117 protein-coding genes, 2 pseudogenes and 4 other annotated features (1 of these 123 running past the window's edge) are annotated in these 115,343 nt (G+C 45.6%); of the genes and pseudogenes, 39 read left to right on the top strand and 80 right to left on the bottom strand.

Annotated elements, in window-relative coordinates; all coding sequences use genetic code 11:
* Positions 1–1,160, bottom strand: partial view of an arginine--tRNA ligase gene (gene argS / locus MTN95_RS11055; protein ID WP_248338159.1) — the 5' portion only. The gene continues 511 nt to the left of window position 1, outside the view; 1,160 of the gene's 1,671 nt are visible here — the first part of the coding sequence; its start codon is at positions 1,158–1,160; the stop codon falls past the left edge of the window.
* Positions 1,157–1,585, bottom strand: a complete 429-nt coding sequence (locus MTN95_RS11050) for a YwiB family protein (protein ID WP_024123211.1) — start codon at positions 1,583–1,585, stop codon at positions 1,157–1,159. The genes argS and MTN95_RS11050 overlap by 4 nt, the downstream gene beginning before the upstream one ends.
* A gap of 311 nt (positions 1,586–1,896) precedes the next feature.
* Between MTN95_RS11050 and sboA the strand changes: the two genes are divergently transcribed.
* From sboA to MTN95_RS11005, 9 genes and pseudogenes are all read left to right on the top strand, one after another.
* Positions 1,897–2,028 carry a subtilosin A gene (sboA, locus tag MTN95_RS11045; RefSeq protein WP_003222002.1) on the top strand — a complete coding sequence of 44 codons (132 nt, stop codon included), beginning with the start codon at positions 1,897–1,899 and terminating at the stop codon, positions 2,026–2,028.
* Positions 1,985–2,125 (top strand): annotated as a pseudogene (locus MTN95_RS21675) (bacteriocin-like protein SboX). Before sboA ends, MTN95_RS21675 begins: the two are co-directional and overlap by 44 nt.
* A 37-nt stretch (positions 2,126–2,162) precedes the next feature.
* A complete protein-coding gene (gene albA / locus MTN95_RS11035) occupies positions 2,163–3,509 on the top strand; it encodes a subtilosin maturase AlbA (RefSeq protein WP_105954404.1) in 1,347 nt (448 codons plus the stop codon).
* Between the two features lie 12 nt (positions 3,510–3,521).
* Positions 3,522–3,683 carry an antilisterial bacteriocin subtilosin biosynthesis protein AlbB gene (gene albB, locus MTN95_RS11030; RefSeq protein WP_024123213.1) on the top strand — a complete coding sequence of 54 codons (162 nt, stop codon included), beginning with the start codon at positions 3,522–3,524 and terminating at the stop codon, positions 3,681–3,683.
* Positions 3,680–4,399, top strand: a complete 720-nt coding sequence (locus MTN95_RS11025; RefSeq protein ID WP_248338157.1) for an ATP-binding cassette domain-containing protein — start codon at positions 3,680–3,682, stop codon at positions 4,397–4,399. Before albB ends, MTN95_RS11025 begins: the two co-directional genes overlap by 4 nt.
* Positions 4,392–5,705 carry a bacteriocin biosynthesis protein AlbD gene (locus MTN95_RS11020; protein ID WP_248338155.1) on the top strand — a complete coding sequence of 438 codons (1,314 nt, stop codon included), beginning with the start codon at positions 4,392–4,394 and terminating at the stop codon, positions 5,703–5,705. Before MTN95_RS11025 ends, MTN95_RS11020 begins: the two co-directional genes overlap by 8 nt.
* Positions 5,695–6,858 carry an insulinase family protein gene (locus MTN95_RS11015; RefSeq protein ID WP_248338214.1) on the top strand — a complete coding sequence of 388 codons (1,164 nt, stop codon included), beginning with the start codon at positions 5,695–5,697 and terminating at the stop codon, positions 6,856–6,858. The genes MTN95_RS11020 and MTN95_RS11015 overlap by 11 nt, the downstream gene beginning before the upstream one ends.
* A gap of 5 nt (positions 6,859–6,863) precedes the next feature.
* The gene (locus MTN95_RS11010) at positions 6,864–8,141 is read left to right on the top strand and encodes a M16 family metallopeptidase (protein WP_202852772.1); all 1,278 of its coding nucleotides are present in this window, start codon (positions 6,864–6,866) and stop codon (positions 8,139–8,141) included.
* Positions 8,138–8,839, top strand: a complete 702-nt coding sequence (locus MTN95_RS11005; RefSeq protein ID WP_248338153.1) for a bacteriocin biosynthesis protein AlbG — start codon at positions 8,138–8,140, stop codon at positions 8,837–8,839. Before MTN95_RS11010 ends, MTN95_RS11005 begins: the two co-directional genes overlap by 4 nt.
* A gap of 6 nt (positions 8,840–8,845) precedes the next feature.
* Here MTN95_RS11005 and MTN95_RS11000 read toward each other — a convergent pair.
* Positions 8,846–9,201: pseudogene (locus tag MTN95_RS11000) on the bottom strand (YncE family protein); the annotation flags it as partial.
* 191 nt (positions 9,202–9,392) lie between these two features.
* Positions 9,393–10,751, bottom strand: a complete 1,359-nt coding sequence (locus tag MTN95_RS10995; protein ID WP_248338150.1) for a YncE family protein — start codon at positions 10,749–10,751, stop codon at positions 9,393–9,395.
* 228 nt (positions 10,752–10,979) lie between these two features.
* Here MTN95_RS10995 and MTN95_RS10990 point away from each other — a divergent pair, with 228 nt between their 5' ends.
* On the top strand, positions 10,980–12,125 hold the full coding sequence (locus tag MTN95_RS10990; protein WP_248338148.1) for a response regulator aspartate phosphatase: 1,146 nt from the start codon (positions 10,980–10,982) through the stop codon (positions 12,123–12,125).
* Positions 12,109–12,228 (top strand): phosphatase RapF inhibitor PhrF, encoded by a 120-nt coding sequence (phrF, locus tag MTN95_RS10985; RefSeq protein ID WP_059292327.1) that lies wholly within the window; start codon positions 12,109–12,111, stop codon positions 12,226–12,228. Before MTN95_RS10990 ends, phrF begins: the two co-directional genes overlap by 17 nt.
* 107 nt (positions 12,229–12,335) lie before the next feature.
* Here the strand turns inward: phrF and speB are convergent, their stop codons facing one another.
* Positions 12,336–13,208 (bottom strand): agmatinase, encoded by an 873-nt coding sequence (gene speB / locus MTN95_RS10980; RefSeq protein ID WP_105954411.1) that lies wholly within the window; start codon positions 13,206–13,208, stop codon positions 12,336–12,338.
* Positions 13,209–13,268: 60 nt separating this feature from the next.
* Positions 13,269–14,099, bottom strand: coding sequence for a spermidine synthase (gene speE / locus MTN95_RS10975; RefSeq protein ID WP_059335162.1), 831 nt, complete (start codon positions 14,097–14,099; stop codon positions 13,269–13,271).
* Positions 14,100–14,299: 200 nt separating this feature from the next.
* On the opposite strand from speE, the gene MTN95_RS10970 reads away from it, so the two are divergent.
* A complete protein-coding gene (locus tag MTN95_RS10970) occupies positions 14,300–16,375 on the top strand; it encodes a transglycosylase domain-containing protein (protein ID WP_248338147.1) in 2,076 nt (691 codons plus the stop codon).
* A gap of 32 nt (positions 16,376–16,407) precedes the next feature.
* On the opposite strand, the gene MTN95_RS10965 is transcribed toward MTN95_RS10970, so the two are convergent.
* The 3 genes from MTN95_RS10965 to MTN95_RS10955 form a co-directional block, all read right to left on the bottom strand.
* Complete coding sequence (locus MTN95_RS10965) at positions 16,408–16,830, bottom strand: hypothetical protein (RefSeq protein WP_202852775.1); 423 nt, start codon at positions 16,828–16,830, stop codon at positions 16,408–16,410.
* 152 nt (positions 16,831–16,982) lie between these two features.
* Complete coding sequence (locus MTN95_RS10960; RefSeq protein WP_248338145.1) at positions 16,983–17,501, bottom strand: YwhD family protein; 519 nt, start codon at positions 17,499–17,501, stop codon at positions 16,983–16,985.
* Positions 17,502–17,513: 12 nt separating this feature from the next.
* Positions 17,514–18,173: a site-2 protease family protein gene (locus MTN95_RS10955; RefSeq protein ID WP_101864913.1), complete on the bottom strand. Its 660-nt coding sequence runs from the start codon at positions 18,171–18,173 to the stop codon at positions 17,514–17,516.
* Between the two features lie 108 nt (positions 18,174–18,281).
* On the opposite strand from MTN95_RS10955, the gene MTN95_RS10950 reads away from it, so the two are divergent.
* Positions 18,282–18,470, top strand: a complete 189-nt coding sequence (locus MTN95_RS10950; RefSeq protein ID WP_227598567.1) for a 2-hydroxymuconate tautomerase — start codon at positions 18,282–18,284, stop codon at positions 18,468–18,470.
* A 42-nt stretch (positions 18,471–18,512) separates the two neighbouring features.
* On the opposite strand, the gene MTN95_RS10945 is transcribed toward MTN95_RS10950, so the two are convergent.
* The 7 genes from MTN95_RS10945 to MTN95_RS10910 all read right to left on the bottom strand — a co-directional run bounded on the left by MTN95_RS10945 (position 18,513) and on the right by MTN95_RS10910 (position 26,016).
* Positions 18,513–18,932 (bottom strand): MarR family transcriptional regulator, encoded by a 420-nt coding sequence (locus MTN95_RS10945; RefSeq protein ID WP_202852776.1) that lies wholly within the window; start codon positions 18,930–18,932, stop codon positions 18,513–18,515.
* A gap of 118 nt (positions 18,933–19,050) precedes the next feature.
* Positions 19,051–20,967 (bottom strand): threonine--tRNA ligase, encoded by a 1,917-nt coding sequence (gene thrS, locus MTN95_RS10940; protein WP_202852777.1) that lies wholly within the window; start codon positions 20,965–20,967, stop codon positions 19,051–19,053.
* Between the two features lie 52 nt (positions 20,968–21,019).
* Positions 21,020–21,244 (bottom strand) — a binding site (T-box leader).
* Positions 21,245–21,276: 32 nt separating this feature from the next.
* Positions 21,277–21,503, bottom strand: a binding site (T-box leader).
* A gap of 31 nt (positions 21,504–21,534) precedes the next feature.
* Positions 21,535–21,759: a binding site (T-box leader), on the bottom strand.
* Positions 21,760–21,811: 52 nt separating this feature from the next.
* Entirely contained in the window at positions 21,812–23,209 is a 1,398-nt protein-coding gene (locus MTN95_RS10930) for an MFS transporter (protein WP_248338143.1), read from the bottom strand.
* The gene (locus MTN95_RS10925; protein ID WP_248338141.1) at positions 23,206–23,679 is read right to left on the bottom strand and encodes an Rrf2 family transcriptional regulator; all 474 of its coding nucleotides are present in this window, start codon (positions 23,677–23,679) and stop codon (positions 23,206–23,208) included. Before MTN95_RS10925 ends, MTN95_RS10930 begins: the two co-directional genes overlap by 4 nt.
* A 112-nt stretch (positions 23,680–23,791) precedes the next feature.
* Positions 23,792–24,292: a YwgA family protein gene (locus MTN95_RS10920; RefSeq protein ID WP_024123233.1), complete on the bottom strand. Its 501-nt coding sequence runs from the start codon at positions 24,290–24,292 to the stop codon at positions 23,792–23,794.
* Positions 24,293–24,328: 36 nt separating this feature from the next.
* Entirely contained in the window at positions 24,329–25,630 is a 1,302-nt protein-coding gene (locus MTN95_RS10915; RefSeq protein WP_105954419.1) for an HD domain-containing protein, read from the bottom strand.
* Between the two features lie 161 nt (positions 25,631–25,791).
* Positions 25,792–26,016: a YuzB family protein gene (locus MTN95_RS10910; protein ID WP_024123235.1), complete on the bottom strand. Its 225-nt coding sequence runs from the start codon at positions 26,014–26,016 to the stop codon at positions 25,792–25,794.
* Between the two features lie 214 nt (positions 26,017–26,230).
* On the opposite strand from MTN95_RS10910, the gene zapB reads away from it, so the two are divergent.
* Positions 26,231–27,007, top strand: a complete 777-nt coding sequence (gene zapB / locus MTN95_RS10905; RefSeq protein WP_024123236.1) for a cell division protein ZapB — start codon at positions 26,231–26,233, stop codon at positions 27,005–27,007.
* 140 nt (positions 27,008–27,147) lie between these two features.
* On the opposite strand, the gene MTN95_RS10900 is transcribed toward zapB, so the two are convergent.
* From MTN95_RS10900 to pta, 4 genes are all read right to left on the bottom strand, one after another.
* On the bottom strand, positions 27,148–28,038 hold the full coding sequence (locus MTN95_RS10900; protein WP_105990782.1) for a carboxylate/amino acid/amine transporter: 891 nt from the start codon (positions 28,036–28,038) through the stop codon (positions 27,148–27,150).
* Between the two features lie 151 nt (positions 28,039–28,189).
* The gene (gene lipL, locus MTN95_RS10895) at positions 28,190–29,035 is read right to left on the bottom strand and encodes an octanoyl-[GcvH]:protein N-octanoyltransferase (RefSeq protein ID WP_105954421.1); all 846 of its coding nucleotides are present in this window, start codon (positions 29,033–29,035) and stop codon (positions 28,190–28,192) included.
* Positions 29,036–29,082: 47 nt separating this feature from the next.
* Positions 29,083–29,982: a cysJI operon transcriptional regulator CysL gene (cysL, locus tag MTN95_RS10890; protein ID WP_105954422.1), complete on the bottom strand. Its 900-nt coding sequence runs from the start codon at positions 29,980–29,982 to the stop codon at positions 29,083–29,085.
* 129 nt (positions 29,983–30,111) lie between these two features.
* Entirely contained in the window at positions 30,112–31,083 is a 972-nt protein-coding gene (pta, locus tag MTN95_RS10885; protein ID WP_024123241.1) for a phosphate acetyltransferase, read from the bottom strand.
* Positions 31,084–31,352: 269 nt separating this feature from the next.
* On the opposite strand from pta, the gene hemQ reads away from it, so the two are divergent.
* On the top strand, positions 31,353–32,117 hold the full coding sequence (gene hemQ, locus MTN95_RS10880) for a hydrogen peroxide-dependent heme synthase (RefSeq protein WP_003235942.1): 765 nt from the start codon (positions 31,353–31,355) through the stop codon (positions 32,115–32,117).
* A 132-nt stretch (positions 32,118–32,249) separates the two neighbouring features.
* A complete protein-coding gene (gene bacG, locus MTN95_RS10875) occupies positions 32,250–33,029 on the top strand; it encodes an NADPH-dependent reductase BacG (RefSeq protein WP_202852780.1) in 780 nt (259 codons plus the stop codon).
* Positions 33,030–33,043: 14 nt separating this feature from the next.
* On the opposite strand, the gene MTN95_RS10870 is transcribed toward bacG, so the two are convergent.
* The 7 genes from MTN95_RS10870 to MTN95_RS10840 form a co-directional block, all read right to left on the bottom strand.
* On the bottom strand, positions 33,044–34,243 hold the full coding sequence (locus MTN95_RS10870) for a transaminase BacF (RefSeq protein ID WP_024123243.1): 1,200 nt from the start codon (positions 34,241–34,243) through the stop codon (positions 33,044–33,046).
* Positions 34,244–34,255: 12 nt separating this feature from the next.
* The gene (gene bacE / locus MTN95_RS10865; protein WP_044159856.1) at positions 34,256–35,437 is read right to left on the bottom strand and encodes a bacilysin exporter BacE; all 1,182 of its coding nucleotides are present in this window, start codon (positions 35,435–35,437) and stop codon (positions 34,256–34,258) included.
* Positions 35,434–36,852: an alanine--anticapsin ligase gene (gene bacD, locus MTN95_RS10860; protein ID WP_202852781.1), complete on the bottom strand. Its 1,419-nt coding sequence runs from the start codon at positions 36,850–36,852 to the stop codon at positions 35,434–35,436. The genes bacE and bacD overlap by 4 nt, the downstream gene beginning before the upstream one ends.
* A gap of 22 nt (positions 36,853–36,874) precedes the next feature.
* Positions 36,875–37,636, bottom strand: a complete 762-nt coding sequence (bacC, locus tag MTN95_RS10855; protein WP_248338139.1) for a dihydroanticapsin 7-dehydrogenase — start codon at positions 37,634–37,636, stop codon at positions 36,875–36,877.
* A complete protein-coding gene (gene bacB / locus MTN95_RS10850; protein ID WP_105954427.1) occupies positions 37,633–38,346 on the bottom strand; it encodes a 3-((4R)-4-hydroxycyclohexa-1,5-dien-1-yl)-2-oxopropanoate isomerase in 714 nt (237 codons plus the stop codon). Before bacB ends, bacC begins: the two co-directional genes overlap by 4 nt.
* A complete protein-coding gene (gene bacA / locus MTN95_RS10845) occupies positions 38,336–38,950 on the bottom strand; it encodes a prephenate decarboxylase (protein WP_105954428.1) in 615 nt (204 codons plus the stop codon). Before bacA ends, bacB begins: the two co-directional genes overlap by 11 nt.
* A gap of 150 nt (positions 38,951–39,100) precedes the next feature.
* Positions 39,101–40,339 carry an MFS transporter gene (locus MTN95_RS10840; RefSeq protein ID WP_248338137.1) on the bottom strand — a complete coding sequence of 413 codons (1,239 nt, stop codon included), beginning with the start codon at positions 40,337–40,339 and terminating at the stop codon, positions 39,101–39,103.
* Between the two features lie 213 nt (positions 40,340–40,552).
* On the opposite strand from MTN95_RS10840, the gene MTN95_RS21670 reads away from it, so the two are divergent.
* Positions 40,553–40,690 carry a hypothetical protein gene (locus MTN95_RS21670; protein WP_248338135.1) on the top strand — a complete coding sequence of 46 codons (138 nt, stop codon included), beginning with the start codon at positions 40,553–40,555 and terminating at the stop codon, positions 40,688–40,690.
* Here MTN95_RS21670 and MTN95_RS21665 read toward each other — a convergent pair.
* Positions 40,666–40,869, bottom strand: a complete 204-nt coding sequence (locus MTN95_RS21665) for a hypothetical protein (RefSeq protein ID WP_248338133.1) — start codon at positions 40,867–40,869, stop codon at positions 40,666–40,668. The genes MTN95_RS21670 and MTN95_RS21665 overlap by 25 nt on opposite strands.
* On the opposite strand from MTN95_RS21665, the gene MTN95_RS21660 reads away from it, so the two are divergent.
* Complete coding sequence (locus tag MTN95_RS21660; RefSeq protein ID WP_282459467.1) at positions 40,863–40,988, top strand: hypothetical protein; 126 nt, start codon at positions 40,863–40,865, stop codon at positions 40,986–40,988. The two genes, MTN95_RS21665 and MTN95_RS21660, sit on opposite strands and share 7 nt — an antisense overlap.
* 31 nt (positions 40,989–41,019) lie before the next feature.
* Here the strand turns inward: MTN95_RS21660 and MTN95_RS10825 are convergent, their stop codons facing one another.
* The 16 genes from MTN95_RS10825 to spsA form a co-directional block, all read right to left on the bottom strand.
* Positions 41,020–42,432, bottom strand: coding sequence for an amino acid permease (locus tag MTN95_RS10825; RefSeq protein ID WP_105990776.1), 1,413 nt, complete (start codon positions 42,430–42,432; stop codon positions 41,020–41,022).
* Positions 42,432–44,132: a M20 family metallopeptidase gene (locus MTN95_RS10820; protein ID WP_248338131.1), complete on the bottom strand. Its 1,701-nt coding sequence runs from the start codon at positions 44,130–44,132 to the stop codon at positions 42,432–42,434. Before MTN95_RS10820 ends, MTN95_RS10825 begins: the two co-directional genes overlap by 1 nt.
* Positions 44,133–44,203: 71 nt before the next feature.
* Positions 44,204–45,751: an L-glutamate gamma-semialdehyde dehydrogenase gene (pruA, locus tag MTN95_RS10815; protein WP_248338129.1), complete on the bottom strand. Its 1,548-nt coding sequence runs from the start codon at positions 45,749–45,751 to the stop codon at positions 44,204–44,206.
* 227 nt (positions 45,752–45,978) lie between these two features.
* Entirely contained in the window at positions 45,979–47,253 is a 1,275-nt protein-coding gene (gene rocG, locus MTN95_RS10810; protein ID WP_024123255.1) for a glutamate dehydrogenase, read from the bottom strand.
* A gap of 183 nt (positions 47,254–47,436) precedes the next feature.
* Complete coding sequence (gene bslB, locus MTN95_RS10805; RefSeq protein ID WP_202852788.1) at positions 47,437–47,901, bottom strand: biofilm surface layer hydrophobin BslB; 465 nt, start codon at positions 47,899–47,901, stop codon at positions 47,437–47,439.
* 327 nt (positions 47,902–48,228) lie between these two features.
* On the bottom strand, positions 48,229–48,684 hold the full coding sequence (locus MTN95_RS10800; RefSeq protein WP_010332322.1) for a dTDP-4-dehydrorhamnose 3,5-epimerase family protein: 456 nt from the start codon (positions 48,682–48,684) through the stop codon (positions 48,229–48,231).
* Positions 48,677–49,528: a dTDP-4-dehydrorhamnose reductase gene (gene rfbD, locus MTN95_RS10795; RefSeq protein ID WP_105954433.1), complete on the bottom strand. Its 852-nt coding sequence runs from the start codon at positions 49,526–49,528 to the stop codon at positions 48,677–48,679. Before rfbD ends, MTN95_RS10800 begins: the two co-directional genes overlap by 8 nt.
* Before the next feature lie 13 nt (positions 49,529–49,541).
* The gene (gene rfbB / locus MTN95_RS10790; protein ID WP_105954434.1) at positions 49,542–50,489 is read right to left on the bottom strand and encodes a dTDP-glucose 4,6-dehydratase; all 948 of its coding nucleotides are present in this window, start codon (positions 50,487–50,489) and stop codon (positions 49,542–49,544) included.
* Between the two features lie 2 nt (positions 50,490–50,491).
* Complete coding sequence (locus MTN95_RS10785) at positions 50,492–51,229, bottom strand: sugar phosphate nucleotidyltransferase (RefSeq protein ID WP_059292292.1); 738 nt, start codon at positions 51,227–51,229, stop codon at positions 50,492–50,494.
* 24 nt (positions 51,230–51,253) lie between these two features.
* A complete protein-coding gene (locus MTN95_RS10780; RefSeq protein WP_248338126.1) occupies positions 51,254–52,273 on the bottom strand; it encodes a PseG/SpsG family protein in 1,020 nt (339 codons plus the stop codon).
* A 1-nt stretch (position 52,274) separates the two neighbouring features.
* Positions 52,275–53,015, bottom strand: a complete 741-nt coding sequence (locus tag MTN95_RS10775) for a cytidylyltransferase domain-containing protein (RefSeq protein ID WP_024123261.1) — start codon at positions 53,013–53,015, stop codon at positions 52,275–52,277.
* A complete protein-coding gene (locus tag MTN95_RS10770; protein ID WP_105990770.1) occupies positions 53,008–54,129 on the bottom strand; it encodes an N-acetylneuraminate synthase family protein in 1,122 nt (373 codons plus the stop codon). Before MTN95_RS10770 ends, MTN95_RS10775 begins: the two co-directional genes overlap by 8 nt.
* Positions 54,129–54,998, bottom strand: a complete 870-nt coding sequence (locus MTN95_RS10765; protein ID WP_105990769.1) for a GNAT family N-acetyltransferase — start codon at positions 54,996–54,998, stop codon at positions 54,129–54,131. The genes MTN95_RS10770 and MTN95_RS10765 overlap by 1 nt, the downstream gene beginning before the upstream one ends.
* Complete coding sequence (locus tag MTN95_RS10760) at positions 54,999–56,168, bottom strand: DegT/DnrJ/EryC1/StrS family aminotransferase (RefSeq protein ID WP_248338123.1); 1,170 nt, start codon at positions 56,166–56,168, stop codon at positions 54,999–55,001.
* Between the two features lie 20 nt (positions 56,169–56,188).
* Positions 56,189–57,613 carry a CDP-glycerol glycerophosphotransferase family protein gene (locus MTN95_RS10755; protein ID WP_248338121.1) on the bottom strand — a complete coding sequence of 475 codons (1,425 nt, stop codon included), beginning with the start codon at positions 57,611–57,613 and terminating at the stop codon, positions 56,189–56,191.
* A gap of 4 nt (positions 57,614–57,617) precedes the next feature.
* Positions 57,618–58,388, bottom strand: a complete 771-nt coding sequence (spsA, locus tag MTN95_RS10750; RefSeq protein ID WP_095712753.1) for a spore coat dTDP-glycosyltransferase SpsA — start codon at positions 58,386–58,388, stop codon at positions 57,618–57,620.
* 319 nt (positions 58,389–58,707) lie between these two features.
* Here spsA and gerQ point away from each other — a divergent pair, with 319 nt between their 5' ends.
* Entirely contained in the window at positions 58,708–59,253 is a 546-nt protein-coding gene (gene gerQ, locus MTN95_RS10745; RefSeq protein ID WP_024123267.1) for a spore coat protein GerQ, read from the top strand.
* Between the two features lie 45 nt (positions 59,254–59,298).
* On the opposite strand, the gene MTN95_RS10740 is transcribed toward gerQ, so the two are convergent.
* The 3 genes from MTN95_RS10740 to MTN95_RS10730 form a co-directional block, all read right to left on the bottom strand.
* Entirely contained in the window at positions 59,299–59,670 is a 372-nt protein-coding gene (locus MTN95_RS10740) for a DUF423 domain-containing protein (RefSeq protein ID WP_010332332.1), read from the bottom strand.
* A gap of 62 nt (positions 59,671–59,732) precedes the next feature.
* Positions 59,733–61,055 carry a purine/pyrimidine permease gene (locus MTN95_RS10735; protein ID WP_248338118.1) on the bottom strand — a complete coding sequence of 441 codons (1,323 nt, stop codon included), beginning with the start codon at positions 61,053–61,055 and terminating at the stop codon, positions 59,733–59,735.
* 19 nt (positions 61,056–61,074) lie between these two features.
* The gene (locus MTN95_RS10730) at positions 61,075–61,392 is read right to left on the bottom strand and encodes a YwdI family protein (protein WP_095712750.1); all 318 of its coding nucleotides are present in this window, start codon (positions 61,390–61,392) and stop codon (positions 61,075–61,077) included.
* Between the two features lie 166 nt (positions 61,393–61,558).
* Here MTN95_RS10730 and MTN95_RS10725 point away from each other — a divergent pair, with 166 nt between their 5' ends.
* Positions 61,559–62,929 (top strand): aldehyde dehydrogenase, encoded by a 1,371-nt coding sequence (locus tag MTN95_RS10725; protein ID WP_248338115.1) that lies wholly within the window; start codon positions 61,559–61,561, stop codon positions 62,927–62,929.
* Between the two features lie 24 nt (positions 62,930–62,953).
* Here MTN95_RS10725 and MTN95_RS10720 read toward each other — a convergent pair whose 3' ends face one another.
* The 5 genes from MTN95_RS10720 to MTN95_RS10700 form a co-directional block, all read right to left on the bottom strand.
* The gene (locus tag MTN95_RS10720) at positions 62,954–63,631 is read right to left on the bottom strand and encodes a uracil-DNA glycosylase (RefSeq protein WP_024123272.1); all 678 of its coding nucleotides are present in this window, start codon (positions 63,629–63,631) and stop codon (positions 62,954–62,956) included.
* A gap of 13 nt (positions 63,632–63,644) precedes the next feature.
* Positions 63,645–64,451, bottom strand: a complete 807-nt coding sequence (locus MTN95_RS10715) for a glycosyltransferase family 2 protein (protein ID WP_127696363.1) — start codon at positions 64,449–64,451, stop codon at positions 63,645–63,647.
* A gap of 95 nt (positions 64,452–64,546) precedes the next feature.
* Positions 64,547–65,074 carry a hypothetical protein gene (locus MTN95_RS10710; RefSeq protein WP_248338113.1) on the bottom strand — a complete coding sequence of 176 codons (528 nt, stop codon included), beginning with the start codon at positions 65,072–65,074 and terminating at the stop codon, positions 64,547–64,549.
* 47 nt (positions 65,075–65,121) lie between these two features.
* Positions 65,122–65,757 (bottom strand): permease prefix domain 1-containing protein, encoded by a 636-nt coding sequence (locus MTN95_RS10705; RefSeq protein WP_248338111.1) that lies wholly within the window; start codon positions 65,755–65,757, stop codon positions 65,122–65,124.
* The gene (locus tag MTN95_RS10700) at positions 65,750–66,088 is read right to left on the bottom strand and encodes a PadR family transcriptional regulator (protein WP_095712745.1); all 339 of its coding nucleotides are present in this window, start codon (positions 66,086–66,088) and stop codon (positions 65,750–65,752) included. The genes MTN95_RS10705 and MTN95_RS10700 overlap by 8 nt, the downstream gene beginning before the upstream one ends.
* 144 nt (positions 66,089–66,232) lie before the next feature.
* Between MTN95_RS10700 and MTN95_RS10695 the strand changes: the two genes are divergently transcribed.
* Positions 66,233–67,048: a bifunctional hydroxymethylpyrimidine kinase/phosphomethylpyrimidine kinase gene (locus tag MTN95_RS10695; protein WP_024123277.1), complete on the top strand. Its 816-nt coding sequence runs from the start codon at positions 66,233–66,235 to the stop codon at positions 67,046–67,048.
* Between the two features lie 228 nt (positions 67,049–67,276).
* On the opposite strand, the gene MTN95_RS10690 is transcribed toward MTN95_RS10695, so the two are convergent.
* The 3 genes from MTN95_RS10690 to scrA all read right to left on the bottom strand — a co-directional run bounded on the left by MTN95_RS10690 (position 67,277) and on the right by scrA (position 70,440).
* Positions 67,277–67,525 (bottom strand): hypothetical protein, encoded by a 249-nt coding sequence (locus MTN95_RS10690; protein WP_024123279.1) that lies wholly within the window; start codon positions 67,523–67,525, stop codon positions 67,277–67,279.
* Between the two features lie 93 nt (positions 67,526–67,618).
* Positions 67,619–69,058: a sucrose-6-phosphate hydrolase gene (sacA, locus tag MTN95_RS10685; protein WP_248338109.1), complete on the bottom strand. Its 1,440-nt coding sequence runs from the start codon at positions 69,056–69,058 to the stop codon at positions 67,619–67,621.
* Positions 69,055–70,440 carry a PTS system sucrose transporter subunit IIBC gene (gene scrA / locus MTN95_RS10680; protein WP_227598552.1) on the bottom strand — a complete coding sequence of 462 codons (1,386 nt, stop codon included), beginning with the start codon at positions 70,438–70,440 and terminating at the stop codon, positions 69,055–69,057. The genes sacA and scrA overlap by 4 nt, the downstream gene beginning before the upstream one ends.
* A gap of 299 nt (positions 70,441–70,739) precedes the next feature.
* Between scrA and MTN95_RS10675 the strand changes: the two genes are divergently transcribed.
* Positions 70,740–71,507 (top strand): formate/nitrite transporter family protein, encoded by a 768-nt coding sequence (locus MTN95_RS10675; RefSeq protein ID WP_105954447.1) that lies wholly within the window; start codon positions 70,740–70,742, stop codon positions 71,505–71,507.
* 29 nt (positions 71,508–71,536) lie between these two features.
* On the opposite strand, the gene sacT is transcribed toward MTN95_RS10675, so the two are convergent.
* Both sacT and MTN95_RS10665 read right to left on the bottom strand, forming a co-directional pair.
* Positions 71,537–72,376: a PRD domain-containing protein gene (sacT, locus tag MTN95_RS10670; RefSeq protein ID WP_248338107.1), complete on the bottom strand. Its 840-nt coding sequence runs from the start codon at positions 72,374–72,376 to the stop codon at positions 71,537–71,539.
* A gap of 41 nt (positions 72,377–72,417) precedes the next feature.
* On the bottom strand, positions 72,418–72,720 hold the full coding sequence (locus MTN95_RS10665; protein ID WP_059292278.1) for a hypothetical protein: 303 nt from the start codon (positions 72,718–72,720) through the stop codon (positions 72,418–72,420).
* Between the two features lie 529 nt (positions 72,721–73,249).
* Between MTN95_RS10665 and MTN95_RS10660 the strand changes: the two genes are divergently transcribed.
* Entirely contained in the window at positions 73,250–75,670 is a 2,421-nt protein-coding gene (locus MTN95_RS10660; RefSeq protein ID WP_248338105.1) for a S8 family peptidase, read from the top strand.
* Positions 75,671–75,727: 57 nt separating this feature from the next.
* On the opposite strand, the gene MTN95_RS10655 is transcribed toward MTN95_RS10660, so the two are convergent.
* The 3 genes from MTN95_RS10655 to MTN95_RS10645 all read right to left on the bottom strand — a co-directional run bounded on the left by MTN95_RS10655 (position 75,728) and on the right by MTN95_RS10645 (position 78,947).
* A complete protein-coding gene (locus MTN95_RS10655) occupies positions 75,728–76,732 on the bottom strand; it encodes an LLM class flavin-dependent oxidoreductase (protein ID WP_248338103.1) in 1,005 nt (334 codons plus the stop codon).
* Between the two features lie 178 nt (positions 76,733–76,910).
* Positions 76,911–77,660 carry an oxygen-insensitive NADPH nitroreductase gene (nfsA, locus tag MTN95_RS10650; protein WP_202853337.1) on the bottom strand — a complete coding sequence of 250 codons (750 nt, stop codon included), beginning with the start codon at positions 77,658–77,660 and terminating at the stop codon, positions 76,911–76,913.
* 102 nt (positions 77,661–77,762) lie between these two features.
* Positions 77,763–78,947, bottom strand: coding sequence for an FtsW/RodA/SpoVE family cell cycle protein (locus tag MTN95_RS10645; protein WP_059292274.1), 1,185 nt, complete (start codon positions 78,945–78,947; stop codon positions 77,763–77,765).
* A gap of 530 nt (positions 78,948–79,477) precedes the next feature.
* On the opposite strand from MTN95_RS10645, the gene ywcE reads away from it, so the two are divergent.
* Positions 79,478–79,744 (top strand): spore morphogenesis/germination protein YwcE, encoded by a 267-nt coding sequence (gene ywcE, locus MTN95_RS10640; RefSeq protein ID WP_081638379.1) that lies wholly within the window; start codon positions 79,478–79,480, stop codon positions 79,742–79,744.
* A 39-nt stretch (positions 79,745–79,783) separates the two neighbouring features.
* On the opposite strand, the gene qoxD is transcribed toward ywcE, so the two are convergent.
* From qoxD to qoxA, 4 genes are read right to left on the bottom strand one after another with little or no spacing between them, the layout of a single operon-like run.
* Positions 79,784–80,158 (bottom strand): cytochrome aa3 quinol oxidase subunit IV, encoded by a 375-nt coding sequence (gene qoxD, locus MTN95_RS10635; protein ID WP_024123290.1) that lies wholly within the window; start codon positions 80,156–80,158, stop codon positions 79,784–79,786.
* A gap of 1 nt (position 80,159) precedes the next feature.
* Positions 80,160–80,774: a cytochrome aa3 quinol oxidase subunit III gene (gene qoxC, locus MTN95_RS10630; protein WP_003236031.1), complete on the bottom strand. Its 615-nt coding sequence runs from the start codon at positions 80,772–80,774 to the stop codon at positions 80,160–80,162.
* Between the two features lie 13 nt (positions 80,775–80,787).
* On the bottom strand, positions 80,788–82,737 hold the full coding sequence (gene qoxB / locus MTN95_RS10625; RefSeq protein WP_010332354.1) for a cytochrome aa3 quinol oxidase subunit I: 1,950 nt from the start codon (positions 82,735–82,737) through the stop codon (positions 80,788–80,790).
* 27 nt (positions 82,738–82,764) lie between these two features.
* Positions 82,765–83,730 carry a cytochrome aa3 quinol oxidase subunit II gene (gene qoxA, locus MTN95_RS10620; RefSeq protein ID WP_081638380.1) on the bottom strand — a complete coding sequence of 322 codons (966 nt, stop codon included), beginning with the start codon at positions 83,728–83,730 and terminating at the stop codon, positions 82,765–82,767.
* A gap of 517 nt (positions 83,731–84,247) precedes the next feature.
* On the opposite strand from qoxA, the gene MTN95_RS10615 reads away from it, so the two are divergent.
* Complete coding sequence (locus MTN95_RS10615; RefSeq protein WP_248338212.1) at positions 84,248–84,493, top strand: GlsB/YeaQ/YmgE family stress response membrane protein; 246 nt, start codon at positions 84,248–84,250, stop codon at positions 84,491–84,493.
* Between the two features lie 62 nt (positions 84,494–84,555).
* Here the strand turns inward: MTN95_RS10615 and galT are convergent, their stop codons facing one another.
* The 4 genes from galT to MTN95_RS10595 all read right to left on the bottom strand — a co-directional run bounded on the left by galT (position 84,556) and on the right by MTN95_RS10595 (position 88,428).
* On the bottom strand, positions 84,556–86,097 hold the full coding sequence (gene galT / locus MTN95_RS10610; protein WP_248338100.1) for a UDP-glucose--hexose-1-phosphate uridylyltransferase: 1,542 nt from the start codon (positions 86,095–86,097) through the stop codon (positions 84,556–84,558).
* Between the two features lie 3 nt (positions 86,098–86,100).
* The gene (locus MTN95_RS10605; RefSeq protein WP_202853339.1) at positions 86,101–87,273 is read right to left on the bottom strand and encodes a galactokinase; all 1,173 of its coding nucleotides are present in this window, start codon (positions 87,271–87,273) and stop codon (positions 86,101–86,103) included.
* Between the two features lie 82 nt (positions 87,274–87,355).
* The gene (locus MTN95_RS10600; RefSeq protein WP_024123295.1) at positions 87,356–87,739 is read right to left on the bottom strand and encodes a GtrA family protein; all 384 of its coding nucleotides are present in this window, start codon (positions 87,737–87,739) and stop codon (positions 87,356–87,358) included.
* 17 nt (positions 87,740–87,756) lie between these two features.
* Entirely contained in the window at positions 87,757–88,428 is a 672-nt protein-coding gene (locus MTN95_RS10595) for a TetR/AcrR family transcriptional regulator (protein WP_105954454.1), read from the bottom strand.
* 353 nt (positions 88,429–88,781) lie between these two features.
* Here MTN95_RS10595 and slrA point away from each other — a divergent pair, with 353 nt between their 5' ends.
* The 3 genes from slrA (at position 88,782) to MTN95_RS10580 (ending at position 91,228) form a co-directional block, all read left to right on the top strand.
* Positions 88,782–88,940: a transcriptional regulator SlrA gene (gene slrA / locus MTN95_RS10590; protein ID WP_105954455.1), complete on the top strand. Its 159-nt coding sequence runs from the start codon at positions 88,782–88,784 to the stop codon at positions 88,938–88,940.
* A 435-nt stretch (positions 88,941–89,375) separates the two neighbouring features.
* Positions 89,376–89,690: a DUF485 domain-containing protein gene (locus MTN95_RS10585; protein WP_024123298.1), complete on the top strand. Its 315-nt coding sequence runs from the start codon at positions 89,376–89,378 to the stop codon at positions 89,688–89,690.
* Positions 89,687–91,228: a solute symporter family protein gene (locus MTN95_RS10580; RefSeq protein ID WP_248338097.1), complete on the top strand. Its 1,542-nt coding sequence runs from the start codon at positions 89,687–89,689 to the stop codon at positions 91,226–91,228. Before MTN95_RS10585 ends, MTN95_RS10580 begins: the two co-directional genes overlap by 4 nt.
* Positions 91,229–91,272: 44 nt before the next feature.
* Here the strand turns inward: MTN95_RS10580 and MTN95_RS10575 are convergent, their stop codons facing one another.
* The 7 genes from MTN95_RS10575 to cidR form a co-directional block, all read right to left on the bottom strand.
* A complete protein-coding gene (locus MTN95_RS10575) occupies positions 91,273–91,875 on the bottom strand; it encodes a DsbA family oxidoreductase (RefSeq protein WP_095712732.1) in 603 nt (200 codons plus the stop codon).
* Between the two features lie 88 nt (positions 91,876–91,963).
* A complete protein-coding gene (efeB, locus tag MTN95_RS10570) occupies positions 91,964–93,214 on the bottom strand; it encodes an iron uptake transporter deferrochelatase/peroxidase subunit (RefSeq protein ID WP_105954458.1) in 1,251 nt (416 codons plus the stop codon).
* Positions 93,215–93,232: 18 nt separating this feature from the next.
* Complete coding sequence (gene efeO, locus MTN95_RS10565; RefSeq protein WP_227598547.1) at positions 93,233–94,390, bottom strand: iron uptake system protein EfeO; 1,158 nt, start codon at positions 94,388–94,390, stop codon at positions 93,233–93,235.
* Positions 94,387–95,832 carry an FTR1 family protein gene (locus MTN95_RS10560; protein ID WP_227598546.1) on the bottom strand — a complete coding sequence of 482 codons (1,446 nt, stop codon included), beginning with the start codon at positions 95,830–95,832 and terminating at the stop codon, positions 94,387–94,389. Before MTN95_RS10560 ends, efeO begins: the two co-directional genes overlap by 4 nt.
* 154 nt (positions 95,833–95,986) lie before the next feature.
* On the bottom strand, positions 95,987–96,655 hold the full coding sequence (thiE, locus tag MTN95_RS10555; protein ID WP_105954461.1) for a thiamine phosphate synthase: 669 nt from the start codon (positions 96,653–96,655) through the stop codon (positions 95,987–95,989).
* A complete protein-coding gene (thiM, locus tag MTN95_RS10550) occupies positions 96,652–97,470 on the bottom strand; it encodes a hydroxyethylthiazole kinase (protein WP_105954462.1) in 819 nt (272 codons plus the stop codon). Before thiM ends, thiE begins: the two co-directional genes overlap by 4 nt.
* 7 nt (positions 97,471–97,477) lie before the next feature.
* The gene (gene cidR / locus MTN95_RS10545) at positions 97,478–98,386 is read right to left on the bottom strand and encodes a cidABC operon transcriptional activator CidR (protein WP_010332370.1); all 909 of its coding nucleotides are present in this window, start codon (positions 98,384–98,386) and stop codon (positions 97,478–97,480) included.
* A 105-nt stretch (positions 98,387–98,491) separates the two neighbouring features.
* Here cidR and MTN95_RS10540 point away from each other — a divergent pair, with 105 nt between their 5' ends.
* The 4 genes from MTN95_RS10540 (at position 98,492) to MTN95_RS10525 (ending at position 101,079) form a co-directional block, all read left to right on the top strand.
* Positions 98,492–98,878 carry a CidA/LrgA family holin-like protein gene (locus MTN95_RS10540; RefSeq protein ID WP_003222205.1) on the top strand — a complete coding sequence of 129 codons (387 nt, stop codon included), beginning with the start codon at positions 98,492–98,494 and terminating at the stop codon, positions 98,876–98,878.
* Positions 98,860–99,537: a CidB/LrgB family autolysis modulator gene (locus MTN95_RS10535; RefSeq protein ID WP_105954463.1), complete on the top strand. Its 678-nt coding sequence runs from the start codon at positions 98,860–98,862 to the stop codon at positions 99,535–99,537. Before MTN95_RS10540 ends, MTN95_RS10535 begins: the two co-directional genes overlap by 19 nt.
* A 107-nt stretch (positions 99,538–99,644) precedes the next feature.
* Positions 99,645–100,847: an MFS transporter gene (locus MTN95_RS10530; protein ID WP_248338095.1), complete on the top strand. Its 1,203-nt coding sequence runs from the start codon at positions 99,645–99,647 to the stop codon at positions 100,845–100,847.
* Positions 100,848–100,881: 34 nt separating this feature from the next.
* The gene (locus MTN95_RS10525) at positions 100,882–101,079 is read left to right on the top strand and encodes a YwbE family protein (protein ID WP_010332373.1); all 198 of its coding nucleotides are present in this window, start codon (positions 100,882–100,884) and stop codon (positions 101,077–101,079) included.
* A gap of 35 nt (positions 101,080–101,114) precedes the next feature.
* Here the strand turns inward: MTN95_RS10525 and MTN95_RS10520 are convergent, their stop codons facing one another.
* On the bottom strand, positions 101,115–102,302 hold the full coding sequence (locus tag MTN95_RS10520; RefSeq protein ID WP_105954465.1) for a class I SAM-dependent rRNA methyltransferase: 1,188 nt from the start codon (positions 102,300–102,302) through the stop codon (positions 101,115–101,117).
* Positions 102,303–102,423: 121 nt separating this feature from the next.
* Here MTN95_RS10520 and glxA point away from each other — a divergent pair, with 121 nt between their 5' ends.
* The gene (glxA, locus tag MTN95_RS10515; protein WP_010332375.1) at positions 102,424–102,804 is read left to right on the top strand and encodes a glyoxalase GlxA; all 381 of its coding nucleotides are present in this window, start codon (positions 102,424–102,426) and stop codon (positions 102,802–102,804) included.
* A 40-nt stretch (positions 102,805–102,844) separates the two neighbouring features.
* Here glxA and MTN95_RS10510 read toward each other — a convergent pair whose 3' ends face one another.
* Positions 102,845–103,522 carry a DUF2711 family protein gene (locus MTN95_RS10510; protein ID WP_105954466.1) on the bottom strand — a complete coding sequence of 226 codons (678 nt, stop codon included), beginning with the start codon at positions 103,520–103,522 and terminating at the stop codon, positions 102,845–102,847.
* An 89-nt stretch (positions 103,523–103,611) separates the two neighbouring features.
* Positions 103,612–104,946: a PTS cellobiose transporter subunit IIC gene (gene celB / locus MTN95_RS10505; RefSeq protein WP_248338093.1), complete on the bottom strand. Its 1,335-nt coding sequence runs from the start codon at positions 104,944–104,946 to the stop codon at positions 103,612–103,614.
* A gap of 226 nt (positions 104,947–105,172) precedes the next feature.
* On the opposite strand from celB, the gene MTN95_RS10500 reads away from it, so the two are divergent.
* From MTN95_RS10500 to MTN95_RS10490, 3 genes are all read left to right on the top strand, one after another.
* Complete coding sequence (locus MTN95_RS10500) at positions 105,173–107,110, top strand: minor protease Epr (RefSeq protein ID WP_248338091.1); 1,938 nt, start codon at positions 105,173–105,175, stop codon at positions 107,108–107,110.
* A 444-nt stretch (positions 107,111–107,554) separates the two neighbouring features.
* Positions 107,555–108,934 carry a sucrose-specific PTS transporter subunit IIBC gene (locus MTN95_RS10495; RefSeq protein ID WP_248338089.1) on the top strand — a complete coding sequence of 460 codons (1,380 nt, stop codon included), beginning with the start codon at positions 107,555–107,557 and terminating at the stop codon, positions 108,932–108,934.
* A 52-nt stretch (positions 108,935–108,986) separates the two neighbouring features.
* Positions 108,987–109,829, top strand: a complete 843-nt coding sequence (locus tag MTN95_RS10490; protein ID WP_248338087.1) for a PRD domain-containing protein — start codon at positions 108,987–108,989, stop codon at positions 109,827–109,829.
* A gap of 51 nt (positions 109,830–109,880) precedes the next feature.
* Here the strand turns inward: MTN95_RS10490 and MTN95_RS10485 are convergent, their stop codons facing one another.
* Together MTN95_RS10485 and MTN95_RS10480 are read right to left on the bottom strand one after the other, a co-directional pair.
* A complete protein-coding gene (locus MTN95_RS10485; protein WP_044159962.1) occupies positions 109,881–110,741 on the bottom strand; it encodes a glycosyltransferase family 8 protein in 861 nt (286 codons plus the stop codon).
* 110 nt (positions 110,742–110,851) lie between these two features.
* Positions 110,852–111,565, bottom strand: coding sequence for a YwaF family protein (locus MTN95_RS10480; RefSeq protein ID WP_248338085.1), 714 nt, complete (start codon positions 111,563–111,565; stop codon positions 110,852–110,854).
* 149 nt (positions 111,566–111,714) lie between these two features.
* On the opposite strand from MTN95_RS10480, the gene MTN95_RS10475 reads away from it, so the two are divergent.
* The 3 genes from MTN95_RS10475 to MTN95_RS10465 all read left to right on the top strand — a co-directional run bounded on the left by MTN95_RS10475 (position 111,715) and on the right by MTN95_RS10465 (position 115,241).
* Positions 111,715–112,230 carry a MarR family transcriptional regulator gene (locus MTN95_RS10475; RefSeq protein ID WP_248338080.1) on the top strand — a complete coding sequence of 172 codons (516 nt, stop codon included), beginning with the start codon at positions 111,715–111,717 and terminating at the stop codon, positions 112,228–112,230.
* Positions 112,225–112,437: a binding site (T-box leader), on the top strand. (Overlaps the previous gene by 6 nt.)
* 44 nt (positions 112,438–112,481) lie before the next feature.
* Complete coding sequence (tyrS, locus tag MTN95_RS10470) at positions 112,482–113,720, top strand: tyrosine--tRNA ligase (RefSeq protein ID WP_248338078.1); 1,239 nt, start codon at positions 112,482–112,484, stop codon at positions 113,718–113,720.
* A 153-nt stretch (positions 113,721–113,873) separates the two neighbouring features.
* The gene (locus MTN95_RS10465; protein ID WP_248338076.1) at positions 113,874–115,241 is read left to right on the top strand and encodes a M28 family metallopeptidase; all 1,368 of its coding nucleotides are present in this window, start codon (positions 113,874–113,876) and stop codon (positions 115,239–115,241) included.
* Positions 115,242–115,343: the final 102 nt, after the last annotated feature.

Here is a 115,343-nt window from a genome sequence, read left to right as displayed (position 1 = left end):
GTTCGTTTGCTCATTTTCATTTTCTCGCCGTTTTTGTAAAGGTGCACGAGCTGAATGATTTCTACTTCCAACGTTCCTTTTTCATAGCCAAGCGCTTCGATTGCCGCTTTCATACGCGGGATGTAGCCGTGATGGTCGGCGCCCCATACGTTGACCAGCTTATCAAAGCCGCGGTCAAGCTTGTCCTTATGGTACGCGATATCAGGAAGCAGGTATGTGTATGTGCCGTCCTTTTTGATCAGTACGCGGTCTTTGTCATCTCCGAACGTTGTGGAACGGAACCAAGTCGCACCGTCTTCCTCATAGACATGGCCTTTCTCACGCAGCGCGTCCAGCGCCTTATCGATTTTTCCGTTTTGGTACAGTGATGTTTCAGAATACCACACGTCAAACGGCACGCGGAAGTTTTCCAAGTCTACGCGAAGCTTCTCCAGCTCGTATTTCAAACCGTACTCACGGAAAAATGCGAGGCGTTCGCTTTCTTCTTCGTTGACGAAACGGTCGCCATATTCCTCAGCGAGACGCTTTCCGATTGAAATGATATCCTCACCGCGGTAGCCGTCCTCCGGCATCGGTTTTTCCAGTCCAAGCGCTTCAAAGTAACGGACTTCTACAGAAAGCGCCAGGTTGTTAATCTGGTTTCCGGCATCGTTAATGTAGTATTCGCGGCTCACATCGTAACCCGCTTTTGCAAGCACATTGCACAAGGAATCGCCGACAGCCGCACCGCGCGCGTGGCCTAAGTGAAGGTCCCCCGTCGGATTTGCAGATACAAATTCCACTTGAACGCGTTCGCCGTTTCCGATGTTTGTTTCTCCATACGCGTCTCCCGCTTCCAATACAGACGGGATCAGCTTCGTTAAATATTGATTGTTCATATAGAAATTGATAAAACCAGGACCGGCGATATCAAGCTTTTCAATAGAAGCCTTTCCTTTATCAAAAGTAGCGACAATTTCCTCAGCGATTTGGCGCGGCGCTTTTTTAGCGATTCTCGCGAGCTGCATCGCCATATTTGTTGAATAATCGCCGTGTGTTTTATCCTTCGGTGTTTCTAAAATGACATTTGGAATCTGGCTTTCATCAGCCAGCCCCGCTTTCAGAACGGCTGCTTTGATTTCTTCTTTCAGCACGTCCTTCATCTGTTCCGCAATGTTCATGCGTGAGTTCCTCCCTCATACGTGATCGTCATATTATGTAAATGCTGCTGCTCGTCTCCGACATGCATATCATATGCGATACTGATACGGCCTTGTTCTTCGCCGAGATCAGATTGAATCGATTTTGTGCTCGTTTTCAGCTCAAGCTCACCAAATGACATTTTATATTTGGCGATTGTGGAAGCTCCAGTTACGAAACGCTGGTTCATTTTGACAGCGCCTGATCTCATGACAAGCACTTCGCCTTCGCTTACTTTTACAATCGTTTTCACTTTGCCTAAGTCGTGTTCTTCATAATAAGATAGATACACTTTATTCTGTTTCACATAGTAAAATCCGGTGGTGCGGAATTCGATCACTTCTTCGTTTCCGTCATCCTCGATCACAGATTTCACATGGATTGTTATCGGTGTCTCTTGCTTCATTCTGACACGTCCTTTTCATCTTTCCACTTTGACTTGAATAGTATAATCATTCGGTTTGTAAACTTCAACTGCTTCTATCTTACCATCATTGCTCATCAGATTTGAAGATAAACCTCAGAAAAAGCAATTCCTTTATAGAAGAGAAAATCATACCACTGATTACCTTTAGGAAATATTACATTTTTCCGAATTCTACCGTTTGTAATTCACATTTTCTTCAAAATATATGTATTGAAATGGTAATTTGATAGTTTTAATATAAAAGTACATCAAAGATCTGCTAGAAAAACAAAAAAAGGGAGGATTCAATTATGAAAAAAGCTGTCATTGTAGAAAACAAAGGTTGCGCGACATGTTCAATCGGAGCCGCTTGTTTAGTGGACGGACCTATCCCTGATTTTGAAATTGCCGGTGCAACAGGTCTATTCGGTCTCTGGGGATAAGGTTCTCCGGAAAAGGGCATAGTAAATTACTATGCCCTTTTTAACTAAAATACAAATTTTAACTAAAATCTACATCTTAGTTATACATACACAGTGATTTTTATATTTGAATCATATGTATAGGGGATGGTATTTTGTTTATAGAGCAGATGTTTCCATTTATTAATGAAAGTGTAAGAGTCCACCAGTTGCCTGAGGGCGGCGTGCTGGAAATTGACTACTTGCGTGATAACGTCTCGATCTCTGATTTTGAATACTTAGATCTCAACAAAACGGCTTACGAGCTTTGTATGCTGATGGACGGTCAAAGAACGGCTGAACAGATTTTAGAAGAGCAATGCGCAAAGTATGATGAGTCGCCGGAAGACCATAAGGACTGGTACTATGACATGCTCAGCATGCTTTTGAACAAGCAGGTCATTCAGCTTGAAAACCGGCCCCGCTTTCACAAAATCGCCACCAGTGGAAGCAATGAATTTCCGATGCCGCTGCATGCCACCTTTGAGCTGACGCACCGCTGCAATTTAAAGTGCGCCCACTGCTATTTAGAAAGCTCGCCGGAAGCGCTCGGCACCGTATCCATTGATCAATTTAAGAAAACGGCTGATATGCTGTATGATAACGGCGTTTTAACGTGTGAAATCACAGGCGGCGAAATTTTCGTCCATCCAAACGCCAATGAGATTCTTGAATATGTGTTAAAGAAATTCAAAAAAGTCGCCGTCTTAACCAACGGAACGCTGATGCGAAAAGAAAGCTTGGAAATGTTAAAAGCCTATAAGCAAAAAATCATCGTCGGCATATCACTGGATAGCGTACAGTCCGAAGTGCATGATTCATTTAGAGGGAGAAAAGGCTCTTTTGCCCAAACCTGTAAAACGATAAAATTGTTGAGTGATCATGGTATTTTTGTCAGAGTCGCCATGTCGGTTTTCGAAAAAAACATGTGGGAAATCCACGATATGGCCCAAAAGGTGCGCGATCTCGGGGCGAAAGCGTTCTCTTACAATTGGGTTGATGATTTCGGAAGAGGCAGAGATATTGTCCATCCGACGAAAGATGCCGAACAGCACCGCAAATTTATGGAGTACGAGCAAAATGTCATTGATGAATTTAAAGATTTGATCCCGATCATTCCGTATGAAAGAAAACGTGCGGCGAACTGCGGCGCCGGCTGGAAATCTATTGTGATCAGCCCGTTCGGAGAAGTACGCCCGTGCGCACTCTTCCCGAAGGAATTTTCATTGGGAAATATATTTCATGATTCATATGAAAGCATTTTTGACTCCCCTCTTGTCCATAAATTGTGGAAAGCGCAGGCGCCGCGGTTCAGCGAGCATTGCATGAAAGACAAATGCCCGTTCAGCGGCTATTGCGGAGGCTGTTACTTAAAAGGGCTGAACTCCAACAAATACCACAGAAAAAACATCTGCTCCTGGGCGAAAAATGAACAATTAGAAGATGTGGTCCAGCTTATTTAGGAGGGAAACAATTTGTCACCAGCACAAAGAAAAATGTTACTGTATATCCTTTCATTTATTTTTGTCATCGGCGCGGTCGTCTACTTCGTAAAAAGCGATTATTTGTTTACGCTGATTTCTATCGCCATCGCCATTATTTTCGGTATGCGCGCGCGGAAGGCTGACTCGCGATGAGCATTTTGGATATACACGATGTATCCGTGTGGTATGAGCAAGACAACGTCATCTTAGAAAACGTAGATTTACATTTAGAAAAAGGCGCCGTTTACGGACTGCTTGGGGTAAACGGCGCCGGAAAAACAACGCTGATCAATACGCTGACAGGGGTAAACCGCAATTTCAGCGGGTACTTTACGCTGTGCGGCATTGAAGCGGACGCCGGCATGCCGCAGAAAACATCAGATGAGCTGAAGATCCGCCGCTACTTTGCTGCCGATTATCCGCTTCTATTTACAGAAATTACGGCGAAGGACTATGTTTCTTTCGTTCATTCTTTGTATCATAAAGATTTCTCAGAGCAGCAATTTAACAGTTTGGCAGAGGAATTTCACTTTTCCCAATACACAAACCGGAGAATTTCCGAGCTGTCCCTCGGCAACAGGCAAAAGGTTGTGTTGATGACCGGGCTATTGCTCGGGGCTCCCCTGTTTATTTTGGATGAGCCGCTTGTCGGCTTGGATGTGGAGTCAATAGAAGTTTTTTATCAGAAAATGCAGGAGTATTGCAAGGCAGGCGGAACGATTTTGTTTTCTTCCCATTTGCTCGATGTGGTGCAGAGATTTTGTGATTATGCGGCCATCCTTCATCACAAACAGATCCGGAAGGTCATTCCGATTGGAGAGGAGACTGATCTTCGGCGTGAATTTTTTGAGGTGATCGGCCATGAATAACCTGTTTCCGATTCTGTCATTGCTGTTCAAACAGCTTTACGGCCGCCAAGGAAAAAAAGACGCCATTCGCATCACCGCAGGGCTTGCCGTTCTGGCCTTGTTTGAAATCGGGCTGATCCGCCAGGCAGGCATTGATGAATCAACCTTAGGAAAAACATACATCACGCTCGCGCTTCTGTTTATGAATGCGTACATGGTGTTTCTCTCTGTTACATCCCAATGGAAGGAATCTTACATGAAGCTGAGCTGTCTATTGCCGATCTCTTCCCGGAGCTTCTGGCTCGCTCAGAGTGTGGTTTTGTTTGTTGATACTTGCTTGAGAAGGACGCTCTTCTTTTTCATATTACCGCTGTTCTTATTCGGAAACGGAACGCTGTCAGGAGCACAAACCCTGTATTGGCTCGGCAGATTTTCGTTTTTTACTGTCTATTCGATTATTTTCGGCGTTTTGTTAAGCAATCTTTTCGTCAAAAAAAGGAGAACGGCACTCCTGCTGCATGCGGCGGCATTTACCTGCGTGTGCTTCAGTGCGGCTTTGATGCCTGCCGTAACGATCCCGCTATGTGCGATTCATATGCTCTGGGCTATCGTGATTGACTTCCCTTCATTTTTGCAGGCGCCTCAGCAGCAGAGCAAAATGCATTCTTTTATGCGGACATCAGAATTTTCATTTTATAAAAGAGAATGGAACCGGTTTATTTCCTCCAAAGCGATGCTCTTAAATTATATTGTGATGGGGGCATTCAGCGGCTTCTTTTCGTTTCAGATGATGAACACCGGCATTGCCGATCAGCATGTCGTCTATATCATGATTAGCGCTCTCCTGCTGATCTGCTCACCGATTGCTTTATTGTATTCTCTTGAGAAAAATGACCGGATGCTGCTGATCACGCTTCCGATTAAACGCAGAACGATGCTTTGGGCGAAATATCGCTTTTATTCCGGTTTATTGGCCGGCGGGTTTATTTTGATTGCCATGATAATGGGCTTGATCAGCGGCCGGCCGATTTCACTTTTGACTTTTTTGCAGTGTACGGAATTGCTGCTGGCAGGGGCTTATATTCGGTTAATTTCAGATGAAAAAAAGCCGTCCTTCAGCTGGCAGACGGAGCAGCAGCTCTGGAGCGGTTTCTCTAAATACCGTTCCTATGTATTTTGTATTCCTCTTTTTTTAGCTACTTTAACAGGCACTGTTATTTCCTTGGCAGTCATTCCGATTGCCGGGCTGATCATTGTCTATTTACTGCAAAAACAGGATGGTGGTTTCTTTGATACAAGCGGAAAAAGAGAACGGCTTGGAAGTTAACCTGCTGACGACTGATCAATTTTCAACCATCTCGATTGCCGCGAGCTTTCTGAAGCCGATCGAAAGCGCGGCGGAACCTGAAGAAGAAACGATCTATTTTTATGGCGCGGCTGCACACCAGAAGCAAAACATCATCGACACTTTCGGCTATGCCGCCGGCCGCCGCTTCATGTATTCAGCAAATCTCTTTTTTGACCGGCAGCTGAAAACGTACGGGACCCGCATGATTCATCCGTTATATGCTGAGGGATTTCATACAGATGCCGTTCTGAACACCTTTGTTAACATGTCCTCCTTTCCGGCTTCTCTTTCTGCCAGCGCAGCGGAAAAGGCAAAAGCTGAACTGCTGCTGAAAATGGAAAAGACATTCGCTGACCCGTTCTCCTATTCAGCAGCCCGTCTGGCGGAGGAAGCCTTTGGAAACCCGATGTACGGCACTGCCATGTTTGGCCGGAAAGACAAGCTTATGGCTGTGCATCCTAAACGTTTTCTGGATGCGTCGGAATTTATCGCTGATTTATTTTCTCAGCAGAAACAGCTGAACATATTAGGAAACATACAATCCTGTGATGTTCAGAGTCATGCCCCACAGGCGTCCGCCATGTCTGCTGTAAGAAAACCTGTGAATCAGCATATTTTCGAAACAGAGACACGCAGCACAGCAGGTCCGTCCGTTATGACACTTGGCTTTGACTGCGGGGACATGAAAGATGTCCGCGATTATTTAGCCATCCAGCTGATAGACGGATTGCTCGGCAAGTACGGCCATTCCGCTTTATTTCGGCATTTTCGCGAAAAAGATCTGGCCGTTTATCACGTGATCACCCGCTATGACATCATGAGCAATATGCTGCTTGTTTCCGTATGCACCGACCAGCTTCGTGAAAACGAGATTCCTCCAAGAGTTTTGGAAGCTGTATCGCATTTCCACGCGGATGAACCGGAATTAAAAAAGGCACAACAATTTTTAATCAATGAAATCCTGCTGCAATTTGATTCTCCTGAAGGACTCTTAGCCTATATGGGAATCCTGCGCCGTTTCTCTTGCCAAAAAGAAGACTTGCTGGACAGCATCTCAGCGGTCACGTGCCGCGATTTGCTGCAATTCATCAAAAATCTTACATATATCGGAGCTCATGTAGTAAGGGGATGAGAGATATGGAAAAGGAAGCCTTTTTTCAACAGCTGGATGAACGAACCGATATCAGATACACAGACAAGGGAATGAAAATATTCAGGTTACAATTTCCCCGCGCCCATTTAAGATTGTGCAATGTCAAAACCGGCTTTGGAAGCCGGGATATCCGTTTACAGTCAGAAACCGGCGGCCGGATGCTGCCATATGGCACAGCGCACTTTTTAGAACATCTCCTCTTTTGGCATAACGGCCGGAACCTGTATAGTGATTTTTTTGAACACGGCGCGCTGTTAAATGCGTTTACCACTTACACTGATACAAATTTCATGTTTACCTCATTGCCGGATCGGCTCAGACAAACCATTTCAATCCTGCTTGACGCTTTATGGGACCACTCGTTTGACGAACAGATCATTGCTCAGGAAAAAGCCGTGATTACAAGTGAAATCGAAACGGCGCTTCTCAACCACCAGCTTCATTACCATTATCAGCTGATCCAGATGCTGTCTCCTGCCTCACCAGCCGCAGTCTTCCCCGCAGGCAGAAAAAAAGACATTGAGGCTCTGACGATCTGTGATCTGCAGGAAGCCTATGCTGCCGCCTACCAGCCCCATCGGATGACGCTGTTTCTGATTGGCGGCCCAGAAGATGCTGAAACTCTTTTGCCTTCTCAGCTTAGGCTGGAAAAGCGCTCTGGCAGCCGCTCTGACAGAAAGATCGTCCCTGCGTGCCCTCCCCTCTCACCAAAAGAGGTAAAGGGTGATCTGGAGCGGCCGGAAGACACTTGGACCGGAATACAAATCGGGGCGCTCCCAGGAGAAAACGGACTTTTGACCTTGAAACTGTACTGGGACATTGCCTCTCGCATCCTGTTTCACATGGATTCGCCGTTTTTTCATGAGATCCGGCAAACGTACCGCTTGAATATCCAAAGCCTATCAGCGGATGTTCACTTATCAGAGGATGGCGGCTTTTTGATCCTTCACAGTAAAGGGGCGCATTCTTCCGCATACATCGATGTGGCATCTTACTATATCACGCAGCAGAAAAACCGTACCGAAGCCTGGCTTGAGTACGGCAAGGATTCTTTAGTCAACGCGATCATCTATGACAGTGATTACGCGCGTAAATGCTTTGAATGGGCGGCAGAGTGTGAACAGTACGATTGCTCGTTTCTCGGCCTTTACCGCACCATTCAGCAGATGAATTCTCATGATTTCTTGGCTCTCATTGAAGCAATGGTTTCTTCTCACAAAGCAGTCATTCATGTACCCCAGAAAGAAGTGATGAGACAATGAAAAAAAGCACTGTCTTTACTTTATTATTGCTGCTTGCGGCCATGGCGGCTTATTCCTTCGGCTGGTTTCACTCAGGTGCCGAAGCCGCGGGCCAATATGTACAGCTGATCAAAAATGACGCTGCCCGCCTTGGGCTGTTGGCTTGTGCAGCTTCCGTACTGATGCTGCCCGCCTTTTTGTATCTTCACTACGTGACGCAATCTGTCAAAAACATGACAGCAGCTTTTCAGAAACTCACACAGTCTCATCAAAGCTGCTGTGACTTTCAGCATCGCAAGCTGTGCAGCCGTTATGCCGACGATGTAAAATCGCTGCGCGACAGCTATAAGGGCATCCGCCAATCATATGTGATGGCTGCTGTATTGTATCAGGTTATCGTTTTCGGCTGCATGTTTGAAATCGTCAAGGCCGTTCCCTTCAGCTTTCACACTGCCCCTGCCGTTACAATGGGGCTTGCGGTGTTACTGTTTTTGTATTTATTGTTTTATATGCGAACGTACTTGCTGCAGCTTTTTCAGCATGGAAACCTGTTCAGAAAAGTGCTGGTGGGAGTGCTGACAGGAGCCGGGATTTGGTGGATGCTCAGTTTTACTATAAGTGAACTGCTGTTTCTGATTACCTTAGCTGCCATCCAGCAGATCGGATCTTTTGTTTATAAACGATTCTCTTACCGCAGCCCTGCTTCTCTCGATCTATAAAAACATCTACATTGCAATCGCGGACGGACCGGCGCCAATCGGAATGACCGTCACGGCTGACTCATCACTCGTGCGGTACACGGTCACTCATTGTCGCCGGGCTTTGTCGGATGTTACTGTTAGGTCATAGACATTAGGAAGAGACACGTTTGCAATGATCCTTTGTGCAGCAGTATTAACGACATATACATTGTTAATGAGAAACGGTTCACTATAAGGCTCTAGAAAATAAGCCCTAGTACTATCCAAGAAAATACAATTGTCCTCAAAGTTTCAAATAGACGGTCAAAGTCACCTCCCCTGCTCAAGGGTGACAAACTGATCTCTATTACACCCTTCGGCCCCAGTTCACCATTCATCACGTCTGTACTCCATATAACCGCAGTGACTGCTTCCGCAGGATCAACGACAACCCCCTCCGGAACTTCAATCGGCACTTGAAATAGCGCTTCACTGCTGGCATCTTCATCACAAAAACAGAAACAATTTTCCTGTAAAACAGAAAAAATTCTTTTTCATGATTTCACATCTCTTTTTAAAAATGCATAGTTGATTAAATCGCAATGTCACTCGGTGAAACGCCAAGCGATATGACAGTTTCCACAGAATAATCATCCGTGTTGTAAACAGTGATGCTTTGCTCTATAAAATTTGTTGCATACAGAAATTCGCCATTCGGGGTAAACGCAAAGTCTCTTGCCGATTGCGGAAGATTTCCTATTACGCCTGCACCACTTGGGCTGACGGAATATAGATTGTAAGTGAAACCATCAAACAAATACACCCCTGATCCGCTCTTAAACATTCGATATTCACCTTCATACTCCAGCTCTTGGGTGCTGCTGATCGTAAATGTACTTAAATCAATCACCGTCAAATAATTGAAAAAGAATTCTTGTTCTAATACATAAAGGTAACGTTCCGGCCAACCCGTTTCTAGGCCATTTACGATAAGATCCCGTTCAATAGTTCCTGTCACTTCACCTGTGTTTAAGTCCAATCTTTGCACTGAACCGAAACCAAGCAGATACGCGAACAATCCATTTGGATCAATTGCAACATCAAAGCCTTCAAAAGGAATAGACCTTTCAACAGTTAAGGTTTCAATTCCTATCACATCTATGGCACCACCGGCGACAACATAAAAAAATTCGTGTCCAGGTATAAAAGATATGGATTCCGGCGGCTGATCCAGCAAAATAGAAGCTGTAACACTCAATGTGTCTTGATTGATGACAGAAATGACACGATCATAGTAATGCAAAACAAACACAGAGGTGTTATCTGGCGTCTTTTCTACCCTTGTAGGTTGGTATGGAAGAGAAATCGTCGTCACAACAGTATGAGTGTTTGTATCAACCACAGAAACCGACTGATCATCTGGATTCGCTGTAAACGCATAAACAGGCTCCGGCTCAGGCTCCGGGGCGAGCACAATCGTTCCCGTCACCGATAAAGGACTGCCGTAAAATGGCGGGACGACAACAAGGTTCTCGATCGTAATGTCACTGACATCCGGACAATCATCCGGTTCATCAGAATAATAGACAACTTGATCGATCTCTGCATTGTGAATGACAGAAACAGCCCCCTCCCCTTGTCCATATTGGTTTCGCACAGGTGAGACACTGACAAGAAGCGTAACGGTTCCCTGCAGGCGGACTGCAAATTGAACACCGATTTCATCAGGCTCAGGCCCCGTCTCAATTAAGCAACGTTCACTGACACAAGAAAGGCTGTCTGCATTCCACGTGACGTTTGCAACAGCTTCAGCCGGATCAACGACAAACCCCTCAGGCAATTCAATCGGCGCTTGAAACATGGCTTCACGACTGGTTTCTTCCTCACAAAAACATAAACAATCTTGTGCAGCTTCTGCTTTTTCTTTAAAGGAAAGCTTGTTTTTCCTCATTTCATCACTTCCTTTTCAGACATACACTGCTCACGCAGATACAACAGAATATGGAAGGTGAATGTGTTTGCTTGTACAAACAGCCGAGGGTAAAAGCTGTTTTTGAAGAAATTCCGGCCACCATGCGGTGTAACGAAAGAAAAGATTGCGGTTTTTTTGCGCTTCTCACAAGAATGATGATGATAAAATATGACATATATAGAATAATGAAGGGAGGGATTTTCAAACGTGACAAGTGTCATATCTTCTTCTTCCGTTGGAGAAAAGATTAATGAATGGTATATGTACATACGCCGATTCAGCATACCGGATGCGGAATATTTACGAAGAGAAATCAAACAAGAGCTGGATCAAATGGAAGAAGACCAGGATCTTCATTTGTATTATTCACTGATGGAATTCCGGCACAATCTGATGCTTGAGTATCTTGAACCGTTAGAAAACATGCGGATAGAGGAACAGCCGCGACTGTCCGATTTGCTGCTTGAAATCGATAAAAAACAGGCTCGTTTAACCGGAGTCCTTGACTATTACTTTAATTTCTTCAGGGGCATGTACGAACTGGATCAGCGTGAATACTTATCTGCTATTAAATTTTTCAAAAAAGCCGAAAGCAAGCTGATTTTCGTAAAGGATCGAATAGAAAAAGCTGAATTTTTCTTTAAAATGTCTGAATCTTATTACTATATGAAACAAACGTATTTTTCTTTGGACTATGCACGGCAGGCATATGAAATATACAAAGAGCACACAGCATATAATATTAGATTGCTTCAATGCCATTCTTTGTTTGCTACCAATTTCTTAGATCTCAAGCAATATGAGGACGCCATATCACATTTCAAAAAAGCTTATACAATGGCAGAATCCGAAAAACAGCCCCAATTAATGGGAAGAACGCTGTATAACATCGGACTTTGCAAAAACAGCCAAGAACAGTATGAGTCAGCAATCACATATTTCAAAAGAGCCATATCTGTTTTTGAAGAAGCTAACATTCTTCCTTCTCTGCCTCAAGCTTATTTTTTGATTACACAAATTCATTATAAATTAGGAAAAATGGATAAAGCTCATGAATATCATAGTAAAGGAATTGCTTATTCTAAAGAGGCTGGAGATATCATTTACTTATCAGAGTTTGAATTTTTGAAATCTTTATACTTATCAGGCCCGGATGAAGAGGCAATTCAGAAATTCTTCGATTTTCTCGAAAGTAAAATGATGTATGCTGATCTTGAAGATTTTGCGCTTGATGTGGCAAAATATTATCATGGACGTGAAAATTTCCAAAAAGCTTCCGCGTATTTTCTGAAGGTGGAACAAGTAAGGCAACTTATTCAAGGAGGAGTGAGATTGTATGAAATTGAAGTCTAAACTATTACTCTCTTGCCTGGCCCTAAGTACAGTGTTTGTCGCAACGAATATTGCAAATGCACCTACACACCAAATGGAAGTTGCACAGCGAGGAATGATTTAAGATAAACCGCCTTTATCGGCGGTTTTTTTCGTCCCCTCTTTCCACCTTGAATAAGATGTTTGCAAATCATGGGAACAAAAAACATCCAGACAAAGTCTGGATGTCTCTTATTTCACAAACCCAAGCAGCATTTCACGAATGATTTTGCTGGCTGTGTTTGCCGTTTGCTCTGAGTGATCGTAAATCGGAGCTACTTCCACTAAATCTGCGCCCTTCACGTTTACTTCTGAGCGCGCGATTTCATGCACGGATGCAAGCAGTTCTTTAGACGTGATGCCGCCTGCGTCAACGGTTCCTGTACCCGGTGCGTGAGCAGGGTCTAATACGTCAATGTCGATTGTGACATATACCGGACGGCCTGCCAGCTTCGGAAGAACCTCTTTCAGCGGCTCAAGCACTTCAAACTTAGAGATGTGCATGCCGTTTTCCTTTGCCCATTCGAACTCTTCTTTCATACCGGAACGGATTCCGAATGAATACACATTTTCCGGGCCGATTAATTCCGCCGCTTTACGGATCGGCGTTGAGTGAGAAAGCGGTTCTCCCTCATAGTCGACGCGAAGATCCGTATGTGCATCAAAATGAATAATCGCCAGGTCAGGAAATTTCTTGTACATTGCTTTCATGACAGGCCATGACACGAGATGCTCCCCGCCCATACCCATCGGGAATTTTCCTTTTTCTAAAATGCTGTCTACATATTCTTCAATCATATCAAGACTTTTTTGCGGGTTGCCGAATGGCAGCGGAATGTCACCGGCGTCAAAGAAGTTCAGGTCCGCCAGATCACGGTCCAGATACGGGCTGTATTCTTCAAGGCCGATTGACACCTCGCGGATTCTTCCCGGGCCAAAGCGTGATCCCGGACGATAGCTCACCGTCCAGTCCATCGGCATGCCGTAAAGGATGGCGTCCGCCTCTTCCCACTCTGGACGGCTCGCGATAAATACTTTTCCTGAATAAGCTTCATCAAATCTCATCTATAAAACCCTCGCTTTCCTTTAAAAAAGCGCAAGATTCGCTCCTGCGCCATACATTCTTTATTTAATCAGGTCACTCACAAATTTCGGCAGAACAAACGCCGCTTTATGAATATCTTTTGTGTAATATTTCGTGTCAATATCAAAGAAACGGCTGTCTTCCACTGCAAGCGGATCATATGTTTTCGAACCGATTGTAAATGTCCACAAACCGCTTGGGTATGTCGGAATGTTCGCCGTATACAGCTTCGTAATCGGGAAGATTTCCTTCACGTCACGCTGTACATTTGTGATCAATTCCGGTGTGAACCATGGGTTGTCCGTCTGCGCGACAAAAATGCCGTCTTCTTTCAGCGCCTTCGCGATTCCGGCATAGAACCCTTTTGTAAACAGGTTTACCGCAGGTCCGACTGGTTCAGTTGAATCTACCATAATGACGTCGTATTGATTTTCAGATTTCGCAATGTGCATAAATCCGTCATCCACCTGCACGTCAACACGCGGATCGTCAAGTTTTCCCGCAATAGAAGGAAGAAACTTTTTAGAGTATTCGATAACCTTGCCGTCAATATCAACAAGTGTCGCTTTTTTCACGCTCGGGTGCTTCAGAATTTCTCTGATGACGCCGCCGTCACCGCCGCCGACTACAAGCACATGCTCCGGATTCGGGTGCGTAAACAATGGCACATGCGCCACCATTTCGTGATAAACGAATTCGTCTTTTTCAGATGTCATCACCATGCCGTCCAAAAACAGCATGTTGCCGAACTCTTCTGTTTCCACCATTTCTAAATGCTGAAACTCAGTTTGTTCTGTATGTAATGTTTTATTAACCTTCAATGTAATGCCAAAGTTTTTCGTCTGCTTCTCTGTGTACCAAAGTTCGCTCAATTGTCATCTCCCTTTCAAGGCTGTATTCATTTATTGTAAGCGTCTTTTCAGCTTTTATTCCCGGTTGAAATCGCATTTTCACCTAAGGAAAAAGTATAGAGGATGGCGGGAAAAAAGTAAAGATGCGTCCTGTCACGCGATGTTTAAAAACAATCTTTTTTTCTCATAATAGTAGAAACATAAAAAAAGGGGGAACCATTGTGGATGCAATGACAAATAAACGGCTGAGACTGACGCTCAAAACCGTTCGCGCCTTTATCTTTCTTGGGGCTTTCGCGTGCTTAGCGGCAGCTGCTGTGTTTATGACTGTCATTTTGATAGCCAAATACCAGGGCGCTCCCTCGGTTCAAGTGCCGCAATCCACGATTTTGTTTGCGAGCGACGGCTCTAAACTCGGGGAGACGAACTATGGCGAAAAACGCTATTGGGTCCCCTTAAAAGACATGAATCCGACGATTGTAAAAGCGACGGTGGCGATTGAAGACCAGAACTTCTATGATCACCATGGCTTTGATTATAAACGCATGGCCGGTGCGGCGCTGGCCGACTTAAAAGCGCTGGCCAAGGTGCAGGGCGCAAGCACCATTACCCAGCAATATGCGAGAAACCTGTATCTTGAACACGACAAAACGTGGAAACGCAAATGGAATGAGGCATTCTATACAATTCGTCTGGAACAAAACTATTCTAAAGACGAGATATTAGAAGGCTATTTAAATACGATCTACTACGGCCACGGCGCCTATGGCATTGAAGCCGCATCCCGCCTCTATTTCGGCAAGCATGCCAAAAACCTGACAGATGCGGAGGCGGCGCTTTTGGCCGGTATTCCGAAAGGCCCTTCCGGCTATTCGCCTTATGTCAATGAAACAAAGGCCAAGGATCGCCAAAAAACAATTGTGCGGATGATGGAAAAGCAGCGGATGATCAGCCGCAAAAAAGCGGACAAGCTGATCAAAGAGCCCCTTTCCTATCAGCCGTTGAATAAACACGCCATCAGCAGAAAAGCGCCTTATTTCTATGATAATGCGATGAGAGACCTGGAAAAAAAACTCGGCATGACGCGGGAGCAAATTGAAACGAGCGGGTTAAATGTGTATACAACCGTGAATAAACGGCTTCAGCGCATTGCCGAGGAAACCATTACCGAAACGGTTAACGCCGGTTCTGACATTCAAGTCGGATTTTCAGCCATTGATCCACGCACAGGAAACGTTCTCGCTCTTGTCGGCGGCAGGGATTATCAAAAAAGCCCGTTTGACCGGACGACACAGGCGAAACGCCAGCCCGCTTCGACAATCAAACCGTTACTTTATTATAAAGCGATTCAGAGCGGGTTTACGCCAGTGACACTGATGAAAAGCGAAGAAACCGAGTTTCAAATCGACGCAAAGGGAGAAACCTATTCTCCAAGCAACTATAACGGTTACTACGCAAACAAACCGATTACGCTTCTTCAGGCGCTGGCGCTGTCTGACAACATTTATGCCGTGAAAACCCATCTCTTTCTCGGAATGAACAAGCTCGTTCAGGCGGCAAAGGAATTTGGCATCACCGCGCAGCTCCAAGCGCTGCCATCCTTGGCCCTCGGCACGGAACCGGTGCGCCCGATTGAGATGGTCAACGCCTATGCCATGCTGGCAAATGGCGGAAAGAAAATCGAACCGACCTTTATCACGAGGGTGACTGATGCGGCCGGACATGTACTGTACGAAAGCCCGAATCAGCATAAACAAGTGCTGGATGAAAAAGCTGCCTTTGTAACCGCTAATATGATGACAGGCATGTTTGATACAGATTTAAACGGCTATACATCCGTGACAGGACGGACAATCGCGGATCGCCTGACAAGAACCTATGCTGGAAAATCAGGCACAACAAGCGCAGACAGCTGGATGATCGGCTTCAATCCGAAGCTGGCTGCGGGTGTATGGACGGGCTATGACAAAAACAGCACCATCGACTCAGTCGCAGAAAAAAACTATGCCAAAACCATTTGGGCGGAGTTTATGGAGGATGCGCTCAAAGGAGAACCAGAAACAGCCTTTAAACCGCCAAAAGGCGTGACCGGCGTCTACATCGATCCGGCAACAGGCTACTCCTCCGGCCCCGGCTGCGCAGCCAAGCATTACACGTATTTTGTGAAAGGCACAGAGCCAGCGAATGTGTGCTACGGCTCAGAGCCTGTCAAACAAACAAAAGACCAGCATCCAGTCAAGGAAAAGCCCGCTTCCCCGAAAAAGTGGTGGGACAAATGGCTGGGACGGAATCATTAAAAAATAACCCGGCTGCTTGAATGCCGGGTTATTTAATATGGTTCTTCCATTATCCATGGGAGCAGCGTCACGCAATCAAGCTGGAGAACGGGTTTCGGGAATCCTTCGGGGATAAAGTGGTCATCTCTCGGCACTTCAAATGATATATACCAGTTACGGTCCGGATCCCATTCTTTTTTCCCTTCTATAATACGTCCGACAATAAAATAGCTGGCCACATAAAGATGACGGTCACCCTCCGGCCCAAATTCATTAATATCCGTACAAACAGACGGCTGAAGACCAAAATCCTCAAACATTTGCGCCTTCTCACGCTGCAGTGTTTTCATTACTTCCCGGTCATTTTCACAGAGAAGACACCCGCACATATCTTCAATATCTTTCGCATACTGCCTTCTCGTTTCCTCCACGTCCGCTTCAATGACCCAATCACCAATCCTCATGGTTTGAAACACGATATTTCCCCTATCTGCTGTCAAAAAAAATGAAAAACCCCGAGTCTTGGTTCGGCTCGGGATTTTCCATGTCCTATTTCTGTATCACCAGTTTACTCAATGTTCACAGAAAATAATTCAAATTTTCTAAAAGTTCACAGAAAGTTCACAAATTAATTTTCTTCTTGAAGCAGGCCTTTTTTCAATTCATCAGAAGAGCGTTCCCACAGGCCTTGGTCATGGTTTTTCAGAAATTCGCCAAGCACTTGCTTCGAGCTGTCATCCATTTTATCAATGATAATGTTCCGTTTCATCGATTTATCCATCAGATTCACATGCTCCGGGAGCGATTTGTAGCCTCTTCTGATGCTTCTGTCGACCGTCAGTTCACAGACTGTTACTCCTGCGTAATAAGGGCCCTCTTCTCTTCTGTCAATCGTCACCCACACAAGCCAGTATGGTTTTCCGTTTGGAACATCTTCTTTATTAGGCAGAAATTTAATGCCTTTTTCAACGACGCTGCGGGCGTGCATCGCGCCGATATCAACGAACGCTTCTTTTTCCTCTACATCAACGAATACAGGTGAAATATTATCCAGGCTGAGTGCGCCTACGCCAAAGCCGCCGTGTCCGTCTGTCGGATCACTTTTGATAATATTAAACCCGATTGATTTTTTCTTTTTTTCTTCCATAAGTTCTACCTCCTACAAAAGCGGTTGAAATATCGCTGAAAACAAATGTAAAATTGAATCTCTTCCGGCGTTGAGCATTGGCCAAAGCACGTAGGATCCGAGCGGTGTCACAAACAGTACCAAAAAGACGATAAAGCCGTAGCTTTCCGCTTGCGTCATCTTGGCACGCGCCCCCGGCGGGACGAGATCTTCAATAATACGATAGCCGTCGAGCGGCGGCAGCGGCAGCAGATTAAATAAAAACAGAACGAGGTTCAGCTGTATCCAGATTGAAAAGAACTGGTCCAGTCCTGTACTGAATGCCGCAAGCAGTTCCATTCCGTAAGCATGCATCAACACTAACAAAGAGAAACCGATAAACGCAAGAATCAGGTTACTGATCGGCCCGGCAATGGATACGAGTACGCCGGCCAGACGAGGCTTCTTAAAGAAACGGCGATTGACGGGAACAGGACGAGCCCATCCAAAGCCGGCCACCAGGATCAAAATGGTTCCGAACGGATCAAGGTGTTTGATAGGATTAAGCGTCAGTCTTCCTTCTTTTTTCGCCGTATTGTCACCAAATTTATATGCGACATAGGCGTGAGCGAGTTCATGCATTGTAAACGAAACAATTAAGGTAATGACCAAATATGGCATTAGAGACAACGGGTAATATAAAAAACGGTCCAAGTGAGATGATCCCTCTTTCTAAAAATGCAAGAATTTACTTTATTCAGTATACTATAAGAAGCCTCTTTTCCTAAAGAGAGGAAACGATATAAAGGAGGATTCACACCTATGCCATACGTAACCGTCAAAATGCTTGAAGGCCGTACAGACGAGCAAAAACGCAATCTAGTTAAGAAAGTAACAGAAGCCGTGAAAGAAACGACCGGTGCCTCTGAAGAAAAAATTGTTGTCTTTATAGAAGAAATGAGAAAAGACCATTACGCGGTCGCAGGCAAACGCCTCAGCGATATGGAATAATCTGATATTAAGCCGGCGCTTCGCAAGCCGGCTTTTTCATCTCTATTTCGTCATTTTTTCAATAATAGCTAAAAACGCTGCCTTCTCTTCGGCAGTCAAACGTTCAAACATGCCGTCAATCAGCTGCTGGCGATTTTGAATCATCTGAAGAGCCGCTGCCTGCCCCGATTCAGAAAGCGTAATCCAAACGGTGCGGCGGTCATTGTTATTTCTGGATCTCTTAATAAACCCTTCCTGCTCTAAGTGATTCAGAGCGGTTGTGGTGGCAGACGGAGACAGCGTGACCTCTTTTAGAATGTCCTTTATGGTGCAGCTCCCGTGTCGATATATAATCCGCAGAATAAATCCTCTTACATTATTCACATGTTTCGGAACGGTGGCTTCATCTAATAGTTTCGTGCTTTTCAAATATTTTGTTAGTGCGTTATCCAGCAAATTTGCTTCCAGTTTGTCATGATCCATGTAGATTTCCCCATTTCGAGATGCATTCATAACATACGAACGATATGATTACTTATTATTTTACTGATACCAGATAGGGAAAGTCAAAAAAGCAAACAGCGAATTCGCAACTTTTCTCCTACATGCTTCGATTTTTCACCTGTTTGACAATATTCTCTTTAAACACCTGAAAAGGAACTTGTTCACTCTTCTGATGTCCGAATTCACGAACGTTTACCGCCTTTTCATTCACTTCCTGATCCCCTAGCACCAGCATGTACGGGATTTTCTGCATCTGTGATTCTCTGATTTTGTAGCCAAGCTTTTCATTGCGTTCATCAATATTGGCTCTTATCCCGAGCCGCTTTAGCTCAGACTGCACCTTTTCGCAGTAGTCCATATGAACGTGAGAAACCGGTATAATTTGGACCTGTACCGGCGCAAGCCAGACTGGGAAAGCTCCGCCAAAATGCTCGATCAGAATGCCGAAGAAACGGTCAATTGAGCCGAATACCGCTCTGTGAATGACGACGGGACGAACCTTTTCATTGTGCTCATTTATATATGTTAAATCAAATTTTTCCGGCATTTGAAAATCAAGCTGGATTGTGGCGCATTGGTGGCTCCGCTTCAAAGCGTCTTTAATATGAAAATCGATTTTCGCTCCGTAAAACGCTCCATCCCCTGCGTTTACTTCATAAGGAAGACCCAGATCCTCAAGGACGTGTTTCAAGGCGTTTTCAGACATTTCCCACACGCTGTCTTCACCTGATGAATCCTCCGGGCGAGTGGAAAGCTCAACCGTATACTCGAAACCGAATGTGCGGTATACCTCGTCAATCAGCCGAATGGCTTCTTTAATTTCACTCTCGATTTGATCCTCCCGAACAAAGATATGCGCGTCATCCTGGCAGAACGTCCGGACGCGGAGCATTCCGTTTAGAGCACCGCTGTATTCATGGCGGTGCACCTGGCCGAACTCCGCCATACGAATCGGCAGATCACGATAGGAGTACAGGCTGTTTTTAAAGATGAGCATATGGCCGGGACAGTTCATCGGCTTCATTGCAAATGCAGTCTGATCTACTTCCGAAAAATACATATTGTCGCGATAATGGTCCCAGTGCCCCGACTGCTCCCATAACCGCTGATTCATCATAAACGGCGTACGCACCTCGGCGTAGCCGGCATTTGTTTGCAGTTCACGCGAAAAGCGTTCCAGCTCATTGCGGACAATCTGCCCTTTTGGCAAATAAAACGGCATTCCCGGAGCTTCTTCCGAGAACATAAACAGCTCTAATTGTTTTCCCAGCTTGCGGTGATCCCGTTTCGCTGCTTCTTCCAGCACATGCAGATGCGCCTCGAGATCTTTTTTCTTTTGAAACGCAACACCGTACACCCGCTGAAGGACTTCATTTTGGCTGTCTCCTCGCCAATAAGCACCCGACACCCGTGTTAATTTGAACGCCTTGATCATTCCTGTTGAAGGAAGATGCGGCCCGCGGCACAGGTCAACAAATTCTCCCTGCTGATACAGCGTCATTTTCTCCCCGCGCGGAATGTCTTTCAAAATCTCCAGCTTAAACGGCTCGCCTTTTTCTGCAAAAAGCGCTTCAGCCTCCTCGTAAGAAACCTCTATTCGCTTGATATCCATATTTTCGTTTATAATATGCTTCATCTCTTTTTCGATGGCCTCTAAATCTCCGGAAGTCAGACTCCGATCAAGCTTCATATCATAATAAAATCCGTCTTCAATGACAGGCCCTATTCCCAAGGACGCTTGGCCGTACAGCCGTTTCACTGCCTGAGCCAGCACATGCGCTGATGTATGGCGAAGCACCTGCAAGCCTTCTGGAGAATCCAGTGTGATAATTGAAAGCTCAGCATCTTCCTCCAGCTTGAAGCTGACATCAACGAGCCGGCCATTAACCTGTCCCGCTGCTGCTTTCTTTTCCAAACTGGAGCTGATGGACGCAGCCGCCTCTTTGACTGTAGTGCCTTTCGGATATTCCTTTACCTGTCCGTCCGGAAGCTGAATACTTACATGTTTACTCATTTCAAACACTCCTTATTAATTGTTGTATATAAAAAAACACACCCGTCCCTCTGTAAGGGACGAGTGTGTGATTAACCCGTGGTTCCACCCAAGTTCCCAACGAACTTTCATGTTCATCGGCTCGGTGCTGTAACGCAGCATAAACGGCATTGGATACTGATTGTTCCCCAATGCTGCTCCAAGGCGGTAAATGATATTCCTAAGCTGGGAAGCTCGCACCTTTCCTTCCCTCTCTGAAAACCGTAACTATCATTCATGTCCTTTTCATCGCATTTCTATATGTATAAAAAAAAACACACCCGTCCCTCTATAAGGGACGAGTGTGTGTGATTAACCCGTGGTTCCACCCAAGTTCCCAACGAACTTTTATGTTCATCGGCTCGGTGCTGTAACGCAGCATAAACGGCATTGGATACTGACTGTTCCCCAACACTGCTCCAAGGCGGTAAATGATATTCCTAAGCTGGGAAGCTCGCACCTTTTCTCCCCTCTCTGAAAACCGTAAACATCATTCATGTCCTTTTCATCGCATTTATTGACTCATATAAAAAAACACATCCATCCCTCGCAAGGGACGAATGTGTTAAAATTCGTGGTTCCACCCAAATTCCCAACAAACATACATGTTCGTCGGCTCGGTGCTGTAACGCAGCATGACGGTATCAGATACTTAATTTCCCCGATACGGCTCAAAGGCGGTAAGCTGCTTTCTCTGCGTTAGGAAGGTTTCAGCTGATCCTTCCCTCTCTGGAAACCGTAAAAAGCATCTCGTGTCCTTATCAGTGCCTGTTTGAATAATTTCATATATCTTACTATATATTCCTTGAAAAGACAATGGACGATTTTAAGATGATGCAGAAGCGGACGTTTCTTTATGAAAAGTCAGAAACCGCCACACAAGGAATGCGGCAAGACTGTATGCCGCGCCCATCATCAAAAACGTAAACCCAGCTCCGGTGTACCAAGTGGCGGACAGATGAATGACCACTCCGGAAACCGCTACGCCAACCAATGCCCCGATTTGCCGGTTGGCATTTAAAGCTGCTCCTGCGATATTGGCATGCTCCTGTCCCGCTGTCTTCATAATCACAGCCGTCATGGCAGGAACCGTAATGCCGACACCAAGATTCATGGCAGATGTCAGAACCGCAAGCTGCCAGTAAGGCAAATCCGGAGAAACCATGACAAATAACAGCAATGCCATGATGCAGCTGACAGCCATTGAAACAAACATAAGAAGCCCCGCTTCAAAACGGTTCGCCAGCCGGGCAAACAGCAGATTTCCGACCACAAAGACAGCCATCATCGGCAATTGTTCGACTCCCGCTAAAAAGGAACTTGCGCCTCTTGCTTCCTGCAAAAATAGACTCAGCATAAACATACCGCCGAAAAGAGCAAAATTCAGCAAAAACCCAACGAACTGCGCTGCCGAGAAACGTCCATTTTTATATAATGATGCAGGAAGAATAGATGTTGCCGAAAAAATTTCTCTCAGAAGAAAAAGCACAAATGCCAAAACCGCCGCCGCGAAAGCACCGAGAATGGAGGGCGAACTCCAGCCTATTGAAGCGCCCTGTATCAGCGCAAATGAAAGAAATCCGAGAGCCGCCATTCCAAGCAGATGCCCTGTGATATTCACCCGGCTGCCTTTTCCCGGGAAACTGCTGAGCGTTCGATAGGCGCAAATAAGCGCCGCAACCCCTAACGGCACATTGATCAGAAAAATACTCTGCCACCCTGCCGCATTCACCAGAACACCCCCGATAAAAGGCCCCAGTCCGGAGGCGGCGGAGACGAGAGCGGCCCACAAGCCAAACATTTTGGCCCGAACCCGTTCATCGGGGTAAGAGGCAGCCAAAAGGCTGAGTGAACTCGGCATAAACAAAGCCGCGCCAAGACCCTGCAACAGCCGACCTGCGATCAGCATTTGGCCATTTGCTGATACAGCGCATAGACATGAGGCAAGAACAAAAACGGCCAAACCCAGCATATAAATGGTCTTTGAGCCGTAACGGTCAGCCAGCGCACCGCCGGCCAGCAGAAGCGAAGCAAATGTAAGCATGTACCCGTCTACAACCCACGTCACACCTGAAATTGAAAGAGAAAGAACGTTTTTCATATCAGCAATTGCAACATTCACCACGGTCACATCAAGCGTAGCCATGAGAAAACCGAGAGCGAGCACGATTAACACTGAGATGCTTGTTGATCCTGATTGATGTAAAGGCCCGCTGTTTTTCATTGCCATTGCCCTTTCAGCTGATGATGTATCCAATCATCGATTTTTTCGAGGTCATAAAGTTTACCGATTCTGTTCATGACACCCTGCAAGGTTTCTTCCTTCATGAGCGAAGCCCATTTATCCTCAATGTCCCCCATTACCGTCTCCAGCACACAGGGATTTCCGCTCTCAAATACAGATGGCAATAGGCCTTTTCCTTGATACATGGAACCTCTTCCTTCAACAGCTTGATAGACATCATAGAGGGTAATATCCGTCAAAGGCTTCGTCATCGTAAAGCCTCCCTTCGTACCTGGTATAGACTCTGCCAAACCAGCCTGCACCAAAGTTCTCATCAGCTTTTTCAGATATGACGGAGACATGTGCAAGCGCTGGCTGATCGCCTCTGATGTTAAAGAAGCCTGCACGGGCAGCCGTGACAGTAACAGCAGTACAGAAACTCCCTGCTCCATTCCCGATTTCATTTTCATTATGTTCACTCCCGATTCATTATGGATAACTATTATCCACAATAGGTCCATTAGCAGGTTTTGTCAATAAAAAAAGCAAAAGAAACGATTCATTTCTTTTGCTTGGGTATGGTTAACAAATCTGCTTCAGCTCTTCTATGTATTGAAGCGCTTCGTCATATTCTTCATTGGTATACTTTTGCTTGCTTTTGATTGTAAATACTTTCTCTTTCTTTTCCTCAGCCTCAAGCCCGTCAAAGTAAAGAATCGTGGAGACCAGCTCTAAAAACCGTGATGAACGGTTGTTTACACTGTCAATATAGTGCTTGATATCAGGCATATCAAGATCGGCGTGGTCTAAAAACGCGGAGCCCGTCTCTGTCAGCGAATAACGGTATTGAAAGTAGCCGCCCTTTTTTTCCTTTACCTCATGCAGGAATCCAAGGTTGCACAGCTCTTCAATTTGGAGCGTCAGTTCCTCCGAATACGGCCCGTAAAAGTGAAAATCATATTTCTCATAGAAAGGAAACTGCATTTTCTTCGCAATATAAATCATTTTTTGCAGCTTCTTTCGCCCGATGATTTCTCCAGAATCCGAGAACACCTTCATCAGTTTTGCATGTTCTTTCAACAAATTCCCGACATCTCCTTTTTCCTTCTTTACCAATTTCTATGTCAGTCCCAGCAGCTGCCGGATTTTCATTTTCGCTTCCGGGTGTTCAGAGCCGTCACAAATCAGATCCTTCGGATAGTACAGCTTGTGGTCCGTCCGCCGCTTACCGGAGATGGATTCCACAATGGCCGACTGTCTGGACAGCTCTTTAATTTGACCGTTTTGCGTCAAGAGATGGATCGGCAAACGCTCCTCTTCCTCTCCTGGACGGTAAAAATCGTATGGCAGATCTGAAGAAGAATCCACGACCAAATAATAGCTCGGATCAATTCCAGCCTCTTTGCATAATGAGGTCAGCTCAAAATAGGCCGACATCTCTTCATTCGGATTAAATTCAACGTATTGGAACAGCTGGCGGTTAATGAATCTGCGGCACAAATCGGATAAAATCGGGTCTTCTTCATCCTCCCAGGCCTGGAAATAATACAAAATAATAGATTCATCCAGCCTCAAATAATCCTCCAGCGTCAGTTTCCCTTCAAAAATAGAATAGAAATGAACCGGAGCATGAGTGAACACATAACCTTCATCATGGAGCTGCTTCGCTCTGTGGAGAATCTTCGTTAAAATAACCTCCGCACTTCTCGTCACAGGGTGGAAATAGACCTGCCAGTACATTTGGTAGCGGCTCATAATATAGTCTTCTACAGCGTGCATTCCGCTTTGTTTAATGACGATTTGATCCTCACGCGGGCGCATCACCCGGAGAATCCGCTCCATGTCAAAATGGCCGTAGCTGACGCCCGTATAGTAAGCGTCGCGCTGCAGATAATCCATGCGGTCCGCGTCAATCTGACTCGAAATCAGGCTGACCACTTGTTTGTTTTTATATGTTTTGGCAATGACTTCAGCAACATCCTGCGGGAAACGCGGGCTCACCTTTCTGAGCACCTGATTAACCTCTGTGTCTCCCAAAATGATATCTCTTGTAAAATCTTCGTGGTCAAGATGAAAGACTTTTTCAAATGAATGCGAGAACGGCCCGTGCCCGAGATCATGAAGCAGCGCCGCGGACAAACAGAGTTCGCGCTCACTGTCATCCCATTCAGGACGGCCTTTAAAGACATCATCAACCATTCTCCTGACAATTTCGTAGACACCGAGAGAATGGTTGAACCGGCTGTGCTCAGCGCCATGAAACGTCAAATACGTCGTGCCGAGCTGCTTGATTCTGCGGAGACGCTGAAATTCGCGGGTTCCGATCAGATCCCATATCAGCTTGTCCCGTACATGAACATAGCGGTGCACCGGATCTTTAAACACTTTTTCTTCTGATAATTTTCCATTTGGATACGCCATCGTCATTCCCTCTTTTTTTTAGCCGTGTTTCTATTATATCGACTCTATTCTTTGAAAACATCCTTGAATTTGTCCGGCGATTTGTTCCATCTTTCCGAAAATCACATGATGTGAAGCAAAAAAGCCTGACCAGAGGGCCGAGGCTATGAAAAAATATATTTTTACTTTTTTAATTTCTTTTTCACTTTGTCAATCAGCTCATCCTCTGTCGGAGCTGACAGCGGGCGATTGTTTACAAAAGCAAATGATTTTTTCCGTCCGGGCCCGCAATAAGATTGGCACCCTACCTCAACCTTTGCGTCCGGGTCTACTTCTTTTAAACGCGGCAGCAATGTTTTGATATTAGTGGCTTGGCAATCATCACACACTCGAAATTCATTAGCCATGACGTACGCTTCCCTTCATTTCTATGTTCATCTATGTTTTAAACCTAAAATCGCTTTGTCGAAAAAATCACATCACTCCTCATTGTACAAGGATTCGACGGTTCCTGCAAGCCGCTTCAGCCTCCGTATCTCCTATTCTTCCAGCCAATTTGTATAAATATTTTCCAATCTGGACATTCTAATATCATGAAAAGAAAAATGGGAGTTGAGATAAATGACAAAACAGCGCCAGGACGCTTGGTCAGAAGAAAATGATTTGCTTTTAGCCGAAACTGTGCTTCGGCATGTAAGAGAAGGCAGCACTCAGCTGAATGCCTTTGAAGAGGTCGGCGATAAATTAAATCGGACGTCCGCAGCCTGCGGATTCAGATGGAACGCGGTGGTGCGCCATCAATATGAAAAAGCGCTTCAGCTTGCAAAAAAACAGCGGAAACAGCGCATGAGAGCCCTCGGAAACGGGCAGCCTGCGAAGAAAAGACTGTTATATCAGCCTCCTGCGGTTGATCCCGAAACAATTCAAGAAACTGCAGTACAGGAGGAGCAGGTGAAACCTGAAACCCCGACTGCCGAAAATGAGAAGCAGGCTTTGATGTCAGGCGAGCACATGCCTTTTGTGGATGACAGCTTTAAGGAAGAGTTAGCTAGTCTATCACACTTATTGTCTCCTCAAACGTCTGCGCCTGAGATGACGATGAATGATGTCATCAGATTCCTGCAGAATTACGAAGGCAACCATGAGCAATCCTCAGCTTTAAAAATGGAAAATGAGCGTTTAAAGAAAGAAAATCAAGAATTACAAAGCAAAACAGAACAGCTGGAAGCAGAGGTTCAAAAACTTGAAAAAGATCAAAAAACGATCCAGGAAGATTATGAAACCTTGGTAAAAATCATGAATAGAGCCAGAAAACTAGTTTTATTTGAAGATGATGAACATGCCTCTCCGTCCTTCAAAATGGACCGGAACGGAAATTTAGAAAAAATGGCGGAATAGCTTTTAAAAACCCCAAAACGATGTCATGTTTTGGGGGTTTGCCATTAAAAAATCCCCTTTTCCTTTTAGAAAAGAGGATTTTCTGTTTTTGCGGCGGCTCCGTTAGTCTTGTAAAATGAGCCCAAGCTTATGCTAATCTATTAAGACACATGAGCCGCTTCAGCTGGCTTTTGCTTGCGAGGCGCCCCTGAAATGACCAGAAGCCCTAACAGCATCAGCACGATGCCGAGCCATGAGGAAAGAGAAAGCATTTCACCTATGAAAAACACACCCAGCAGTGAGGCGGTCAGCGGCTCAGCCAGGGACAGTGTAACCGCTGCCGAAGCCGGAACTCCGGTGAGCCCTTTTGCAAACAAAAAGTAGGCCGCGCATGTCGCAATTAACCCGATGTAAAGGCTCGTTCCCCATCCTTTTGGGGTCAGCATCCAAGAGAGATCCGACTGCCACAATAGCGGCATCAGCAATATGGCGCTGAGCATAAAGACAACAGCTGAGGTAGCTCTCGGCGGCTGTGTTTTCATCATTGATTTACTGATCAAGGTATAACCCGCAAAAGATGCACCTGCTCCAATCGCCATGAGAACCCCTGACACATCAATCCGAACATTGGAGCCGTCTGAAAACAGGAGCCAGCATCCCGCCAAAGCCAATACAGTTGCAATCCACCAGGAATTTCGCGGACGTTTTTTCAAAACGGCCCATTCTAAGCTCCCGGCAATAATAGGCGCACTGCCGATGGCAATCACTGTCCCAACTGCAATCCCTGTTTCTTTTACGGCAGTGAAAAAAAGCGGCTGATAACAGGCCATACAAATCGCTGCTAAAAACACGGGAGGCCATGACCAATTTTTCACGTGAAGCTCTCGGCTGATCCAGACCACAAGAAGCATTGCGCTGCCGCCTACCAATAATCTGACCGCTCCGAATGCCAGCGGGGTGGCGCTTTCTGGAGCCAGCGCCTGAACAGTGCCGGTTGTTCCCCAGAAAAAAGCCGCGATCAGCACAAACAGGCTGTAAACATTCCCTTTCATTTGCCTCTCCCCTTTGTATGCAGATGCTGCTGTTATTTTATCGCTTTTTTTGCTGCAATTGTTTTCTGTTTATAAGAAAGATTTATCTGAAAACAAGATGATAGGCGAAAAAAAAGCATGCCAGCCGTATCGGCTGACATGCAAACGGCGTTCATCCAAACACCTTTTCATTCCGTTCTGTCATCCGGACAAGATTTTTCTCAAATTCCAATTCCTCGTCAATGGACAGTCCGGCTGAGTAGAGGTGGGTGCTTAACGCTTTTAATTCCGTAAGCAAAGCAAGCATTAAATCCTGTACGGAGATATCGGTATGCAGAAGCTCACTTAACGATGCCATGGTTTCCGGACGTATATCCGGGTAGACGCCTTTTTTGTCGTTTTGTTTATCCTTCAGGGCGGCTTGATAGAATCGTCTGATCAGATCTGCCCTCTCGCTGCCGCTTTTATCTGCACAGAGATAAATTTGAACGGCTGCACCGCCGCGAAGACGTCTTTGAGAAATGCCGGCGAACTTTTTGCCGTCAATGCTGAGATCATAGCTGCCTGGACAATAGGAGCCCTCAATTTCATAGGCTTCAATCTTTGCCCCGTACGGCTTGAGCATCCGTTTCATCAGTTCCACCATTGCTTCGTATCCTCTGTCTATATCGATGCCCTTCTTTTGGTCCTCGAATATGAGAGAAATATTTAAAACGCCTTCATCCAAAACAACAGCCAGACCGCCGGAATTGCGGACGATGACGCGGTATCCCTCATTTTCCAGCAGGGCAATGCCGTCCTGCAAAAACGGGAGCCGCGTATCCTGGATACCGAGGACAATCGTGTCGTGGTGCACCCAAGAGCGTGCTGTCGCCGGCGACACGCCTTTTCCTACAGAGGCGCACAGCGTATCGTCCATAGCGAAGGAATGCTTCGCGTCAAATAAAGGGCCGAGACTGGATTGGTCAATGACTCTCCATGTCGGCTGCATCAGTAAATCAATCGGTTGGTTTGCCATCTATGTAAAACCCTTTCATGTTAGGCTTATGAACGAAAACTATTATATCATTTCAGCCGTGATGATTGAAAATTGCTTTTCAGCATCGTAATGAAAATTTCTTTATTTTTTGTATTCTCCATGAGAGGAGAATGAATATAAGACAGCTTGCGCTTTAATGAGAAATCTTTAATGTAGAGAATTGAAATGTCACGGTGGATCAAATCCTTATGCAGCACGCTTCTTGATAAGACCGATAAACCCATACCGCTGATCACCGCTTCTTTTACACCTTGATTGCTGCTGATGGTGAACATCGACTTCGGCCGCAGTCCGTTCGAGCTGAGCACATGATCGAGATATTCCCTTGTGCCGGAGCCTTTTTCCCTTGTCACCCACGCTTCATTTTGCAAATCGCTGATTGAAATGTCTCTTTTTCCGGCAAGCGGATGCTGGTTCGGCGCTGCGATGCACATTTCATCCTCCATGAACGGTTCAATTTCCAGTTCATTCTCGTCCGTATGTCCTTCAATCAGCCCGATATCAGCCTGAAGCATTCGGACACGTTCGCTTACCTCCTTTGTATTGCCAATCATGACGTCCAGATTCAGCTCAGGATACAGCTTTTGCAGCTGGGCAAGAAGCGGCGGAAGAATATACTCTCCGATTGTAAAACTGGCGGCTATTTTCAATTCACCTTTTACATAATGATGGTGCGCGTAAATTTCAGCCTTGGCCTGCTCGTAGAGAAATACCATTTGCTTTGCCCTTTGATACAAAATGTCCCCTGTCGGTGTTGTCGTAAAATGCTTCGGCGACCGATTCAGCAGAGCCGTTTGAAATTCTTTTTCAAGATTTTTAATATGCAGACTGACGCTGGGCTGGGAAATCATCAGCTTTTCTGCTGCTTTTGTGAAATTTTTTTCTTCCACCACTGCGATAAAGGTTTTCAGCACGTCGTAATACAAAGGTCCCACCCCTGTCATGAATAAGATTTATAATGATGATCAGTTTTCTTTATTTTACTCATATCATCTGTTCTGGTAAAGAAGGCGCAAAAAAAGCAGCCCTCTGCGAGAGAGCTGCCATCGCTTTTCTTACAGTGCTTGTGCCGCTGTAATTAGTGCAAGATTGTAAACATCTTCAGCGTTACAACCTCTTGAAAGATCGTTAACAGGCATATTTAAGCCTTGCAGGATTGGTCCTACAGCTTCAAAGTTGCCTAAACGCTGAGCAATTTTGTAGCCGATGTTTCCTGCTTCCAAGCTTGGGAATACGAATACGTTCGCGTCTCCTTTGATCTCGGAATCCGGCGCTTTTTTCTCAGCTACAGATGGAACGAATGCAGCGTCAAATTGGAATTCGCCGTCAAGCGTTAATTCAGGCGCTTTTTCTTTCGCGATTTTCACAGCATCCGCTACTTTTTCTGTTTCATCAGATTTTGCTGAGCCTTTTGTAGAGAAGCTGAGCATTGCTACGCGAGGATCAATGTCGAACATTTTTGCCGTATTGGCGCTTTCGATCGCGATTTCTGCAAGATCTTGGCTGTCTGGTGCAATGTTGATCGCGCAATCTGCGAATACGTACTGCTCATCGCCGCGTGCCATGATGAAGACGCCTGAAGTCTTTTTCACGCCTTCTTTTGTTTTGATGATTTGAAGAGCCGGACGGACAGTGTCAGCGGTTGAATGAGCCGCTCCGCTCACAAGACCCGCTGCAAGGCCTTTGTACACAAGCATTGTGCCGAAGTAGTTCTCGTCTAAGAGCGCTTTTCGAGCCTGTTCTTCTGTTGCTTTGCCTTTGCGGCGTTCCACGAATGCCTGTACAAGATCTTCCATGCCTTCATATGTATGAGGATCATAAATATCAACGCCGTCAAGCGTCACATTCAGTTCTTTTGCTTTTGCTTGGATCTCATTTTCATTGCCGATCACAATCGGATTCAGCACTTTATTGTCTGCAAGCTTGCTGACCGCAACTAAAATACGTTCGTCCAAGCCTTCAGGAAATACAATTTTAACGCCTTTTCCAGCTACTTTTTCTTGCACTGTTGAAAATAAATCTGCCACAATAAACCCTCCTCAAAAAGTTACAAAAACGCTTTCTTTTACTAGCATACTCTTCTTCCAGTCAAATTCAAACAGCCAACTTTTATTATAGCGCTTTCATCAAAAAATCTTATTTTTCTAACTAATTTAAGCAACTGATTCTTTCCTTATATGTTCTCTAATTTTTGAGGAGATATACGAATCGGATGTTCAAGGTTTCTCCACAGTAGAATCGGATAAACTATGATATAGTGAAGGCATTAACGAAAAGATAATAGGAGTGAAGATAAATGAGTGAACAGCAAATGACAAATGAAGCGGCAAAAACGCTGGACGGCTGGTATGCGCTTCATGATTTCCGCACAATGGACTGGACTTCCTGGAAGCTGCTGTCCAGTGACGAGCGCCAGTCTATCATTCATGAATTTACAGGATTGCTTGAAAAATGGGGAGTCGCCCAAAAAGAAGGGAAAGGCTCGCAAACCCTTTACAGCATCGTTGGCCAAAAAGCTGATTTTATGCTGATGATTCTTCGCCCTACTATGGAAGAATTAAATGAAATTGAGCTCGAATTCAACAAATCAAGACTTGCTGAGTTCACCATTCCGGCTTACTCCTACGTGTCAGTTGTTGAACTGAGCAACTATTTGGCGAGCGGCGACGGCGACCCGTATGAAAATCCGCATGTACGTGCGCGTCTTTACCCTGAACTGCCGGAATCAAAATATGTATGCTTCTATCCAATGGATAAAAGAAGATCCGGCAATGACAACTGGTACATGCTTTCTATGGAAGAACGAAGAAACTTGATGAGAAGCCACGGCTTAATCGGACGCAGCTATGCTGGCAAAGTGAAACAGATCATCACAGGTTCAGTCGGCTTTGACGATTACGAATGGGGCGTTACGCTGTTCAGTGATGATGTGCTTCAATTCAAAAAGCTTGTATATGAAATGCGTTTTGACGAAGTCAGCGCGCGCTACGGCGAATTTGGCTCGTTCTTTGTGGGCAACCGCCTTTCGCTTGATACACTTCCTCAATTCCTATATGTATAATTTCTCCTCCCGCCGCAGCTGGCGGGAGTTTTTCGATTCCTATTTGTCAGAATTTAAATAAAATTTGCTATTTTCTCTGTTTTTTTTTACGATGTAGATAATAATCCAATTTTTTCAAAGGGGTGCAGTTATTTGTCAAAACGAACCGCATTTATTATGGGAGCCAGTCAAGGGATCGGAAAAGCAATTGCTCTGAAATTAGCAGACCAGCATTTTACCGTCGTCATCAATTCGCGAGTCTTGGACAATATTGAACCTGTCAAAGAAGATATTTTGGCCAAGCATCCTGAAGCGAGTGTCATTGTCCTTGCGGGTGATATGTCTGACCAGCAAACGAGAGAGGAGATTTTTAAAGAAATTGAATCTCAATGCGGACGGCTTGATGTTCTGATTAATAATATCCCGGGCGGCGCGCCTGACACATTTGATAACTGTAATATAGAGGATATGACGGCCACGTTTACACAGAAAACTGTTGCCTATATTGACGCTATCAAGCGTGCCGCCTCTCTGATGAAACAAAACGAGTTTGGCAGAATCATCAACATTGTCGGAAATCTGTGGAAAGAACCCGGCGCCAATATGTTTACAAACAGCATGATGAATGCCGCTTTAATTAACGCCAGTAAAAATATTTCCATCCAGCTTGCTCCTCACAACATTACTGTCAACTGCCTGAATCCTGGTTTTATCGCTACAGACCGTTACCATCAATTTGTGAAGAATGTGATGGAAAAGAACAGCATATCCAAACAAGAAGCCGTAGCACAGATTGCTTCTGGCATCCCGATGAAACGGGTCGGATCAGCCGAAGAAACCGCAGCGCTCGCCGCGTTTCTCGCTTCCGAGGAAGCCTCCTATATCACCGGTCAGCAAATTTCCGCTGACGGCGGCAGCATGAAAAGCATATAAAAAAATCCCGCTTTTTAGCGGGATACTTCTTCTAATGAGGCAAACGGCAGGTTCAGCTTTTGAATCCTCATGACAAATTCCCGCAGATCCTCCTGCTTCGATACCATTGATATTCTGACATGACGTTTTCCGTTGCTGCCGAAAATCTCGCCCGGCGTTACGACAACATGGGCCTGCTCCAGCAGGTAGTCAGAGAATTGGTGAGAAGACTCAAACATTTTTGGAATTTCAGCCCATACATAAAATGTTCCTTTTGGTTTTTCTATCTTCCAGCCCAGTTCTTTTTCACAAAGCTCCGTAAAAAAGTCAATCCGTTCCGCATAGATGCGTTTCAAGCGATCTGTTTGTTCCGGATCTCCTGACAGCGCCGCACTGGCCGCCTGCTGCAGTCCGCCGAACATGCCGACAAAGACGTGATCCTGAAATTCATTGACCGCTTGAATGATCTTTTCATTCCCGACGGCAAACGCCATTCTCCAGCCGGCCATGTTAAATGTTTTTGAAAACGAATAAAGCTCCGCGCCCACAGTTTTTGAGTCCTCCGCCTGCAGGAAGCTGGCCGGTTTTTTATCAAACTCAAATGCGCCGTACGCAAAGTCATGGATCAAATGAATCTGATGTTCTTTTGCAAATGCGGCCGCTTTTGCATAAAAAGCCGCATCCGCCACAGCTCCCGTCGGGTTATTCGGATAGTTCAAAAACATCAGTTTCGCTTTTTGTAACACAGCGGGATCTATTTTCTCAAAGTCAGGCAGATAGCCGTTTTCTGCGTGCAGCGGCATTTCGTGCAGCTCTGCTCTTGCCATTGTAATACCCGAAAGATATTCAGGATAGCCCGGGTTCGGGACCAAAGCGATATCCCCCGGATTGAGCAGGCATTGTGTCAAAACATACAAGCCTGCTTTTCCCCCGCCAAAGAGCGCCACTTCTGTTTCAGGATTGATTGTCACTCCGTATTCTCTTTTATAGAAAGCGGCAATCGCTTCCTTCAGAAAGGGGTAGCCTCTGAATGGCCCATACCCGTGGAAAGAAGGGTTCACAGCCGCCTCCTGCAATGCCTGCACGATATGCGGCGGAGTAGGAAGGTCAGGGTTCCCCTGTCCAAGATTAATGACTTGCGCCCCCGTTTTTTCCATTTCTTTTACCTTTTGAAAAACGAGAGAAAATTCTTGCCTTGGAAGTGTCTTGATGACGTCGGACGGTGTTATTTCCATCTGAAAGACTCCTTATAAGTGAATTTGCTCAGTTTTTTTATCCCGTTCCAAAAAAGATTTGTTCACCAGCTTCGTATGCAAAAACAAACCGCTTACCATGATAACAATCAGCCCCATGATGACAGGAGCCTCTAACACGTTGATAAGCATGGAACCAATCGAAATGCACAAACCAATGGACGCTTCAGCCACCGAAAAAATACGCCCTTGAATCTGGTTCGCCGCGTTTTCCTGAACTTTAACCTTTGCAAGCACTTCCCCATATTCCATGGCGATGAAAAAGAGAATGGCAGCAATGACAGATACAGCAAAAATGGGCGTGAATAAAAACAGCGCCAGCGAGACGATTGATAAAATGGTAAAGTACATCAAGCCTTTATTGTTGTTAAAGCCCCACTTGCTGACAAGCGCCGCTCCGATGAAACCGCCGAAGCCGATGCAGAAGGTAAGGATAAAGTTGCCGATCTCCCCGTCACCCAAAAAGCGGCTGACAATCGGAAAATAGCTGTACACGATCCCCCAAAGCATTGCCATCGTAATCATCGTAAACATGGCGTTTAACACGAATGAATTGGTTTTGATTTCCTTCAGCCCTTCTTTAAAAGACTGAAAGGCTTCTTTTATATTTTCAGACTGAATCGGGACAAATTGCAGCTTAATTCGCCTGATAAAAAACGCTGAAACCAGGTATGTCACACCGTTAAAGGCAACAGCCATCTCTACAGACCCGGCTAACAGGAATAACCCCCCGGCGGCCGCCCCGACAATGATAGAAATGGTCGTGGCTTTAGCGAATAAGGTATTGATATTTTTAATATCTGATTCCAGAGAAGACATGACCGCGAGACGCGCCGGATTAAAAAATACGCCGCTCCCATAAGAGACAAACAGCAGGGCCAGAAAAATCAGCGGATACTCGCCTTTTGGGAGAAAGGTGAGCCCCAAAAAGATGATGCCCCTGATGACATCCGTCCACAGCATAATTTTAATTCTGTCCAATCGGTCAACGAGCACTCCTAAAAACGGCTGAAACACCATCGGAATGCTTCTGACCGCGATGACTCCCGACGTCACCCAATAATCGTGATAATATGTAGACAAAATGAGCAGGGCCGGGAGAACACAATAGTCTCCCATAAACGAAAGCGCCTGCCCGTAAAGCAAGTATTTAGAATTTGGCTTTAACTGTTTCATACCGGCAGCACATACTTCGCAGTCAGCTTTGCATGCTGCTGGATGTGTTTAATTGAATCGGCTACATCCTGTGAATTGCTGCCTTTCAGTTCAAATGCGGCAATGGAATTGAAGGCTTCAAACAGGCGCAAATCAACAGACGTACCTGGTGCCGCAGCCGAGAAAGAAACAAGTTCCGTATCTCCCTTCAGCAGCCCGTCCGGAATGTTGATGGATTCAACGATCATATCCTCCGCCGCTTCAGGAAGCTGCCCGTTTTGTTTGAAATGCTCCGGGTACAAATGACAGTCGGCGATATAGCAAGGTTCTTGCTCCAGCAATCCATCCGGAAGATCGGCGTCTTTTCCGAAACAGAGAACATCCAGCAATAATTGCGCCATGTCGACGCCGAAGACCTTTTTAATATTCGGAATCATATTCCATCCGGCGAACCTGGCCGCAGACTCTATTAAACCGGCTTCTCTATTTTTCATTAACTTGATTTCTGTATGTGTCGCGCAGTTTTCCAGCCCAAGCCCTTCATTTGCTTTTTTGGCCGCTTCAATAATGATCTTTTTCGCTTCATCATCCAAGATGGACGGCGTGATATGCGATGTTTCCGTAAATCCGATTTGCGGTGTTTTGTCATGAATCGCGACTGGAAAATATTCTCCGTCCGCCATGATCCCTTCTATGCTGATATAGTCGGAGTATCCCTCGGTTTGATACCAGTCCGGGTATTCTCCCTGTAAAAATTCCTCCGCAATAAACGGGGCTTCAAACGTAACCGCCTTCGGCACATTAATGGATTTCAGGTAGTCATTGACTCTGTTAAACTCGGCTTCTGCTGTTTTGGTGTCCGTAATCAGCGTCACGCCGATTGAACTCGCCAAATATGTCGGTTTTAAGATGAGCGGCGTGCCGATCTCTTTCAGCGCGGCGCGGAAATCTTCAAGGGTTGTGACCCGTTTGTTTTTGATTGTTTTGACCCCGGCTTTATTAAACGCTGCCCTCATTTTATTTTTATCTCTGGCATTTTCGGCAGCTTGTACACCCGCTCCTCTTAAACCGAGACGTTTACAGGCTTTCGCCATCGGAGCGATGAATAATTCATTGTTTGTTGTGATGGCTTCCGCTCCAAACATTTCGGCAACCTTGACGATTTGCTCGACTACCTCTTCTTCGGGTTTGTCATGATCCTCATGCGCCCAGTAAATGGAATCGGGATGCTCGAAATCTGTGATACTCTGAAAATAATCTTTATCCTTTATGACCGCGACCGAGTATTTTTCAATAAGTGCCGCATGGGAAGCTGTAATGGCAAATGGTCTCGGAATAAAGCTGACCAGGTTATATTTTTCAGCAGCGCTTTGATAAAACATATGCGGCGGGCAGCCTCCAAGATCAGCGATAACCAAAACTGTTTTTCTCTCCATATGTAAAACACTCCTTCTCTCTCTATTGTGCGGTATATCCTCCGTCTGCGGTGATGGCGCTTCCGGTCATGTAGCTAGATAAATCAGAGGCTAAAAACAGCATAACGTTTGCTATTTCTTCAGGATTTCCAAGTTTTAGCATCGGATTCACCTTCGCCTTTTCTTTCTTGATTTCTTCAAGTGTGCCTTCGTTATTTTCCATAAAGGATTTCTCATTTAATGGCGTATCAATAATCCCCGGACATACACAATTAACGCGGATTTGATGTTTGGCGTAATCAACAGCCATTGACCTTGTCAGCTGCAACACGCCCCCTTTGCTGGCGTTATATGCCGGGATATCAGGCCATGCCACGACTCCGCCGACAGAGCACGTATTAATGATATTGCCCTTGCCGGCAGCCAGCATATGCTTGAGTGCGTGCTTGCTCATTAAAAACATGCCCGTCAGATTGACTTGGAGCACCTTATTCCAATCGCTCAGCTCCATCTCATGAATAGGCGCCACGATTTCGATCCCCGCATTATTAATTAAAATATCTAATCCTCCGAATGTATCGATTGCCGATTGAACAGCGTGCTGGCAGGCCGCTTCGTCTGTTATATCTGTTTGCACAAAGTGCAGCCGGTCATTATTTTCTTGCCGGACCATGACTTCTCCCTGTGCTGCATCAATATCCGCCACAACCACATTTGCCTGCTGGTTCAAAAAAGCTTGAACCGCGGCATAGCCGATGCCTGATGCCCCTCCTGTTATGAGGACGGTTTTATCGGTGAGGTTCATGATGATTCATCCGCCTTTATCTTTTTCGTTTTTGCTCTGTTGTAGCGCGGCGGAAAGAAGATGTTAATGGATTGAGATTCTTTTTCAGAACGGTTGATGGCACCGTGGTCTTCACGAGGTTCACAGAAATAGGCGGTGCCGAATGTCATATCCACTGTGCAGCCTTCAACGGTCATATCATATCCGCCGCCGATGCAGATGCCGATTTGTTCATTGCGATGTTTATGGAAAGGCATTTCGCCGCCGTTTCCAGGAATCTTGGCCAGCATAATTTCTATCCAATCCTCAACAAAGAACGTGACTTCCATGCCAGGCAATAAATCTCTCGTTTTGAAAATATTCAAAAAGTAGTCTTCAGGACTTGTATACGTTTCATCAGCTTTATACCGTTTAATATCAATGGCAATGACTTCTTGGTCTGTTTCATTTCTTGCTCCGTGAGGCACATGCGGCGGCGCGATATATGCTGATTCCAAGGCTGTCATTTTTTTTGTGACGTTTCCGACAGTCATGGACAGCTCGCCTGAAACGACCATGCCGATTTGGACTTCCTTGTGGTGATGCGGTTCAACGTTAGTATGCGGGGGAACGTAAGACATTAGCACTTCAGTATCGCCGCGGACGGTGGAATACTGTCTTACTCCGTTCTCCCACTCTATTAATTTTGGTGTCGGGAAATAAATCTCCTTCACATCTTGTTCAGTTTTCATAATCAACGTCTCCTTTTCCGAATAATGACCAGCTCATAGGAATGCTTTTAAATGTCTTAACAAATTTGAGCCCGTATTTTTGTCTTGCCAGTTCATTGGTTAAAGCAATGTCAGAAAGACCTTCTTGTACTTTTTTTGCTGCGGCGCTGGTTGAGTTGACCAGCTCGAACCTGACGTCTTTGCGGGTAAAATATTTAATTAAATTGATAGGTGATGGGTGTGAAACAATAATAGATGTGTCAAGCATGTCGTCGCTGAATGTGAAATCAGGACGGACAGCCAGGCCGTACATCGGTGTATCGCACCTGAAGATTTGCAAAAGCTGCAAATCCGGCCTCATGTAGAAATGTTTAATGCCGTCATAAGCATGTGGAACGATGGTGTATTCAAGCGGGCTTTGAAGAGTCCTTTCGATGCATGATTCAAATGTATCATGCAAAGATAATTTACTGTTTAGCCCTTGGAGAAGAGTAAAATTAGAGATGAAATGTTTTGCTGCGTACTCACTGCTTGTCCCTTCTGGGCCGAGCGTGTTGACTGTAATCAGTTTTGATATTGAATAAGCTTTGTTTTTTGTCTGAATGCTATTATCCAATATAATCATGAGCACCAACCAATCTTTTAAATTTTAAGTAAATTTTATCCAGCGGCAATCGAACTGTCAACATTTTTTGAAAATACTGATAATTATTCCCATACAAACAGAAAAACCCTTAAGAAAGGGTTTTTTGTTATAGGAATTTAGAAACTTTGTTTATTGGGATAAGGAATGATCTGCTTTTTGCTCATGCTTTCCGTACTTTTTATATGCGAATACACTGAGCACAAAACCGAGCACTGTAATGATGGCGCAAATCAATCCGACAGCTGCATACCCGTATCCCACATATACAGGTCCCATCAAAGCAGAACCTAATGTCACAGCCAAATTTGAGGCAAGGCTGTAAAACGCCATAATTTTCCCGCGATGACGCTCTGAGCAATCACTCAAAATGGTGCTGAGCAGCGTCACCGTCAAGCTTTGCATTAACCCCCAGATGAATAGACTGATGATTAGCAGAGGCATTGATGCGGGCGCATACGCGATACAAGCCAGCAGTACGCTGATGACCGCCAGCGCAATGATCAGAGAGCGCATTTTTCCAATGCGGTCGGCAATCTTACCTGTAAAGACACTCATGGAAAACCCGATGCCATAAATCATAATAAATAAGCCGGCAGCCGTATTGCCTCCGGTAAAAACGTCCTGTAGGTAAGATCCTAAAAACGAATACATACCGTAAAAACCAATCATATTGCACAAAGTGATTATGATATAAACGGGAACACGCGGCACTTTAAGCGCGTCTCGAAATGTCCCCGCCGGCTCGTCTTTTTCCTCCTGGACGGCGTTTTTATTATCGTTATGGCGGCGCATTTCAAATAGGACGAGCAAAACAACAAGTGCACCCATCAAGGCGAAAATCCAGAATGTCCATCTCCAATGTAAGACGCCGCCTATAAATGATCCGATCGGCACACCGAAAATCAGTGCAAGCGACCAGCTTGATACGATCAGACCCATCACTTTGCCCCGATATATATACGGAACACGATCCCCGACAACTGCGTAAGCGGTCGGGACAAACGCACCTGCCGCCAACCCTGAAAGCGCACGGCCTAAAAAGAAGAAAAAGATATTTTGCGCCAAAGCGCATATCACGGTTCCTATAATAAAGATCACAAGTCCCAGCATTAAACTCAGTTCTCTCGAGTATTTATCCCCTAAAGGCACCAGCAGCGGGGCACCGATAAAGATCATGATCCCATATATACTGATAGATAGCGCAAGCACGCTGACATCTGAGTTGAAGGCATCTGCTAAATCAGGCAGCAGCGGTGAAATGACAAGCTCTTCAGATCCAGCCGCAAATACGCCCATTGTTAAAGCCAGCGCAAGAAATAGCGGAAAATGATGTTTTGATTTGATGTGATTGTTTTGTTTACTGTTCATTCTCCCTTAACACCTCTTCCGGAATCTTAAAATAAAGTTGAATTATAGTTTAGCATCCTTTATTTGCAATTTACAATTCGAACGAAAATAATTTTCTTTTTATTATTTACATTCAAATATAAATAAGGAATTTCTTGATTCAAATTTAAAATAAAACAAAAAACATATCCTGAGATATGCTATAGTAATGCATTTGTTAAGGCGGGTCAGGTGATGAATCAAGGTTATTCAACAGTTAGCCCGATTACGGGAGGATTCATCCTTCCATTTTCTGACTGGTCAACTGTGTTTATCGTGCTGGCCGGGATCGGGTGTTTTTATTTTTGTCACGGTTCTGACCGCATTGCCTGAATCACTGCCTGAAAGCTGATCACATTTCGGCACTTGCTTGGCGACCGGGCGTTTATGGGTTTTGCTTTCAGCCAGGCCTTTATCGGGAGCGGCATGTTTGCGTATATTTCTAGTTCGCCGTTTGTCCTGCAAAACATATACGGTGTGTCGGCTGAGATGTTCAGCATGCCGTTTGCCATCAACGGCGCTCGTCGGTGTAGCCGGGGAAGAAAACGCGTGGCCGATGGCGTTGAGTATATTCGGCTTTGATGTGCTCGCGATATTGTCCTATGTGTTTCTTGTCAGACGTAACGCGTAAAAAAGCTCTCCGGTCTCCCGGAGAGCTTCTTCTATTGCGCTTCTGTTTGCTCTTTTTTCAGCGGTTCATTTTGTAAGCGCTTCTTGATGCTCAGATGATAGTACGCATAGCAGAAAATAATGAGTGGTACACCGCAGTACAAGCCGATTCTTTGATCTGGGATGAATATAAGGCTTATCAATACGCATCCGTATAATACAAACCCAAGAATCGGCACCAACGGATAAAGAGGGGTTCTGAATTCCAGGTCGTTCACGTTCCCGCCTTCAGCGAGGAACCGCCTGCGAAAGAAAAATTGCGAGGCGCAAATGGACATCCACGCGACAACTGTCACCATACCCGAGATTGATATGCACCATAAATACACGGTTTCTGCAGCCATGACGCTAGTCAGCAGCGAACAGCCGGAAATCCCAATCGTAATCAGCAGGGCATTGATCGGCACCCCTTTTTTGGTCAGTCTCGTTAAAAGGGCCGGGCCCATTTTGTTTGTTGAAAGCGACCACATCATACGCGAGGCTGCATATAAACCAGAATTGGCAACAGATAAAATCGCCGTTAATATGACAAAGTTCATCACATCAGCCGCAAATGGGATGCCGATTTGATCAAGCACCGCTACAAACGGACTCTCAATCACCCCAGCCGTTTCATACGGAAGAATGGCAACCAAGACGAACATAGCCAGCACAAAGAAAAACAGCGTTCGCCAGATGACATTTCGAATGGACTTTGGCAGTGTCTTTTCCGGACTTTCACTCTCCCCTGCCGCAATTCCGACCAGCTCCGTCCCCTGAAATGAGAAATTGACCATAACCAGCGTAAACATAACAGCCAGCACGCCATTTGGAAACAGTCCTTTATCAGTCATGAAATGAGATAGAAAAGGCGTTTCCTGACCGCCTTTAAAATCAATCAAGCCAAACACGGCGCACCCGCCGATCACGATAAATAATATGATCGCTGTCACTTTGATGCTCGAAAACCAAAATTCCATTTCTGCAAAGCTTCGGACAGACAGCGCATTAATCAAAAAGATGATGACACCGAAAACGAGACACCATATCCAGATCGGCACGGAGGGCAGCCATCTTTGCATCAAAATGCCCGCTGACGTTAGCTCCAAGCCGACTGTATTCGCCCAGCTGAACCAATACAGCCAGCCAATCATAAAGCCTGTCGACGGCCCCAAAAACTTTGTTGCGTAGGCTTGAAACGATCCGGCCACCGGCATGGCGACAGCCAGCTCCCCTAAACAAAGCATGACCAGATACATTAAAAATCCGCCAATCATATAGGCAACAATGGCTCCGAGAGGACCCGCCTGGCTGATCGTAAAGCCGGAACCTAAAAACAGACCGGTGCCGATGACGCCGCCCAAGGCAATCATAAACAAATGCCGGCTTTTCATACTGCGCTGCAATTCATTTTTATGATCCTGCATCATCCTTCTCCCTTCGGCTCTTTTGTGCTGATATTCATCCGATAGCTTTGCAAAAGGTGAACAGTGGTCTGCTGTATCAGATCAGGCAATACATGAAATGTGTACGGCTTGTATACTCTTTCAGTCCATTTATGTCCGTCTTTTCCGTATACACCCATGTTAATGGAAGGAATGTTCAGTTTCCGTATGTCTTTAAACGGAATGGTTCCAATCATCTCCCATCCCGGGAAGTTTCTGATAAAGGAATCAATTTCGTCATCGGTTTCATGCAGCGATAAAAAGCTGCCGTCTGCCAAGTAAGGGAAAAACTTTTTGAAAACAAAGGTTTCGCCTGTCGTTTCGGCGATTTTGTCCACCGCTTCTTTGATCACATGCTGCAATAGCTGGTCTCTTGTGCTTTCTTCTTTTAAATAGTTATGCGGTAAATAAGGAGGAGCATAAAACAGAATGACTTTTGCGCCCTGATCGGGATCAAGCTTTTGGAGTTCTTCAATTGCATGAAAACATCTCATGCGCAGTTCAAGGTGCTCATTGGCTTTGAATGCTTGCTCTATACACTGCTCAGGATCAACGCCGCGGCTTCTTAGCTTTTCTATGTATTGATCCAGACTGAAGACTTGAATATCCCAAGACAAATGTCTCTTCGGAAGATTTGTTCGCTTCAGATATTCTTCATAATACTCTGATAATTTTCGTTCTGTGTTCCGGCACGCCTCCTCAGCGACTTGGGTAAGCTGGTCCATGACTTCCTTTGCTGTTTTTTCATAGATAAAATAATTGAAATACAAATAGCTGCTGACGGCGGTTTGGACGTTATAGGATTCTTTGTTATCACGCTGGTACAAGCAGGATGGGGGCAGAACCAATTCGCCTTCAATCTTTTCTGCTAAATGAATATTGTTGTGGATGCGTCTTGTGATTTCAGAAGAAATGAGATTTGGATCGATGCCCGCAAGCGTGTCTCCGACATGCACTTCCCGGCCGGATATATAAAAGCAAGGCAGCAGCTTTCCCGCGGCTCCGGTATAGATATATCTTGTTGAATCACCATCGTACAGCGGCGTAATAAAATCGGTATTAATGGCAGCCAAATACTGAATCTGTTTCTCCTTTTTTAATCGGTTCAGCTCAGAAATACTGGCGAGAATACCGGCATGCTGACTTTCTTCATCCGGGTTTGCCATAAATAATAGATTTCCCGGCAATGCTTTGGGGTTCTCTGAAAAGTGCAGGAGATTGGACAAATGCACCGCGATGCCGCTTTGCATGTCGACAGAGCCTCTGCCGAACATCCACTCACCCGACTTGGCGTCCCGCTGAACGTCTTCATCAAAGTCATAGTTGGAGAAATACTCAGCCAATTTTTCAGAATCAAAAGCGATATCCTTAAGCGGGCCGAAATCTTCAATTCCCACCGTATCCAAGTGGGCGTGATAAATGACAGTATTCCGGCTTTCCCCGCTGCCTTCCACAAACGCAAAAATATTTTTCCGGTTGTACGGGTCATTAGGAATAGCCTGTTCCCATACATGGCAAGGATGTTCCTGAAAGTAAGGATAGCTCATGATGACTTCTTTGATAAAATCTGCTTTCGTCCCTTCGCCGATGGTGCCATTTACACTGCTGAGGCTGACCAAAGACTTTGTCAGTGTCTCAACCCGTTCTGCCGGCGGCATGTGACTGATTTTTGTATAGAGCATACATCATCCCCCTCATCCAAACATGTAAATAGTGCGATCTAAAAACAATCGCACTATTTCGGTTTTCTCAATTAATACGCTTCGGACGTTGTTTTCGCCTGCATATGAAGAATTAAATAATCCGGACCTCCTGCTTTTGAGTCTGTTCCGGACATATTAAACCCGCCGAATGGCTGATAGCCGACAATAGCTCCGGTACAGCCTCTGTTAAAGTATAAGTTTCCGACATGAAAATCCTCGCGAGCCCGTTCAATGTGCGCACGGTTTTTCGTCAGCAGAGCGCCTGTCAGTCCGTATTCTGTGTTATTTGCAATCTCAAGCATATGGTCGAAATCACGCGCTTTGCAGATGGCAGCAACCGGCCCGAAGATTTCTTCCTGCATAAGACGCGCATGTTCATCAACATCTGCAAAGATCGTCGGCTGAATAAAGTAGCCTTTTGAATCATCGCCTTCTCCGCCGGCCAAAAGCTTGCCTTCAGACTTGCCGATTTCAATATAGCTCATGACTTTATTGTAGGAAGCTTCATGAATCACAGGCCCCATATACGTATCAGGATCTTCCGGACTTCCGACTGTCAGCGTTTTGGTCAGCGCAACTGCTTTTTCTACGACTTCATCATAGACATCCTGATGAATCACTGCACGAGAACCCGCTGAACATTTTTGCCCTGAGTACCCGAATGCGGAGTAAACGATAGAAGAGGCAGCAAGATCCAAATCGGCATCTTTGTCGACAAGCACTGTGTCTTTCCCGCCCATTTCAGCAATCACGCGTTTCAGCCATTTTTGGCCCGGCTGCACTTTTGCGGCACGCTCATAAATCCGGCAGCCGACCGCTCGGGAGCCTGTAAATGATACAAACCTTGTTTTAGGGTGTTCTACTAAAAAATCACCAATTTCCGCTCCGTCTCCCGGAATGTAATTGAGAACGCCGTTTGGCAAACCCGCTTCCTCCATCACCTCGACAAATTTAGCAGCCACTACTGGCGCAGCATCTGCCGGCTTCAACAGGATCGTATTCCCCGTGACAATCGCAGCCGCAGCAGTCCCTGCCATAATGGCAAGCGGGAAATTAAATGGCGAAATGACAATGCCGACGCCAAGCGCTTCATAATGATATTGATTGTACTCGCCTGCCCGGCTCTTTACCGGAGCTCCGTTCTTCAGCTTTAAGATTTGGCGCGCATAGTATTCTAAAAAGTCTATTGCTTCCGCTGTGTCAGCATCTGCTTCCTTCCACGGTTTTCCCGCTTCCTTTACAAGATAGCTTGAAAATTCATGCTTTCTTCTGCGTAAAATGGCCGCAGCTTTAAAAAGAATATTCGCGCGGTGCTCCGGTCTTTGTTTTTTCCACGATTCAAATGCCTGTAACGCCGATTGCATCGCTTTTTCAGCAAGCTCTTGATTAGCCGTTGAGGCGTAGCCGATCACTTCTTCCTTATTGGCCGGATTAATCGAAACAATTTTACGATCCGTTTCGATCTTTTCTCCATTAATGACAAGCGGATAATGCTTGCCGAGCTGAGTATTTACAAAGTCCAGTGATTCTTGAAAGGCTGTTTTATTCTTTGCTTCCTTAATATCAGTGAATGGTTCGTGCGCATATGAAACGGTCATATGTAATCCCCCTCGTTATGTAATATGTCTTCATGCGAATATAAAAGCAAGATTCGTACCAATATTTCGTCTTTTCACAAAAAACTTGTAGAATCGCAGAGAACTTTGTCAGAAATCTAAACATTTTTCCTTTTATGAATATAACGTGCAAAATCACATTGCGATTTTCATGCCATGCGCAAACAAAAACGCAAAATAATTTTGCAGAAGAAAGGGGGATTCCCCCCCTAAACCCATCCGCGGAATTGAGACGCCTCTGCAGATTTTCTGATGCCCGTCATGTAAGCCGCCAAGCGCATATCGACTTTGTGTGCGGCCGCGGTCTGATAAATCGTTTCAAATGAATTGACCATCACGTTTCTCAGCTTTTCAGCAACCTCTTCTTCTGCCCAATAGTATCCTTGGTTGTTTTGAACCCATTCAAAGTAAGAAACCGTTACGCCGCCGGCACTCGCCAGTATATCCGGCACCAGGAGTACGCCTTTTTCATTCAAAATCTTTGTCGCGTCGATTGTCGTCGGCCCGTTAGCCGCTTCGACCACAATTGAGGCTTTAATGTTATGGGCGTTTTTGGCTGTGATTTGATTTGAAATAGCCGCCGGCACTAAAATATCGCATTCTTGTTCGAGCAGCTCTTCATTTGTGATGACATCTGTAAATAAATTGGTGACCATTCCGAAACTGTCCCGCTTATCGAGCAAATAAGGAATATCGAGGCCATCCGGGTTGTACAGCCCGCCGTGGGCATCCGAAATCCCGATAACCTTGGCGCCGGCATCATGCATAAATTTAGCCAGAAAACTGCCGGCGTTCCCAAAGCCCTGTATGATGATGCGCGCGTTTTGCAGCTTGATTCCTTTTTTCTTAACCGCTTCTTCTATACAAATGGTTACGCCTTGAGCGGTTGCTGTTTCCCGGCCCTGTGAGCCGCCTAAAACGAGCGGTTTTCCTGTGATAAAACCCGGGGAATCGAATTCCCGAAGCCGGCTGTATTCGTCCATCATCCACGCCATAATTTGCGAATTGGTGTATACATCGGGAGCGGGAATATCCTTTGTCGGGCCGACTAACTGGCTGATGGCGCGGACATACCCCCGGCTCAGCCGTTCCAATTCTCCAAACGACATCGTCCGCGGATCACAAATAATGCCTCCCTTTCCGCCGCCGTACGGCAAATTCGTGATCCCGCATTTGAGCGTCATCCAAATCGATAACGCCTTTACTTCCTCTTCATTCACCTCGGGATGAAAACGCACGCCCCCTTTTGTCGGGCCGACCGCGTCATTGTGCTGTGAACGATAGCCTGTAAACACTTTCACACTGCCGTTATCCATTTTCACCGGAATTCGTACAGTGAGCATTCTCATCGGCTCTTTCATTAATTCATACATTCCGCTCGGATAGCCCAATTTCCGCAGGGCTTCCTTTATGATCGCTTGCGTAGACAGAAATAAATTGAGAGCTTCTTTTTCTTCATCCTTTGTGATTTGTTTTTCTGACATGTTTTTTCACCTCATCATATTTTTATCTTCAGAAAAATGTAAGCGCTTTTAAAATAATGCAATAGATCAATTCCTTTCTTGATTGGGTTCACCCTTATCTACATGCAAGATTCGTACCAATTTTTTAACCATACAAAAAAAAGAGGCTGATATCACATCAGCCCCTGATCATTTCTATTGATATTAACGAGGGTCGATAACCAGCTGTGTTTCAGCATAAAAACTGCCGATTCCCAGACCGTTTACCACATCCCCTTTAATCGTGTATGTGCCTGCACGCGGAAGCGTTTTGCGCACCATGACGAGATCGAATTCAGACGCCCCTAACAAATCAAGAGTAAGCGGGAGCCTGACCGTTTTTCCATCGTTTAAAATCTGTGTTTCTTTCAGTGTTCTTCCATTCACAGAATCTCTTGTTGTCGCGTGGAATCCGTCAGGAAATTGAAACTCGACTGCTCCCAGAGAAAGCACTGCGTTTGGTTTATAAGTCACTTCAATATCTGAAGTCGTCCATTCTTTTGTACTGTTTACGGTTTTTGCCTCAATTGATGCAGACTGTGCATGCGCTTGGCCTGATGGAAGCAAGATTGATAGCAGGACAGCTGAACTGATGAAAAATGAAGATACGAATGAAGTTCTTTTTAACATGACATTTCCTCCTCAAATCACGGTTGGAATTTGGCCAGAGCGTCCTCTGCAGAAAAAGCGTTTTACCGTAACTCGCGAATTACCATTTCTTTTTCTTAAAAGTTAATCTATCACCATTTTCCATGGAAGTAAATGTTTTTTAAGGAATATTAACACTTTGAATGATGTAATAAATTCATCCTATTTACACAAGATTCTAATAGACTGTTTCTGATCCGTATCTAGTAAAATATGCGCCTGTTACCCCTGTCTTTTGTCCTGATATCAAAACAGGACAAAAAAAGTCGAAGATGCCTGATGATCTTCGATGGATAACTGCTCTATGATTTATTTAAATTCGGTATTCCAGTTAAAACCGATTGTCTCATCATTCCATGGGATTCTTTTTTCATCGGGCTGATCAGGGTTATACGAGGTTGTCGTAAAATAGATAATTGTCAGCGGCGTTTCGCCCAGCACTCTGTATCCGTGAGCGACGCCTTTTGGAATCAATAACAGCATCGGGTTATCTTCTCCCATATAATAGACATCGGTTTCTCCTTTTGTTTCTGAATCCTCCCGCAGGTCGTAAAGGACAACCTGAGCGTGGCCGGTCGGGAAAAACCAGAGATCGTCCTGCTTCTCGTGATAATGAAACGCTTTAATCACGCCCGGATAGCTTTTGGACCAAGACGCCTGCCCAAAATGCTCAAGAAGGTTCTCATCATCGCGAACCAGTTCGGCAAAAAAACCTCTGTCATCACAATGCTTTGTCAGTTTCTTAACCTTGACTCCTTCAATCACGCGCACTGCTCCTTTCCTGCAAAAATTCCCGTAAAGCTTCCCGCCAATGGCGCGGGCGTATGCCGGCTTCTTCAATGGCCCGGTGGCTCAGCACAGAGTAAGCCGGCCGGGGTGTCGGATTCCCGTATTCCTCTGTCGTCACGGGCGTAATCGTTGTGTTCAGCCCGCTTTCTTCCATAATGGCCTTTGCGAACTCATACCAGCTGCATATGCCTGAATTGCTGACATGGTAGATGCCCGGCGGATGATTGAACAGCTTGATGACCGCTTCCGCCAAATCCTTCGTATAGGTCGGCGAGCCGATTTGATCGTTCACAACCCGCAGCTCTTGTTTTGTTTCTGCGAGCTTCAGCATCGTATGAACAAAATTGCTGCCGCTTTGTCCATACAGCCACGATGTTCTGATGATCGTGCTGTCGGTTCTTGCTAACTGGATCAGCTCTTCTCCGAGTTTTTTGCTTTTACCGTAGATGGTGTTCGGGTCAAGGTGGCCGTCTTCCCTGTATGGCTGGGTCCCCTTCCCGTCAAATACATAATCCGTGCTGATATGAACATATTGCGCTCCGATGCGGGATGACTCCAGCGCTGTGTAATAAGCGCCAACTCCGTTGATCAAGTATGCTTTATCCAGCTCCGTCTCGCATTTGTCGACGGACGTAAACGCGGCGGTATTGACCACGATATCCGGCTGATAATGCCCGAACGAATGCCGTACAGAACGCTGATCGGCGATGTTCATCATCTGCTTTGTTAACGCAATGACCTCATATCCGGCTTGCTTCAGCTGGCGGCACAGCTCCAAGCCAAGCTGTCCGCCCGCACCGGTTACCAATACCTTTGTCAATCGGATCACCTTCTCATCGGTCATTGTCTGTATACCAGCGAATGGTGCGCGCAATGCCTTCTTCAAACGGCACTTCCTGCCGCCAGCCAAGCTCATTTTTCAGCTTTGACGCATTGATCGCGTAGCGCCGGTCATGCCCTTTTCGGTCTTCGACGTGAGCAAACAATTCCTCACAGCCCAAATGTTTCATGATGATACTCGCCAGCTCTTTATTCGTGCGTTCATTTCCGCCGCCGATATTATACACCTCACCGTCGGTTCCTTTTTCTAAAATAAGCTTGATGGCGCGGCAATGGTCCTCTGCAAAAAGCCAGTCTCTGATCTGAAGCCCGTCGCCGTAGAGCGGAACCGGCAAGCCTTGATTTGCATGGCGGATAATCGTTGGGATCATTTTTTCACTATGCTGATATGGGCCGTAATTGTTGCTGCAGCGTGTAATAATAGCCGGCAGTTTGTGTGTTTTCACATACGATAGAACAAGAAGGTCAGAGCTCGCTTTGCTCGCGGAATAAGGGTTGTTAGGAGAAAGCGGCGTTGTTTCCGTAAATGCGGGATCATTCGCTTCTAAATCCCCGTACACCTCGTCTGTTGAAATATGAATCAGCTTTTTGGCTTTTCCTTGTAAGACTGCCTCAGCCAGACGGTATGTGCCCATGACATTCGTTGTGATAAACGGCTCCGCTTGGGAGATGCTTCTGTCCACATGCGATTCCGCGGCGAAATGAATCACGGCGTCATAGGTCTCGTCAAACGCCCGGTCGATATCCTCCTGAATGCTGATATCCCCTTTTACAAACCGAAACCGGCTGTTTCCCTTTAGTTTTTCAATTTCCTGCGGGTGGCTGGCATACGTTAATTTATCTAGAACGGTAATGCGCGCATCCGTTTCCTTCAGCATGAGCTTTGTAAACGTGAGCCCTATGAATCCGGCCCCGCCTGTAATGATATATGATTTTGCCATAGCTATTCGTCCTGTCCTTTCTGTAAAGCCTGATGTACCAGCCGGGAGGCGAGATAAAGCGATTCGTGTGTTCCTGCATCGACCCACCAGCCCGATAACACATCATACGTAAGCTTGCTGTTTTCAATGTATAAATTATTTACATCAGTGATTTCCAGCTCGCCGCGCTTGGATGGTGATATTTGTTCAATATACGAAAACACTTCTGCATCATACATGTAAATGCCGGTTACACAAAGGTTGGTCGGCGGATGTGCAGGCTTTTCAATAATGGATCGAATGTGTTTGTTTTTCTCATCAATCTCAGCAATCCCAAAACGTTCTGGATCATCCACTTCTTTCAGAAGCACTTTCGCCCCTTTTCCCTGCTGTTGAAATCGCTCCGTATAAGGCTTTAATGAATCTTCGAATATATTATCACCTAATAATAAAATGAAAGGCTCCTTTCCGGTAAAGCGTTTTGCATATGATAACCCATCTGAAATTCCCGATGCGGCGGGCTGCACTTGATAAGTGACGGAGACGCCAAGCTCCTCCCCGCTTCCCAGCAGCTTATAAAACTGCGGCATGTGCTCTTTTTGGCTGATGAGTAAAATCTCTTTAATTCCGGCTTCCTCAAGCTTCATTATCGACCAGTAAATCATCGGATAAGGGCCTACAGGAAGCAAATGCTTGTTGACGGCTTTGGTTAAGGGCATAAGGCGTGAGCCGTTTCCTCCGGCTAAAATGACACCTTTCACATTAACACTTCCTTACGTGCATTTTTATATCTTATCATCAAGCAAATCATAAAGAATGGCTGATACCCGTTTCATTCCTTTTCCATCTACGAGCGGCCTTCCTCCCTCGTGCAGAGAAAGACGGAGAGGATAGCTGCTGAATATTTGAGACATATGATAAGCAAGCTTTTCGACGGATACATTCTCTCCCAGGCCGAGATCAAGAACGGCGCCATGTTCCGCAAATTTTGCAGCGGTTGCGGTTTGATGGGCAACCTGAGAAAGCACGAGGCACGGCACGCCGATACAGATCGCTTCATAAAGCGAGATGCCGCCGGCGACAATGGCTGCATCTGCTTGTTTCATAAACACAGCCATTTCATTTGTCTGCTCGATTAGTGCGTATTGGGGTTTGTTTTGAATCAATTTACGGACCGCCTCTTGATGCGGTGAAGCGCTGCCCATGATAAAAATCATTTTCTTGTCTTTCCTGTCCGGGAGCTGACCGGCCGCTGCTATCACTTTAAAAACAAGCTGCTTTGGATCGCTTCCTCCTAATGCAACAAGGATATTGCGGCAGTCTTCCTTAAGTGCGTAATCAGCTCTTGCAGCTTGAAAGGCAGGGTGGAGAATAAGATAATCCGGGCCTTCATAGACACGGGCGTTTCCCTGATCGTAAACCTTGCTTCTGACATCGCCGTAAATTCCGTTAATGACCGCATCACTTTGACCTATCGCTTTCTCATTTTTTTCTTCGAACAGAACGATTTTGGCATCTGTGCCTGCTTTTATTTTTGTTAATAAATCGACAGGTGCACCAAGGATATCGAATAAAAGCAGATCGAGCTTTTTATCGTTTATGTCCCGGAGAATACATTCATTTTGCTGAAGCTCCTGTTTTACGATGACCTGCCAGTACTCTTCTTGAAGAAATTGTTCAGACTCGTCATTTGTATAAAACGTAATGGAACAGCGGTGTTTGAGTTCTTCCGCAAGCCTTTTCATTCGAACGACGTGCCCCATTCCTTTCTCGAACCCGCCGTCTGCGAATATCCCGATATGCATGCTACTCAACCTCTTTTTGCTTTGTCATACCGTTCATCGCCGCCAGATCAGGGTGCTGGTTCAGCAGACTGATTAACTCTGCAGCCGAGACATCAGGGCGCTCGCCTGCTTTTTGATAGAGGGCTGAGACCAATTGATAGTCTTCCTCCGTATCGACGGTCAGCCGATATTGAGGAGCGCAGAGCTGTTCCGGAGCCTCTAAAAACTGCAAACGGTAAAGATGGGGATGTTTCCGGACATACAAGGTGACATGCTCTTGGTATTTATCCTCCAGCATTTTGATGCCGCTGATATCGAGCAAAAGCTTGGCGCTCACCGCTTCACCGCAAATGCCTAACGGCGTGTTCAGGATATACGTATAATCCGCACCTTGATCAAGATGAGCCGAAATCATCATATCGAGCAACTCTGGATCGACAAACGGATTATCCCCCGTTAAGCGGATGACGACTTCCGGTTTCGCAGCCTTTATGACTCGCGCAAATCTGTCGAGAACCCGTTCCTCACTGCCGCGGAAAACGCGAATGCCGTTCTTGATGCAGTGTGCCTCTAATACATCGTCGGCTTTTTTGTCAGATGTAGCGATGACAAGATTATCGCGCTCCTTTTGATAGAACGCGCTTTGCCGTACGCGCTGCACGAGAATATCGAGTAAATGCTCCGAGCCAAGCGGACGCAGTACTTTTCCAGGAAGGCGTTCCGATCCCATTCTCGCCTGCACGATAAAAAGTATGTCATCCATGGGACGGGCTGTCCTTCGTTAAAATATCTTCCCATGTAATGCCTGTGTCTGCCGGGATGTCCCTTACCGCACGCACGCCGCCGGTCAATAGCTCAAAAAATCTCGGGTGCAGCCCCTGAGGCTTTTGTCCGGGGCGGAGCACGGCAATATTGTCTTCACTGAAGGCATCCCCTTTTTGAATCGGAGCCGTTGTGAAAATTCCCCTATATGCAAATTTTCTGATTTCACCCTCAATGGCAGTTGTTGTTTTGTATGAACTGCCCAGCAGCTTTTCAGAAACTGGCTTCCTGATGCCTTGTTTCAGCTCGGCTTCTGTTTCCCTGATGGCCTTGACCATTTCCTTTAATTCATCCGGATTTAATGCAAATGAATGATCAGCCCCCGGCAGGTTTTTATCGATAGTAAAATGCTTTTCTATCAGTCTGGCGCCGAGCCGGACCGCGGCACATGGCGCTTCTGTCGGGTGCTCGCTATGATCCGAAAAACCGATGGGCGCATCCGGAAAAGCGGCGGCAAGCATCGGGATCACACTGAGGTTGCTGTATTCAGGCGGTGCAGGGTATTTCGCCACACAATGCATAATGGCAATTTCGTGGTTGCCCTCTGCTCTGATGGTGCGCCAAGCCTCATGAATATCAGCAATTTCCGCTCCGGCTGTCGAAAAAATCATCGGCCTGTTCATGCGGGCGACGTACTTGAGCAGCGGGAGATGGTTAATTTCATAGGATGCGATTTTAAAAGCACTTGGAGAAGTGGAAAGCAGCAGATCAGCTGAACCTTCATCACACACCGTGCTTAAAAAAATCACCTGTTTCTTGCGACAGTAGTCCAAAAGCGGATCAATCCACTCCGCGGGCAATTCCATGGACTGAACGAGAGAAAAAATTGATACATCATTGCCCGCAGCCGTTTTGTATAATCCAGGATCTTTCTGATACATCTTATCAGCCTGGAACATTTGAAATTTAACGGCATCTGCACCCGCTTCAGCCGCGGCATCAATCAGTGCAAAGGCCTGATCCAATTTTCCGTCATGATTAATTCCTGCCTCGGCAATGATAAAAACGGGAGCATCTTTGCCGACAGTTTTGTTCGCGATCTGAAAATCCGCCATTATTTCGCCTCCTTGCCCGGCCAAATGTGGTAATAGTAATATGATTGAACAGCGGTGAAGCCCATTCTTTCATATAGGCGGATCGCTCTGACATTATGAAGCTGCGTCCCCGCTGTTACCGTTTTATGCTTCAGCGTCTCCGGTTGTTCTATGAGATGCGCCAATAAATGAAACGCGATACGCTTGCCTTCATACCCCGGCTTCACAGCCATCAAATCAAGCACATACTCATCACCTTTTGATAAACCTTGCAGGTAGCCGATTATTTCCCCATTATATTTAGCGGCAATATTGATATCCGCTCTCCCCATCAGATTGTTTCGTGTCCACTCTTGAAAGATTTTGTTCGCCGCCTCACGGCTGAGATAAGGATCGTGAAAATATCTGCTTTTCGTAAATGCGTCGCTGGCTAACCGGCAAATCTCTTCGGTGTCTCCAGGCTCAGGCTGAACCAGTTCAAAAAATGGCGGCGTTTTTTCATATATAGACGGGGTCTTCGCCAGTTTAAGCAAACTGCCGACAAAATAAGAGGACGGCTGCTGCTGAATGACATGTACTGCTCCGATATCCTCTGCCGGTACACGCACAAACACAAAATCCGTTTCATCCGTTTGCCGAACAGAATAAAAGGCCTGAAATAGCTGTTTCAGCTGTCCTGTGCTGTTGGCCGCGAGAAGCTTTACGTTCATGACTTTTTTCTGAAGCATTTTGCTTTCCCAAAGGGCATCTTCATACAGCATCACGCCTTGAAGCTGGCTGTTTTCAAATAGGCCGAGCGAAAATTGATACGACCCGTCAAGTGTCATCTGTTTGTTTTGGAGAAATTCCATGATCGCCTCTTTGGAAACATTCTCTTTTATCGTATACACCTAACCAGCCCCTTTTGCGATGTCCCGCACGGCCTCTATCACGTCGTTGACATCTTCGTCAGACATTGATGGATACAGCGGGAGTGACAGGGTGCGTTTGTAATACTTCATGGCGAGCGGGTAGTCTGTTTCCTTAAACCCGAATTCCTTTTGATAATATGGATGAATATGCACTGGGATAAAATGAACACTGGTCCCGATATTGTATTCATCCTTTAGAGCCGTAATCATTTCATCCCGAGTGACGCCGGCCTGTTTTTCATCAACTTGCAGGACATATAAATGCCAGGCGTGCCGTCCTTCGTTGTGAACAAACGGCGTGATCAGCCCCGGGATTTGCTGAAAAGCGGCTTGATACTGACCTGCAATCTCTTCTCTCCGTTTTTGCATGTCATCCAGCCGTTTCAGCTGATGAAGCCCGAGCGCCGCCTGCAGATCAAACATGTTCATTTTGTAGCCGGGCGACTCGACCTCATAGTACCAGCTGCCATTTGAAGAATAACGGTTCCATGCGCCTTTGCTCATGCCGTGAAGGCTCAGAACCCTGATTTTGTCGGCAAGCTCCTCATCATCCGTCGTCAGCATGCCGCCTTCCCCTGTCGCCAGGTTTTTGGTCGCGTAGAAGCTGAATGCTGTCGCATCCCCGATGGAGCCGATCATTCTCTGCTTATAAGTGGTGTATACTGCGTGCGCCGCATCCTCAAGCACAAATAGACCGTGCGTTTGAGCAATGGCTAAAATTGCGTCCATGTCACAGGACTGCCCGCCAAAGTGGACCGGTACAATGGCTTTCGTCCGCGGTGTGACCGCCGTCTCAAGCTTTTCCGGATCAATGTTAAGCGTCTTTTCATCTATATCCGCAAACACCGCCGTTGCTCCGGTATGAATAATCGTATTGGCGGTTGAGCTGAACGTCAGTGGAGAGGTTATGACTTCATCACCCGGTCCGATCCCTTTTGCTTTTAAAGCCAAAAATAAAGCAGCGGTACATGAATTCAGTGCCACGGCGTGCTTAGCTCCGACAAACGCGGCAAACTCCTTTTCAAACTGCTGAACCTTCGGGCCTTTGGAAAGCCATCCGGATTCAAGCGTTTCTGTGACCTCCTGAATTTCTTCCTTTCCGATCAGCGGCAAGGAATAAGGAAGAAAATGATTTCTCTTTTGCACCATTTCTTTGCGCTCCTATCGTTTTATTCAGAATGATCCCGCCTGTAATCAACCCCTGTTTTTGCTTTCAGTTCCGAAAACAAGGCGAGCGTCGACTCAGTAACCGGGTAATTGAAAGCCGTAAATGACAGACGCGCCGCTTCTGCCTTCTGATACATGGCGGGATTTTGAAGAACCTCAATCAGGGTGCGCGCTAATTCCTCCGGTTTTTCAAATATAAAATCGCCAAGAGACTCGTAATACGGATACGTGCGGTTTCCGGTCGATTTCCCGATCAGTGCGGGCTTTTGAAACAGCATGGCCTCAAGGCCCACCGTTGAGGTTTGTGTCACAGCGGCGTCAGCATACGCCAGAATATCGTACAGATCCATCTCTTTTTTGATGACTCTGCATGCTTTATGTTTTTTTGCCGCCGCATGATACAGATCCAGCTTGTTTTTTCCGATTTCCCATGGGTGAGGTTTAATGATGATTTGCAGCTGTTTTTGCGTGGTAAGCTCCGCTAACACACTTGAATAAAATTCCTCGGAAAAGGGCTGTGTCGCGATCAAAACGATTTTTTTAGACGGGTGAAAGGCCAGCTTTCGATAAAATACTGACATGTCCATAGGTGTCCTGTTAAAGATTTCGTCAAAGCGGGGATGTCCCGTTATGAGAATCTGTTCTGGTTTGCAGCCTTTTTGCTGATACCAACCAGCTTCATATGCGCCAAAAACAGCCTGATAGGTTGTAAAAACGGGCAAGAAGGCTTCATCACCCATCAGCGCTCCATGCTGAAAGCAGATGCTCACGGCCCCCCTCCTTTCGCACATAAGAGCGAGCACCCTGCTGTAAATGTCTTCTGTCGTTCCTACAACAACGGCAGAAATGTTCTCTTTCTTGAATAAAGCATCTACTGTGTCAATGGCTTCCATGAACAAAGGAATATCCTTGAAAAGCCGTTCACGAAATGCTTGATCACCGAATGCCGGGTGGTCATCATAAGCCGAAAGAATTGAAAAAGCCTTTTCAAGATACGGCTTCGGATCGCCTTTTTCACATGAAGCAGCCACTTCAGGCTTGCTGATCACAGGCAAATCGCAATAATTTGGCATACTCCATCTTGCCAAAACAGCTGTTTTTTCAGGATCAAATTGGTAGTAATTAGCGTTTACAAAACGAAGGTGATCAAAATGCAAGATCACTTTTCCCTTAACAGGCGCGTCATTTGTTTTGGCAATGCTCTGTTTTTTCTCTTCAAAAAACGTCTGAATCTGACCTTCATCGATATGCTGATCCGCAGGCCCGAATAATTCCGGTTCTTCTTCCATCATCACTCTCAGATCAGGGCTGATGTATTGGTAAAAATTACTGATAAGCCCGAGCGGAATCCCCTTGTAGCGAAGCCTGTCAAAAAGCTCCGCATACTTCCGGTACAACACCCAATAATTGCTTAAATAGGCCGACAAACTCTCACCCCATTCCAAGCTTTTTTAATGATTCACGCAGTTCGCGGCAGTTGCGCTGCGGAGGAAGATTCCGAACGAACTCGTTTTTTTCTGACTCAAACAGCTGAAAATGAATGGATTGGTCTGTAATATAGTTCAGATCAAGCTCCTCGGCCAGCGGGTAAAACGGATAAAAATGATTGACTCTCCAAAAGAACCGGGCATCACCGATCCGGTAAAACGCCGGGCTTTCATCCCAATAAGAGCCAAACGCCTCCTTCACCTTCTCAAGCACCGAATACCTGTGCATCACCGAGCAATGGTCAATTGCGCACGGAGCGTTCCACGTTACTTGACTGGCGGGCCTGACAGTTTCTTTTATAATGTCTCGATTCTGGTTTAAGTGATAGGTTTTCGAGCTTGAGTAGATCACAGCCTTTTCCGGGTGATCATCGAGTTCACGCACCATCTTTAACAGCCGATCCGGCATATAGATGTTGTCATCCGTCGCATAGGTGATATATTCACCCTCTGCCATCTCAATCGCTTGATTGATCAGGGCCGCGTATCTCGTTTTTTCCGTTCTTTCCTTCACTCCAGATACATCGCTTTGATAGAAATGCACACGGTTATCATTCAAAAAGGGACGGATTTCATTCAGCGTCTCTTCATTTGAGTTGTCATCCATAATAAACAATTCAAAATCAGAAAAAGTTTGTGAGAGTATGCTTGAAATGGACTTTGCCACATAATCGCTTTTGTTATAACTCGTCATAATCACTGAAACTTTCGGCAAATCCTACACCTCCTTCTTGAATTTTCACACCTGAAACTAACGTTATCTTATGTTGCTTAAGCGCAAGTTGCGCTAGGAATACAGACCAATATGCGAAAAGATTGTGTACGTCCATTGAAAAAACAGTGATCGCCCAGAGAAATCGCACGCTCACTGTTCTTTTTTTCAGCATATTCCAAGCTTTGGCCTCATAAGGTGAAAGAGATAAAAATCGCACTAGCGACTAAGATCGTTTGTCATCGGAGGTGAGTCATCTCGGATCGTTTATTTATACATCCGGAACATGTTCTGAATGGTTTTCATAAAAAGGAGGAACGATATGAAACCGAAAAAAAATCAATATCAGCAAATGCAGGGATATGATATGCAGGGGTATTCGCCTCAATTCGGTCCAAATCCGTATCCGCAGCCGCAAGGGCAAGGCCCGCAAATGCAAGGCCCACAAATGCAGACTATGGGACAAATGCAGCAAATGCCCATGCAGCAGGGGCAGCAAGGCTTCGGATTCCCCACTCAGCAGCAAGGCCAGGGCGGCGGGTTTCAAATTCCATCGGGGCCGACGCCATCGGGCGGCCAAAACATTCCCGGCATGCTGCCTGTCGAGGAATCATATATCGAGAATATACTGCGCCTGAACAGGGGAAAAACGGCTACCATCTATATGACATTTGAAAACAGCAAAGAGTGGGGATCAAAGATTTTTCGCGGCGTCATCGAGGCTGCGGGCCGGGATCACATTATTATCAGTGATCCAAAGACAGGAACCCGCTATCTTCTGCTGACGATCTATCTTGATTACGTTACCTTTGATGAAGAAATTGCATATACGTACCCATACTCGATGTCATCCTATTCGCCAAGATAAAGAAAAAAAGCCAATCTCTCATATCATGAGGATTGGCTTTTTTATTTATAGATATTTGACGGCTGCGACAACGATCATGATCCAAGAAATAATGAACGCCACACCGCCGAGCGGCGTGATTGCCCCGAGAATGGAAATTTGCGTCACGCTGAGGATGTATAAGCTTCCGGAAAACAGCACAATCCCCGCAAACATCAGCCAGCCGGCTGTTGTGACGCTGCCGATGCCAGACAGTTTATCCGCAAGAAACGCGACAACAAAAAGCCCCAGCGCGTGATACATATGATACTGCACGCCTGTGTGCCAAACCTGAAGATATTTATCAGGAATTTTCCCTTCTAATCCGTGTGCGCCAAATGCCCCAAGGCCCACGGCAAGCATGGCATTAATAGCGCCTAATATGATAAATACTTTCATCTATTCTCTCCCGCCTTTTCGTTAAACTCATATCAATTATCATATCGCACCTGTATGAAAATTCAATGTTTGTTCTCTGATGACACGAGATTGTCGGATTTTCTCCTGCGCCAAAGCTGAAACTGATCCATCGCTATTGCAGCAAGCGTCCCTAAGACAAGCCCGTTGCTTAACAGAGAAATAAACACCGGATGCATATCCTTTAATGCACTTTCTGGCACAAACATAATGCCGACACCTGTAAGCAGTGAAATGCCGATCACAGCCCGCACTCTTTTCAGCTCTGATTTCTCATAGGAATCAAATTCAGTAAACGCCAAACCAACCATTGCCGAGAACACAACAAAGTTTACCGCGAATCCAACGGGTGACGGCAGACTCGCAAACGCATTCATAAAAAACGGAATCACGCTGATGAAAACGACCAGCATACTGCCGAGAACAAACGGCTTTTTAGAAGGCAGCTTTGTCGTTTCAATAAAACCCGCGGCTCCCGAAATCGGAACCGGTGCAATGGCTCCAGACAAACCGCTCAGCAAATGGCTGAATGCAGCCGCAAAACCGGCAGGGCGCTCATGCCGCTTACCATCTGGCTGTTTGCCGAATTTTTTCACCGCAATGTCCACAACCTTCATACTTGCCAGCATGTTAACGATCAGCAGGATCGTAATAAAAACCGAGGTGATGGCTAGGCCGCTGTTAAATAACGGGGCACCGAACGGAAACAGAGACGGCAGCTGAAACAGCCGATCCGGCATTTCGATCGGTTTCGCAACGCCCGCAGCCGCAAACAGCACCCATCCGCCGAAAAGGGCCAATAAAACAGAATATTGCTTTAAAAAAACGATATTAGAATTTGACATGATAAAAGCTGCGGCGACGACAACCAGCGCGAGGACAAATACAAGACCGTCCACGCTGTCTTTTAGATAGCCGATGCCGAGAAGCCCTTTTATTATCGGCTGGCTCAGCTGCATGACGAGCAGCAGCAAATAGACCCCTGTCACAACCGGAGTAAACAAGGCAGCAAGCCGATCAATGACCTTGAAGACACTTAACAAAAAGAAACATACAGCGCTTACAAGAAGCGCCCCCTGCAAGCCGCGCAATGTTTCGCCATATGTCGCAAACACCGTTCCGGTTAGGCCGCCGTAGATCGTATACACTCCCCACCACAAGCCGGCAGGGCTTTCATTTATAGGCAGCCGGTGTCCTTTCAAACACTGAATAACTGCGGCAATTCCCAATACAAAAAAAGTGCTTTGAATCAGCCGTGCAGAATCTGAATGATCCAGATGAAACGACTGGGCAACCGCCACCGGAACAACAATCGCCGCGGCAATCATAAACGCTGTCCATTGCAGAGCGCCAAGAACCAATTTCACGTAAGCTCAACCTTTCTGATTAAAAATCAAATAAAGACTCTCCGTTTCCATCCTCTTCTTGCTTATCTTTTTCCTGCTTCCGATATTTGTTTAATCCCGCGCTGCCCATCATCTTTTCCATCAGCAGCTGGTCTGTCGAAGGCGGCGCCGAAGGACTTGCCGTGACACTCGGCTGAATGCGCGGCGTGCTCCCCGTCTCCGGCTGATCCAGCACGACGTCGCACAAAGAACGAACGACCGCCACGTGACGCTTCAGCTCCTCATCACCTTCAGCCGTCTTTGCTTTCTTCAATTCCTCTTCCATCTTCTGAATCAAAGCGGATATATGAATGTTCATAAAAAATCCTCCAAAAATAAAATGTAGTCTCCCTGCATTTTATCAAATTCCCGCGGCAAACGCAGACAAGAGTTTGTTATTTTTTCTGACAAGCGCCTCGCATTTGACAAGCAGAAGACATTTTTCACATAATGAATCACCATGACCTGCAGGAAGGAGAGAGAATATGAACAGCATCCCCTCTATTGTCAGCAGCCATCAAGCATTTTTCGCGGCAGGGCATACGAAATCAATTGACTCAAGACTGGACGTCTTAAAGAAATTGAAACACACCATCAAAGCGTATGAAGCAGACATCACAGCCGCTCTCTATCAGGATCTTCACAAATCTGAACAAGAAGCATACTCAACGGAAATCGGCATCGTTCTGGAGGAAATCAGCTTTGTGATGAAACGGCTGAAAAAATGGGCCAAGCCGAAAAGAGTCAAAACGCCATTGACCCATATCGGTTCCAAAAGTGTCATTATCCCCGAGCCGTATGGCACCGTCTTGGTGATTGCGCCATGGAACTATCCCTTGCAGCTGGCGCTTTCTCCATTGATCGGAGCCATTGCGGCCGGAAACACGGTCGTTCTCAAACCCTCAGAATATACGCCAGCTGTTTCGGCTGTTCTTTCCGATCTCATCCGCGACGTTTTTCCGGATCATTATGTCGCTTTGGCGGAAGGCGGGCCGGACATCAGCACAGCTTTATTACAGCAGCCGTTCGACTACATATTTTTTACGGGAAGCGTCGCCATAGGAAAAGTTGTCATGGAAGCGGCGGCCAAACAATTAATTCCTGTCACCTTAGAGCTCGGAGGCAAAAGCCCCTGCATCGTGCATAAGGATGCTGACATCAAGCTTGCCGCCAAACGCATCGTCTTCGGGAAATTTACGAATGCGGGCCAAACCTGCATCGCACCGGATTATTTGCTCGTTCACGAAGACATCAAAACAGTGCTTGCGGAAGAAATGAAGCGTGTCATTGGCGAGTTTTACGGACCGCAGCCCGAACTGAATCCGGCTTATGGCAAAATCGTCAGTGAACGCCACTATCAGCGGCTGCTGAGCTTTCTGAAAGACGGCGTCGCGCTAAGCGGCGGCCAAGCAGATCACAGGCACCACAAAATAGCGCCGACCATTCTCGATCAAGTCACAGAAGATTCCCCTGTGATGCAAGAGGAAATTTTCGGGCCCATTCTTCCGCTGTTTACATATCGCGGCATCGATGAAGTCATTGAGAAAATCAAGTCGCGTCCCAAGCCGCTCGCCCTGTATGTGTTTACGAAAAACCAAACAACTGAACGAGAGGTATTAGAAAACCTGTCGTTTGGCGGCGGCTGTGTCAACGATACGTTAATGCATGCCGCGACACCGTATTTGCCATTCGGCGGCGTGGGAGAAAGCGGAATCGGCAGCTATCACGGATTTGACAGCTTTAATACATTTACGCATAAGAAAAGCGTCGTCAAGCAAACGAACCGCTTCGACTTCGCTTTCCGTTATCCATCCTCCAAAAACGGCTTGCGTTTGATTCGAAAAATACTCAAATAAAAAAGCGCAGGCCATCTGCGCTTTTTATAAATCCTTTATACACCAATCAATCGGAGCCTCCCCCATTTTCTCCAAGAAGGCATTTGCCCGTGAAAATGGCCTGCTGCCAAAAAATCCGTTTCTTGCTGAGAACGGGCTGGGATGCGTCGATTCAATAATAAAATGCTTGGACGTATCGATCCGTTCTTTCTTCATTTGGGCATGCCGGCCCCACAATATAAAGATGATCGGCCGCTCTCTTTCATTCAGCACGTCAATCATCCGGTCAGTCAGCCGCTCCCAGCCTTTTCCCTTATGGGAATTCGCCTGTCCGCGCCGCACCGTAAGCACGGTATTCAGCAAAAGAACCCCCTGCTTCGCCCAGCTGACGAGCGACCCGTGATTCGGTATGCTGCAGCCGATATCATCCTGAAGCTCGAGAAAGATATTTTTCAATGAAGGCGGCTGCTTCACGCCCGGCTTTACGGAGAAGCTTAAGCCTTGCGCCTGTCCAGGCCCGTGATACGGATCTTGGCCGAGAATGACCACCTTGACATCATCGTACGGCGTATAGTGCAGCGCATTAAAGATATCGCGGCTGTCCGGATAGACCGTCTCCTCCATGTATTCCCGCTTCAGCATTTCTCTCAGCTCTTGATAATACGGTTTTTCAAACTCTTCCTTCAGCTGTTCCCACCAGCTGTCCTGTAAAAGCTGTTTCAAGATGCAAACCTCCTTACGAACGATGAAGTCTGGAATAGACAGGTTTGCCATCCCAAACAATCTCACTTTGTGCTTCCCGCCTCTTCATCTCAGGCTCTTCAAGCAGGACGGCAAAGTTTTTCGTCGGCAGTTCCCCTAGTCCGTGCTTCTCGCTTAAACGATCCAAATATTGCTTCCTCTTGGCGCCAAGGTCTGCGGACTGATTGTCTCCCGCGTCACTGAATGCATATATCACACTGGCACAAGGCACACGCTTGACCCGGTAATCCTTCGCTGCACGCAAGTAAAAATCCCAGTCCCAATAATTATGCACATCAGCATCGAAATACCCGATCTCATCGTGCAGGAAACGTCTGTACATGCTGCCCGACGGCACGTAGGTCGAGAACACTCTCATATCCTCATAATCAGCGGTATACGCAAATAACTTCCGCGAAATCGGATATCTTGTCCCTTCTCTCTCTTCAAACGACACAATTTCGGCATCAGAATGAACGAAATCTGCCGTTTCCATTTCTTTCGCCATTCTTTCCAAATGGCCCGGCGTGAAGAAATCATCATCATCACAAAGCATGATACAGTCGCCTGACACCTCTTTGACACCCGCATTTCTCGCGGCCACATGGCCTGAGTTCTTCTCTAAATCAATCACAACAATCGGCAGCTCCGGATACAGTGCTTTGGCCCGCTCAACCGATTCCCCGGCATCATTGACAATAATGACTTCATACGGCTTCATAGTCTGCTGCGAAATCGACTCCAGCAGCTCGCACAAAGCCGGAATCCGATTATAGGTCACAATTACGATAGAAATCTTCATGATGCTCTCCTTCTCATTTTCATAGTCATGTACTATTAAAACATATATTGGACGGGAGATCAGTGGGAAGATCCTACCGAACTGTGAAATGGAAACTACAGAAACAGCAAAGTGACGCCTACCAGAAGCACCATAATCAGCATCAGATCTGCGCATACACGAACGACATCTTTCAGGCGGACGCCATTCGGCAGGACGAGATGCCACAGCTTCGATTGATAGACCGGCAGCAGCACCAATGCGTAAGAAAGGCACAAAAAAGTGAATGCCGGCGGAACAAAAGCACAGCCTGCATCGTCCCAATCCCTCACAATTTTAGAAACACTCGTTCCATCTGATAAGAACAAACCAATCAGCAAGGCCAGCAGAACAAAGGACCCCAATTGAACATCAAACAGACGCATGCGTTGGTAGCAAGCAAGCCTGAGCGCCCAAAACCAGCCTATAGAATAAAAGAATAATAGAAAAATGATTGCACCAGCAGTAAAAACAACATCTGGCAGCCTATCGAGCAAAAAAACAAGCGGTACGGACACAGCCATAACCAAAAGCATGGAGGCACCCACAAACAAAAATACAGCCACATGAATAACAAAACCATATAAACAAGAGCCGAGTCTCATGACAATCCCCCTTATTACATAGAAATTCTATGTATATATCTAAAAAATCAGGCAAGCTGGCGCCTGCCAAAATAACAGCCTATTCGTCCGCACGCCGGAAATAACAGCGTAGCACAAGCACACGCCCCTATAAACCAAGGTGTCAGCAAAGATTGAAACAGCGCAGCAGGAACGAGATCAAACAGAAAAACAAACATAAAAATAACGTTCGGCACCATGGAAATAAGAATCGTATGCAAAACAAGCCGTTCACCCCGTTGCCCGAACTCCCTGACGCCTTGGTACCCAATCAGCACCCAATAGAGAATATAAGCAGCTAAAATCAGCCACACAGAAACAGAAATGCCTTTCCACACTGCATGAACAAAGGGAGATTCTAACCATGCATGCAATGCCGTAATGGTAATACCTGCTGCAAATAAAGCACTATTGCAGAAAAGATGGAATAATAAAAACGTAAGAGCGGATACAGGCTGTTCTTTCTGAAAGGAAGACACAATCTCATCCGGTGTGCCAAATTCCCGAAGCAAACATTCCATGGCTTCCGCCTCATTCTTCCCCTCTTGAATGGAGTGAAACAAGTGGTGTTCAATATGGTTTTCGATCTCTTCGATCATCGCTTCACAATCAGAAACCCCTTTAAGCCCGTTTTTCACTTTATATAAATAAGTCTCTTTATCCATTCTGTCCGCCCCGCTTCAGCATTCGGTCCATCATGGCTGAAAACATGCTCCATTCCTTTGTGCGCTCTGCCAGGATCTCTCTGCCGTCTTCTGTAATCCGATAATACTTACGATCCGGGCCTTTCTCCTGCTTCTCCCAATAGGAAGAAATATATCCTTGCCGTTCAAGTTTATGAAGGGAAGGATACAATGTTCCCTCTTTCATCTGCAGTTCATGATCGCTGCGGCTTCCCATCTCTTTTACAAGCTCATAGCCATACATCGGCCTCTCACTCAGGAGCGTTAAAACCAATATCACGGTGCTGCCTTTAATCAGCTCACGATTTAACATGACAAAACCCCTACCTAGTTTTCTTATGTAGCATTTTACGAAATCACCCTGATATTGTCAATTGATTCCTATAAACCTTTCATATTGTGATAAGCAGAAAATCTAACTATAATGAGATATAAAACATTGATGGAGGTTCAACACATGTCTATGCATAAAGCACTCACGATTGCCGGCTCCGATTCCAGCGGCGGCGCGGGAATTCAAGCTGATTTAAAAACATTTCAAGAAAAAAACGTATACGGGATGACGGCCTTAACGGTGATCGTCGCGATGGACCCAAACAACAGCTGGGACCATCAAGTCTTTCCGATCGATCCTGACACGATTCGCGCCCAGCTCGCAACGATTGTAGACGGCATCGGTGTGGACGCCATGAAAACAGGAATGCTGCCAACCGTTGAAATTATTGAGCTTGCGGCGAAAACAATCAAGGAAAAACAACTGCAAAACGTCGTGATTGATCCGGTTATGGTTTGCAAAGGGGCAAATGAGGTCCTTTATCCAGAGCACGCGCAAGCCCTGCGTGAACAATTGGCACCGCTCGCTACCGTGATTACGCCAAATCTGTTCGAAGCCAGCCAGCTCAGCGGCATGGGCGAATTAAAAACGATTGAAGACATGAAAGAAGCGGCGAAAAAAATCCACGCCCTCGGTGCTCAATATGTTGTGATTACAGGCGGAGGCAAGCTGAAGCACGAAAAAGCTGTAGACGTTCTGTATGACGGAGAAACAGCGGAAGTCCTTGAAAGCGAAATGATTGATACGCCTTATACACATGGCGCCGGCTGTACGTTCTCCGCAGCGGTGACAGCAGAACTCGCAAAAGGTGCGGAAGTCAAAGAAGCGATTTACGCGGCGAAAGAATTTATTACTGCTGCGATTAAAGAGTCCTTCCCGCTGAATCAGTATGTCGGACCTACGAAGCATTCAGCATTGCGCCTGAATAAGCAATCATAAGCGTAACAGGCTGCCTTATTAAAGAGGCAGCCTGTTTTTATGTTCAATCTTATATATTGGGACGCTCTGTCGCATTCCATTTCACATCTTCGTAACCGTCCGCCTCAAAAATGTCTATATCACAAGAGTCTTCGTGCGTTTCATCTGCCGCTTCCATCCTTTTATTCGGTGCAAGAAAGTAGTGCTCTTTAGCAACAGAAAAAACTGCCGATCACATCGGCAGCCTGTTTATTTGGTTTTTAAATTGTTCGCAGATGACCTCAAAAATGTTTCTATCGACTGAACAAAAAGTGCATATTCCTTCATTTGTTCATATGCCCGTGAAAGGGTTTCTGCCGCTTCACTATGCGGCGATGTTCCCCTAAGCATTTTTTTCAGCTGAAGAAGCACATCCTTATATTCTTCCCGCTTATCCTCAACATGATCCGCAGCCTTTTCTAAACATTCCGGTGTTATCTTCTGTTCATGTATATTCAAGAAAACAACTCCTTTTACAGAAAAAAATAGTAGGTTATCGTTGAAGAATAGCACAGATGGCACAGATTTCACATAAGAAAATAGGAGGATTTTCTACATAAGTGTCCAAATTCCGACTTTCATTTCAGATTTTCCATTTGATCTCGCTGTCACTTCATCATTTCCCGGGAAAGGAAAATATCTCGCACTGAATACCTCTTCCCCATGATTGATAAAGACTTCCACAGATGACGCATCGATAAACATGTGCACTGTGTGCAGATTGCTGATTCGGCAATGTCTCGCTTCTGTTTTTGTACCGTCAAAGCTTGTGCGCGTTAGCGTGATAAGCCCTTCTTCCTTCTGGAAAGAGAATGTGGCAGTGGCGCGGATATCGATTTCAAAACCAGACTCCGTATTAATGTCTTCAATCAAAATCTCAGCTCTTTCAGGATTTTCAACTGGCAGTGTACCAGACGATCCATACATATTGATTTGAACTTCCTGCCCATTTTTCCGCATCGCTTTCAGCTCGGGAAGCGGCTGCTGAATCAGCTTCTCCCCTGATAGCGCCAGCTGTCTCGGCAGCGTCATACAGTGAATCCAGTGATAATCTTTCGTCGGATGATCCTTCTCATCCTGATCAGGTACAGCCATCCACGCAAACAGTATCCGGCGTCCCTGATCGTCTTCAAGTGTTTGCGGCGCGTAAAAATCAAAGCCTTGATCAAGCTCCGTAAACGCAGCATGCATCAGCCCCGTTTTTTCATAATCGAGCCGGCCTACAAAATATCCAGATTGATACACATTTTGATAATGATAGCCGTCAGCTTCAAGTCCTTGGGGCGAGACAATCAGCACTTCGGAGCCTTGAAGAGAAAACAGGTCAGGGCACTCCCACATATACCCGAAACCGTTCAGTCCGTTGAGCCCGGCACCTGTTATCGGGCCGAGAAACACCCATTCTGTCAGGTTATCGGAAGTAAACAAAACAGCTTGGCCTTTCATGTTCTCCGTTTGTGCACCGATCACCATATACCATTTTCCTTCATGCTCCCACACCTTCGGATCGCGAAAATGAGCTGTATAGCCTTCCGGAAGGCGGGCGACAACACCTTTTTTCTCAAAGGTCAGGCCATCATCCGATACAGCAAGGCACTGATACGTTTCCCGATTCCCATCCTGATCCCTGACATTTCCTGTGTAAAACAGATAGAGCCGGTCATCTTTGACAACAGCGCTGCCCGAGTAGCAGCCGTTTTTATCAAACCAATCACTCGGAGCCAGCGCAATCTCTTCCCGCTTCCAATTCACAAAGTCGCGTGTCGTATAATGCCCCCAAAACTTTGCGCCGTGCCCCGTCTGAAACGGCTGCCACTGAAAAAACAAATGATAGACTCCTTTCCAATACACAACGCCATTTGGATCATTCAGCAAACCAACCGGAGGCATGATGTGAAAGTGCTGGCGGTGCGGATCGCTGTCAGCGATATGTTCTTTTTTCTCAACTTCTTCATAAGCCCGGCGACGCAGCTCCTGATCATGTGCTGTCATTTTTTTCTCTCCTCATCTTCGTTAATTTTCATGACAAACGCCGCAATAAATGCTGATACTGCTGCAATAACCATTCCAATCATATAGTTTACTAGATTTCCAAAGCCAAACGGTGCTGCAATGGCGATCATCGGAATGCCTGTTAACCCGTAAGCGTTTGCAGCCACATGTGTAAATACGACATACGCGCCGCCCAACGCGCCCCCGATCATCGCGGCGATAAACGGTTTTCGGTAGCGAAGATTGACTCCGAAGATGATGGGCTCAGTAATGCCAAGAAAAGCGGAAAATGCAGCCGGAAGCGCGATTTCTTTTGTCTTTGCCTTTTTCGCCATAAAGAAGACGGCAAGCCCGGCGCCGCCCTGTGCGACATTCGCCATTGACCAGATCGGCAGCAAGTAGTTCTTGCCTATATCTGCAATAAGCCCTGCCTCAATCGCATGGAAGCTGTGATGTACGCCTGTCAGCACGATAAGTGAATACGTGCCCCCGAAAATCAGACCCGCAACAAAACCTGCATGGTCATATACATAAGTTAAAGCAACCGTAATGCCGGAGCCAAGCGCTCTGCCCAGAGGACCAATCGCGATAAAAGCGACAAAACCAGTGACAATGACAGTAACAAAAGGCGTAACAAGCAAATCGACCGCATGCGGAACCGCTTTTCTTGTCCATTTCTCTACCTTGCTCATGACGTAAACTGCCAGCAGGACAGGGATGACGGTTCCCTGATAACCGAGGAGCGCGATATCAAACCCGAAAAGATGCATATAATCAGGTGACGCTTCCGCCAAACCCCATGGATTCAAAAGCGTCGGGTGTATCATGATTCCCCCGATGACCGCTCCTAAATACGGATTGCTTCCAAACTCTTTTGAAGCGCTGACCCCGATCAAAATCGGCAGAAAGATAAATGCCGCGCTTGAAAACATATCGAGGAGCTGCAGCAACGCAGAGTCCTTACTCATCCAATGAAAGGCATTGACCATTCCCAATAACCCCATTAACAGGCCGCTGGCTACGATGGCTGGAATGATCGGCACAAAAATATTCGAAAGCGTTTTCGCAAATCTCGCCGCAGGGTTCAGTTTCTCTTTAGCAGCATCCTGGTGATTCACATGTTCTTCACGCTCTACATCGGCTTCCTTAGAAAAAGCGTCATACACTTTATTGACAAGGCCTGTTCCAAAAATAATCTGGTATTGACCTGAACTGCTGAAAGCGCCTTTGACGCCTTCAAGCTCTTCCACTTGCGATTGGTCAATCTTTGATTCATCCCTGATCACTAAACGCAGCCTTGTCGCACAATGAGCCGCGCTGATGATGTTTTCTTTTCCTCCGAGAAGCTCAATGAGGCGTTTTGCAGTCTCTTTTTCATTCATCTATTTCTCCCCCTTTTATAAACAAAAAAGACCTAAAATTCGCCAACGAATAAAGGACACAGCGATCCTTTTTCATTTACGCAAATTTTAGGTCTTGCCTGCTTTACCAGTCACAATCCCTCTTATTCGAATGAAGAATACGCTTTCATCATAATTGATGACAGCGTTTTCGTCAACTGTTTTTTTAGATAAAAAGTGATGTAAAACATTTAGACAAAAAGTCGTAAATATTAATTGTGAAACACTTCACAATATCATGCTATACTATGCTCATCTATCAAAGAAAGCAGGAAAAGACAATGGAGACTCAAGCATTGCAAAAGGTTGAACAATATGCTTTAAGAAAACAAAACATATTCGTTTCAAGCAAAATCCGTTATTTGCTCAGATCCATTTTGGCCAGCATGTTTATCGGTTTTGGCATTACAGCCGCAAGCAAAACAGGCAGCTATTTCTCTATTGCTGACTCACCGTTTGCCTTTCCGGCTGCCGCTGTGACATTTGGAGCTGCTATTGTGTTAATTGCCTACGGAGGCGGGGATTTATTCACCGGCAACACCTTTTATTTCACTTATACCGCGCTCCGGAAAAAAATCCGCTGGCGCGACACCCTGTACCTGTGGGTTTTCAGTTATACCGGCAATTTGATCGGAGCCGTTTTGTTTGCGATTCTTATCAGCGCAACCGGGCTTTTTGAGGGGGCATCCCATTCCTTTTTGATTCATCTGGCAGAGCACAAGATAGAGCCGCCTGCCTCAGAGCTGTTTTTCCGAGGAATGCTGTGCAATTGGCTTGTATGTCTCGCTTTTTTCATTCCGATGTCTCTCAAAGGAGAAGGGGCAAAGCTGTTTGCCATGATGCTTTTCGTTTTCTGCTTTTTTATTTCCGGTTTTGAACACAGCATTGCCAATATGTGCACTTTTGCGATCTCACTTTTGATCGATCACCCTGATACAGTCACACTGGCGGGAGCAGTGAGAAACTTAATTCCTGTTACACTCGGCAATCTGGCCGCAGGAATTGTGATGATGGGCTGGATGTATCACACGCTGAATGCCGATCAATAAAAAAACTTCCAGAGATCACTCCCTGCAAGTCAAAGCGGTTTTTCCGAGAGATCTTGAAGACGCTGGACATGCAGCGTGATATAGCCGGCCTCGGACTCCGGCAAATGTAATTGATATTCATTTTTCAGAAACTCCGCCAGCTCCAGCGCACATTGATAGGCAAATGAATACTTTTTTTGGATGAAATAAAGCATCTCTTCGTCCATGACATGAAACGCTTCATTTGATTCCAACCGGCTGACCGCGTATCGCAAATGCGTGACAAGGCGTTGATAGGAAATGCTGTTTTCATCCACCTTTCGATTAAAGTAGTTTTCTATTTTCTCTATCATTTCTTTGATCATCGTCGTATGCTTCAGCGCTGAATACATACTCTCTGCATCCATCTTTGCCGTATGGATGTGAAGGGCAATATAACCCGCTTCATCTTCAGGCAGAGACACGCCCAATGTCTCTTTTACATGTCCGATCGCCCACAGGCCGATCTCGTATTCTTTTTTATAGAGCGCCTTTATCTCATGCAATAATTTATTTTGCACAAGCAGCCCATTTTGAATCCTTTCGATCGCAAAGGACAAATGGTCAGAAAGCGCAATATGAATATGGTCGCTCAGCGGCGCCGCGAGCTCCCCTTCCGCATAGCTGATGATATCCTCAGCTATGTCAATATGCTCCTCAGGCAGTGTTTGCAGGATTTGCTTGAATTTTTCATTCTCGTCGTGCACGACAAAAATCTTTTCTGCTTTATTCATAGGGATGAGATCATTTTTCTTTTTTTGAAAAGCGATGCCCGGACCCATAACGATTTTTTCCTGATCATCCTCTTTGATTAAAGCCGCATTGTTGTTTAATACCTTATAGATTTTCAAGAGGCTCTCTCTCCCGCCAATTAGCTTTTATGACTGGGATTTTACCTCCTTTTGACCGCCATGTAAAGCTGCGGGCCGGCCCTCTCCTGCTTTGGCGATTCCTTGAAGGCTTGCAGACATCTTCTTTTATAGAGAGCGGCGGCTTTCGCTTTCTGTTTTTCTTCGTCATTCACAGCCATCCGCCATTCATAAAACGAAACCAGTCCTGCGGCTTGCACCGCCGCTTTTCTTTGATATGTACGCTGAGCCGAATAAATAGCGGCAGCCGCATGTTTTCGGTCCGGCGCCACCCAGTTCATCAAAAAGACCATCCACACCCGTAAAGATACAAGCAAACGTTTCATAAAAAAACATCCCTCCGCTTCTTTTTGGCAGGCAGCCTTTTTAGCAGCCCGTTTTTTCAGCCGCAGCTCACAGGAAAAGACGGCCGATTTCTTTTCTCGCAAACTAGCAGCTCTAGCAAAACTCATGACTCTATGATAGACCGTGGAAAGAGAATTCTTTGTCACAATATGAGTGAAAAAACAAACTAGTTTTAAGAAGTTTTGTTGAAAGCTGAAAGAAATGAAATGAAAATTGGAGAACCGCTTTAAAAAGTTTATACACAAGTTATCCCAAAGATAAGAACAACTTAATCACAAGAGATATCCACATGTCCACAAACCCCATCTATATTTTGTATAAGAACATATATTCCCAACTATATATATACACAGCTTTATTCACTTATACACAGGGTTCTGTGTATAACTCCTTCCTTATACACAACCAAAATCCAATAAATGGTCCAAATGACACAAGGATTTTTTTGAATTTTCAAGAAATATATACTAGATCATCACCATTTTTTCTAAACACAAAGGGGGAAACACATTGAAAAACGGGATTATTCGTTTTCTGCTTCTAGGTTTGGTTTTATTCTTTACGTTATCCACAGGCATTACAGGTGTACAGGCAGCACCGGTTTCTTCAAAAGGATCGGCGGATCTGGAAAAGGCCGAGGTATTCGGTGATATTGACATGACAACAAGCAAACAAACAACGGTGATTGTGGAATTAAAAGAAAAATCCTTAGCAGAGGCGAAAGAAGCGGGAGTAAACCAAACGAAAAGCAAGCTCAAAAACGCCCGCTCAAAAGCAAAAAATAAAGCCGTGAAAGCGGTGAAAAACGGAAAAGTAAAACGAGAATATGAGCAGGTATTCTCCGGATTTTCTATGAAGCTTCCAGCTAATGAAATTCCAAAACTTCTAGCAGTAGATGACGTTAAAGCTGTGTACCCGAACGTCACTTACAAAACAGACAATATCAAGGAGAAAGACATCACCATCTCCGAGGACGCTGTCTCTCCGCAAATGGATGACAGCGCGCCATATATCGGAGCAAATGATGCATGGGATTTAGGCTACACAGGGAAAGGCGTCAAAGTGGCTGTTATTGATACAGGGGTTGAGTACAATCACCCTGATCTGAAGAAAAACTTCGGACAATATAAAGGATACGATTTTGTAGACAATGATTACGATCCGAAAGAAACACCGACAGGCGATCCAAGAGGCGGAGCCACTGACCATGGAACACACGTGGCCGGAACTGTCGCTGCAAACGGTACGATTAAAGGCGTAGCGCCTGATGCTACACTTCTCGCTTACCGCGTTCTCGGACCGGGAGGAAGCGGCACAACAGAAAACGTCATCGCCGGTGTAGAACGTGCAGTTCAGGACGGAGCAGATGTGATGAACCTGTCTCTCGGAAACTCGTTAAACAACCCGGATTGGGCGACGAGCACAGCGCTTGACTGGGCCATGTCAGAAGGCGTTGTCGCCGTTACATCAAATGGCAACAGCGGACCAAACGGCTGGACAGTCGGATCGCCAGGCACATCCAGAGAAGCGATTTCTGTCGGCGCAACGCAGCTTCCGCTCAATGAATACGCCGTCTCATTCGGCTCTTACTCTTCAGCAAAAGTCATGGGCTATGACAAAGAAGAGGACGTCAAGGCGCTTCACAATAAAGAGGTTGAGCTTGTCGACGCTGGCCTCGGCGAAGAAAAGGACGTTGAAGGAAAAGATCTGAAAGGCAAAGTGGCACTCGTCAAACGGGGCAGCATTGCTTTTGTGGATAAAGCAGATAACGCAAAAAAAGCAGGCGCCATCGGCATGGTTGTGTATAACAACCTGTCCGGAGAAGTTGAAGCCAATGTGCCAGGCATGTCTGTGCCAACGATTAAGCTTTCATTAGAAGACGGCGAAAAACTCATCAGCGCCATGAAAGCAGGCGAGACAAAAGCAACATTCAACTTGACGGTCTCAAAAGCGCTCGGTGAACAGGTTGCCGATTTCTCATCCCGCGGCCCTGTGATGGATACGTGGATGATTAAGCCGGATATTTCCGCGCCAGGTGTCAATATCGTCAGCACCATTCCGACACATGATCCTGACAATCCATATGGCTACGGGTCAAAACAAGGAACAAGCATGGCATCACCTCATATTGCCGGAGCGGTTGCCGTTATCAAACAAGCTAAACCGAAATGGAGCGTTGAACAGATCAAGGCTGCCATCATGAATACCGCCGTCACATTAAAGGATGGCGACGGAGAAGTATATCCGCATAACGCTCAAGGCGCAGGCAGCGCAAGAATTATGAACGCGATCAAAGCCGACTCGTTCGTCTCACCGGGAAGCTACTCGTACGGCACATTTTTGAAGGAAAAAGGAACCGAAACGAAAAAAGAAACCTTTACAATTGAAAACCAATCTTCCATTAGAAAATCATACACGCTAGAATACTCATTTAACGGAAGCGGCATTTCCACATCCGGCACAAGCCGTGTTGTGATTCCGGCTCATAAAACCGGAAAAGCCACTGCAAAAGTAAAGGTCGACACAAAGAAAACAAAAGCAGGCACCTATGAAGGAACAGTCATCGTTAGAGAAGGCGGAAAAACCGTCGCCAAGGTTCCTACATTGCTGATCGTAAAAGAGCCGGATTATCCGAGGGTAACGTCTGTCTCAGTTAATGAGGGCTCTGAACAAGGCACCTATGAAATTGAAACCTACCTTCCTGCGGGAGCGGAAGAGCTGGCATTCCTCGTCTATGACAGCAACCTTGACTTTGCAGGCCAAGCAGGTATTTATAAACATCAAGATAAAGGCTATCAGTACTTCGACTGGGACGGCACGATCAATTGGGGCACAAAGCTTCCAGCCGGTGAATATTATATGCTCGCCTATGCAGCGAACAAAGGCAAATCAAGCCAAGTTCTGACTGAAGAGCCGTTTACTGTTGAATAAAAAGCAGCCCTGCCGAGAAACATCGGCGGGGCTTTTTTCATGCAGGCTTTAGCGGCCTCATGCCTCAGCAAACGCCTCCTGTAAAAGGCGATAAGAATGAAGTTTATCCTCAAATCGGTTCGTAATGGTCACCGCCATGATTTCCTCTGTACCATAAGCCTTACTCAAGGACATCAGCTGTTCCTTGACCTGTTTTTTCGTACCGACAATCATTCGGTTTCTGTTATCAGCAATTCGTCTTTGTTCATAAGGAGAGTACGTATTTTGCCGGACAGCTTCATAATCAGGAACGCCTTCTAAAGGTATGCCCTGCTCACCCGCCAAGAGAGTAAAATCAAGCACTGCCCCTAGCTTCTCCGCTTTCTCTTCTGTATCCGCACATAGAACAAAAACAGCAACTGCCGCCCGAGGTGTTTCTCCTAACACAGACGGCTTAAATCGTCTCATATATTGTCTGACCGTATCCTCCCCGCCCTCGCCATTGATAAAATGGGCAAACATATAGCCGGCACCCGATTCAGCGGCGAGCAGCGCGCTTTCTCCAGATGAACCGAGCAGCCACACATCAGGCGCAGTTGAAATATGCGGTGCAGCCGTTAAATTAGGAAACCGGTGACTGTCATCCGCCAAATCATGCAAATACATGGTCAGCTCCTTGATTTGCTGCGGGTACTGATCGGCATTGCGTTTCCCGCCGTCATTCAGCGCCCAAGATGCAATCGGCATTCCTCCCGGCGCTCTGCCTAGGCCGAGATCAATTCTTCCCGGTGTCAGCCCCTCCAGCACACGGAAATTCTCCGCTACTTTATAGGCACTGTAGTGCGGCAGCATGACACCTCCTGATCCCACCCTGATCCGGTTCGTTTTCGCCGCAATGTAGCTGATCAGCACCTCTGGACTGGACCCTGCCAGACGCTTTGAAAAGTGATGCTCTGAAACCCAAAATCTCTTATACCCAAGATCCTCAGCCGCCTGAGCAAGCTCAACAGTTTCCCGTAATGCCGTTTCTGCAGAGCTTCCCTCGGACACCGGAGATTGATCTAATATACTTAATGATAACATCCCTACCACCTCGTCCTCATCGTATCACTGATCCATTATTTTTTCTTCTAAGCCGCTCACACTGTTCATCAGTGTCCCCCGATCAATCGTTATTTATTTGTGTCAGCTTGTCTCTATTTGTCGAGATATGTTACACGTGAAACATAAAAACCTCTCCGCTGGCGGAGAGGTTTCACATTTAGTTCTTATTAAAGCCTTTTTTCTTCACATATTCATTTAAGTACGTACGCGGTTTCTGCTTCATAAAGTTCAGAATTTGATCAGACCACGTTTCTACCCGCTGACCGTTTGTTCTTTCTCTATAATAATCAGAAATGGTTTTGTCATATGCACTCATATGTTCACGAAAATCATCGTCATTCACGTTATACGTATTTTCATGATATACAGCCTGCTTCGGCAATCTCGGTTTTTTGCCAGATAAGTTGGCAGGATGTCCTACAGCCAGGCCAAAAAGCGGGAGCACATGGTCAGGCGTTTGCAGCACCTCTGTCACCTTGTCCAGTTCATTCCGAATGCCTCCGATATAACATATGCCAAGCCCCATTGATTCCGCGGCGATGCTCATATTTTGAGCCGCAAGCGCAGCATCAATTAAACTGACCATAAACATTTCCGTATTTTCCAGCAGCTCAGAAATAGGTTCGCCTTTTTCTTCAGCCAGTTTTTGATGACGGTACAAGTCCGCACAAAACACAAAAAAGTGCCCGTTATTTTCTACATAAGGCTGATTCCCCGCAAGCACAGACAGCTCACGTTTTTTCTCCGGATCGGAAACACCGATAATCGAATAAGCCTGTACATAGCTGGACGTAGGCGCAGCCTGCGCGCTTTTCACTAATGTATCAATTTCCTCAGCTGTCAGAAGCTGATCAGTAAAAGATCGGATCGACCGATGGTTTAAAATGGTTTCAATTGTGTTGTTCATCACAAGGACCTCCTTATCTGTTTATCATATCCCAAAAAAAGTGAAGCCAAAAGTGAAATGCTCTGAAACAAAAAAGACAGCCCTTTAAAGGCTGTCTGCATTTTATGAATTAAACAAATAACTTCTGTATCTCGTCAACTGAACACTCGCATTATACACAATGCCGAAACCGATTAACGTGGCAAGCGTCGAGCTCCCCCCATAGCTGACAAACAGCAGCGGAATCCCGGTAACAGGCATAATACCGATATTCATCCCGATATTCTGGAATGTGTGGATAACAATTAACGCCGTATAACCTACGCAAAAGAAAGAAGCAAAACGGTTGAATGGATGGATCTTGTCAATCAAAACGACAAGTCTATAGATTAAGAAGAAGAACATGATAACAACAATGGCACAGCCTAAAAATCCGAAGCTTTCTCCTAAAATAGCAAAAATAAAGTCAGTTTGTCCCTCTGGTACATAAACCTTCAAGTTATGAACACCATTTCCGATAATACCGCCTGAGCCGATAGCCATGACGGCCTGATCAACCTGCCAGCCGCTATTTGCATCTTCCTGAGTTGTTCCATTTGAATCAGAAACCCAAGATGTAACCCTGTTAATTTGATACTCTTGAATACCCACTGACTTAGCGACATCAGGAAAATTAATCATGACTAACAACGCAAGAGAAATAAGTAAGATACCTGAACCGCCAATGATCGCGATCAGCTTCCAGTTTACTCCTGACATAAAGACCATGACAATCACAATGAACATACAGATCCCAGCTGTACCAGCATCCTGCAGAAGGATAAGTCCGATTGGCACTACTGCAACGCCTGCTATCTTCAACAAAAGATAGACATCATCTCTAAGTGAACGAACTTTTTTAGGATTCGCCTTAGATATAACCGAGGCCACCATCATCATGAGCCCTATCTTCATAAATTCAGAAGGCTGCAACGTAACAGGTCCAAATTGGAACCAGCTCTTTGCACCATTTTTCACAGGGGCGATAGACTCAGGGCTGATTCTTAATATCAACAGCAATAAGATTCCAAATATAAACACATATAAACTAAGTTTTTCCAGCTGCTCTAAATCGAAATAAAGTAGTGCCGTTATTGCAACAATGCCCAATACATAATAGACGATTTGTTTCTTCCAAGCACCGTCTCCATACTGCCCAAACTGACCGGCAGCATAAATTGATACTACGCTTATGATAAAAAACACACCTAATATAAAAATCAAATCCCCCTGGTAGAAGGGGCTTTGCTGTTTCTTATATCGACTCATTCTATCCCGCCTTACATTTTCATCGGAAAATCACTAATGTTTATTATACATGAACCACGTTCAAGATGACACGTGAAGCTCGTTTCCTTTTTTGTTTTTTGCGCGCATTTGCGGCGCTTTTTCAGCTACACGAAATATGACGTATCATAAACCGAAATGTTTCGATTGACACAAAACTTTTCAAATGAAAAAAACCCTATTTCTCAAGGGTTATGAATGCAGCCTCTTATTAAATATGTTGATTTACCCAAAGATTTATTGAATGTTCCTATCTTACATCAAGTTGCCAGAAAACCAATGCCTAAGTAAACAAACTGTTCCATTCTGGTTTCCATACATTCTCCTAGCGGATTGGCGATAAAAAATAAGGCAATAGTGCCAGACCATTTCTGCAAATACCTGTATCAATTTCTGGAAAACATGGTATAATAATTGTAACAAAATGTTCACAAAACAACCATAAAACAGACACAATTCATTTCCTCTACTTCATTTTTGTAAACGCTGTCACAAAATGAAAGGAGACGGGTATGATGGACATGTTTTTTGCTTATTTATTGGTTGCCAGCGCTACTCCCCTCTTTATTTGGCTCGATAACAAAAAAGTCGCACTCTCTGCTATTCCGCCAATTATTTTAATGTGGGTATTCTTCTTCTTTTACGCAACAGAAAGCCTTTCTCCACTCGGACACACTCTCATGATTATCCTGTTTGCCGTCAACGTCATTGTCGCTCATATCGCGGCCTTTATCATTTATGGCCTTCCTTACCTTCGCAGAAAGCGAAGCAGCAGCTGAAACAGCAAAAAACCCTCTTCTGACGAAGAGGGTTTTTGCTTATTCGTTGTGGCCTGAGTGCTCTGAGTGTTCAGCGCCTCCAGGAGGATTTCCGTCCATGTGGTCACCGTGATGATAGTGAGCCGCGAAAATCCAGATAGATCCAAGCACGATAACGATCGCGCCGAAGAATCCGAACAGCGTGTTTCCGACTTGGATACCGCCGTTTTCGCTCTCTGTCATGTGCATGAACATGAGAAGCTGGAGCGCCGCCTGAATGAAGGCGAAGCCGAAAATGATCCAAAGTTTTGCTGATGGACTCAATTCAGTATACACTGCAACCCATAGAGCCAGCAGGGTCAAAACAATAGACAGTGCAAAACCTACAATGTGCTTCCATGGAAAGTGACTGTGTTCAGCAGATTTGTTTGCCATTTTACAGACCCCCCAATCCCATGAGATAGACACCTGTAAAGATGAAAATCCATACAACATCTAAGAAGTGCCAGTACAAGCTTGAGATAAAGATTTTAGATGAAGTTTGCGGAGTTAAGCCGCGTTTCTTCAACTGAATCAGAATTCCTGTAATCCAGAAAATACCGATTGTTACGTGAGTTCCGTGAGTTCCAAGTAAAACAAAGAATCCAGACCAGAACGCACTTGTACCGAGAGATGCTCCTTCATGTACATAGTGGACAAACTCGTTGATCTCACAACCGACGAAGCCGGCGCCGAGAAGAAGAGTAATAATTGTCCAAATGACTACGCCTTTTAAACTTCCGCGGCGCATTTCATGAACAGCGATCCCGCAGGTAAAGCTGCTGATAAGCAGCAAGAACGTCATAATCATTACCAGATTCACTTCAAACAGTTCGTCCGGTAAGACACCTCCTGCTGTTCTGTTTTGAAGAACGAAGAAGGTTGCAAATAGTGTTGAGAACAACACAATTTCTGCCCCTAAAAAGATCCAAAACCCGAGAATATTAAGTCTGCCGGTTTCAGATTGATATTCCATAGGCGCGTTAGAATTGCCGTGTTCTGCATGTTCCATAACTCACGCCTCCTTATTCGGAAATCTTTCTTTCCGTCTCTTTTATTTCATCAACACTAACGTAGTAGCCATTGTCGTATTCGAATGAACGCAGAACCATGCAGAGCAGGACTCCGATCAATCCGACTACGCCCATCCAGTACCATTCAAAGACAAGTCCAAAGCCGGCGATACCGAAGGCAACAGACATAAAGAACGGTCTGCCTGAGTTGCTTGGCATATGGATTTTCTTGAATTTGCTTTCAGGGTATAATTCAGTTTTTTCTTCTTTCATATGCAGGAATGCATCTTGAGATTTGACTTCAGGAAGCACCGCAAAGTTGTAGTGCGGCGGAATCGCAGATGAAGTCGCCCAATCAAGCGTACGTCCCACACCCCATGAATCTCCGCTGATTTCACGAGTAGAGTAACGGAAGCTGTAGTAGATGTTATAGCAAAGGATTAAGAATCCTACACCCATCATGAAAGCTCCGACTGTTGAGATAAAGTTCAATGTTGTCCAGCCGTCATTCGGTCCGTATGTGTAAATACGGCGAGGCATGCCTTGAAGCCCCAAGAAATATTGCGGGAAGAAACAAATATTGAACCCGATCATAAAGATCCAGAAGAACCATTTTCCGATTTTTTCGTTCAGTTTGTGGCCGAACATTTTTGGATACCAGAAAATAAATCCAGCGAAACAAGCAAATACAGTACCCGCGATCAGCACGTAGTGGAAGTGAGATACCAGGAAGTACGTATTATGGTATTGATAATCCGCTGCTGCCATCGCAAGCATAACCCCTGTAACCCCGCCGATAACGAAATTAGGAATGAACGCAAGCGCCCACAGCATAGGCGTTGTAAAGCTGATTCGGCCTTTATACATTGTAAAGAGCCAGTTAAAGATTTTAACCCCGGTCGGAATCGAGATTGCCATTGTCGTAATTGAGAAGAATGAGTTAACGGACGCACTGTTCCCCATTGTGAAGAAGTGGTGAGTCCAAACTAAGAAACTCAATACGGAGATGGCGATAATAGAACCGACCATCGCTTTGTAACCAAACAGTTGTTTTCTTGCAAAGCTTGAGATAATTTCTGAGAAAATACCGAACGCCGGAAGTATAACGATATATACTTCAGGATGTCCCCAAATCCAGAACAGGTTGGCCCAAAGCATCGGCATACCGCCTGCTTCCAGTGTGAAAAAGTGAGCGCCGAACAAACGATCAAATGATAATAGTGCTAAAGCTACTGTAAGCACAGGGAAAGCAAACACGATAATAACCATTGTGATCAGTGTTGTCCATGTGAACATTGGCATACGCATCAGTGTCATGCCTTTTGTTCTCATTTTTAAGATTGTGACCATAAAGTTGATCCCTGTCATCAGGGTACCGATACCGGCAATCTGAAGTCCGAGGAGGTAGTAGTTCTCACCCGGCCCAGGGCTCATGTCGTTACTTGCAAGCGGCATATAACTTGTCCAGCCTGCGTTCGGAGAACCTCCGATAACGAAAGAAATATTGAAAAGCATAGCCCCTACGAAGAACGTCCAGAAGCTCAGGTTGTTCAAGTAAGGAAATGCAACGTCGCGAGCACCGATTTGAAGAGGTACAACAACGTTAATAAGACCGATTAAAAACGGCATCGCCATGAAGATAATCATGATCGTACCGTGAGTCGTAAAAATTTCATTATAGTGGTTTGAGTCTAAAAAACTGTTATTCGGAAGCGCTAGCTGGGCACGCATCATCAAACCGTCGACACCGCCGCGGAATAACATAATTACAGCAGAGATAATATACATGATTCCGAGTTTTTTGTGGTCAACAGTTGTTATCCATTCAGACCAGAGCCATTTCCATTTCTTGAAGTAGGTAAGTACAACAATGATGGCGATGGTAGATAGTGCAATGGAAACTTGTGCGCCCAGAATTAATGGGTCACCTGTTACAAAAAATTCATCCCATTTAAATTTCATGCGGGCTTCCTCCTTTCCTGATCAATATCATTCTTCTGTATCATCAGACTTCTTAAATTCATTTTCCTTTACGTTTTCAAACGGATCTGTTTTAGAGTGCGGTGAAACGGCTTGATAGCCAAGGCGTTTGCGGGCCTCCATCGCGTATTCTGCGTCTTGTCCGTGATCAACGTATTTTAAGTGAGTAGAAGAGAACGTTAATTCGTCCACATTTTCAGGAAGCATCAATTGATCATACTTCTCTTTTGTCAGCTTAGGAGCCTCATTTTGAGTCTTTTTCACCCAGCTGTTAAAGTCTTTTTCTGTTACAGCATTCACATCAAACTCTTGGTCGGCAAAATGTTCACCTGTGAAGTTCGCGTTGCGGCCTTCATAAGTTCCCACTTCATCAGCCTGTAAGTATTGATCCATCAGCATTCCTGCCATCGCGTATTTTTGTCCTCCAAGCTGAGGAATCCATAGCGATGCCATTGAATCTGCAGATGAGATTTTAAACAAGATCGGGCGGTCGACAGGAATGTTTAAGTAGTTGACCGTTTCAATATCCTGTTCAGGGTAGCTGAATACCCATTTCCAGTCTACCGAAGTAGCGTAAACAACAAGAGGCTCTTTATCCTTTGTTGCTTCAGGAGCTTTTTCTAACGAATATATCGTCTGTACGGTTGGCACAGAAAGTGCGATGACGATTAAAATTGGGATCACTGTCCAGACTACTTCTAAGAACGTGTTACCGTGAATTTCTGGGTTATAAGATCCATTATCTTTGCCTTTACGGTCGCGGTATTTTACTAAAATAATGGTAAATAGAACAAAGACGACCCCGACGATAAACAGCATAAATCCGATAGATAACAGGATTAAATCACTTTGCTGATCAGCCACAGGCCCTTTCGGATCTAGTACTGAGGCATTGCTGCATCCCCCAAGGACGAAAACCACAGTTAACAGCGCTAATACAAGTAACGGTTTTATTGCTCTGAACAAGAAGATCACCATCCTTCCTATTGATGTAATAAATCTGAAGTGCATACTTCCTCAAAATCTTTTCTCTACTTTGTTATGCTATCAAAAACTTCACTTATTAGCTTTATTTTTTTATAAACTTCAGCCCATTTTCGCTTAAATGTCATAAAATCGACAAAAATTGCTCCAACTTTATTCATATCTATCGCTTAAGATGAAAAGTTTCTAGTTATTTCCGCATATAAGTAAAGAAAGATGATGAAGAACTAATTCTACTGACAAATAAAGGTTTACCACAATAAAAAACCAAGGTCAATCAAAAATTTCATTTTGTTAAACTTTCTACAAGAGAATTAATTTTTCCTTGCCTAGCATCTTTTCACACGATTACCATTTTAACGCAACCAATATTGAAAGAAAAGGCTGAATAGAGCGGCGATATGCTCTGAACTGATCCCGCTTTTTTATTAGCACATTCAATTGTTTATCTTATACAAAAAGGAGGAATGATATAAGCAAATAAATTTAAAATAGGATGTGTTGCATGATGAGTTTCATAATTTCACTTATCGTCGCTATTATTATCGGATGGGTTGGCAGCCTGTTTGTAAAAGGAGATATGCCCGGAGGAATTATCGGGTCGATGATCGCAGGTCTTATCGGTGCCTGGATCGGCCACGGGCTGCTTGGAACATGGGGACCGCACCTTGCCGGATTTGCCATTATCCCGGCGATTATCGGTTCAGCCATTGTTGTATTTCTAGTAAGCCTCTTAGCAAGAAAAAGAGCATAAGAGCGACAGAGCCCAAAGCGTCACGTTTTGGGCTCTTTTTTCAATAGTAAAAAGCCTCTCCCTTAACGGTTGAGGCTTTTTACTTGTTTGACGCCTAAACAATGGATAAACCTGTTGAAGGCCTGTTTTCCTTCAGGTGTCTGTTTAAATACGCCGGCATGTTCAAGAATGCGTGCGAATACATGGCCAAGCTCTTCTTTTATAACCTGTTCCGCATTCTCTTTTGTTATGGTTCTTCTTTCCATCAGACGAAGAGCCCAATCCTTATGTTTAGCCGTCAGCTCATTTTCTTCTAATGCTGTTTTCGGATCAGCAGAGGACAGGGACGCTGCCGTTGCTTTCATTTCTTTCTGTAAACGGCCCGGCAAAATCGCTAAGCCCATAACCTCAATCAGGCCGATATTTTCTTTTTTAATATGATGAACCTCCTGATGAGGATGGAAGATTCCTAATGGATGCTCCTCATCCGTCCGATTGTTTCTCAGCACGATGTCGAGTTCATATGAGCCTCCCCTGCGTCTTGCAATCGGTGTGACCGTATTATGGGGCGTATCCCCTGTGAAGGCGGCTATGCCGGCTTTTTCATCGGAATATTGCTGCCATGCACGGAATATATGGTCCGCTGCCTCAGCGACAATATGCGGATCGTCTCCCTGAAGCCTGAGCACAGACATCGGCCATTTCACTAAGCCCAGTGACACGCCGGGATAACTGTTTAATTCATATCTGTCCGTCATTTCGGCACGCGCCATCGGAAAATCGTGCGCCCCGCCCTGAAAATGGTCGTGGCTTAGAATGCTGCCTCCGACAATCGGCAGGTCTGCGTTTGATCCGATAAAATAATGCGGATATTGCCCGAGGAATGAGAGCAGTCTTTCAAATGTCTTTTTGCTGATCTCCATCGGTTCATGCTCACCCTTTAAAACGATGCAATGCTCCGGATAATACACGTATGGCGAGAACTGCAAATACCATTGCTCGTCTCTGAGAATAACAGGAATCATTCTGTGATTCTGCCGGGCCGGATGGTTCACACTTCCCTCAAAGCCGACATTTTCCTTACAAAGTACACACGGCGGATAATTCGTCTGCGTCTGTTCTTTGGCAGCCGCAATCGCCTTCGGGTCCTTTTCGGGCTTTGACAGGTTAATTGTCATTTCCAGCTCGCCATATTCGGTCGGCACCGTCCAATGAACGTTTTTGGCGATTCTGTCAGACCTGATATAATAGACATCCTCTGCATACTGATAAAACTCTTTTGTCGCCTGTTTCGGTCCGTATAACGCCTTTGTCTCTTCAAACTTGCGGATGACCTCAGACGGAGGCGGGACAAAACAGCCCATCAGCTTTGCACTGAGCAAATCTCGATAGATGTCTGTATTTGCTTCTATACGGCCGGTTTCTGCCGCCCACTTGTAAATGGGAGAAAGCAAGTCAGGAAGACGCTTGCTCTGCTTAATGAGTGTGCTTGAGACCGGCTGGGGATGTTTGATGTCCAGCGCTTCATAAAGTCGGTTTCTCGTATATTCCTGATCCCAAATCGATATCAGCTTTCGTTCCAGCCCATACTCTATCAGCTGTTCCAGATGTTCAAAAATGCTCATGTGTCACTCCCCCTTTAATTCTCTCGCTCCTTCTCCAATATCAGCGACATAAAAATCCGCTTTCAGTCCTGTTTTTTCTTGATATTTGTCTCCAACCTTTTGGATAAAGTCATCAACAAATTCATCCTTTACAATACTGATCGTGCAGCCGCCGAAACCCGCTCCCGTCATTCTTGAGCCGATCACTCCTTCTTGCTCCCACGCTGCAAATACGAGCTCATCAAGTTCCGGGCATGTCACCTCGTAATCATCCTTCAATGAAAGGTGGGATTCCTTCATTAACCGCCCGATTTCCTGAATATTGTTTTCTTTAAACATGTCGGCTGTCTTGATGGCGCGGTGGTTTTCATATACGGCATGCTTTGCGCGGCGTCTGTTCGTTTCATTTTGGATCAGGCCAGAGTGAGCGTCGAAGTCAGAAGGCTTGATGTCGCCAAGTGATGTAATGTCGAGCTCCTTTTGCAGATCCAGGAATGCGTCACTGCACTCTTGGCGTCTCGCATTATAGCTTGAGTCCGCCAATGTCCTTTTTTTGTTCGTGTTCGCAATAACCAGCGCAAGCCCGGAGACATCGAGTTTGCTATATTCATAGTCCAGCGTATCGCAGTTCAGTAGGATCGCATGATGTTCTTTCCCCATTCCGATTGCGAATTGATCCATAATTCCGCAATTGACCCCGATAAATGTGTTTTCCGCATGCTGTGCCATTTTGACAAGCTCCAGCGCCTCGAGTTGAGGATGAAAATAGCTTTGGAGCACGACCGCCATCAGCAGCTCAATGGAAGCGGAAGATGAAAGCCCTGCCCCGTTTGGAATATTCCCTGAAAACACGATGTCAAAGCCATGCGGAATCGAATAACCCCTTTGCTGAAATTCATATATGACGCCTTTCGGATAATTGGCCCAGTCATCTTCTTTTTGATAACGGATGCCGTCAAGACTGCATTCCTTTATGCCGGCTTCCTGAAAGTTGTCCGAATACAATCTGACCAGCCCGTCTTTTCTTTCTGCAACAGCAGCATATGTACCCATGGTCAGCGCGCACGGAAACACGTGCCCGCCGTTATAATCTGTATGTTCTCCAATCAGATTCACTCTTCCCGGTGCGAAAAAAAACCGTAATCCCTCTTTCTCTCCGAATACACTTGCAAATATCCCCTTCAATTCTTCCCGCATGTGCATCACCTTTCATGGTTTTTATTTTTTGTTTCCCGGTCTTTCTGTAACGAAAACGGAAGATCATATGCTGCCGTCCCTGTCATACCCCTTCTTCTTTTGTCTTTTTAAAGACGAGCCATTTGCTTGCGACATAGTTGACGACAACAATCACCGCATTGTCGAGTATTTTGGCCAGCGTTTCATTTGTATGGAACTGTCCGACAAGGATGATCATCATGCCAAGGTCTATGCCGAGAGACAGCACACGAACGCTGAAAAAGGCAGTGAGCTCTTTCAGCAGGCTTTGCAGGTCATCAGTCTTCTGCTGAAACACATATACTTTATTTGTGATGTAAGCAAACAGAACAGACAAAATCCAAGCGGCTACTGTAGCAGCTTTATAATCCACATTCATGATCTCTACCAATATATAAAAGCTGGCGATATTCACGATTGTCGTGAAAACCCCCATAATGATATACATAATCATTTCTCTATACTTCACTGATGTTCCTCGCTTTCTGAAAAACTTTTCAAATTTCTTAGCTTTGCGTATTCGCGGTTAAAAGTAACAAAAACGGAAAGCGCGTCAAAAAAGCTGCGGAATGTGGCCGGATGGCCCAATACACGCGATTGTTTGATGATTCCGTCGAGCACCGCACATATTATTTTAGCCGTATATTCAGGATCAATACTGTCGTCAACCAGCTTTCTCTCCTTCAGCCAATGAATATATGACGTATTTTCTTCCACCCACAATTCGTATAGCCCTACATAAGCCTTGCATTTTTGGACAGCTTTAAAGGTCGGCATATTCATTGCAAACGAGGTGATGTCCCATGATGGTTTATTTTTATAGTAAGAAAACAGCAGCTCTGCGGCATGTTTTGCAGCCTCATGCAGCGTCAGCGGTTTCGCAGATGTCCGCTCGATTTCATCCAGGTAGCCGCTGATAATCTGTTTTTTCATTTGATGATTTTCGAAGATATGCTGCAGGAAGTCTTCCATGTTGTCAAAATGAACATAAAATGCGCCTTTACTGTACCCGGCAGCTCTGCTGATTTCTTCCACAGACACAGGGTCATACGCTCGGTCAATCAATAGATTCAGGCCAGCCTCTATAAATTTTTCAAATGTTTGCTCTCTTTTAATTTGAAATTTGTTTTTTTTCATATTTTTCTCCAGCCGATATGATTACCCTTATCTTACACCGGATCAATCTTTTGCGGTATTTATTTCTTTCCAGAGGTATGCTATTCGGTTGTTAAGGGGTCATATTTAATAGGCAATAGGATTTATTTTCATTTACATACTATCCAGTCAGTATTTAATTGTTTATTATTATAAATAAGGTCCATTGGTTATATTAGTCAATTTTTTAGGGAATAGGTAGGTGATTTTTCCTTCAGTTTGTGAACACCGAGCAACTATGTGTGAAATTTGTTGTACTCGCCTCATCATCGCACCGGCTTGTCTTTTATTGCCAGGATGTTGCAGGAAAACATTTTATACAATTGGAGGTTACTATGAAAACTCAAGTTAAAAAAGATTTGGACAAAGATTGGCATATGTTGATTCAAGAAGCTAGATCCCTTGGGTTAGGCATTCATGATGTGAGGCAGTTTTTAGAATCTGAAACAGCGATGAGAAAAACCAATCACAAAAAAACCGTCCGCCAAGACTAATCCGGACAGGCGGATCTTTTACCTCTGGCTTTTCTATCATCTGATCTGAGTTTTCACCATTTCCTCTATTCGATAGCTTATATACTGCGCCGATTTTGAGGACAAACGGTGTTTCAGCCTAAAATATGACAGACAGCTGGTGATGCGGTCACCTCTTGGCACATGCATTGTCATAAAGAGGTGATGCGAACATGAAACCGGACTTTAGAAAAAGAGCAGCTTTGCATAGGCTGCAATTGGTGAGGTTTTGAAAGCAAACTTGTTTATATGCGGCAGCTGGAAAACCTTCGCCCGTTTTATACCCCCGCGTCTTATCTTCACGTTTCCTGCTTTTTTCGTCCACTTTATGATCCTGAAGAATAAATCAGACTTTCTGTACATACCTATTGGTGTACCTTTATGCTTATTTTTCAGCAGAATAAAAGGAGGAAAGCCATGTACAGATCGCAAGCTGATTACCAAAAGATTGCTGGGTCTCCATCTTTTCAAGCCTTTTTGAAGCAGAAACGGGCCTTTATTGTTCCAACTGCGATTTTCTTTTTTGTCTTTTATTTTTCACTCCCAGTTTTAACGTCTTATTTCACCTTTTTGAATACTCCGGCAGTTGGTGCTGTTTCATGGGCTTGGCTGTTTGCCATCGCTCAATTCGCTATGACGTGGACACTCTGTACGGTGTATTCCCGAAAGGCAGCTCGTTACGACCAATTTGTAAACGCTTTAAAAGAAGAGCTGAAGGGTGAACAGACATGAACCTGACAGCGTTTCTGTTATTTGTAGCGATTGTCAGTCTAACGCTTGTGATTACGTATTTTGCCGCGAAACAAACGAAAACGACGAGTGAGTTTTATACGGCCGGCGGCGGGCTCACCGGTGTTCAGAATGGACTGGCAATTGCCGGCGACTACATGTCTGCCGCGTCGTTCCTCGGCATTGCCGGAATGATTGCGTTATATGGGTTCGACGGATTTTTTTACAGCATCGGTTTTCTTGTCGCTTATCTCGTTGTCCTCTATATCGTGGCGGAGCCGCTTCGGAATCTCGGAAAGTATACGATGGCGGACATGATTGCGGCGCGTTTTAAAGAAAAGAAGATCCGCGGTGTCGCCGCTCTCAATACCATCGCCATCTCTACCTTTTATATGATCGCTCAGCTCGTGGGGGCAGGGGCGCTGATTAAACTGCTGCTCGGGCTCGATTATACCGCGGCCGTTCTGATTGTCGGAGTGCTCATGACCATTTATGTCGTGTTCGGCGGAATGATCGCGACGAGCTGGGTTCAGATTATCAAAGCCGTTTTGCTGATGGCCGGCACCCTCGTCATCTCCATCATCGTTTTTTCTAAATTCGGTTTTAACCTTAATACAATGTTTGAGCAAATGAAAACCGCTACTCCGCTTGGCGCTGATTTTTTAAATCCAGGGAACAAATACAAGGTCCCGCTTGAAACCCTGTCGCTGAATTTGGCACTTGTGCTGGGGACCGCCGGCCTTCCGCATATCTTAATTCGCTTTTATACAGTTAAGGATGCCAAAACTGCCCGGGCATCAGTCGTTTCAGCAACATGGATCATCGGTGTGTTTTACATTATGACGGTATTTCTCGGATTCGGCGCGGCCGCGTTTGTCGGTTTTGACGCGATTACAGCGGCCGATCCAGCGGGAAACATGGCGGCGCCGCTTCTGGCTAAAGCACTCGGGGGAGATTTCTTGTTCGCGTTTGTATCAGCCATCGCCTTTGCCACGATTTTGGCAGTGGTGACAGGCTTGGTGCTGTCTGCCGCTTCAGCGTTTGCCCATGATATCTACAGCCAGATTATCAGAAAAGGAGAAGCAACTGAGAAAGAACAGATGAAAGCGGCCAGATGGGCATCTGTCGCCGTGTCAGTGCTGTCTATCATTCTTGCGATTTTTGCTCAATCCTTAAATGTCGCCTTTCTTGTCGCATTGGCATTTGCCGTTGCCGCCAGCGCAAACCTTCCGCTGATTGTGTTTACTGTGTTTTGGAAAAGATTCAATGCCTCAGGCGCATTATGGGGCAGCCTGACTGGGCTGATCAGTGCTCTTGTCCTCGTGTCGATGAGCCCGAGTGTGTGGGACCCGGCCGGAGGTGCTATTTTTGTAGGCGAGCCGCTTATCCCGCTGTCTAATCCGGGCATCATTTCGATTCCGCTCGGCTTCCTCGGTGCGTGGCTTGGAACGCTTATGTCTTCTGATAAAACGGCTAATGAAGATACATTTGCAGAAATACAGGTGAAGGCGCATACGGGAATTCATATGGATCAGGATTAAAAAAAGCTCTCTAAACAGATTTTTGTTTAGAGAGCTTTCTTAGGTTACGTTTTCTGTTGTTCCTGAGAAATCGCGTTTTCAAATACTTCCTTGCCGGCTGCTCCCGGAATCACGGTGTCGCCGATGACAAAGGTTGGTACGGCTGTAATGTCAGCTTCTTCATAGGCGTGCTTCAGAGCTTGCCGCTGCACGTCCTGATATGTTCTTGCTTCCAGCGCAGCTTTGAATAATGCTCCGTCTAAGCCAACTTCCTCCGCCAGCTTCGTCAAGATATCAATCTCCCCGATGTTTTGGCCCTCTTGGAAAAATGCTGCAAATACACGGGTATTGTACTCATGTCCTTTGTTGTATTCTTTGGCAAAGTGAAAGCCTTCAAAAGCCAAGTCTGTATATGGGTGAGGCGAGACGTTTGGAAATTTGATATCGACTCCCAATTTCTCCGCCATCGGTCTGATCGAGGTTTGCCACATATACTTCTTGGAAGGGTCGTTTACAGGATCAAGCTGCGGTGAAGGACTTGGACGCAATTCAAACGGCATCCACTCGACTTCAACATCCTTTCCTTTTATCGCCTCTTCAAAAGCGGCTTTTCCAATGAAACAAAATGGGCAGACGTAATCTGAATAAACTTTTATTTGTACTGTCATGATTGTCTCCTTTCGTATAGGTTGATTTTAAACTGTAACAATAAAAGTTACAACTGTTTTTTAAAAAAGAAGCCTGCATGGCTTCCTTTTACGATTCAAGCAACCGCTGAGCGATATATTCTCCTTTTTTACACCCGCCGGGAATTGCATATAAAGCAGAACCAATCGTTTGCGTATATTCATTTAACGCATCCTTTGCCGAAAGTGCCTTCAGCATGGGAATGAACTGATTGTCGGGATTTTTTTGAAAGCTGATAAACAGGAGACCTGCATCCATATAACCGGTTTTGGAGTCAATGCCTTCCGTGTAAGAAAAAGCTCTTCGCAAAATTTGTTTCCCTGTAGATTTCGCAAGGCTGACGTGCGAATTTGACGGAATTTGATTCAGCTTGACGGGGTCTGTTTCCTTTTTTTGGCCAAAAGGCGCCCCGGAGCTTTTTCTGCGGCCGAAAGTATCCTCTTGATCCTTCAGGGAAGAGCGGTCCCAAATTTCAAGGAACATTTTGATTTTCCGAAAAGCCATATAAGTTCCGCCTGTCATCCAGTCAGGCTCGCCAGACTGAATCCACACGATCGAGTTCATCAATGTGTCATCCTTGGTGCTTTGGTTCCCTGTTCCATCTTTAAACCCAAATAGATTGCGCGGCGTTTCTCCATTTTTGCCCCCGCTTAAAAAGCCTTTGTTTATAAAGCGGACTTCACAGGTTCCCACCGCTTGATTCAGCAGGTTTCGCAGCGCGTGAAACGCCACTTGTTCATCATCTGCGCATACTTGGATGCAGATGTCTCCGTTTCCCTGCTTCGCATCGAGATTGTCATTCGGCATCGCCGGAAGAGCAGCAAGGTGTTTCGGTTTCTTGCCTTTCAGTCCGAAACGATCCTTTCCATCTTTTTCGAAAAAGTCAGGCCCGAAGCCAAAAGTAACCGTTAAGTTGGAAGGCGGTAAATCAGCCGATTCACCCGTATCCTGCGGCGGCAGATATTGATTTTTCTGCTCGCTCGACATTTTGTTTCCTGACGTCAGCATTTGTGTCAGGCTGGTCCAGTTTCTGAATAACGTGATGATAGCGCTTTTCTCCTTCGCCGTCACATCAAGCGCGGCAAAATACACGTACGTCTGATGGGCAGTGGTGATTCCGGCCTGATGCTTTCCGTAAAATGGAACAACCTGGTCATCCTCTTTTTCGTCCTTCTTCGATGGCTTAGCCGCGGTCTGAACAAGCGGAGCGAGACCGCCGAGGCCGCTGGCGCCAATCGCCACGGCCGCCCCAGCCATCGCTCCCCATTTTAAAATGTCCCGTCTGTGAATTTGTTCTGGCTTTTTCTGTTCATCGCTCATGCTGTTACAAAACTCCTTTTATAGCACATTCGCAATCTTCGACATGGTTTCAGAAAGAGTCGTCAGCTTTGTGCTCAGCTCTCTGATTTGATCTTCACTTAATTTATCATAAGACGTATAGGCCTGATCATTCGTTTTGTATTTTGCCATTAAAACTTCAAATTCGCTGAATTCGGTATCCAGCTTTTCCGTCAGATCAGAGTGGTCTTTTACGAGCGCGCTTTTCACAGTTTGATACACAGCCTCGGAGCCTTCAACATTTGCCATAAGATCGACTAAATCGATTCGTGAGTAGCGCTCCTCTTCACCCGTAATTTTAGAAATACCTGCTTCGTTCAGAAGCTCCATCGCGCCAGCCACAATTTGTTCAGGCGTTAATGTCAATGATTCAATCGAACCGTCAAGCTCTTTTACATCCTTGACAAGCTGGTCAGCCGTTGCCTTTTCCCCGGAAATATTTTTATCCTTCCAAATGGCTTTCTCAAGCTTGTGGAACCCTGTCCATTTGTCTCCTTCTTCTACATCGTTTTCACGGGCATCAATTTTCGGGTCAAGATCTCCGAGGCTTTCGGCAATCGGTTCAATTCTTTCGTAATAGACGCGCGCTTTCGCATATAACGTCTTTGATTTTTCAATATCGCCTGCCTTCACGGCAGCTGTAAATGCTTCAGTCGCCTTCACAAGCTGATCGCTCTGCTCTTTGACGTAGTCTTTATATTCATCTGCCGCTTTTGCCAGCTGATCGCTTGCCTTTTTGCTGCTCTTCTTCGCTTCTGTCAGGTCTTCTAAGGACGCTTTCAGTGACTCGGATTCTGTCTTGATTTTGTCTGTATCCGGTTTGGCTTTTTGTGCTTCTGTGTAGATTGGCTGAAGATGCTTTTCGATTTCTGTGTATTCGAACGGATAGTCGCTGCGAATATCATTTTCAAAAGAAAGCCAGTAGCTGTTTAATTCTTTCCCCTTCTTTTGTATCTCTTTTTGATCGGCTTTTTCAGCTGATTCATTCAGTTCGGAAATCATGTTCTCCATTTTATCAACGGAAGCTGCGATCTCTTTGCTTACTCCGCTTTTATCAGATGACGCTTTTTCTTTAGTTGACGAAGTGTCATTGGCTCCGCATCCCGCACACAGTGCAAGGATGCATCCGGCTGTTACAGCAATCTTTGTGATATTCATTTTGTCAGTTCCTTTCCGTTTGTATAATGTTTTGCCGCTTCTGAGATAAGCGCAATCAGTAAAAATAGCAAAATCAGCAATTGCGGAATCGTACTGTACACGGACGGATAAATTCCGAGAACGGACACAGACGGCAGCCAGCTTTCTGCGTCAGACGGAAGAATCCCCGCGAGCTGCAGGCTGTGGACGCCCGTTCCGAGAAATTTCACGCACATATACAGGACAACCGCCATTGACAGCAGAAAAAACGGCTTCAATGGAATGCGCATTCCGAGCTTCATCATAAGAACACCGACGATGACGAGAACGACAAGCCCCGCGGCTGTCCCGCCGATCAGCTCAGTGAGAGAGAGCTTTCCAACAAGGCCGATGAAAAAGATGACTGTTTCTAGCCCTTCCCTCACGACTGCCAGAAATGCAATGAGCGCAAAGGAAAGCAGGCTTCGTTTTTTCAGCGCCTGTGATTTCTGGATATTGATTTTTTCTCTCCACTTGTCCATCGAGGCGTTTCTATGCAGCCACACCCCGACATACAAAAGCATGACAGCGGACAGCAAGCCGGTGATTCCGCCTAGCAAGAAATTGTTTTCTCCGAATACATTCGAGGAGAACAGGAGGGTGACGCCGATTCCGGCTGCTAAGGAAACGAACATGCCTGCTGACGCGCCGCCCCAGATCCAAGCGGAAGAACGGGTGACACGGGCTTTTTTTGTCATGGTCAAAAGCGCCCCGATGACAAGCAGCGCCTCCATTCCTTCTCGAATTGGGATCAAGGCCGCGTCCCACCAGCTGTAGCTGCTCGAAGCAATCGGCTCAAGCAATTGAATCATTTCGTCAATCTGTTTTATGACCTGATCGGGATGGCTGTCGATTTCAGCCTTCATGAGTGCCAGATTTTCCTCCGATGTGGTATACGCTTCTTTGGATTGAGATACGACGTCTCCTTCTACGGCCAGCCAAGATGTGATTAAGTTGTCGATAGCGGCTGACGCTTCACCCATCTGTTTTTTTTCTATCAATTGTTTTGTGTCTTTTAAGCTTTGAATATAGGCTGTTAAGGACGTCCTTGATTGACCCGAGGATGCCTTCTTCAGTACAACAGCCTGCTGGTAGGTTTCTAAGTGAGAAGAAAGCTCTTCAAGCTGTGTTTCGAGTTTGTTCGCGTCTTGATTAATGAAAGAAAGAGAAATCATAGCGATATTCGAGTCCATTTTGCTGTGGGATGAAAGGTTTTCCTTCTTAATAGATGGTTCTTCCTTTTTCCACGCCGATTTGAAGGTCTCAAATGTTTGCTGTGCGGCATCTATATCTCCGTCTCGTACAGATTTGATCATTTGCTTGTTTAATTCAAGCAGGGAAGCAATCGGATCATTTTCCGCATGCACCGCCGAACCGAAAAACATCAACAAGCTGAGTAATATAAGTGTCAGCCCCCGTGCCATCATGTTCCTCCTATAATTGAAAATGATTATCATTGTATATCATAATCATAGCCAGTTCCCGATCTTTGTCAATGAAAATTTGAAGGTCTGAAAACCTTGGCGGAACAGCAAAAAGGCTGCCCTTTATAGGACAGCCTTTTGAAGGCAAATCGGGTTATCTTCCGGTCTTATATGTGTGAATAACATCGTAAAATTTGCGTGCGGCTTCTTCCGGATCCTCCGTCAGACTGATTGCGCTGATCATACTGACACCATCAGCCCCCGCTTCGATGACGGGAGCGGCATTTTCTATTGTGATGCCGCCGATGCCGACAATCGGAATGCTGATGCCTTGACGTCTCACCGCTTCAATCAGAGACACACCCTGTACAGCTCTCGTATCCTTTTTCGTTTCCGTCGGATAGATCGGCCCGAGACCGACATAATCTGCTCCATCCTCCTCGGCTTGCTTCACCTCAGACATCGTATGGGCGGACACGCCAAGAATCATATCGCCAATGGCGTCACGGACTTCTTTTGCTTTCGCATCCTCTTGGCCGATGTGCACACCGTCTGCCTTCAGCATCAGTGCCAGCTCCACATCATCATTGACAATAAAAGGGACTCCGGCTTCACGGCATGCCGCCTGAACCTTTGCGGCGAAGGCAATCCTTTCCTCTCCTGTCAATGCGCCCTCGCCCTTTTCACGAAACTGGTACAGAGTGGCACCGCCTTTTAATGCGTTTTGCACGACTGCCACAGGATCGGCTTTCGTATTGTTTGAACCCATAATGAAGTAAACAGATAATAGCTCTTTCATCATTTCCCGAGAAATACGTGTCATGAGACTGTCACCCTTTCTATTGTCGCTAGCTCTAGTACATCCTGTTCAGAGACAGAAGACAGCTTGTTCAGCAATTCTATCTGAAAACTCCCCGGACCTTTGTCAGCTGTCTGGTGCGCGGCAAGCTGAGCCGCAACACCATATGAGGAAATCGCAGCGATGGCAGCGAATAACGGATTTTTTTCCACTGCACAAAATGCACCGACAACTGAAGTCAGAAGACATCCAGCGCCTGTCACCTTCGTCAGCAGCTTGTGGCCGTTATGAAGAGTGTATACGTTAGATGCGTCGGCAATTACATCGACTTCCCCAGTAATCGCAATGACCGTGTTCAGTTTTTGCGCCGCCTGTTGAGCCAGACGGATGCTGTCGCCTCCGCCTTCACCGGCATCGACTCCTTTGATCATCCAATCCGAAACACCGACGGTATGTGCAATTTCCGCGGTATTTCCCCTGATCGCAGAGAGGCGCACCTCACGAATCATCTCACGTGCCGATTCAGTGCGGAACGGTGTCGCTCCAGCACCGACGGGATCAAGAATGACGGGTACGCCATGTTCATTCGCTGATTTACCCGCAATGATCATAGCTTCGACGGTTTCTTTGCTTAGCGTTCCGATATTTAAAACGAGCGCACCCGCGATTTTCGCCATGTCGGCGACCTCTTCCTTCGCATAAGCCATTACGGGTGATGCACCGAGGGCGAGCAGGCCGTTCGCTGTAAAATTTGTCACAACATTGTTTGTTATACTGTGCACCAGAGGGCTATGCTTCCGGACGGCTGTTAGACGTTTTGCTGCTGATTGTGCATCCATATTAGCATCATCCTTTACTCTCTCTTTTTTTCGGATCCCACAAATACGATTTCGTATGTTCAAGCCAAGCTCTTGCCGCAAAGGACAAATAGCGGTCCTTTCTCCATATAATCGCAAGATGCCAAGGGATGACCGGATCGACAAGCGGAATGACTTTGACCTTTTCCGGATCAAGGCCGCGGCATATGCGTTCCGGCAAAAGTCCAATCCCCAGGTTGGCTGACACCATCTCACTGATAAAATCCCATTGTGAGGTTTCGTAAATGATATGGGGCCGGAATCCGGCCTTGATACATTCCATCATAATTCGATTGTGGAGAACAAAATCCTCCCTGAAGAAAATAAAAGGCTCTTCCTTCAAATCCTGTAATCGGCTCTCTTTCTCACCCGCCAGCCGGTGGGAAGGGTGTACGACAAGCATTAATGTTTCTTTTACGATCGTAAATGAATGAAAAATGTCTTCGTTTGCGGGGAGAACAACAACACCGATGTCAAGAGAACCGTCCCCAACGCCTTCTTGGACTTTGATAGAGCCGTCCTCAACAAGCTGAAAGGTCACATTCGGATAATTTTCCCGAAAATCGCCGAGCACTCTCGGGAAAAAACCTGAGCCGATCATCGGCGGCAGTCCGATTCGCACATGCCCCTTCTTGACCTCCATAATATCATTTAACTCGGATGTCAGGTTTTGAAATGATTTAATGATTTCCTGCGCCTGCACATACATGCTATGGCCGGCGTCCGTCAGCTCCACCTGTCTGCCGTTTCGATAAAAAAGCTCGATCCCAAGCTCTGCTTCTAAATTTTTGATCATTTTCGATATCGTCGGCTGGGAAACATAAAGTGATTGGGACGCCTTCGTAAAACTTTTCAGACGGGCGACCTCCAGAAAGTATGTTAAATGGCGGATATCCATGAACTTCACCTCTTCTATAGACAAAAGGAATACTTATTATGCTTTATATATATTTTACCTATAGAGAGACCTTATGTACAATATGAATATAAGGGAGGCATCAATATGAAAAAACTGTTGCTAACCGTTATTCAAATCGCTCTGTTATTTATATTTGCTCGGCTGATTAATTGGGTGACAGCCCTTCTTCATATAAATATTCCCGGCAGTATAATTGGGATTGTGATTCTTTTCACATTATTACACTTTAAAATCATCAAGCTTGAATGGATAGAGCTTGGCGCGGCGTGGCTTCTTGGGGAGCTGCTTTTATTTTTTATCCCGTCTGCCGTCGGAGTGATTGAATACGGAGACATTATGTCAAAATTCGGTGTCAGCATTTTGCTTGTTGTCATCATCAGCACGTTTGTCGTGATGGTGTCCACAGGAACGCTTACACAAATCATTGCGAAAAGAAAGGAGAAAAAACATACGTGTTCATCGGAATTGTAAGTTTGTTATTAACGGTTTTGGTGTATGTAGGAGCAAAAAAAGTATATTCGCGTTTTCCGCGAGTCTATACGTCGCCGCTATTGGTGACGCCCGCTGTGTTAGTCGGTCTGCTGCTGCTGGTGAATGTCCCGTACGAGACATATAATCTCGGCGGTGAAGTGCTGACCGATATGCTTCAGCCGGCTACCGTGGCATTTGCGATCCCGCTTTATAAATATTTCCCTGTTTTAAAGAAATACGCAGTGGAAATTATTTTAAACGTCGCCTTCGGCTCATGCATCGCGATTATTTCTACAGCTCTTATTGCGAAATGGCTTCACCTCGGAACCGGCTTGATTGACAGCCTCGTTCCAAGATCAGTGACAACGCCGATCGCGATGAACGTATCTGAAATGATCGGCGGAATGCCTGCGGTCACAGCTATATTTGTCATTTTGACTGCATTGTTCGGCACCGTCATCGGGCCGATGGTCATCCGCTATTTCCGCATTGATAACGAAATTGCGCGGGGCGTGCTGCTCGGCACAAGCGCACATGGAGCGGGCACATCCAAAGCATTTGAGCTTAGCTCAGTGTCCGGCACGATTTCCAGTGTGTCGATGATCTTAGCTGCGATCATGACGCTTTGCGCGGCGCCGTTTTTGCTTTCATTTATGTAGGAAGAAAAAACTGTCCTGGCAAGGGCAGTTTTTTTGTGTCTCCTTCCATTGAAAAGCTGGGAATTTACAATATAATGTAATTTGTGGATACTAAAGGAGGAGCCCTCATGCGCAGTTTGCAGGTGAAACGACATTACGCCGCATTAAAAGGATTTTATTTATTTGCTTTCCTGGGCACAGGCAGTATCATTCCGCTGCTCAGTATGTATTTAACAAAGGAACAGCATTTAAGCGGCTCACAAGTCGGCTTGATTATGTCACTCGGCCCGATTGTGATGATCTTTTTCCAGCCGTTTTGGGGTATGCTGAGCGATTATACGCAAAAAACAAAAAGCCTGCTTGCGGTTTGCACCTCGGTAACAGGTGTCATCGGGCTCGGCTACATCGCATTTGACGGCTTTCCGCTGTTTATTCTGATTGCGGCCTGCTTTGCAGCCTTTCAGAGCACAATCATTCCATTGTCAGACAGCATTTCTTTACGCTACACACAACAAACAAACGGAAACTACGGCGGAATCCGCCTGTTTGGTTCTCTCGGCTTCGGCACTGCGGTGTTTGTCATGGGACAGGTGACGAATCAGCTGTACCCCATCCACGTCATCTTTATCTTTGGCTGTGCCTTTCTGTGCATGGCAGCCATATTGGCCTCACAAATGCCGGGCCAGCAGAAAACAAAAACAAAGATCAATATCCGCAAAGGGTTCCGGGAGCTGGTCAGCAACAAAACGTTCCTCATCTTTATGATCATCACCTTTACGACATTTGCACCAAATTTAGCGAACAATACATACTTCAGTCTGTTTCTCGACAAAAGCGGCGCGTCTCTTTCCGTCATTGGCCTTTTATTTTTTATCGGAGTGATCTCAGAAATTCCGTTTATGAGGTTTGCGCAGAAATTCATAGATAAAATGGGATTGCTCAATGTCATCATACTGTCCGGCGGGGTTTCATTATTCAGATGGACGCTTTACTTCACAGAGCCTTCGTTATGGATCATTTATGCGACGGTATGTCTCCAAGGTGTTTCTATTGGTTTATTTATTCCGGCGGCGCTGCAATACGTCAAAAAGATTACCCCAAGCCATGTGGAGGCGACAGCGCTAACCATGTACGCCGCCATCGGCAACGGATTCGGCAACTGGTTCTGTACGTTTGTTGGCGGATACATTTTTGACTACGTTTCCATCTTCGCGGTCTATCTGCTCTTCGCCATTCTCAGCATAGCGGGTGCAGGGCTGACATTATATTTAATAAAAGCAGAAAAAAATAAACATACGCTTCATCAGCCGGCTGTTACTTTTAAACCATAACGACTATAATGAATAAAAAGAAAGGAAGTGTGCTATGAACGGGCAAGAGCGGAGCAGCATTTCTAAAGGATTACAGGTTGATATTGTCTTGAAAGCGGATCAAAAAACAGGAAAACTGACGCGAGGCACAGTGAAGGATATTTTGACGAAATCAAGCTATCACCCGCACGGCATTAAAGTCCGTCTTGAAGATGGCCGTATCGGACGCGTCCAGCAAATCATTTCTACATAAAAAGGCTGCCCTGCACCGGGGCAGCTTTTTTCTTTTTATTTTTTCTGCAGAAAGACAACCTTTAAGTAATTGCCTTCCGGATATGCTGACATCGTTTTAAAGTCCTCCGGCAATGTAAATTCCTCTATGATCGTATAGCGTTCATTTGTTTCTTTGAACGCGGCATCGATAAAGCCTTTGAATTTCTTCATTCCGAAGGCGCTGCTGTTTGTAGAGGCGACAATGATGCCCTTGTCGGCTGTAATGGCGATCGTTTCCTTTAGCAGATTTTTATAATCCTTGGCCGCGCTGAAGGTGCGTTTTTTTGTGCGGGCAAAGGATGGCGGGTCGAGAACAATCAGATCAAAGCGCAGATCCTTTTTCGCCGCATATGAGAAGTATTTAAAAACATCCATCACTTTAATATCGTGCGCCTCGTAATCCAGCTTGTTCACGCTGAATTGCTCGATCGTTTTGGCCAGGCTTCGATTTGCCACGTCCACGCTTGTTGTTTTCTCCGCTCCGCCTAATGCTGCCGCCACTGAGAACGCACCCGTATAAGAAAACGTGTTTAAAACGTTTTTTCCACTGGCATAGCGGTCTCTGATCGCTTTGCGCACATGTCTTTGATCTAAAAAGATGCCGGTCATGGCGCCTTCGTTTAAATCTACCGCGTATTGTATCCCGTTTTCTTGAATGATGATCGGGAACTCGCCTCTTTCTCCCTTCACGAAGTCATCATCCTCGACATACTGTCCAGCCGTATCGAAGCGTTTCTTTTCGTAAATCGCTTTATATTCAATATCCAGTTCATCCAGAGCGGCAATCAGCGTTTCTTTAAAAGTGTAAATGCCTTTGCTGTACCATTGGAGCAGCAGGTACCCGTCATAATAATCAACGGTTACGCCGCCGATGCCGTCGCCTTCACCGTTGAAGAGACGGAAAGCCGTTGTATCAGGCGCCGCAAAAAGGTTTGCACGCGCTTGTACCGCTTTTGTTAATTTGCTGAGGAAAAATGCTTGATCGATTTGTTCATTTTTATTGCGGGTAAGCGTCCAGCCGACCCCTTTGTTTTGCAGGCCGTAATAGCCCCTTGCGAGAAACTCGCCGCTTTCAGACACGACATCAACGAGGTCGCCTTCTTTGACGTGCCCCGCACTGCCGGTGAGAGCTTCCTTTTCGATGAGCGGATAGCCTTTTTTGATTTTTGCAGCATGTGCTTGCTTTAGGGTGAGTAGCTTCATATATGTTCGTCCTCTTTCTGTTTGCTTTTTCTTATCGTACCACAAAACGCCAAGATGTCTTCATTGACAGAAAGGAAAGGTTTTTCTACGATAGACAAAAAGAGTTTCTAGGAGGAACAGCATGGCAAAACGAATTGACCATACAGGCATTATGGTAAGAGATATTAACGCGTCCATTTCATTTTATGAAGAGGTTCTCGGCATGAAATTGAAGGACCGCATCACTCATACGAACGGTATTATCGAGCTTGCTTTTCTTGGCTTTGAAGATGGTCCGGAAACAGAAATCGAACTGATTCAAGGCTACAGCAGCGAGCTTCCCGCCGAAGGTAAAGTGCATCACATTGCCCTGCTGACTGATGACATCGCGGCCGAATATACAAAAGCGGAAAGAATGAATGCGAAATTTATCGACGAAGAGATCACAACACTTCCAAACGGGTATCGGTATTTTTATATCGAAGGTCCTGACGGCGAGTGGATTGAGTTCTTTCAGCGGTAAGAAAAAAGAACGTATCTCTGTTTAGAGGTACGTTCTTTTCTTATCTATACCAATTCATATACGTAGTTTCATCGCAAAACATGGCCTCCCAGCCCATACGCTGAACCATGTCATGAATGTTTTCATCTTTCGCAAGAAAAACATTCATGAATGAGTCGTATACACTCATAAACACAAAATCCATTTTCTCATCAGTCAAAATGAGCTCTGCGGCGGCTTCATCAAGAACTTTCCGCAAGTTAGCCTCAGTTGTGTCCAGAAAGCCGCTGTTTTCCACAATTGGTTCTGAGTAATAAAACCGATTGGACCCGTTGTAACGAAGCACTTTTACCAAACCGGGAATATGAAAATTTGAAATATGGTCCTCACTGGGATAAAAGAGATTTCCTTTTAAGTTCACATGTAAAAGTTCAGCCAAATCCTCTCTCGCGTACTCATCCCTTAAAGCAAATATCGATGTCTTCAAAGCCAGCGCCAGCTCTGCATGTGTTTGGAATCCGCATGAAGACATGATCTCTTTCCATGTAACTGCTTTTCCTTTTTCCCTTACTTCTTGATCATTTGGATAAATATGCTCATACTCATTTTTTCTCTTAGCTTTTTCCCACCCTTCAGGCATTTGAATAAAAGGAGAAAATAAAATAGCAGCTGATGTATATTCAACTGGTATTTGTTTTAAGATTGGTGATTCGTCATCTAACCATATGTATTCTAGCATGGGCACCCCCTTTACATATTCTAACATTTACTTATAGTTGATAGAAGATCATCAGCCCTTTAACAGCTGATGATCTATTACAGCTTACATCACGTCATATTTTTATCCCCGGATTCAACCGCACTCTCTTCGTTCCATTTTTGATGATCCCATATTCTGAAAAACGGATAGTAGATCGCACATGTAATGAGCAGGTTCACCAGCTGCATGACCGCTCCAGATACTTTTCCGCCTGTCGCCAGGTACCCTGATATGAGCGGCGGCATGGTCCATGGCACGGCGATTCCGGCGGGCCTTGCCACCAGTCCGGTGCTCATGCCGATATAAGTGGCGGTAATTGTGAGGAGCGGGGCTATGATGAACGGAACGATAAGGAGCGGGTTCATCACAATCGGCATGCCGAAAATGATCGGCTCGTTGATGTTAAATAGCGCAGGACCAATCCCTAATCGGCCGAGCTGCTTCATCTGTTTGCTCCGGGACCGCACAAGCATTGTGAGTACAAGCGCCAGCGTTGCTCCGCTTCCGCCGACATTGATCCAAATTTGAAAAAACTGAGTCGTAAAAATACTCGGCAGCGCCTCGCCCGCTTGAAACGCAAGACGGTTTGCATCCATGGCGCCATACCAAATCGGCGCCATAATACCGCCGATGATCGAAGCGCCGTGAATACCGCACGCCCAAAGCAGCATTTGCACGAATTCAGCGATCAGACTCCCGCCGAGGCTGCCCCCAAGGATGGAAAGCGGCGTACCGAGCAGGTCTCCGACGACATTGTGCAGGCTTTGAAAAGGCGTCATTTCAATCAGAAGACGCGCCAGCCATATAAGAAATACGATAATAAAGCCGGGAATCAGCGCGACAAATGATTTGCTTACCGCCGGCGGCACGCCGTCAGGCATGTTAAACACAATATTTTTTTGAATGATGTACCGATAGACTTCAGTCGAAAACAAGGCGATGATCATGGCGACAAACAGTCCCTTGCTGCCGAGCAATGTAATGGGAATTCCGCCTCCGACCATGATTGATTCTGTTGAGCCATCCGGCGTAAAAGGCACCTCGAACGGCGTTGCCAATAAGAAGGCTGCAATTGAAATCGCTCCGGCCGACAGGGCATCAACACCGTAGCTTTCCGCCAGCCGATAGGCGATCCCGAAAGCCGCAATCATTGCCATAATATCGAATGAAGCATTGACAGGATAGCCAAGCTTATCCGCCCACTGTTCCCCAAACACACTCGTCATAAAATCAGCATAACCGGGAATCGGCAGACTGGTTAATATCAAAAAGACAGAACCGATAATAATCAGCGGCATGGTCAAAACAATTCCGTCACGCAAAGCGCTGAGATGCCGCTGCCCGGCAATTTTCCCAGCGACAGGCATGATTTTTTCTTCCATCACCCGAGTGAACGCGCTCATCTGAAAAGCCCCCTTTTTTCACTGCTTTGTAAACAACCTTTGCAATGTTTTCTTTATCTTATTTTGAAAACGCTTACAAATTCATGCGGAAAATTTCCGCTTTCTGCGGAAAAAATCTGCATTCTTCTGAACAACCCTGTCAATGAAAAAATCTTTCCTTCTTATTATCAAAATCACATTTTCCTCCGATATATATATCAAACATCATAGAAAAAGGAGAAGAACCATGAAAAACACGTTTTGCAAACTTGTTGTATCAGTCACTCTGTTTTTCAGTTTTCTCGCCCTAGGACCTCTTGCACATGCAGAAACCAGCAGCGAGAAAGAGGTCATTGTGGTCTATAAAAACAAAGACGGCAAGGAAACCGTTCTGGACAGTGATGCTGAGGTTGAGCAGCAGTATCAGCATCTTCCGGCGGTAGCTGTCACAGCAGATCCAGAGACAGTAAAAGAATTCAAACAAGATCCTGATATTTTGTATGTCGAAAACAATGTCACGTTCACTGCAGCGGACAATACAGACCTCAAAGTACTGTCAGAGAAAGCCGACACCTCTGACAACTTCGAACAATGGAATCTTGAACCGATTCAGGTCAAACAGGCTTGGAAGGAGGGGCTGACAGGCAAAAACGTCAAAATAGCTGTCATTGACAGCGGGATCTCCCCCCACGACGACCTGTCGATTTCCGGCGGGTACTCAGCTGTCAGTTACACCTCTTCTTACAAAGACGATAACGGCCACGGAACACATGTCGCCGGGATTATCGGCGCTAAGCATAACGGCTACGGAATTGACGGCATCGCACCGGAAGCACAAATATATGCGGTTAAAGCGCTGGATCAGAACGGCTCGGGAGATCTTCAAGGTCTTCTCAAAGGGATCGACTGGTCGATAGCGAATGGAATGGATATCGTCAATATGAGTCTTGGCACATCTTCAGACAGCCAGATTCTTCATGACGCCATGGACAAAGCATATGAAAAAGGCGTACTGCTCGTTGCCGCAAGCGGAAATGAAGGAAACGGCAAGCCAGTAAATTACCCGGCGGCATACAGCAGTGTCGTTGCAGTGTCAGCGACAAATCAACACAATCAGCTCGCAGCCTTTTCAACAACAGGAAATCAAGTTGAATTTTCAGCACCGGGAACAGACATCACGAGCACGTATTTACATCAATATTATGCGACGGGAAGCGGCACATCCCAAGCGACACCGCACGCCGCTGCCATGTTTGCGTTATTAAAACAGCGTGATCCTGGTAACACGAACGTGCAGCTTCGCGCCCTCATGCAGAAAAACATCGTTGATCTCGGAATGACGGGCCGCGATCAGCAATTCGGCTATGGCCTGATCCGATATAAAGCCCAGCAGGCAGATAAAGCGTACGCGGCGGCTGAGCAAGCGGTCAAAAAAGCCGAACAGACAAAAACACAAGCCGATATCGACAAAGCGAAAAAGCTCGTCAGCAAGCTGCCGAATTCCAGCGCCAAAAAAGCTTTGCAAAAAAGACTGGATAACGTTCAGGCATACAGAAATGTAAAAGACGCGAAGGACAAAGTGGCAAAGGCAGAAAAGTATAAAACCCAGCAAACCGTTGATACAGCACAAGCCGCGATCAACAAACTGCCGAACGGCACGGATAAAAAGAACCTGCAAAAACGGTTAGATCAGGTCAAGCGCTATATCGCATTAAAGCAAGCAAAGGACAAAGTCGCCAAAGCGGAAAAAAGCAAAAAGAAAACAGATGTCAGCAGCGCTCAATCGGCAGTCAGCAAGCTTCCGACAGGCTCAGAAAAAACGTCCCTGCAGAAGCGTCTCAACAAAGTGAAAAGCAGCAATGTAAAAACGGCGCAGCAATCAGTCGCCGCAGCGGAAAAGAAATCAACTGACGCAAACGTGGCGAAAGCCCAAAAGGCCGTCAATGAACTTCAGTCCGGAAAAGACAAAACGTCATTGCAAAAACGGTTAGATAAAGTGAAGAAAAAAGTGGCGGCAGCAGAAGCCAAAAAAGTCGAAACGGCCAAAGCAAAAGTGAAAAAAGCGGAAAAAGACAAGACAAAAAAATCAAAAACAGCTGCTCAGTCCGCAGTCAATCAATTAAAAGCATCCCATGAAAAAACAAAGCTGCAAAAACGGCTGAACGCCGTTAAGCTGAAGAAATAATTAAAAAACCTTTAAGACGTAACACTCGTTTTAAAGGTTTTTTCGTCTGTTAAACTGTGTACGCAACCTTTTTCCCATTTGCTTCACAGGCTTTTCATACTATTGCTATCCTGCTGTGAACAGCATAAAATGAACGTTACTACAGATATCAACTGCATATTGCGGGATTGTGACTGGCAAGCAGGCAAGACCCAACGATGCAAAGGGAGTATTAGTGCCTAGAAAAAGAAAGGCATTTTAACTCTTCTTTTCGTGTTGGGCTCGTAACGGCGCCAATGACATTTCTGCTTTATATGTTTCGTAATGCCCCGTCACCCGACGAGGGCATTTTTTGATGGCTCTGCACGCTTTACATTTTTCTCACTTTTTTCATTTTGATTGTCAACTTTTCATTTGATACGATGAACAAGCCGACTTTTCTTCAGCAGAGGAGGTTTTTATTGTTTGCAAAAAGAAATTGCGAAAGAATTATTGCTCCTCGCAGGAGGAAAAAGCAACATTATCAGCATCAGCCACTGTACAACTCGTCTTCGTTTTGAAGTAAAGGATGAAACGAAAATCGACATACGTGCTATTGAGAATCTGCAAGGTGTGCAGGGCACCTTTTTCAGATATGGCCTGTTCCAGATTATTTTTGGGGCGGGTATCGTCAACAAAATTTATAAAGAAGTCGTTTGTGTGTGGGAGGCAGCGCCTTCTGAAGAGGCTGTTCAAGAGAAACATGCCAGACGCAAACTGAACCCCGTCACAACATTTGCTAAAACGCTGTCCGATATTTTCATGCCGATTATCCCGGCGATAACAGCAAACGGGTTGCTCATGGGGCTGATCGGCATGATTCAGGTCTTTCACTGGTTCTCTGCCGACAGCCCGTGGATCAAAATGCTGGATCTCGTGTCCAGCACCGCCTTTATTCTGCTGCCGATTTTGGTTGGCTTCAGTGCCGCCAGACAATTTGGCAGCAACCCATTTTTAGGGGCATTGATAGGAGGGCTTCTGACTCATCCCGATTTGCTTGATCCATCCATGCTCGGCAGCAAAACCCCCGCTTCCTTGGACATATGGGGGCTGCACATTCCATTGATGGGCTATCAGGGCGCCATTATACCGATTCTTCTCTCCATTTATATTATGAGCAAAATTGAGAAGCTTTTAAAAACGATTGTGCCCAAGTCACTTGATGTCGTGATCATTCCCTTTATCACTGTGATGGTGACAGGATGTCTCGCGCTGATTGTGATGAACCCCGCCGCAGCTATCATCGGCCAGGTCATATCACAATCGATTGAATACATTTATCACCACGCGGGCATTGCTGCCGGAGCTCTTTTCGGGGGCATCTATTCCACTATCGTTCTATCAGGCTTGCATCATAGCTTTTATGCGATTGAAGCGACTTTGCTTGCTGACCCTCATGTGGGTGTGAACTTTTTGGTGCCGATATGGTCAATGGCGAATGTGGCGCAAGGCGGAGCGGGACTGGCGGTTTTCTTCAAAACGAAGCAGTCAGGCCTGAAGAAAATCGCGCTCCCCGCTTCCCTTACCGCGTTTTTAGGCATTGTGGAGCCAATTGTTTTCGGAGTAAATGTGAAGCTGATCCGCCCCTTTATCGGAGCCGCTATTGGAGGCGCTCTCGGCGGGGCGTATGTAGTTGGGGCACACGTCGTTTCGAATTCCTACGGACTGACCGGCATCCCGATGATTTCAATCGTGCTGCCGTTTGGCATTGCGAATTTTGTTCATTATATGATCGGTTTTTTGATCGCGGCCGTCTCTGCTTTTATAGCTACATTGTTTCTCGGGTTTAAAGAAGAGACAGAATAACTGGATTTATTCGATTTCATTCATAAAACGGGGGATGAAAGGACAAAAAGCTATGAAAATTAAAAGAATATTAAATCATAATGCAATCGTCGTAAAGGATCAAAATGAAGAGAAGATTCTCTTGGGTGCAGGAATTGCGTTCGACAAAAGAAAAAATGATATTGTCGATCCGTCTAAAATCGAAAAAACATTCGTCAGAAAAGATACACCTGACTATAAACAATTCGAAGAGATTTTAGAAACATTGCCGGAAGACCATATTCAAATCTCCGAGCAAATTATTTCCCATGCTGAACAAGAACTGAACATCAAAATCAACGAACGGATTCACGTTGCGTTTTCAGACCACATCTCATTTGCGATCGAACGCCTGAGCAACGGAATGGTCATCAAAAATCCGCTGCTGAATGAGATCAAAGTTCTTTATCCGAAGGAATTCCAAATTGGCATGTGGGCTAGAGCGCTGATTAAAGAGAAACTGGGCATTGAGATTCCTGAGGATGAAATCGGCAATATCGCCATGCACATTCACACAGCGAGAAACAACGCCGGCGACATGACACAGACACTTGATATTACAACGATGATCCGTGATATTATCGGCATTATTGAAACCCAGCTGTCGATCAACATTGTGGAGGATACCATTTCTTACGAAAGGCTTGTGACCCATTTGCGCTTTGCCATTCAGCATATCAAAGCAGGCGAAACCATTTACGAGCTGGATTCAGAAATGATCGCCATCATTAAAGAAAGATTCAAGGATGCTTTCCTATGCGCCAAAAGCATCGGCACATTTGTGAAAAAAGAATACGGCTTTGAATTTCCTGAAAAAGAATTGTGCTATATCGCCATGCATATTCAGCGCTTTTATCATCGGTCAGTGGCCCGCTGACAAACAAAAAAACGCTTTTGATCATCTCAAAAGCGTTTTTTCATATATAGATTATTGATTGATGGCCGGGTTTCCGATCGTATTCCACTTTGTATAGGACATGTAATGGAAATACTCATCGCGATACGGATGTTTTGTATTGGAGTTCCAAGGCTTTTCTCCGCCGCAGAAGTGGACGATTGCCGGATTTTCTCTCGTTTCATTATATTGCTTCCGTCCTAACAGTGTCGGAGGTGTTTTCAGTTTTAACATGATGTATGTTTGAGCGTTCCAGCGCGGATGAAGCTCATACCACTTATCATATAAGATCGCGTTCAGCGCATCTTGGTCATGTAACACAAGAAAATCTTCAGAACCGTTTTCATTGATAAAGTTGAGAACTTTTTCTGTGATGTTTTGCTTTCTCCAAGGTTCCATATCAATAACCATAATACCCGAGTTAAAATATTTTCCCGTGTCAGTGATATTCATTTCTTTCAAACGTTCATGCTGCCCCGCATCTTCCACAGCAGCAACGGTGTATGGAGCGATGTCCAAATCCCATAGTTTCGAAATATCCTCAAGGACAAGTGCATCACAATCGACATAAATCATCCGCTTAATGCTCTCATCCTTAATTAAGTCAGGAATCGAAATGCGGTAATACGCCGCTTTTGTAATGTGGCTGCTTTCCACCGCATGTTCATACTGGTTGGCATCCACTTCTAAAAACTCAATCGGCACGCCGAACTTCAATGTGGTTTCTTCCAGCCTTTTTTTGTTATCAGGCTCAATTCCCCCATCAATCACATATAGCTTTACTTTTCTGTTCTGGTCCATGTTTGTCAATAAAGAAACGAACATCCCACCTAAATGACGAGCATAATTATCATCTGCGCATGATACGATATGCATAATTTCATCTTTCTTCAATGGTATTCATCTCCCTTTGTGTTGTACAAGTTACATTCCCTTTTTCAGAAAATTAAACACTAATCTCCATTATTTTTTTAAATAGAATGTGCTATACAACAAAAAAGGTGTTATTTTTTGAACATCCGATAAAGCCAATAAAGGATGAAAAAGCTCGCGATCGTAATGGCTTCAGCTGAGGCGATATACCAAGGCCAAGGCCCGAGAACATCCAATAGCGAAGAACCGCCCGGCTTTTTCGTTAAATACATATAATTCGCTTTCAGCCAGCGGTCAACCAGATAAATGATTCCTCCGTACAGATTGACAATCAATACAGTCACCCATAAAGAGCGCTGTCTGAGTCTGTACGTGCCAATCACCGCCATAAGCAGACAGGACAGAAACACGGATCCGTGCGAAATAAAAAAGAGAATATACCGCACATGCGGAAATGAGAACATACCAAGGTCTGGGGTCAGAAGCGCCTGAAGCGAGCTTCCGATGCCGACAAAATACAAAAACACAAACAGCTTTCTGCTCTTTGTCACCAGCATAATAGCTGATAAATACACAGACAAGTCACTCAGCTGAAGAGGCAGAGAAGTCCGCACCGACCACCTGCCCGCGGCGATCATCCATATTTGGTAACCAATTTGTGAAGCAAGCAAAAGAAACACAAACAAATAGCGCAGAAATGTACTGAATGCTGGCCGGCTGAGTGGCCGGCTGAACAAAAACAAAAGAATGGCAAGCATGCCGATCAATCCTAATGTCATTGCATGCTCTGTCGAAAACAGATGAAACGGATCGTGTTTATACACGCCTTGAACATATTTTTGCACAACTGCACCCCCGTCTGCGGGTTTTTCTTTATTGTGGTGTTCTTTTGGCTTTTTTTATGCAACCGAAAAATATAGGCTTGAAGTTCACCATCGTCTCTGCTACAATTCATTTCATAGCTAATGATTCTGATAATTTAAGGCGGCGACAAATGGAACGTTTAGATAAACAGCAGCAGCTTCGCAAAGAAGAGCATGACACACTCAGCAAGCTTAAACAAATGCCCGTTGAGTCACTAAACCTGGAAGCCATTTCGATCGCGACGAACCTGTATCGGTCTGCGCAAAGGCTCCGTGTCAAAATGGAGACTGAGGTTCTTTCTTCTTACAAATTATCTTGGACCGCTTTCTCCATTCTTTACGATCTATGGGTATGGGGCAAACTCGAAACGAGAAAAATCGCTGAGCTGTCAGGCATTTCAACAGCAACAGCAAGCAACGTGATCAAAACGCTCGAAAAAAAGGGCTTTTGCTCCAAAAGCATCGATCCCAGAGATCGGCGACTGGTTTTTGTCACAATCACTGAATCCGGCAAACAAGCGATCGAAGCACTCTACCCCGAGTTTCACAAAGGGGAAACGGAATTGATTACGGGCATGACAAAAGAGGAGCAGAAAACCCTGACAGGACTGCTTAGAAAAGTAGCGGACAATCTTCATACATCATAAGCTTTGACGGGAATCCAGTAGCGGTTTGTCTCCCTGTTTCAGAGAGCCGGCGGAAGGTGCGAGCCGGCACACAGGCAAAAGCGAATTACCTCCCCGAGCTTTCTTTGTGAACGTTAGTAGCAAAGGACGGGAAACCGTTATTCGAATGAGCGGAAGACAATGTCTTCAACCAGGGTGGTACCGCGTGCATTGAGCCACGTCCCTTATCGGGATGCGGCTCTTTTTGTGTTTCTAAAAAAGGAGGAAGAACGATGAAAACATTTGATCAGCTCACAGCAGCACAGCAAAAAGAAGTCGAAAGACAGCTTGATCTATATATGACAGGCGCCCAAGAAGTCATACCGCCGGAGGAATTAAAGGCCAAGCTTGTCAAATCGATTGCGGCAGGCACACCGCTAAAAATTAAACTCGGATTAGACCCTTCTGCACCGGATGTTCATCTGGGACATACGGTCGTTTTAAACAAGCTTCGCCAATTTCAAGAAAACGGCCACATTGTGCAGCTCTTGATTGGCGATTTCACAGGAAAAATCGGTGATCCGACAGGCAAGTCCGCGGCCAGAAAACAGCTGACTGATGAAGAAGTCCAGCACAACGCCAAAACATACTTCCAGCAATTCGGGAAAGTGCTTGATCCAGAAAAAGTCGAGCTGCACTACAACTCGAAATGGCTGAAAACATTGCATCTGGAGGACGTTATTGACTTGGCAGGCAAAATAACAGTAGCCCGCCTGATGGAACGCGATGACTTTGAAGAACGCATCGCCATGCAAAAGCCGATCTCCCTGCATGAATTCTTTTACCCGTTGATGCAGGGATACGATTCCGTCGTTCTGGAAAGCGATATTGAATTAGGAGGAACAGACCAGCATTTCAATGTGCTGATGGGGCGGCATTTTCAAGAACGATACAACAAAGAAAAACAAGTCGTCATCCTGATGCCGCTGTTGGAAGGCTTGGACGGTGTTGAGAAAATGTCGAAATCGAAACACAACTACATCGGCATTGACGAACATCCGAACGACATGTACGGGAAAACAATGTCACTGCCCGACAGCCTGATGAAAAAATACATTCATTTGGCAACGGACTTGGAGCTTGAAGAGAAAAAACGGCTCGTGAAGGACTTAGAAACCGGCGCCGTTCACCCAAGAGATGCCAAAATGCTTTTAGCCAAAACGATTGTCCGAATGTACCACGGATTAGAAACCGCTGAAGCAGCCGAACAATCTTTCAAAACAGTCTTTCAGGAAAACAGCCTGCCTGAGGATATTCCGGCTGTGAACTGGAAAGGCGAGAAAACGATCGCGATGATCGATCTGCTCGTCACTCTTGATCTTCTCTCCTCGAAAAGCGAGGCGCGCCGCATGATTCAAAACGGCGGTGTCCGGATTAACGGAGAGAAAATAACAGACATTCACGCCGATGCAGAGATAGAGGAGAATATGATCATCCAGGTCGGCAAACGCAAGTTTTTAAAACTCCGATAATTTGATGTCCTGACGCTTATGAAATCGGCTTTCATAAGCGTTTTTTTTGCAGGTATAAAGAACTGTCTTTTCAAAAATGCGCTTCAGTTTGCAGGAAAATCCTTTAGCATCCCGAAATATTCCCCATCCAAACATTAGGGGAGGTTCATGTTTATGAAAAAGCTTTTGACTGTAATGACGATGGCCGTTTTAACGGCCGGCACGGTTCTCTTGCCGGCACAGAGTGTCACCCCTGCTGCGCATGCTGTTCAAATATCAGATAGCCAGCGGGAGCTCCCATTCAAAGCAAAGCGCGCATACTCAACCATTTCTCAGCTTAGTGAAACAATCGGCCCCAGAATAGCCGGGACATCTGCCGAAAAAAAGAGTGCCTTATGGATCGCTTCATCCTTGAAAAAATTAAAACTCGATGTGAAGGTTCAAACGTTTGGCATTCCTGACCGACTTGAAGGAACGCTATCCTCAGAAGGCCGTGAGATTCTCATTCGGGCGGCATCCGGCTCTACACCAACTGAAGAAAAGGGCCTCAACGCTCCGCTGTATCACGCCGGTTTAGGATATCCTGATGATTTCTCCGCTGACGCCAAGGGGAAAATCGCTTTGATTTCAAGAGGAGACCTGACATTTTATGAGAAAGCCAGGAATGCCGAGGCGGCCGGCGCAACGGCTGTGATCATTTACAATAATAAGGAAAGCCTTGTGCCTGTCACCCCAAATCTATCAGGAAATACAGTCAGCATTCCTGTCGTCGGAATTAAGAAAGAAGACGGTGAAACTCTTATCCAGCAAAAAGAAGCAACCTTACAACTAAAAGCATTCTCAAACCAAACCTCCCAGAACATCATCGGTATCAAAAAATCAAAGAACATCAAAAATCCTGATATTGTGTACGTTACAGCCCATTATGACAGTGTTCCTTTCTCGCCCGGCGCAAATGACAACGGATCAGGCACATCTGTTATGCTGGAAATGGCACGCGTCTTGAAAAGCATCCCTTCTGACAAGGAAATCCGCTTTATCGCCTTTGGCGCTGAAGAGCTCGGCCTGCTCGGCTCCTCTCATTATGTAGATCATCTATCAGAAAAAGAGTTGAAACGAAGCGAAGTAAACTTCAACTTAGACATGGTCGGTACAAGCTGGGAGAATGCGTCTGAGCTGTATGTCAACACATTGGACGGACAATCTAACGATGTTTGGGAATCCAGCCATACGGCCGCTGAAAAAATTGGATTCGACCGCCTGTCTCTGACACAGGGAGGCTCATCCGATCACGTACCGTTCCATGAAGCCGGCATAGATTCCGCTAACTTTATTTGGGGAGATCCGGAAACAGAAGACGTAGAGCCGTGGTACCATACCCCTGAAGACTCTATCGAACATATCAGCAAAGAACGCCTTCAGCAGGCTGGCGACCTTGTGACAGCCTCTGTCTATGAAGCTGTGAAAAAAGAGGAAAAACCAACCGGCAAGAAGGCACATATCAAGGCAAAAGCCTCTGATATTTATGAAGATATCAAATAAAAAAAGACGGCACATTGCTGCCGTCCAGGCTGTCGAGAAAATCTCGACAGCCTTTATTTTTTCTTAAAATATCCATTCTCATGTAATAAAATAAAAGAAAGA

The organism is Bacillus sp. 2CMS4F, from assembly GCF_023161785.1.
GTDB classification, from domain to species: Bacteria; Bacillota; Bacilli; order Bacillales; family Bacillaceae; genus Bacillus; species Bacillus halotolerans.
The sequence above is the reverse complement of the archived record's forward strand: the minus strand, read 5'-3'. Positions and strand labels throughout refer to the sequence as shown.

Coding starts and splice junctions, on each gene's coding strand:
- MTN95_RS11050 (WP_024123211.1), bottom strand. CDS start 1,585: ATGAAGCAAGAGACACCGATAACAATCCATGTGAAATCTGTGATCGAG.
- sboA (WP_003222002.1), top strand. CDS start 1,897: ATGAAAAAAGCTGTCATTGTAGAAAACAAAGGTTGCGCGACATGTTCA.
- MTN95_RS11025 (WP_248338157.1), top strand. CDS start 3,680: ATGAGCATTTTGGATATACACGATGTATCCGTGTGGTATGAGCAAGAC.
- MTN95_RS11020 (WP_248338155.1), top strand. CDS start 4,392: ATGAATAACCTGTTTCCGATTCTGTCATTGCTGTTCAAACAGCTTTAC.
- MTN95_RS11010 (WP_202852772.1), top strand. CDS start 6,864: ATGGAAAAGGAAGCCTTTTTTCAACAGCTGGATGAACGAACCGATATC.
- MTN95_RS11005 (WP_248338153.1), top strand. CDS start 8,138: ATGAAAAAAAGCACTGTCTTTACTTTATTATTGCTGCTTGCGGCCATG.
- MTN95_RS10995 (WP_248338150.1), bottom strand. CDS start 10,751: ATGAGGAAAAACAAGCTTTCCTTTAAAGAAAAAGCAGAAGCTGCACAA.
- phrF (WP_059292327.1), top strand. CDS start 12,109: ATGAAATTGAAGTCTAAACTATTACTCTCTTGCCTGGCCCTAAGTACA.
- speB (WP_105954411.1), bottom strand. CDS start 13,208: ATGAGATTTGATGAAGCTTATTCAGGAAAAGTATTTATCGCGAGCCGT.
- MTN95_RS10960 (WP_248338145.1), bottom strand. CDS start 17,501: ATGGAAGAAAAAAAGAAAAAATCAATCGGGTTTAATATTATCAAAAGT.
- MTN95_RS10950 (WP_227598567.1), top strand. CDS start 18,282: ATGCCATACGTAACCGTCAAAATGCTTGAAGGCCGTACAGACGAGCAA.
- MTN95_RS10945 (WP_202852776.1), bottom strand. CDS start 18,932: ATGGATCATGACAAACTGGAAGCAAATTTGCTGGATAACGCACTAACA.
- thrS (WP_202852777.1), bottom strand. CDS start 20,967: ATGAGTAAACATGTAAGTATTCAGCTTCCGGACGGACAGGTAAAGGAA.
- MTN95_RS10930 (WP_248338143.1), bottom strand. CDS start 23,209: ATGAAAAACAGCGGGCCTTTACATCAATCAGGATCAACAAGCATCTCA.
- MTN95_RS10925 (WP_248338141.1), bottom strand. CDS start 23,679: ATGAAAATGAAATCGGGAATGGAGCAGGGAGTTTCTGTACTGCTGTTA.
- MTN95_RS10915 (WP_105954419.1), bottom strand. CDS start 25,630: ATGGCGTATCCAAATGGAAAATTATCAGAAGAAAAAGTGTTTAAAGAT.
- MTN95_RS10910 (WP_024123235.1), bottom strand. CDS start 26,016: ATGGCTAATGAATTTCGAGTGTGTGATGATTGCCAAGCCACTAATATC.
- zapB (WP_024123236.1), top strand. CDS start 26,231: ATGACAAAACAGCGCCAGGACGCTTGGTCAGAAGAAAATGATTTGCTT.
- MTN95_RS10900 (WP_105990782.1), bottom strand. CDS start 28,038: ATGAAAGGGAATGTTTACAGCCTGTTTGTGCTGATCGCGGCTTTTTTC.
- lipL (WP_105954421.1), bottom strand. CDS start 29,035: ATGGCAAACCAACCGATTGATTTACTGATGCAGCCGACATGGAGAGTC.
- hemQ (WP_003235942.1), top strand. CDS start 31,353: ATGAGTGAACAGCAAATGACAAATGAAGCGGCAAAAACGCTGGACGGC.
- MTN95_RS10870 (WP_024123243.1), bottom strand. CDS start 34,243: ATGGAAATAACACCGTCCGACGTCATCAAGACACTTCCAAGGCAAGAA.
- bacE (WP_044159856.1), bottom strand. CDS start 35,437: ATGAAACAGTTAAAGCCAAATTCTAAATACTTGCTTTACGGGCAGGCG.
- bacD (WP_202852781.1), bottom strand. CDS start 36,852: ATGGAGAGAAAAACAGTTTTGGTTATCGCTGATCTTGGAGGCTGCCCG.
- bacC (WP_248338139.1), bottom strand. CDS start 37,636: ATGAACCTCACCGATAAAACCGTCCTCATAACAGGAGGGGCATCAGGC.
- bacB (WP_105954427.1), bottom strand. CDS start 38,346: ATGAAAACTGAACAAGATGTGAAGGAGATTTATTTCCCGACACCAAAA.
- bacA (WP_105954428.1), bottom strand. CDS start 38,950: ATGATTATATTGGATAATAGCATTCAGACAAAAAACAAAGCTTATTCA.
- MTN95_RS10840 (WP_248338137.1), bottom strand. CDS start 40,339: ATGAACAGTAAACAAAACAATCACATCAAATCAAAACATCATTTTCCG.
- MTN95_RS21670 (WP_248338135.1), top strand. CDS start 40,553: ATGAATCAAGGTTATTCAACAGTTAGCCCGATTACGGGAGGATTCATC.
- MTN95_RS21665 (WP_248338133.1), bottom strand. CDS start 40,869: ATGGCAAACGGCATGCTGAACATCTCAGCCGACACACCGTATATGTTT.
- MTN95_RS10825 (WP_105990776.1), bottom strand. CDS start 42,432: ATGCAGGATCATAAAAATGAATTGCAGCGCAGTATGAAAAGCCGGCAT.
- MTN95_RS10820 (WP_248338131.1), bottom strand. CDS start 44,132: ATGCTCTATACAAAAATCAGTCACATGCCGCCGGCAGAACGGGTTGAG.
- pruA (WP_248338129.1), bottom strand. CDS start 45,751: ATGACCGTTTCATATGCGCACGAACCATTCACTGATATTAAGGAAGCA.
- rocG (WP_024123255.1), bottom strand. CDS start 47,253: ATGTCAGAAAAACAAATCACAAAGGATGAAGAAAAAGAAGCTCTCAAT.
- bslB (WP_202852788.1), bottom strand. CDS start 47,901: ATGTTAAAAAGAACTTCATTCGTATCTTCATTTTTCATCAGTTCAGCT.
- rfbB (WP_105954434.1), bottom strand. CDS start 50,489: ATGGCAAAATCATATATCATTACAGGCGGGGCCGGATTCATAGGGCTC.
- MTN95_RS10780 (WP_248338126.1), bottom strand. CDS start 52,273: ATGCATATCGGGATATTCGCAGACGGCGGGTTCGAGAAAGGAATGGGG.
- MTN95_RS10775 (WP_024123261.1), bottom strand. CDS start 53,015: ATGGATGACATACTTTTTATCGTGCAGGCGAGAATGGGATCGGAACGC.
- MTN95_RS10770 (WP_105990770.1), bottom strand. CDS start 54,129: ATGGCGGATTTTCAGATCGCGAACAAAACTGTCGGCAAAGATGCTCCC.
- MTN95_RS10760 (WP_248338123.1), bottom strand. CDS start 56,168: ATGGTGCAAAAGAGAAATCATTTTCTTCCTTATTCCTTGCCGCTGATC.
- gerQ (WP_024123267.1), top strand. CDS start 58,708: ATGAAACCGAAAAAAAATCAATATCAGCAAATGCAGGGATATGATATG.
- MTN95_RS10740 (WP_010332332.1), bottom strand. CDS start 59,670: ATGAAAGTATTTATCATATTAGGCGCTATTAATGCCATGCTTGCCGTG.
- MTN95_RS10730 (WP_095712750.1), bottom strand. CDS start 61,392: ATGAACATTCATATATCCGCTTTGATTCAGAAGATGGAAGAGGAATTG.
- MTN95_RS10725 (WP_248338115.1), top strand. CDS start 61,559: ATGAACAGCATCCCCTCTATTGTCAGCAGCCATCAAGCATTTTTCGCG.
- MTN95_RS10715 (WP_127696363.1), bottom strand. CDS start 64,451: ATGAAGATTTCTATCGTAATTGTGACCTATAATCGGATTCCGGCTTTG.
- MTN95_RS10710 (WP_248338113.1), bottom strand. CDS start 65,074: ATGAGACTCGGCTCTTGTTTATATGGTTTTGTTATTCATGTGGCTGTA.
- MTN95_RS10705 (WP_248338111.1), bottom strand. CDS start 65,757: ATGGATAAAGAGACTTATTTATATAAAGTGAAAAACGGGCTTAAAGGG.
- MTN95_RS10700 (WP_095712745.1), bottom strand. CDS start 66,088: ATGTTAAATCGTGAGCTGATTAAAGGCAGCACCGTGATATTGGTTTTA.
- MTN95_RS10695 (WP_024123277.1), top strand. CDS start 66,233: ATGTCTATGCATAAAGCACTCACGATTGCCGGCTCCGATTCCAGCGGC.
- sacA (WP_248338109.1), bottom strand. CDS start 69,058: ATGACAGCACATGATCAGGAGCTGCGTCGCCGGGCTTATGAAGAAGTT.
- scrA (WP_227598552.1), bottom strand. CDS start 70,440: ATGAATGAAAAAGAGACTGCAAAACGCCTCATTGAGCTTCTCGGAGGA.
- MTN95_RS10675 (WP_105954447.1), top strand. CDS start 70,740: ATGGAGACTCAAGCATTGCAAAAGGTTGAACAATATGCTTTAAGAAAA.
- MTN95_RS10665 (WP_059292278.1), bottom strand. CDS start 72,720: ATGAAACGTTTGCTTGTATCTTTACGGGTGTGGATGGTCTTTTTGATG.
- MTN95_RS10655 (WP_248338103.1), bottom strand. CDS start 76,732: ATGTTATCATTAAGTATATTAGATCAATCTCCGGTGTCCGAGGGAAGC.
- nfsA (WP_202853337.1), bottom strand. CDS start 77,660: ATGAACAACACAATTGAAACCATTTTAAACCATCGGTCGATCCGATCT.
- MTN95_RS10645 (WP_059292274.1), bottom strand. CDS start 78,947: ATGAGTCGATATAAGAAACAGCAAAGCCCCTTCTACCAGGGGGATTTG.
- ywcE (WP_081638379.1), top strand. CDS start 79,478: ATGATGGACATGTTTTTTGCTTATTTATTGGTTGCCAGCGCTACTCCC.
- qoxD (WP_024123290.1), bottom strand. CDS start 80,158: ATGGCAAACAAATCTGCTGAACACAGTCACTTTCCATGGAAGCACATT.
- qoxC (WP_003236031.1), bottom strand. CDS start 80,774: ATGGAACATGCAGAACACGGCAATTCTAACGCGCCTATGGAATATCAA.
- qoxB (WP_010332354.1), bottom strand. CDS start 82,737: ATGAAATTTAAATGGGATGAATTTTTTGTAACAGGTGACCCATTAATT.
- MTN95_RS10615 (WP_248338212.1), top strand. CDS start 84,248: ATGAGTTTCATAATTTCACTTATCGTCGCTATTATTATCGGATGGGTT.
- galT (WP_248338100.1), bottom strand. CDS start 86,097: ATGAGCATTTTTGAACATCTGGAACAGCTGATAGAGTATGGGCTGGAA.
- MTN95_RS10605 (WP_202853339.1), bottom strand. CDS start 87,273: ATGCGGGAAGAATTGAAGGGGATATTTGCAAGTGTATTCGGAGAGAAA.
- MTN95_RS10600 (WP_024123295.1), bottom strand. CDS start 87,739: ATGTATATCATTATGGGGGTTTTCACGACAATCGTGAATATCGCCAGC.
- MTN95_RS10595 (WP_105954454.1), bottom strand. CDS start 88,428: ATGAAAAAAAACAAATTTCAAATTAAAAGAGAGCAAACATTTGAAAAA.
- slrA (WP_105954455.1), top strand. CDS start 88,782: ATGAAAACTCAAGTTAAAAAAGATTTGGACAAAGATTGGCATATGTTG.
- MTN95_RS10585 (WP_024123298.1), top strand. CDS start 89,376: ATGTACAGATCGCAAGCTGATTACCAAAAGATTGCTGGGTCTCCATCT.
- MTN95_RS10580 (WP_248338097.1), top strand. CDS start 89,687: ATGAACCTGACAGCGTTTCTGTTATTTGTAGCGATTGTCAGTCTAACG.
- MTN95_RS10575 (WP_095712732.1), bottom strand. CDS start 91,875: ATGACAGTACAAATAAAAGTTTATTCAGATTACGTCTGCCCATTTTGT.
- efeB (WP_105954458.1), bottom strand. CDS start 93,214: ATGAGCGATGAACAGAAAAAGCCAGAACAAATTCACAGACGGGACATT.
- efeO (WP_227598547.1), bottom strand. CDS start 94,390: ATGAATATCACAAAGATTGCTGTAACAGCCGGATGCATCCTTGCACTG.
- MTN95_RS10560 (WP_227598546.1), bottom strand. CDS start 95,832: ATGGCACGGGGGCTGACACTTATATTACTCAGCTTGTTGATGTTTTTC.
- thiE (WP_105954461.1), bottom strand. CDS start 96,655: ATGACACGTATTTCTCGGGAAATGATGAAAGAGCTATTATCTGTTTAC.
- thiM (WP_105954462.1), bottom strand. CDS start 97,470: ATGGATGCACAATCAGCAGCAAAACGTCTAACAGCCGTCCGGAAGCAT.
- cidR (WP_010332370.1), bottom strand. CDS start 98,386: ATGGATATCCGCCATTTAACATACTTTCTGGAGGTCGCCCGTCTGAAA.
- MTN95_RS10540 (WP_003222205.1), top strand. CDS start 98,492: ATGAAAAAACTGTTGCTAACCGTTATTCAAATCGCTCTGTTATTTATA.
- MTN95_RS10530 (WP_248338095.1), top strand. CDS start 99,645: ATGCGCAGTTTGCAGGTGAAACGACATTACGCCGCATTAAAAGGATTT.
- MTN95_RS10525 (WP_010332373.1), top strand. CDS start 100,882: ATGAACGGGCAAGAGCGGAGCAGCATTTCTAAAGGATTACAGGTTGAT.
- MTN95_RS10520 (WP_105954465.1), bottom strand. CDS start 102,302: ATGAAGCTACTCACCCTAAAGCAAGCACATGCTGCAAAAATCAAAAAA.
- glxA (WP_010332375.1), top strand. CDS start 102,424: ATGGCAAAACGAATTGACCATACAGGCATTATGGTAAGAGATATTAAC.
- MTN95_RS10510 (WP_105954466.1), bottom strand. CDS start 103,522: ATGCTAGAATACATATGGTTAGATGACGAATCACCAATCTTAAAACAA.
- celB (WP_248338093.1), bottom strand. CDS start 104,946: ATGAGCGCGTTCACTCGGGTGATGGAAGAAAAAATCATGCCTGTCGCT.
- MTN95_RS10500 (WP_248338091.1), top strand. CDS start 105,173: ATGAAAAACACGTTTTGCAAACTTGTTGTATCAGTCACTCTGTTTTTC.
- MTN95_RS10490 (WP_248338087.1), top strand. CDS start 108,987: ATGAAAATTAAAAGAATATTAAATCATAATGCAATCGTCGTAAAGGAT.
- MTN95_RS10475 (WP_248338080.1), top strand. CDS start 111,715: ATGGAACGTTTAGATAAACAGCAGCAGCTTCGCAAAGAAGAGCATGAC.
- tyrS (WP_248338078.1), top strand. CDS start 112,482: ATGAAAACATTTGATCAGCTCACAGCAGCACAGCAAAAAGAAGTCGAA.
- MTN95_RS10465 (WP_248338076.1), top strand. CDS start 113,874: ATGAAAAAGCTTTTGACTGTAATGACGATGGCCGTTTTAACGGCCGGC.